Source organism: Streptomyces sp. NPDC005263 (assembly GCF_042872365.1).
In the GTDB taxonomy this organism is placed as follows: Bacteria; Actinomycetota; Actinomycetes; order Streptomycetales; family Streptomycetaceae; genus Streptomyces.
In genome coordinates, this window is sequence record NZ_JBIAKJ010000010.1 from 115,033 (window position 1) to 229,054 (window position 114,022).

105 protein-coding genes, 7 tRNA genes and 1 pseudogene (2 of these 113 running past the window's edge) are annotated in these 114,022 nt (G+C 70.6%); 81 read left to right on the forward strand and 32 right to left on the reverse strand.

Translation table 11 applies throughout. The annotated features are described in order from the left end of the window. Positions 1–308: the 5' end (the start) of an SDR family oxidoreductase gene (locus ACFYRY_RS35230; protein ID WP_389155148.1), read on the reverse strand. Its footprint begins 391 nt before the window's first position; 308 of the gene's 699 nt are visible here — the first part of the coding sequence; its start codon is at positions 306–308; the stop codon falls past the left edge of the window. Positions 309–576: 268 nt separating this feature from the next. Between ACFYRY_RS35230 and ACFYRY_RS35235 the strand changes: the two genes are divergently transcribed. The 4 genes from ACFYRY_RS35235 to lpdA all read left to right on the forward strand — a co-directional run bounded on the left by ACFYRY_RS35235 (position 577) and on the right by lpdA (position 4,350). Next, the gene (locus ACFYRY_RS35235; RefSeq protein WP_389155151.1) at positions 577–1,026 is read left to right on the forward strand and encodes a winged helix-turn-helix transcriptional regulator; all 450 of its coding nucleotides are present in this window, start codon (positions 577–579) and stop codon (positions 1,024–1,026) included. A 112-nt stretch (positions 1,027–1,138) separates the two neighbouring features. Then, positions 1,139–1,672 (forward strand): SRPBCC family protein, encoded by a 534-nt coding sequence (locus ACFYRY_RS35240; protein ID WP_389155154.1) that lies wholly within the window; start codon positions 1,139–1,141, stop codon positions 1,670–1,672. Continuing rightward, positions 1,672–2,730 carry an LLM class flavin-dependent oxidoreductase gene (locus ACFYRY_RS35245; RefSeq protein ID WP_389155156.1) on the forward strand — a complete coding sequence of 353 codons (1,059 nt, stop codon included), beginning with the start codon at positions 1,672–1,674 and terminating at the stop codon, positions 2,728–2,730. The genes ACFYRY_RS35240 and ACFYRY_RS35245 overlap by 1 nt, the downstream gene beginning before the upstream one ends. 207 nt (positions 2,731–2,937) lie before the next feature. Further along, positions 2,938–4,350: a dihydrolipoyl dehydrogenase gene (gene lpdA / locus ACFYRY_RS35250; RefSeq protein ID WP_389155159.1), complete on the forward strand. Its 1,413-nt coding sequence runs from the start codon at positions 2,938–2,940 to the stop codon at positions 4,348–4,350. On the opposite strand, the pseudogene ACFYRY_RS35255 reads toward lpdA, so the two are convergent. Beyond that, positions 4,340–4,669 (reverse strand): annotated as a pseudogene (locus tag ACFYRY_RS35255) (hypothetical protein); the annotation flags it as partial. The gene lpdA and the pseudogene ACFYRY_RS35255 overlap by 11 nt on opposite strands. A 62-nt stretch (positions 4,670–4,731) precedes the next feature. On the opposite strand from ACFYRY_RS35255, the gene ACFYRY_RS35260 reads away from it, so the two are divergent. The 6 genes from ACFYRY_RS35260 to ACFYRY_RS35285 all read left to right on the forward strand — a co-directional run bounded on the left by ACFYRY_RS35260 (position 4,732) and on the right by ACFYRY_RS35285 (position 10,093). Beyond that, positions 4,732–4,857 carry a hypothetical protein gene (locus ACFYRY_RS35260; RefSeq protein WP_389155634.1) on the forward strand — a complete coding sequence of 42 codons (126 nt, stop codon included), beginning with the start codon at positions 4,732–4,734 and terminating at the stop codon, positions 4,855–4,857. 399 nt (positions 4,858–5,256) lie between these two features. Further along, positions 5,257–6,285, forward strand: a complete 1,029-nt coding sequence (gene argC, locus ACFYRY_RS35265) for an N-acetyl-gamma-glutamyl-phosphate reductase (RefSeq protein ID WP_389155162.1) — start codon at positions 5,257–5,259, stop codon at positions 6,283–6,285. Beyond that, positions 6,282–7,433, forward strand: coding sequence for a bifunctional glutamate N-acetyltransferase/amino-acid acetyltransferase ArgJ (gene argJ, locus ACFYRY_RS35270; RefSeq protein ID WP_389155164.1), 1,152 nt, complete (start codon positions 6,282–6,284; stop codon positions 7,431–7,433). The genes argC and argJ overlap by 4 nt, the downstream gene beginning before the upstream one ends. Further along, positions 7,430–8,338 carry an acetylglutamate kinase gene (gene argB, locus ACFYRY_RS35275; RefSeq protein WP_389155167.1) on the forward strand — a complete coding sequence of 303 codons (909 nt, stop codon included), beginning with the start codon at positions 7,430–7,432 and terminating at the stop codon, positions 8,336–8,338. The genes argJ and argB overlap by 4 nt, the downstream gene beginning before the upstream one ends. After that, positions 8,335–9,534, forward strand: a complete 1,200-nt coding sequence (locus ACFYRY_RS35280) for an acetylornithine transaminase (RefSeq protein ID WP_389155169.1) — start codon at positions 8,335–8,337, stop codon at positions 9,532–9,534. The genes argB and ACFYRY_RS35280 overlap by 4 nt, the downstream gene beginning before the upstream one ends. Before the next feature lie 19 nt (positions 9,535–9,553). Next, on the forward strand, positions 9,554–10,093 hold the full coding sequence (locus tag ACFYRY_RS35285) for an arginine repressor (protein WP_389155172.1): 540 nt from the start codon (positions 9,554–9,556) through the stop codon (positions 10,091–10,093). A 63-nt stretch (positions 10,094–10,156) separates the two neighbouring features. Here the strand turns inward: ACFYRY_RS35285 and ACFYRY_RS35290 are convergent, their stop codons facing one another. The 7 genes from ACFYRY_RS35290 to ACFYRY_RS35320 all read right to left on the reverse strand — a co-directional run bounded on the left by ACFYRY_RS35290 (position 10,157) and on the right by ACFYRY_RS35320 (position 17,632). Continuing rightward, entirely contained in the window at positions 10,157–10,957 is an 801-nt protein-coding gene (locus ACFYRY_RS35290; protein WP_389155175.1) for an FAD:protein FMN transferase, read from the reverse strand. Next, complete coding sequence (locus ACFYRY_RS35295) at positions 10,950–11,723, reverse strand: FMN-binding protein (protein ID WP_389155178.1); 774 nt, start codon at positions 11,721–11,723, stop codon at positions 10,950–10,952. The genes ACFYRY_RS35290 and ACFYRY_RS35295 overlap by 8 nt, the downstream gene beginning before the upstream one ends. A 28-nt stretch (positions 11,724–11,751) precedes the next feature. Then, positions 11,752–13,134: a ferric reductase-like transmembrane domain-containing protein gene (locus ACFYRY_RS35300; RefSeq protein ID WP_389155181.1), complete on the reverse strand. Its 1,383-nt coding sequence runs from the start codon at positions 13,132–13,134 to the stop codon at positions 11,752–11,754. Between the two features lie 147 nt (positions 13,135–13,281). Then, entirely contained in the window at positions 13,282–13,992 is a 711-nt protein-coding gene (locus ACFYRY_RS35305; protein WP_389155183.1) for a L,D-transpeptidase, read from the reverse strand. 91 nt (positions 13,993–14,083) lie between these two features. After that, positions 14,084–15,766 carry a heme peroxidase family protein gene (locus ACFYRY_RS35310; RefSeq protein ID WP_389155186.1) on the reverse strand — a complete coding sequence of 561 codons (1,683 nt, stop codon included), beginning with the start codon at positions 15,764–15,766 and terminating at the stop codon, positions 14,084–14,086. Between the two features lie 109 nt (positions 15,767–15,875). Next, on the reverse strand, positions 15,876–16,463 hold the full coding sequence (locus ACFYRY_RS35315; protein WP_389155188.1) for a pyridoxamine 5'-phosphate oxidase family protein: 588 nt from the start codon (positions 16,461–16,463) through the stop codon (positions 15,876–15,878). 191 nt (positions 16,464–16,654) lie between these two features. Next, positions 16,655–17,632, reverse strand: coding sequence for a hypothetical protein (locus ACFYRY_RS35320; RefSeq protein WP_389155191.1), 978 nt, complete (start codon positions 17,630–17,632; stop codon positions 16,655–16,657). Between the two features lie 194 nt (positions 17,633–17,826). On the opposite strand from ACFYRY_RS35320, the gene ACFYRY_RS35325 reads away from it, so the two are divergent. The 5 genes from ACFYRY_RS35325 (at position 17,827) to ACFYRY_RS35345 (ending at position 23,847) form a co-directional block, all read left to right on the forward strand. Beyond that, complete coding sequence (locus ACFYRY_RS35325; RefSeq protein WP_389155194.1) at positions 17,827–19,023, forward strand: argininosuccinate synthase; 1,197 nt, start codon at positions 17,827–17,829, stop codon at positions 19,021–19,023. Between the two features lie 99 nt (positions 19,024–19,122). Beyond that, positions 19,123–20,556 (forward strand): argininosuccinate lyase, encoded by a 1,434-nt coding sequence (gene argH / locus ACFYRY_RS35330; protein WP_389155197.1) that lies wholly within the window; start codon positions 19,123–19,125, stop codon positions 20,554–20,556. A gap of 150 nt (positions 20,557–20,706) precedes the next feature. Next, positions 20,707–21,678: an aldo/keto reductase gene (locus ACFYRY_RS35335; protein ID WP_389155199.1), complete on the forward strand. Its 972-nt coding sequence runs from the start codon at positions 20,707–20,709 to the stop codon at positions 21,676–21,678. An 82-nt stretch (positions 21,679–21,760) separates the two neighbouring features. Then, positions 21,761–22,327: a TetR/AcrR family transcriptional regulator gene (locus tag ACFYRY_RS35340; RefSeq protein ID WP_389155202.1), complete on the forward strand. Its 567-nt coding sequence runs from the start codon at positions 21,761–21,763 to the stop codon at positions 22,325–22,327. Then, positions 22,324–23,847, forward strand: coding sequence for an MFS transporter (locus ACFYRY_RS35345; protein ID WP_389155205.1), 1,524 nt, complete (start codon positions 22,324–22,326; stop codon positions 23,845–23,847). Before ACFYRY_RS35340 ends, ACFYRY_RS35345 begins: the two co-directional genes overlap by 4 nt. A 274-nt stretch (positions 23,848–24,121) precedes the next feature. Here the strand turns inward: ACFYRY_RS35345 and ACFYRY_RS35350 are convergent, their stop codons facing one another. Next, positions 24,122–24,883 carry a lysophospholipid acyltransferase family protein gene (locus ACFYRY_RS35350; protein WP_389155209.1) on the reverse strand — a complete coding sequence of 254 codons (762 nt, stop codon included), beginning with the start codon at positions 24,881–24,883 and terminating at the stop codon, positions 24,122–24,124. A 266-nt stretch (positions 24,884–25,149) separates the two neighbouring features. Between ACFYRY_RS35350 and ACFYRY_RS35355 the strand changes: the two genes are divergently transcribed. The 3 genes from ACFYRY_RS35355 (at position 25,150) to ACFYRY_RS35365 (ending at position 27,446) form a co-directional block, all read left to right on the forward strand. After that, on the forward strand, positions 25,150–26,322 hold the full coding sequence (locus ACFYRY_RS35355) for a glycerophosphodiester phosphodiesterase (RefSeq protein ID WP_389155212.1): 1,173 nt from the start codon (positions 25,150–25,152) through the stop codon (positions 26,320–26,322). Between the two features lie 74 nt (positions 26,323–26,396). Further along, entirely contained in the window at positions 26,397–26,903 is a 507-nt protein-coding gene (locus ACFYRY_RS35360) for a sigma-70 family RNA polymerase sigma factor (RefSeq protein WP_389155215.1), read from the forward strand. 45 nt (positions 26,904–26,948) lie between these two features. Further along, the gene (locus ACFYRY_RS35365; protein ID WP_356777583.1) at positions 26,949–27,446 is read left to right on the forward strand and encodes a GNAT family N-acetyltransferase; all 498 of its coding nucleotides are present in this window, start codon (positions 26,949–26,951) and stop codon (positions 27,444–27,446) included. A gap of 77 nt (positions 27,447–27,523) precedes the next feature. On the opposite strand, the gene ACFYRY_RS35370 is transcribed toward ACFYRY_RS35365, so the two are convergent. Together ACFYRY_RS35370 and ACFYRY_RS35375 are read right to left on the reverse strand one after the other, a co-directional pair. Next, a complete protein-coding gene (locus ACFYRY_RS35370) occupies positions 27,524–27,952 on the reverse strand; it encodes a hypothetical protein (protein ID WP_389155217.1) in 429 nt (142 codons plus the stop codon). Between the two features lies 1 nt (position 27,953). Next, a complete protein-coding gene (locus tag ACFYRY_RS35375) occupies positions 27,954–28,313 on the reverse strand; it encodes a hypothetical protein (RefSeq protein WP_356777587.1) in 360 nt (119 codons plus the stop codon). A 69-nt stretch (positions 28,314–28,382) separates the two neighbouring features. On the opposite strand from ACFYRY_RS35375, the gene ACFYRY_RS35380 reads away from it, so the two are divergent. The 9 genes from ACFYRY_RS35380 (at position 28,383) to ACFYRY_RS35420 (ending at position 40,928) form a co-directional block, all read left to right on the forward strand. After that, positions 28,383–29,033, forward strand: coding sequence for an HAD family hydrolase (locus tag ACFYRY_RS35380; RefSeq protein WP_389155220.1), 651 nt, complete (start codon positions 28,383–28,385; stop codon positions 29,031–29,033). A 330-nt stretch (positions 29,034–29,363) separates the two neighbouring features. Beyond that, a complete protein-coding gene (locus ACFYRY_RS35385) occupies positions 29,364–30,407 on the forward strand; it encodes a methionine ABC transporter ATP-binding protein (protein WP_389155223.1) in 1,044 nt (347 codons plus the stop codon). Further along, positions 30,404–31,159, forward strand: a complete 756-nt coding sequence (locus ACFYRY_RS35390) for a methionine ABC transporter permease (protein WP_389155226.1) — start codon at positions 30,404–30,406, stop codon at positions 31,157–31,159. The genes ACFYRY_RS35385 and ACFYRY_RS35390 overlap by 4 nt, the downstream gene beginning before the upstream one ends. A gap of 66 nt (positions 31,160–31,225) precedes the next feature. Next, positions 31,226–32,050, forward strand: coding sequence for a MetQ/NlpA family ABC transporter substrate-binding protein (locus tag ACFYRY_RS35395; protein WP_389155229.1), 825 nt, complete (start codon positions 31,226–31,228; stop codon positions 32,048–32,050). A gap of 159 nt (positions 32,051–32,209) precedes the next feature. After that, the gene (locus ACFYRY_RS35400; protein ID WP_389155232.1) at positions 32,210–32,848 is read left to right on the forward strand and encodes a GNAT family N-acetyltransferase; all 639 of its coding nucleotides are present in this window, start codon (positions 32,210–32,212) and stop codon (positions 32,846–32,848) included. A gap of 106 nt (positions 32,849–32,954) precedes the next feature. Continuing rightward, positions 32,955–34,175: a precorrin-6y C5,15-methyltransferase (decarboxylating) subunit CbiE gene (gene cbiE, locus ACFYRY_RS35405; protein WP_389155235.1), complete on the forward strand. Its 1,221-nt coding sequence runs from the start codon at positions 32,955–32,957 to the stop codon at positions 34,173–34,175. Positions 34,176–34,553: 378 nt separating this feature from the next. Continuing rightward, entirely contained in the window at positions 34,554–38,651 is a 4,098-nt protein-coding gene (cobT, locus tag ACFYRY_RS35410) for a nicotinate-nucleotide--dimethylbenzimidazole phosphoribosyltransferase (RefSeq protein ID WP_389155238.1), read from the forward strand. 144 nt (positions 38,652–38,795) lie between these two features. Then, positions 38,796–40,028, forward strand: coding sequence for a uroporphyrinogen-III C-methyltransferase (gene cobA, locus ACFYRY_RS35415; protein ID WP_389155240.1), 1,233 nt, complete (start codon positions 38,796–38,798; stop codon positions 40,026–40,028). Between the two features lie 81 nt (positions 40,029–40,109). Further along, positions 40,110–40,928, forward strand: coding sequence for a TrmH family RNA methyltransferase (locus tag ACFYRY_RS35420; protein ID WP_389155243.1), 819 nt, complete (start codon positions 40,110–40,112; stop codon positions 40,926–40,928). A 6-nt stretch (positions 40,929–40,934) separates the two neighbouring features. Here ACFYRY_RS35420 and ACFYRY_RS35425 read toward each other — a convergent pair whose 3' ends face one another. After that, on the reverse strand, positions 40,935–42,398 hold the full coding sequence (locus ACFYRY_RS35425) for a protein kinase (RefSeq protein ID WP_389155608.1): 1,464 nt from the start codon (positions 42,396–42,398) through the stop codon (positions 40,935–40,937). A 638-nt stretch (positions 42,399–43,036) separates the two neighbouring features. Here ACFYRY_RS35425 and ACFYRY_RS35430 point away from each other — a divergent pair. From ACFYRY_RS35430 to ACFYRY_RS35440, 3 genes are all read left to right on the forward strand, one after another. After that, entirely contained in the window at positions 43,037–43,234 is a 198-nt protein-coding gene (locus ACFYRY_RS35430; RefSeq protein WP_030670594.1) for a hypothetical protein, read from the forward strand. Positions 43,235–44,141: 907 nt separating this feature from the next. Beyond that, positions 44,142–45,065 carry a phosphotransferase family protein gene (locus ACFYRY_RS35435; RefSeq protein WP_389155246.1) on the forward strand — a complete coding sequence of 308 codons (924 nt, stop codon included), beginning with the start codon at positions 44,142–44,144 and terminating at the stop codon, positions 45,063–45,065. A 96-nt stretch (positions 45,066–45,161) separates the two neighbouring features. After that, positions 45,162–45,467, forward strand: a complete 306-nt coding sequence (locus ACFYRY_RS35440; protein ID WP_389155249.1) for a zf-TFIIB domain-containing protein — start codon at positions 45,162–45,164, stop codon at positions 45,465–45,467. A gap of 55 nt (positions 45,468–45,522) precedes the next feature. On the opposite strand, the gene ACFYRY_RS35445 is transcribed toward ACFYRY_RS35440, so the two are convergent. From ACFYRY_RS35445 to ACFYRY_RS35465, 5 genes are all read right to left on the reverse strand, one after another. After that, positions 45,523–45,594: transfer RNA gene (locus tag ACFYRY_RS35445), tRNA-Val, on the reverse strand. A 54-nt stretch (positions 45,595–45,648) separates the two neighbouring features. Beyond that, a tRNA-Val gene (locus ACFYRY_RS35450) sits at positions 45,649–45,720 on the reverse strand. A gap of 18 nt (positions 45,721–45,738) precedes the next feature. Further along, positions 45,739–45,810: transfer RNA gene (locus tag ACFYRY_RS35455), tRNA-Val, on the reverse strand. 1 nt (position 45,811) lies between these two features. After that, positions 45,812–45,885 (reverse strand) — tRNA-Cys (locus ACFYRY_RS35460). A 39-nt stretch (positions 45,886–45,924) separates the two neighbouring features. Continuing rightward, a tRNA-Gly gene (locus ACFYRY_RS35465) sits at positions 45,925–45,997 on the reverse strand. A gap of 179 nt (positions 45,998–46,176) precedes the next feature. Here ACFYRY_RS35465 and ACFYRY_RS35470 point away from each other — a divergent pair. The 3 genes from ACFYRY_RS35470 (at position 46,177) to ACFYRY_RS35480 (ending at position 48,937) form a co-directional block, all read left to right on the forward strand. Further along, a complete protein-coding gene (locus tag ACFYRY_RS35470) occupies positions 46,177–47,223 on the forward strand; it encodes a chorismate-binding protein (protein ID WP_389155252.1) in 1,047 nt (348 codons plus the stop codon). After that, a complete protein-coding gene (locus ACFYRY_RS35475; protein WP_389155255.1) occupies positions 47,220–48,041 on the forward strand; it encodes an aminotransferase class IV in 822 nt (273 codons plus the stop codon). The genes ACFYRY_RS35470 and ACFYRY_RS35475 overlap by 4 nt, the downstream gene beginning before the upstream one ends. Positions 48,042–48,112: 71 nt before the next feature. Continuing rightward, on the forward strand, positions 48,113–48,937 hold the full coding sequence (locus ACFYRY_RS35480) for a GNAT family N-acetyltransferase (RefSeq protein WP_389155257.1): 825 nt from the start codon (positions 48,113–48,115) through the stop codon (positions 48,935–48,937). Positions 48,938–48,964: 27 nt separating this feature from the next. On the opposite strand, the gene ACFYRY_RS35485 is transcribed toward ACFYRY_RS35480, so the two are convergent. Beyond that, entirely contained in the window at positions 48,965–49,492 is a 528-nt protein-coding gene (locus ACFYRY_RS35485) for a DsbA family protein (protein WP_389155260.1), read from the reverse strand. A 345-nt stretch (positions 49,493–49,837) separates the two neighbouring features. Between ACFYRY_RS35485 and ACFYRY_RS35490 the strand changes: the two genes are divergently transcribed. Both ACFYRY_RS35490 and ACFYRY_RS35495 read left to right on the forward strand, forming a co-directional pair. Further along, the gene (locus ACFYRY_RS35490) at positions 49,838–50,287 is read left to right on the forward strand and encodes a hypothetical protein (RefSeq protein WP_389155262.1); all 450 of its coding nucleotides are present in this window, start codon (positions 49,838–49,840) and stop codon (positions 50,285–50,287) included. A 175-nt stretch (positions 50,288–50,462) separates the two neighbouring features. After that, positions 50,463–50,615 carry a hypothetical protein gene (locus tag ACFYRY_RS35495; protein WP_020138043.1) on the forward strand — a complete coding sequence of 51 codons (153 nt, stop codon included), beginning with the start codon at positions 50,463–50,465 and terminating at the stop codon, positions 50,613–50,615. 123 nt (positions 50,616–50,738) lie between these two features. Here ACFYRY_RS35495 and ACFYRY_RS35500 read toward each other — a convergent pair whose 3' ends face one another. Beyond that, complete coding sequence (locus ACFYRY_RS35500; RefSeq protein WP_389155265.1) at positions 50,739–51,299, reverse strand: CGNR zinc finger domain-containing protein; 561 nt, start codon at positions 51,297–51,299, stop codon at positions 50,739–50,741. 302 nt (positions 51,300–51,601) lie between these two features. Continuing rightward, positions 51,602–52,015 carry an SsgA family sporulation/cell division regulator gene (locus ACFYRY_RS35505; RefSeq protein WP_004002642.1) on the reverse strand — a complete coding sequence of 138 codons (414 nt, stop codon included), beginning with the start codon at positions 52,013–52,015 and terminating at the stop codon, positions 51,602–51,604. A 191-nt stretch (positions 52,016–52,206) separates the two neighbouring features. On the opposite strand from ACFYRY_RS35505, the gene ACFYRY_RS35510 reads away from it, so the two are divergent. The 7 genes from ACFYRY_RS35510 (at position 52,207) to ACFYRY_RS35540 (ending at position 60,084) form a co-directional block, all read left to right on the forward strand. Further along, positions 52,207–52,659 carry a TIGR02611 family protein gene (locus ACFYRY_RS35510; protein WP_389155267.1) on the forward strand — a complete coding sequence of 151 codons (453 nt, stop codon included), beginning with the start codon at positions 52,207–52,209 and terminating at the stop codon, positions 52,657–52,659. Positions 52,660–52,737: 78 nt separating this feature from the next. Next, positions 52,738–52,809, forward strand: a tRNA-Val gene (locus tag ACFYRY_RS35515). A 604-nt stretch (positions 52,810–53,413) separates the two neighbouring features. After that, positions 53,414–54,703 carry an ABC transporter substrate-binding protein gene (locus ACFYRY_RS35520; RefSeq protein ID WP_389155269.1) on the forward strand — a complete coding sequence of 430 codons (1,290 nt, stop codon included), beginning with the start codon at positions 53,414–53,416 and terminating at the stop codon, positions 54,701–54,703. After that, entirely contained in the window at positions 54,703–55,701 is a 999-nt protein-coding gene (locus ACFYRY_RS35525) for a carbohydrate ABC transporter permease (protein WP_389155272.1), read from the forward strand. The genes ACFYRY_RS35520 and ACFYRY_RS35525 overlap by 1 nt, the downstream gene beginning before the upstream one ends. Beyond that, complete coding sequence (locus ACFYRY_RS35530) at positions 55,701–56,636, forward strand: carbohydrate ABC transporter permease (RefSeq protein ID WP_389155274.1); 936 nt, start codon at positions 55,701–55,703, stop codon at positions 56,634–56,636. Before ACFYRY_RS35525 ends, ACFYRY_RS35530 begins: the two co-directional genes overlap by 1 nt. Before the next feature lie 6 nt (positions 56,637–56,642). Further along, the gene (locus ACFYRY_RS35535; protein ID WP_389155277.1) at positions 56,643–57,242 is read left to right on the forward strand and encodes a hypothetical protein; all 600 of its coding nucleotides are present in this window, start codon (positions 56,643–56,645) and stop codon (positions 57,240–57,242) included. 106 nt (positions 57,243–57,348) lie between these two features. Further along, the gene (locus ACFYRY_RS35540) at positions 57,349–60,084 is read left to right on the forward strand and encodes a Tat pathway signal sequence domain protein (RefSeq protein ID WP_389155280.1); all 2,736 of its coding nucleotides are present in this window, start codon (positions 57,349–57,351) and stop codon (positions 60,082–60,084) included. 19 nt (positions 60,085–60,103) lie between these two features. Here ACFYRY_RS35540 and ACFYRY_RS35545 read toward each other — a convergent pair whose 3' ends face one another. Then, a complete protein-coding gene (locus tag ACFYRY_RS35545) occupies positions 60,104–62,614 on the reverse strand; it encodes an SCO7613 C-terminal domain-containing membrane protein (RefSeq protein WP_389155283.1) in 2,511 nt (836 codons plus the stop codon). Positions 62,615–62,715: 101 nt separating this feature from the next. Between ACFYRY_RS35545 and ACFYRY_RS35550 the strand changes: the two genes are divergently transcribed. Together ACFYRY_RS35550 and ACFYRY_RS35555 are read left to right on the forward strand one after the other, a co-directional pair. Further along, positions 62,716–63,162 (forward strand): SRPBCC family protein, encoded by a 447-nt coding sequence (locus ACFYRY_RS35550; RefSeq protein ID WP_389155285.1) that lies wholly within the window; start codon positions 62,716–62,718, stop codon positions 63,160–63,162. A 39-nt stretch (positions 63,163–63,201) separates the two neighbouring features. Then, positions 63,202–63,273 (forward strand) — tRNA-Val (locus ACFYRY_RS35555). 39 nt (positions 63,274–63,312) lie between these two features. On the opposite strand, the gene ACFYRY_RS35560 is transcribed toward ACFYRY_RS35555, so the two are convergent. Continuing rightward, the gene (locus ACFYRY_RS35560) at positions 63,313–64,038 is read right to left on the reverse strand and encodes a 3'-5' exonuclease (protein ID WP_389155288.1); all 726 of its coding nucleotides are present in this window, start codon (positions 64,036–64,038) and stop codon (positions 63,313–63,315) included. 191 nt (positions 64,039–64,229) lie between these two features. Between ACFYRY_RS35560 and ACFYRY_RS35565 the strand changes: the two genes are divergently transcribed. From ACFYRY_RS35565 to thrS, 3 genes are all read left to right on the forward strand, one after another. Continuing rightward, positions 64,230–64,796, forward strand: coding sequence for a DUF4365 domain-containing protein (locus ACFYRY_RS35565; protein ID WP_389155291.1), 567 nt, complete (start codon positions 64,230–64,232; stop codon positions 64,794–64,796). Further along, positions 64,793–66,091, forward strand: a complete 1,299-nt coding sequence (locus ACFYRY_RS35570; RefSeq protein ID WP_389155294.1) for a hypothetical protein — start codon at positions 64,793–64,795, stop codon at positions 66,089–66,091. Before ACFYRY_RS35565 ends, ACFYRY_RS35570 begins: the two co-directional genes overlap by 4 nt. Positions 66,092–66,181: 90 nt before the next feature. Then, the gene (gene thrS / locus ACFYRY_RS35575; RefSeq protein ID WP_389155297.1) at positions 66,182–68,158 is read left to right on the forward strand and encodes a threonine--tRNA ligase; all 1,977 of its coding nucleotides are present in this window, start codon (positions 66,182–66,184) and stop codon (positions 68,156–68,158) included. A gap of 29 nt (positions 68,159–68,187) precedes the next feature. Here thrS and ACFYRY_RS35580 read toward each other — a convergent pair whose 3' ends face one another. Continuing rightward, on the reverse strand, positions 68,188–68,850 hold the full coding sequence (locus ACFYRY_RS35580) for a potassium channel family protein (protein WP_389155300.1): 663 nt from the start codon (positions 68,848–68,850) through the stop codon (positions 68,188–68,190). A 66-nt stretch (positions 68,851–68,916) separates the two neighbouring features. On the opposite strand from ACFYRY_RS35580, the gene ACFYRY_RS35585 reads away from it, so the two are divergent. Continuing rightward, on the forward strand, positions 68,917–69,477 hold the full coding sequence (locus tag ACFYRY_RS35585) for an HIT family protein (RefSeq protein ID WP_389155303.1): 561 nt from the start codon (positions 68,917–68,919) through the stop codon (positions 69,475–69,477). A gap of 71 nt (positions 69,478–69,548) precedes the next feature. On the opposite strand, the gene ACFYRY_RS35590 is transcribed toward ACFYRY_RS35585, so the two are convergent. Together ACFYRY_RS35590 and ACFYRY_RS35595 are read right to left on the reverse strand one after the other, a co-directional pair. Then, a complete protein-coding gene (locus ACFYRY_RS35590; RefSeq protein WP_389155306.1) occupies positions 69,549–71,207 on the reverse strand; it encodes a hypothetical protein in 1,659 nt (552 codons plus the stop codon). Between the two features lie 198 nt (positions 71,208–71,405). Beyond that, a complete protein-coding gene (locus tag ACFYRY_RS35595) occupies positions 71,406–73,604 on the reverse strand; it encodes an elongation factor G-like protein EF-G2 (RefSeq protein WP_389155611.1) in 2,199 nt (732 codons plus the stop codon). 374 nt (positions 73,605–73,978) lie between these two features. On the opposite strand from ACFYRY_RS35595, the gene pgsA reads away from it, so the two are divergent. From pgsA to ACFYRY_RS35670, 15 genes are all read left to right on the forward strand, one after another. Next, on the forward strand, positions 73,979–74,725 hold the full coding sequence (gene pgsA, locus ACFYRY_RS35600) for a phosphatidylinositol phosphate synthase (RefSeq protein ID WP_389155309.1): 747 nt from the start codon (positions 73,979–73,981) through the stop codon (positions 74,723–74,725). Continuing rightward, positions 74,722–75,723, forward strand: coding sequence for a phosphatidylinositol mannoside acyltransferase (locus ACFYRY_RS35605; RefSeq protein ID WP_389155312.1), 1,002 nt, complete (start codon positions 74,722–74,724; stop codon positions 75,721–75,723). The genes pgsA and ACFYRY_RS35605 overlap by 4 nt, the downstream gene beginning before the upstream one ends. Further along, the gene (locus tag ACFYRY_RS35610) at positions 75,720–76,889 is read left to right on the forward strand and encodes a glycosyltransferase family 4 protein (RefSeq protein WP_389155314.1); all 1,170 of its coding nucleotides are present in this window, start codon (positions 75,720–75,722) and stop codon (positions 76,887–76,889) included. Before ACFYRY_RS35605 ends, ACFYRY_RS35610 begins: the two co-directional genes overlap by 4 nt. Positions 76,890–77,096: 207 nt before the next feature. After that, positions 77,097–77,639, forward strand: a complete 543-nt coding sequence (locus ACFYRY_RS35615) for a hypothetical protein (protein ID WP_389155316.1) — start codon at positions 77,097–77,099, stop codon at positions 77,637–77,639. Between the two features lie 124 nt (positions 77,640–77,763). Further along, positions 77,764–78,675, forward strand: a complete 912-nt coding sequence (pdxS, locus tag ACFYRY_RS35620) for a pyridoxal 5'-phosphate synthase lyase subunit PdxS (RefSeq protein WP_356776617.1) — start codon at positions 77,764–77,766, stop codon at positions 78,673–78,675. Positions 78,676–78,681: 6 nt separating this feature from the next. Further along, a complete protein-coding gene (pdxT, locus tag ACFYRY_RS35625) occupies positions 78,682–79,290 on the forward strand; it encodes a pyridoxal 5'-phosphate synthase glutaminase subunit PdxT (protein ID WP_389155319.1) in 609 nt (202 codons plus the stop codon). A gap of 48 nt (positions 79,291–79,338) precedes the next feature. Beyond that, positions 79,339–80,091, forward strand: a complete 753-nt coding sequence (locus tag ACFYRY_RS35630; protein WP_389155322.1) for a YebC/PmpR family DNA-binding transcriptional regulator — start codon at positions 79,339–79,341, stop codon at positions 80,089–80,091. A gap of 199 nt (positions 80,092–80,290) precedes the next feature. Next, positions 80,291–80,857, forward strand: coding sequence for a crossover junction endodeoxyribonuclease RuvC (ruvC, locus tag ACFYRY_RS35635; protein ID WP_389155325.1), 567 nt, complete (start codon positions 80,291–80,293; stop codon positions 80,855–80,857). Beyond that, entirely contained in the window at positions 80,854–81,459 is a 606-nt protein-coding gene (gene ruvA, locus ACFYRY_RS35640; protein ID WP_389155328.1) for a Holliday junction branch migration protein RuvA, read from the forward strand. Before ruvC ends, ruvA begins: the two co-directional genes overlap by 4 nt. A gap of 32 nt (positions 81,460–81,491) precedes the next feature. Then, on the forward strand, positions 81,492–82,562 hold the full coding sequence (gene ruvB / locus ACFYRY_RS35645; protein ID WP_389155330.1) for a Holliday junction branch migration DNA helicase RuvB: 1,071 nt from the start codon (positions 81,492–81,494) through the stop codon (positions 82,560–82,562). Between the two features lie 174 nt (positions 82,563–82,736). Continuing rightward, the gene (gene yajC / locus ACFYRY_RS35650; protein ID WP_389155333.1) at positions 82,737–83,276 is read left to right on the forward strand and encodes a preprotein translocase subunit YajC; all 540 of its coding nucleotides are present in this window, start codon (positions 82,737–82,739) and stop codon (positions 83,274–83,276) included. Between the two features lie 129 nt (positions 83,277–83,405). Further along, positions 83,406–85,193 (forward strand): protein translocase subunit SecD, encoded by a 1,788-nt coding sequence (secD, locus tag ACFYRY_RS35655; protein ID WP_389155336.1) that lies wholly within the window; start codon positions 83,406–83,408, stop codon positions 85,191–85,193. Between the two features lies 1 nt (position 85,194). Further along, positions 85,195–86,319 (forward strand): protein translocase subunit SecF, encoded by a 1,125-nt coding sequence (gene secF / locus ACFYRY_RS35660; RefSeq protein ID WP_389155339.1) that lies wholly within the window; start codon positions 85,195–85,197, stop codon positions 86,317–86,319. Continuing rightward, on the forward strand, positions 86,316–86,855 hold the full coding sequence (locus ACFYRY_RS35665) for an adenine phosphoribosyltransferase (RefSeq protein WP_356776635.1): 540 nt from the start codon (positions 86,316–86,318) through the stop codon (positions 86,853–86,855). The genes secF and ACFYRY_RS35665 overlap by 4 nt, the downstream gene beginning before the upstream one ends. Before the next feature lie 204 nt (positions 86,856–87,059). Further along, positions 87,060–89,603: a RelA/SpoT family protein gene (locus ACFYRY_RS35670; protein ID WP_389155342.1), complete on the forward strand. Its 2,544-nt coding sequence runs from the start codon at positions 87,060–87,062 to the stop codon at positions 89,601–89,603. A gap of 85 nt (positions 89,604–89,688) precedes the next feature. Here the strand turns inward: ACFYRY_RS35670 and ACFYRY_RS35675 are convergent, their stop codons facing one another. Together ACFYRY_RS35675 and ACFYRY_RS35680 are read right to left on the reverse strand one after the other, a co-directional pair. Continuing rightward, positions 89,689–90,918, reverse strand: coding sequence for a DUF349 domain-containing protein (locus tag ACFYRY_RS35675; protein WP_389155344.1), 1,230 nt, complete (start codon positions 90,916–90,918; stop codon positions 89,689–89,691). 135 nt (positions 90,919–91,053) lie between these two features. Next, positions 91,054–91,878 (reverse strand): peptidylprolyl isomerase, encoded by an 825-nt coding sequence (locus tag ACFYRY_RS35680; protein WP_389155347.1) that lies wholly within the window; start codon positions 91,876–91,878, stop codon positions 91,054–91,056. A gap of 179 nt (positions 91,879–92,057) precedes the next feature. Between ACFYRY_RS35680 and ACFYRY_RS35685 the strand changes: the two genes are divergently transcribed. Further along, positions 92,058–92,774, forward strand: a complete 717-nt coding sequence (locus ACFYRY_RS35685; protein WP_389155350.1) for an MBL fold metallo-hydrolase — start codon at positions 92,058–92,060, stop codon at positions 92,772–92,774. Positions 92,775–92,787: 13 nt separating this feature from the next. Further along, positions 92,788–94,050 (forward strand): histidine--tRNA ligase, encoded by a 1,263-nt coding sequence (gene hisS / locus ACFYRY_RS35690; protein ID WP_356778545.1) that lies wholly within the window; start codon positions 92,788–92,790, stop codon positions 94,048–94,050. A 158-nt stretch (positions 94,051–94,208) separates the two neighbouring features. Here hisS and ACFYRY_RS35695 read toward each other — a convergent pair whose 3' ends face one another. Genes ACFYRY_RS35695 through ACFYRY_RS35710 form a run of 4 tightly spaced genes read right to left on the reverse strand, consistent with a single transcriptional unit; the run spans position 94,209 to position 97,733 of the window. Continuing rightward, complete coding sequence (locus ACFYRY_RS35695; protein ID WP_389155614.1) at positions 94,209–94,832, reverse strand: response regulator; 624 nt, start codon at positions 94,830–94,832, stop codon at positions 94,209–94,211. Next, positions 94,829–96,067: a sensor histidine kinase gene (locus ACFYRY_RS35700; RefSeq protein ID WP_389155354.1), complete on the reverse strand. Its 1,239-nt coding sequence runs from the start codon at positions 96,065–96,067 to the stop codon at positions 94,829–94,831. The genes ACFYRY_RS35695 and ACFYRY_RS35700 overlap by 4 nt, the downstream gene beginning before the upstream one ends. Beyond that, positions 96,025–96,870 carry an ABC transporter permease gene (locus ACFYRY_RS35705; protein WP_389155357.1) on the reverse strand — a complete coding sequence of 282 codons (846 nt, stop codon included), beginning with the start codon at positions 96,868–96,870 and terminating at the stop codon, positions 96,025–96,027. Before ACFYRY_RS35705 ends, ACFYRY_RS35700 begins: the two co-directional genes overlap by 43 nt. After that, positions 96,867–97,733, reverse strand: a complete 867-nt coding sequence (locus ACFYRY_RS35710) for an ABC transporter ATP-binding protein (protein ID WP_389155360.1) — start codon at positions 97,731–97,733, stop codon at positions 96,867–96,869. Before ACFYRY_RS35710 ends, ACFYRY_RS35705 begins: the two co-directional genes overlap by 4 nt. 143 nt (positions 97,734–97,876) lie before the next feature. On the opposite strand from ACFYRY_RS35710, the gene ACFYRY_RS35715 reads away from it, so the two are divergent. The 16 genes from ACFYRY_RS35715 to nusB all read left to right on the forward strand — a co-directional run. Further along, positions 97,877–98,551: a vitamin K epoxide reductase family protein gene (locus tag ACFYRY_RS35715; RefSeq protein WP_389155363.1), complete on the forward strand. Its 675-nt coding sequence runs from the start codon at positions 97,877–97,879 to the stop codon at positions 98,549–98,551. A 67-nt stretch (positions 98,552–98,618) separates the two neighbouring features. Next, positions 98,619–99,974 carry a replication-associated recombination protein A gene (locus ACFYRY_RS35720; protein WP_389155366.1) on the forward strand — a complete coding sequence of 452 codons (1,356 nt, stop codon included), beginning with the start codon at positions 98,619–98,621 and terminating at the stop codon, positions 99,972–99,974. Between the two features lie 300 nt (positions 99,975–100,274). After that, entirely contained in the window at positions 100,275–100,889 is a 615-nt protein-coding gene (gene rpsD / locus ACFYRY_RS35725; RefSeq protein WP_067428966.1) for a 30S ribosomal protein S4, read from the forward strand. Positions 100,890–101,136: 247 nt separating this feature from the next. Next, positions 101,137–101,583 carry a DUF948 domain-containing protein gene (locus ACFYRY_RS35730; protein ID WP_389155369.1) on the forward strand — a complete coding sequence of 149 codons (447 nt, stop codon included), beginning with the start codon at positions 101,137–101,139 and terminating at the stop codon, positions 101,581–101,583. A 9-nt stretch (positions 101,584–101,592) separates the two neighbouring features. After that, a complete protein-coding gene (locus ACFYRY_RS35735; protein WP_389155373.1) occupies positions 101,593–101,943 on the forward strand; it encodes a hypothetical protein in 351 nt (116 codons plus the stop codon). Further along, a complete protein-coding gene (gene alaS / locus ACFYRY_RS35740) occupies positions 101,943–104,615 on the forward strand; it encodes an alanine--tRNA ligase (protein WP_389155376.1) in 2,673 nt (890 codons plus the stop codon). The genes ACFYRY_RS35735 and alaS overlap by 1 nt, the downstream gene beginning before the upstream one ends. Positions 104,616–104,632: 17 nt before the next feature. Beyond that, positions 104,633–105,097, forward strand: a complete 465-nt coding sequence (gene ruvX / locus ACFYRY_RS35745; protein WP_389155379.1) for a Holliday junction resolvase RuvX — start codon at positions 104,633–104,635, stop codon at positions 105,095–105,097. A 114-nt stretch (positions 105,098–105,211) separates the two neighbouring features. Then, positions 105,212–106,996, forward strand: a complete 1,785-nt coding sequence (mltG, locus tag ACFYRY_RS35750) for an endolytic transglycosylase MltG (RefSeq protein WP_389155381.1) — start codon at positions 105,212–105,214, stop codon at positions 106,994–106,996. Positions 106,997–107,001: 5 nt separating this feature from the next. Further along, complete coding sequence (locus ACFYRY_RS35755) at positions 107,002–107,829, forward strand: shikimate dehydrogenase (RefSeq protein ID WP_389155384.1); 828 nt, start codon at positions 107,002–107,004, stop codon at positions 107,827–107,829. A gap of 187 nt (positions 107,830–108,016) precedes the next feature. Further along, positions 108,017–109,201 carry a chorismate synthase gene (aroC, locus tag ACFYRY_RS35760; RefSeq protein ID WP_389155387.1) on the forward strand — a complete coding sequence of 395 codons (1,185 nt, stop codon included), beginning with the start codon at positions 108,017–108,019 and terminating at the stop codon, positions 109,199–109,201. Positions 109,202–109,206: 5 nt separating this feature from the next. Further along, a complete protein-coding gene (locus ACFYRY_RS35765; protein ID WP_389155390.1) occupies positions 109,207–109,722 on the forward strand; it encodes a shikimate kinase in 516 nt (171 codons plus the stop codon). Further along, positions 109,719–110,810 carry a 3-dehydroquinate synthase gene (gene aroB, locus ACFYRY_RS35770; protein WP_389155393.1) on the forward strand — a complete coding sequence of 364 codons (1,092 nt, stop codon included), beginning with the start codon at positions 109,719–109,721 and terminating at the stop codon, positions 110,808–110,810. Before ACFYRY_RS35765 ends, aroB begins: the two co-directional genes overlap by 4 nt. Positions 110,811–111,006: 196 nt before the next feature. After that, on the forward strand, positions 111,007–111,873 hold the full coding sequence (locus ACFYRY_RS35775) for a Pro-rich N-terminal domain-containing protein (RefSeq protein ID WP_389155395.1): 867 nt from the start codon (positions 111,007–111,009) through the stop codon (positions 111,871–111,873). Positions 111,874–112,007: 134 nt separating this feature from the next. Beyond that, complete coding sequence (locus tag ACFYRY_RS35780) at positions 112,008–113,111, forward strand: aminopeptidase P family protein (protein WP_389155398.1); 1,104 nt, start codon at positions 112,008–112,010, stop codon at positions 113,109–113,111. 46 nt (positions 113,112–113,157) lie between these two features. After that, a complete protein-coding gene (efp, locus tag ACFYRY_RS35785) occupies positions 113,158–113,724 on the forward strand; it encodes an elongation factor P (RefSeq protein ID WP_020128856.1) in 567 nt (188 codons plus the stop codon). 2 nt (positions 113,725–113,726) lie between these two features. After that, on the forward strand, positions 113,727–114,022 hold the 5' portion of the coding sequence (gene nusB / locus ACFYRY_RS35790; protein ID WP_389155401.1) for a transcription antitermination factor NusB. The gene runs 139 nt beyond the window's last position; only the first 296 of its 435 coding nucleotides appear in the window; it begins with the start codon at positions 113,727–113,729; its stop codon lies beyond the right edge, outside the window.

Here is a 114,022-nt window from a genome sequence, read left to right on the forward strand (position 1 = left end):
CCGACGTAGTGGGTGTCCATCTCCAGGCGGATCTCGTCCAGATCGGCCGTGAGTACATCGGCGCCCGTGGACGATCCCGCGTTGTTGATCAGGACGGTCACGTCACCGGTGGCTTCCGCCGCGGCCGCGACGGACGCGGGGTCGGTGATGTCGAGCGCGACCGGCTTGGCGCCGGGCAGGTCGACCTGGTCCGGGTTGCGCGCGCCGGCGTAGACCGTGGCGCCCCGGCTGAGGAGCTCGGCGGCGAGGGCGCGGCCGAAGCCCCGGTTGGCGCCGGTGACAAGAACAGTGCTGGTGGAGATGTCCATGGAAGGTTCCTGGTCAGGTGGGAAAGGAGTGGTCACTTTGAATTACGAACGTAATTCTATGGAGGGCGAGCCTCTGATCGCAAGTGCTCTGCGCGGTGAGCGGTGTGAGGCGTGACCTGGGCGACGCACGGCCGTCGGTGACGAAGGGAACGCGGCGCACCTCGCCCGCACCCGCTGCACCTGCTGGGTCTCACGACTGGACGAACCTATGCTGGCTGTCATGAGGCGGACATCCTTTGCGCAGTGGCCCTGCTCGATCGCCCGGACCATGGATCTGCTCGGGGACTGGTGGACACCGCTGGTGCTGCGCGAGGCCTTTTACGGGATCCGGCGGTTCGACGCCTTCCAGGAGGCGCTGGGGATCGCCCGCAACACGCTGGCGGACCGGCTGAAGAGGCTGGTGGAGGAAGGGCTGCTGGAAAAGCGGCCCTACCAGACGGAGCCGGTTCGGTACGACTACGTGCTCACCGAGAAGGGTCGTGACTTCTACGGCGTGCTGCTCGTGATGAACCGCTGGGGAGACCGCTGGCTGGCCGGTGAAGCGGGCCCGCCGGTGGCGATGCATCACGACCTCTGTGGACAGGAGAGTCATGCCGAGGTGGTGTGCGCGGCTTGCGGCGAGCCGATGACCGCGGAGAACACCCGTCCCCGGATGGGCCCGGGCTATCCACCGCACCTGGCTGAGCGGCCGGATGTGCGGGAGCGTTTCGCCGGCTGAGCCGCCGGCTCCGTGGGGCTGCCCGTCATCCTTGACAAGTAAGTCTATCTACGCAACTTTACTGGTCAGTACCTCGAACGAGGTGTCGGATGATCAAGGAGGCTGCCAGAACATGGAGTGGACGGGCGCGCGTTATGCGGACAAGCCGACGGTCGAGGTCCACGCCTGGATCGCAGCCCCACCGGAGAAGGTGTGGGCATTGGTGTCCGACGTCGAGCTGATGCCGCGCATGAGTTCCGAACTGCAGTCGGTGGAATGGCTGGACGGCAGGAGCGGCCCGGCCCTGGGGGCCCGGTTCATCGGCCGCAGCAAGCACGAGGCGCTCGGGGAGTGGGCCACCACGTCGCACATCGTCGAGTACGAGCCGTCGAAGGTGCTCGCCTGGGCGGTCGAGGATCCGCAGGACCCCACGGCCATCTGGCGGTTCACCCTGGAACCGCGCGACGGGGGCACTCTGCTGCGGGAATGGATGCAGATGGGGCCGGCTCGCTCGGGCCTCTCCTTCGCCATCGATCGCATGCCCGAGAAGGAGCAGAAGATCGTCTTCGTGCGCATGCGGGAGTTCGAGGCCAACATGACCACCACGCTCCACGAGGTCAAGAAGCTGGCCGAGAACGCCCAGACCCCGGGTGAGGCGGGCCTCTGATGCGTACGTCCACCACGATCGAAGCCTCCGGGGGCGACTGGCGGGAGCTTGTCGACTACGTCACCGAGGCGGAGAAACTCGGTCTGGACATCTGCTGGGTGGCGGAGGCGTGGGGCGCTGAGGCGCCCTCCCCGTTGGGTTATCTCGCCGCGAGGACCGAGCGCATGCTGCTCGGTTCGGGGATCATCCAGCTCGGCACCCGCACGCCCATGGCCATCGCCCGCGCCGCGATCACGCTGTCGCAGATTTCCGAGGGGCGCTTCCTCCTCGGACTGGGCCCTTCCGGACCGCAGGTGATCGAGGGGCTGCACGGCGTGCCCTTCGACCGGCCGCTGTCCCGGATGCGCGAGACCGTCGAGATCGTGCGACAGGCCGCCTCCGGCGACAAGATCTCCTACTCCGGGCGGGAGTTCCAGATCCCGCTGCCGGGCGAAGCGAAGCCCATGCGTCTGGCGGTGCGCGCCGAGTACGACGTCCCCGTCTACCTGGCGACCCTCTCGCCGAAGATGCTGCGCCTGACCGGTGAGATCGCCAACGGCTGGCTGGGCACCAGCTTCGTGCCCGAGGGTGCCAAGGAGGCGTACTTCGACCACTTGGACCAGGGTCTGGCCGCCGCCGGTCGTGCCCGCTCCGACCTCGACATCTGCCAGGGCGCCGAGGTCGCCTTCGCCGAAGACGAGGACGCCCTGCGCGCGATGGTGGCCGGACGCAAGAAGGAGCTGGCCTTCAGTCTCGGTGGCATGGGCTCCGTGACCACGAACTTCTACAACAACGCCTACAGCCGCCAGGGATGGGCCGATGTGGCGGCCGCCGTCCGGACGCGTTGGCAGGCCGGGGACCGGGATGGTGCGGCCCGCCTGGTCACCGACGAGATGGTGCTGGCGACCACGCTGATCGGAACCGAGGACATGGTCCGCGAGCGACTGCGTGTGTGGCGCGACGCCGGCGTCGACACCGTCCGCTTCTATCCCGCCGGCGAGACCCTCGGTGCCCGGCTCGCGACGCTCGGTCGGGCCATCGACATCGTTCGCGACATCGAGGACGAGGCGGCAGGGTAGCGACATGGCCGGACCGGCTGCCCACGTCCGACCATGAGCACGAGGCCGACGAGGTGCCCGCCCGCCGTCGATGATTGCTGAGCGGGCATAGATCACGGAACCGGGGTGCTGAAGTGGACGCCGGGGTGACTAGGAACAGGTTTGTTCGAACGGGAGCGAGTCGGTCCCTTGTGGGAAGCCGGCCACCCCAGTGGAAAGGAACCGTCCATGGACGAGCAGGATGAGCGCTTCGACGTCGTCGTACTCGGCGCGGGCCCAGGCGGGTACGTTGCCGCCATCCGGGCCGCCCAACTGGGCAAGCGCGTCGCGGTGGTCGAGGAGAAGTACTGGGGAGGCGTCTGTCTGAACGTGGGCTGCATCCCGACCAAGGCTCTGTTGCGCAATGCCGAACTGGCACACCTCTTCACGCGCGAGGCGAAGACCTTCGGCATCAAGGTCGACGGAGAGGTCTCCTTCGACTATGGCGAGGCGTTCCGCCGCAGCCGGAAGGTCGCGGACGGTCGTGTCAAGGGCGTCCACTACCTGATGAAGAAGAACAAGATCACGGAGATCAGTGGGCGCGGTACCTTCCTCGACCCTCACACGCTCCAGGTGGTGGACTACGACGGCAACACCCGTAACGTCGGTTTCGACCACTGCGTCATCGCGGCCGGGGCGACCCCGAAGCTGCTGCCCGGCACGCGTCGCACGTCGCGTGTGGTGACGTTCGAGGAGCAGATCCTCGCCGACGATCTGCCGGAGTCGATCGTGATCGCCGGTGCCGGCGCGATCGGCATCGAGTTCGCGTACGTCCTGCACAACTACGGCGTGAAGGTCACCATCGTCGAGTTCCTGGAGCGGATCGCCCCGCTGGAGGACGCCGAGGTGTCCGCCGAACTTGCCAAGCAGTACCGGCGGTTGGGCATTGACGTTCTCACTTCGACTCGTGTCGAGTCGATCGACGAGTCGGGCGCGCAGGTCCGCGTCACGGTCACCGACAAGGACGGCACCCAGAAGGTACTGGAGGCCGACAAGGTCCTGCAGGCGATCGGCTTCGCGCCGAATGTCACCGGCTACGGTCTGGACAACACGGGCGTGCGGGTCACCGAGCGCGGCGCGATCGACATCGACGGCCGCTGCCGCACCTCCGTGCCGCACATCTACGCCATCGGCGACGTCACCGCCAAGCTGATGCTGGCGCACGCCGCCGAGGCGATGGGTGTGGTCGCCGCCGAGACGCTCGCGGGCGCGGAGACGATGGAGTTGGACTACGTGATGATTCCGCGGTCCACCTTCTGCCAGCCCCAGATCGCCAGCTTCGGCTACACCGAGGCGCAGGCCCGCGAGAAGGGCTTCGACGTCCAGGTGGCCACGTTCCCGTTCACCGCGAACGCCAAGGCCCACGGCCTGGGCGATGCGACCGGCTTCGTGAAGCTGATCAGCGACGCCAAGTACGGTGAGCTCCTCGGTGGCCACCTCATCGGCCCCGACGTCACCGAACTCCTCCCCGAGCTGACCCTCGCCCAGCAGTGGGACCTCACCGTCCACGAGGTCGCCCGCAACGTCCACGCCCACCCCACCCTGGGCGAGGCGGTCAAGGAAGCCGTCCACGGCCTCGCCGGCCACATGATCAATATGTAGCGGGGTGGCGACCCCTGGTGCCCCCGGGTAGGTCGAGAAACGCGGTGGGGTTGGTCCGCCACCGCGTTCGCAGGGCGGTGTTCCCGGTCGCGTTCGCTGGATTGGGCGACAGGGCGCCGCGGAAGGTGCGCCGGTAGGCGATGGGGGAGACGCCGATGGCGGCGTGCAGGTGTTCGCGCAGCGAGGTGCCTCCGGCGAAGCCGACCTGGCCGGCGATGTCGTCGACGGTGAAGCGGCGGGCGAAGGTGCGCAGGCTCATGTGGGAGTGCTCGGCGAGGTCGGCCAGGGTCATGGGCTCGTGGAGGTTCTTCAGCGCCCACTGGCCACGATCCCGCCGACATCGATCGCACCCGGCGCTACCTCGACGACGCGGACCGGCTGTTGCAGGGCTCACCCACGCCGATGGAGTTCTTCGAGGAGATGCGGGGCCTGCATCCCGAGCGCATCAACCCGAGCACCCTCTGGTTCGGCGCCCTCAGTCTCCTGGGCGCTGAGCCGACGCCGTAGGCGCCGCTGCTCAGGGAGCTCGCCGACCCGCACAACGGGGCACCCCGAGGGGGACTGCGCTGACGTCGGACAGGTGCGTACGCGGAAACGCGCACTCCTGTCCGCCGTCCGAAAGGCGATCTCCTGCCGACGTCGGCGGCGCCTGACTCGTCGGTGCAAGGTCCGCGTGAACAGCTCCTTGCCGTCTTCGACGGCGAGCACCCGGAAACGGCCGCTCCGTTCCGGGGGTGCTCGTTCCTGAAGGCCGGCGTCGAGGTCCCCGACCCTGGCCATCCGGCCCATCAGCCGGCCGCGGCGCACAAGAGGCGGTTCGCTCGCCGTCCGGCGGACATCGCACCAGGATTGCATAAACGTGCATCGAAACGTATAGTCATGCCATCCAAGAGGAGGATGGATTCCATGGCGGTACGTGCGGCAGTGGCCGGAGCGAGCGGATACGCGGGCGGGGAGCTCCTGCGGCTGCTCCTGGCACACCCCGAGATCGAGATCGGCGCCCTGACCGGCAACTCCAACGCGGGCCAGAAGCTCGGCGCGCTCCAGCCGCACCTGCTGCCGCTGGCCGACCGGGTTCTGGAGGAGACCACGCCCGGCGTCCTCGCCGGACACGACGTCGTCTTTCTCGCGCTGCCGCACGGGCAGTCCGCCGCCGTCGCCGAACAGCTCGGCCCTGAGGTGCTCGTCGTCGACATGGGCGCCGACTTCCGGCTCAGGGACGCGGCCGACTGGGAGAGGTTCTACGGCTCCCCGCACGCCGGCACCTGGCCGTACGGTCTCCCCGAACTGCCGGGCGGCCGCGCCGCGTTGGAGGGGTCCAAGCGTGTCGCGGTGCCCGGTTGCTACCCGACCGCGGTCTCCCTGGCCCTGTTCCCGGCGTACGCCGCGCACCTCGCCGAGGCCGAGGCCGTGATCGTCGCCGCCTCCGGCACCTCCGGCGCGGGCAAGGCGCCCAAGCCGAACCTGCTGGGCAGCGAGGTCATGGGCTCCATGTCGCCGTACGGTGTCGGCGGCGGCCACCGGCACACACCCGAGATGATCCAGAACCTGAGCGGGGTAGCCGGGGAGGCCGTCTCGGTCTCCTTCACACCCACCCTCGCGCCGATGCCCCGGGGCATCCTCGCCACCTGCACCGCCAAAGCACGCCCCGGTGTCACCGGCGAGTCCGTCCGCGCCGCCTACCACAAGGCCTTCGCCGACGAGCCCTTCGTCCACCTGCTCCCCGAGGGGCAGTGGCCCGCAACGGCGTCCGTCTACGGTTCCAACGCCGTTCAGGTGCAGGTCGCGTACGACGAGGCCGCGGGCCGCATCATCGCGATCAGCGCCATCGACAACCTGGCCAAGGGCACCGCCGGCGGTGCCGTCCAGAGCATGAACATCGCCCTCGGGCTTCCCGAGGAGCTCGGTCTTTCCACGATCGGAGTCGCACCGTGAGCGTCACGGCAGCAAGGGGATTCCAGGCGGCGGGTATCGCCGCCGGAATCAAGGAGAACGGCAACCCGGACCTGGCCCTCGTGGTCAACACCGGGCCGCGCCGCGCCGCCGCCGGTGTCTTCACCTCCAACCGTGTGAAGGCCGCGCCGGTGCTGTGGTCGGAGCAGGTCCTCAGGACCGGCCAGGTCTCCGCCGTCGTCCTCAACTCCGGTGGCGCCAACGCCTGCACGGGACCGAAGGGTTTCCAGGACACGCACGTCACCGCGGAGAAGGCCGCCGAGGTGCTCGGTCTCGGCGCGGTCGAGGTCGCGGTCGCCTCCACGGGGCTGATCGGCGTGCTGCTCCCGATGGACAAGCTGCTGCCGGGAGTCGAGCAGGCCGCCGAGGCCCTCAGCGAGCACGGCGGTGAGAAGGCCGCCATCGCCATCAAGACCACCGACAGCGTCCACAAGACGTCCGTCGTGACGGGGAACGGCTGGACCGTGGGCGGCATGGCCAAGGGCGCGGGCATGCTCGCCCCGGGCCTGGCCACCATGCTGGTCGTCCTCACCACCGACGCCGACCTCGACAGCGCGACCCTGGACCGGGCGCTGCGCGCCGCCACCAGGGTCACCTTCGACCGCGTCGACTCCGACGGCTGCATGTCCACCAACGACACCGTGCTGCTGCTCGCCTCCGGCGCCTCCGAGGTCACCCCCGAGTACGAGGAGTTCGCCGAGGCCGTACGGGCCGTCTGCGACGACCTCGGCCAGCAGCTGATCCGGGACGCCGAGGGCGCGAGCAAGGACATCAAGGTCGAGGTGGTGGGCGCCGCGAGCGAGGACGACGCCGTCGAGGTGGGCCGGTCCATCGCCCGCAACAACCTCCTCAAGTGCGCGATCCACGGCGAGGACCCCAACTGGGGCCGGGTGCTCTCCGCGATCGGCACGACGAAGGCAGTCTTCGACCCCGACCAGCTCAACGTGGCCATCAACGGCGTCTGGGTGTGCAAGAACGGAGGCGTCGGCGAGGACCGCGACAAGGTCGACATGCGCTACCGCGAGGTGCACATCGTGGCCGACCTGGCCGCCGGGTCCGAGACCGCCACCATCTGGACCAACGACCTCACCGCCGACTACGTCCACGAGAACAGCGCGTACTCGTCATGAGCACCACTCGCAAGCACACCGCCCTGCCCAAGGCGCAGATCCTCATCGAGGCGCTGCCCTGGCTGGTCCGCCACAACGGCAAGACCGTCGTCATCAAGTTCGGCGGCAACGCCATGATCGACGAAGACCTGAAGGCCGCGTTCGCGCAGGACGTCGTCTTCCTGCACCAGGCCGGCCTCAAGCCCGTCGTCGTGCACGGCGGGGGCCCGCAGATCAGCGCGGCCCTCGACCAGCACGGCATCGTCAGCGAGTTCAAGGCCGGACTGCGGGTCACCACCGAGGACGCCATGGACGTCGTACGGATGGTGCTGGCCGGGCAGGTCCAGCGGGAACTGGTCGGGCTGCTCAACCAACACGGTCCGCTCGCCGTGGGCTTGACCGGCGAGGACGCGCACACCATCACCGCCACCAAGCACCAGCCCCGGATCGACGGCGAGTTGGTCGACATCGGGCGGGTCGGCGAGATCACCGACATCGACACGGGCGCGATCGAGGCGCTGCTGGCGGACGGCCGTATCCCGGTCGTCTCGTCGATCGCCCGGAGCCAGGACGACCACCATGTCTACAACGTCAATGCTGATACGGCGGCTGCGGCACTCGCTGCCGCGCTGGGCGCGGAAACCCTCATGGTCCTCACGGACGTCGAGGGCCTCTACGAGGACTGGCCGCACAGCGACGAGGTGATCAGCCGCCTCACCGCTTCCCAACTGGAGAAGCTGCTGCCGGAGTTGAGCTCCGGCATGGTGCCGAAGATGGAGGGCTGTCTGCACGCCGTGCGGGGCGGCGTGACCACCGCCCGGGTCATCGACGGCCGGGTCCAGCACTCGATCCTGCTGGAGATCTTCACCGACGAAGGCATCGGGACGATGGTCGTGCCCGACGCGGAAGAGGGGGATGACGCATGACGGGCAACGAGGAGCTCACCCAGCGGTGGCAGGCCGCGCTCATGAACAACTACGGCACGCCGCAGCTGTCCCTGGTCCGGGGTGAGGGCGCGAAGCTGTGGGACGCCGACGGCAGGCAGTACGTCGACTTCGTCGGCGGTATCGCGGTCAACGCGCTCGGCCACGCCCACCCGGCCATCGTCGAGGCGGTCAGCAAACAGGTCGCCTCCCTCGGCCATGTCTCCAACCTCTTCATCGCCGAGCCGCCCGTCGCGCTCGCCGAACGGCTCCTGCAGCACTTCGGTCGCGACGGCAAGGTGTTCTTCTGCAACTCGGGGGCCGAGGCCAACGAGGGCGCGTTCAAGATCGGCCGGCTGACCGGGCGGCCCCACATGGTCGCCACCGTGGGCGGCTTCCACGGCCGGACCATGGGCGCGCTGGCGCTGACCGGGCAGCCGGGCAAGCAGGAGCCGTTCCTGCCGCTCCCGGGCGAGGTGACGCACGTTCCGTACGGGGACGCGCAGGCGCTGGCCGCCGCGGTCACCGAGGAGACCGCGCTCGTGATCATCGAGCCGATCCAGGGCGAGAACGGGGTCGTGGTGCCCCCGGCCGGCTACCTCAAGGCGGCCCGGGCGATCACCGCGGCCACGGGCAGCCTGCTGGTCCTTGACGAGGTGCAGACCGGGATCGGCCGGACCGGGCAATGGTTCGAGTACCAGGCCCATGAGGGTGTCCTGCCGGACGTCGTCACGCTGGCGAAGGGCCTGGGCGGCGGTCTGCCGCTCGGCGCGACCGTCGCCTTCGGCCGGGCCGCGGAGCTGCTGCGGCCGGGCCAGCACGGCACGACCTTCGGCGGCAACCCGATCGCCTGCGCCGCCGGACTCGCCGTGCTCGAGACGATCGCGGCCGAGGGACTGCTGGAGAACGTCAAGAGGCAGAGCGAGAAGCTGCGTGAGGGAATCGAGGGCGCGGGCGGCACGTCCCGGCACCCGTTGATCGCTCATGTCCGGGGTGCGGGGCTGCTGCTGGGTATCGTGCTCACCGAGCCGCTCGCGTCCAAGGTGCAGCAGGCGGCTCAGGACGCCGGTTTCCTGGTGAACGCGCCCGCCCCCGAGGTCGTACGGCTGATGCCGCCACTGACCCTCGGCGACGCGGAGGTGGACGCGTTCCTCCAGGCGCTGCCCGGCATCCTGGACACGGCCGACGGGGACGGATGATCCGGAGAATGAGACGACGATGAGCCAGGCGCAGGATCACGACCAGATCGCGGGGCCTGCCGTACCGCAGACCCGCACCGCCCGCCACCGACGGATCGTGGACATCCTCAACCGGCAACCGGTGCGGAGCCAGAGCCAGTTGGCGAAACTGCTGTCTGACGACGGGCTGAGTGTCACTCAGGCGACGCTCTCCCGGGACCTGGACGAGCTGAACGCGGTGAAGATCCGCAACAACGAGGGCGACCTGATCTACGCGGTGCCGAGCGAGGGCGGATTCCGCACGCCCCGGGTGCCGCTGGGGGAGTCCGCGAAGGAGGAGCGGATGCGGCGGCTCTCGGCGGAGCTGCTGATCTCCGCGGAGGCGTCCGCGAACCTGGTGGTGCTGCGGACACCACCGGGTGCGGCGCAGTTCCTCGCCTCGGCGATCGACCAGGCGGAGCTGCAGGACATCCTGGGCACCATCGCCGGTGACGACACGCTGCTGTTGATCAGCCGGGATCCGACGGGCGGGCAGGCCCTGGCCGACCACTTGCTGCGGTTGGCGCAGAACGGCCACTGAGGGGGAGCCGTCGTGGGGGCCGCGGGGGCCGCGTTCCGCTCCGCGCCCCCGAGGCGGACCGGTTCACCCGAGGCGAGCGGCCAGGCCCCCCGTGCAGCGGACCTCGTCGCCCGCCGTGATCAGGAGGGCCTCCACGTCCGGGAGGGACTCCAGCCACGTCAGCGCCTCCCGCGACCCCATCGCGAACGCCGCCGTAGCCCAGCAGTCCGCCCAGGTCAGCCGGGGAGCCACCACCGTCACCGCCACCAGGTCGGTGACCGCCGAGCGGCCCGTGCGCGGATCGACGATGTGGGCGCCGCGCTCGGCCGTACCGGAGGTGGCCACCGCGAGTTCCGCGGTACCCGCCGCGGACACCACCGCCGCCAGGCCGCCCGGTCGCAACGGGTCCGACACCCCGACCCGCCACGGCCGCTGCGGACCGGGGACGCCCAGCAACTGGACATCCCCGCCGCCGTTCACGCTCACGCCGCTCACCCCGGCGTCCGCCAGCCGCCGCGCCGCGCGCTCCGCGGCCCAGCCCTTGACGACACCGGTCGGGTCGAGGCGGCCCTGGTAGCGCATGCTGAACCAGCCGTCGCTCGTCCGCTCCGCCTCGGCGCCCAGCGCGAGCACCTCGGCGACCAGCGGGTCGCACTCCTCGACAGTCAGCTCGCCCCGCGCCAGCCGGGAGACCTGGCTGTCCTCGCGGTAGGTGCTGAACACCTCGTTCACCTGGTGCAGTCCGGCCACCGCGTCCCGCAGGGCCTCCTCGACGGCCTCGGGATCCCCGCCGCGGACGTCGAAGGAGAAGACCGTCCCCATGACCTCCTCGGCATGACGTACCGCGGCGGGAGCTTGTGCCGATTCGGACACCGTGTCAGCCACCGGCCTGGTCTATCGCGGCCTGGAGCGACTCCTTGTAGCCGTTGCTGGTGTACGTCGCCCCGGACACCGAGTCGATGTCCGCGCTGCCGGCCGCCACCGCCTCCTGGTTGAGCTTGGGCACCGACAGGGCGGTCTTCTGGTCGCTGGTGCCGCCCTTGGGCGCCTGGACCGCCTCGGCCTTGGTGATCTTCCCGCCGGCGACCGTGATACGGACCTGGACCGGCCCGTACTGGGTCTGCGCGACGCTGCCCGTGACGGTTCGGGCGGCCTGGGCGTTGCCCGCGCCCTGGCCCTGCGAGGAGCCCTGGGAGGCCGCCGCCTTCGCCTTGTCCAGCGCCGACTGCAGCGACTGCTTGTAGCCGCTGCTGGTGTAGGTGGCCCCGGAGACCGCGTCGATGTCCGCGCTCTGCGCGGTGACCGCCTCCTGGTTGAGCTTGGGCACCGACAGGGCGGTCTTCTGGTCGCTGGTGCCGCCCTTGGGCGCCTGCACCGCCTCGGCCTTGGTGATCTTGCCGTTGGCCACCGTCAGCCGGACCTGGACGGGGCCGTACTGCGTCTGGACCGCGTCCCCGGTGACCGTGCCGGTCCCGGCGGCCTGGGCGCCGCCCTGGACGGACTCCTGCGACACCGGCGGCTGGGACGCCGCGCCACCGGCCGCCGCGGAGGCGGGGTCGGTGGACGGCTTCAGCGACAGCAGCAGCACGACGCCGGACACGGTGGCGGCGGTCGCGAGCACGACACGTCGGACGGGGTGACTCTTCCTCATCGCTTCAACAGCTCCTGAATCCCGTCGCTCACATCTCGAACGACTCGTGATGGATGCGGCGGGCGGGCACGCCCGCGCCGCGCAGTGCTTCGTACACGGACTGCGCGAAGCCGGCCGGCCCGCACATGAAGACGTCGTGTTTGTCGATGTCCGGCAGCTTCTGCTGAAGCCGCTCCGCCGAGATGTCCGGGCGCTCCCCGTCCGGACTGTTGACCGCGTACATCAGCCGGGCCCCGCGCTCGTCCGCGATGGTCGAGAGCTCGTCCCACAGGGCCAGGTCCTGGGTGCTGTTGGCCCGGTACAGGAGGGTGATGTCACCGGCCGCGCCGGGCAGCGTCTCGAACAGCGCCCGCATCGGGGTGATCCCGACACCGCCCGCCACCAGCAGCACCTTGCCGCGGCTGCGGCGGGACGCGGTCAGCGCGCCGTACGGGCCCTCGGCCCACACCTTGGTGCCGGGAGTCAGCTCGCGCAGCCGTTCGCTGTGGTCGCCGATCGCCTTCACCGTGATCCGCAGCATGCCGGGGCGGGGCGCCGCCGACAGGGAGTACGGGTGGGAGCTGAACCGCATGCCCGGCGCCAGGAACCGCCACCGGAAGAACTGGCCCGCCTCCGCGCCCATCCGGTGCAGCTTCCGGCCGCCGATCAGCACCGACACGATGCCCGGCGTCTCCTCGATGACCGCTTCCACGTACATGCGGTGGCGCAGGTTCAGCCGGATCGGGGTGAGGATGCGGTACCAGACCACCAGGGCCGTCACCGAGCCGTACAGCGCGTACCAGACGGTCTTCGCGACCGGCTCGACGGCGAAGTCGTTGCCGGTGGTCAGCTGGTGCCAGAAGGTCAGGAACACCGCCGCGTACGTCAGCAGGTGCACGTGGTACCAGGTGTCGTACGGGATCAGGCGGCGGACGGGGCCGATCGAGATCAGCCCGATGAGGAACAGCAGACCGAAGCCGATGGCCGCCTTGCCCATGTCGGGAAGCTGGTTGATGGAGTCGATGGTCTGCTGGACGATGTCCCCGAGGCCCTTGCCGGCCTGGAGGGCGTAGCCCCACATGATGAGGAAGACATGGGCGAGGGTCAGGCACAGCGTGTACCGGCCGCTCATCGCGTGCCAGCGCGCCACCCGGTCGGAACCCACCCGGCGCTCCAGCGCGGGCACCCGGGCCATCTGCAGCACCACGAGCGCCATCAGGTACCCGGCGAGCAGACCGGTGATCCGGCCCGCGTTGAGGATCTTGCCGTTGTTGTCGCTGATCGACGGGGTGTTGGCCCACCACAGCCACAGCACACCGGCCGCGCCCGCCCACACGGCGATCAGCAGCAGGGTCGCCGGTGAGCGGCGCGGGCGGATGCGGCGCATCGTCTGGCGGCGGGCGGCGCGGCCGCCTGCGAGCGTCGTGGTCACGATTCCTCCGTGGACGGGGCAAGGGGGGTGATGTGGTGGTCCCTTGGCCCAGAGGTACGTGCCGCGACGCCCGTGTGTTCAGCCGCCCGCCGAGTCCCGTGGTGACGGGATGACTGGCGGTAACCCGTACGGGTGTTGACGTCCGGCTCAGTATCGGGTGACCGCCGTACGCCCGCCGCGCGTCCCGATCGCCAGGTGCGGCCGCTTCCCGGGCTCGGCCCACCGCAGGAGCCGCCGCATCGCCTCCGCCGGTACCGACACACACCCGGCCGTGGCCCCGCGCCCGTCGACATGCAGGAAGATCCCGGCCCCACGCCCGCGCACCGGATCGGCGTAGTTGAACCCGATGACGAACCCGTACGCGTACTGGGTGGGATAGGAGATCAACCGTTCCGACTGGGCCGCGCGGCAGTCCGCCGGGCGCGGCTCGCCCCAGTGGTTGTAGCTCCGGGAGTCGTTGTCCTGACACCACCAGGAGTTCTGCCTCACGGCCCGGTACCGGTACGTCGTCCCAGTCGGCGCCCGCTTGATCCCGAAGGCGTACGGCAGGTCGTACAGCCCGGTGGGCGTGGTGTCGGTCCCCTGCCTGCGGGTGTCGCCCTCGACCAGCCCGTTCGCGCCGAAGCGGGCGGTCGCCGCACCGGCTTTCACCCACTGCCCGTCGCGCCTGCTCCACCACGTCACGGTGCCCGAGGTGGAGCCGGCCTCGGGGGCCACCGCGGTGATCAGCTGGCGGCCGCCACCGGTGTCCGCCATGCGCGCGGGCAGCGGCGCCGCCGGACTCCCGCCGGGCGCGGCACCCACGGCGAACAGGGACGCGGACACCAGGGACAGGGCGGCGACGGCAGTGGAACGCATGCTGGTCAACCTACGGCGAGGCAGCGGCGGCGGCAGCCGGACCGACCCGTTCGGGCCCACCCCGGTCTGCCGCCGCCGTCAGGACCCGTGCTCAGTCACCCAACGGGTTGAGCAGGTCCGCCCGACCCTGGAAGGCGTACAACAGCAGGTCGGTCATCTCGAAGACGTCCGCGGCGTTCCGGTCCGCGACCGGGCTGAGGAAGGGCCGCCAGAACGGGTCGCGCACGATCGAGTAGCGGCTGCCCTCCATGGCTCGGTGGAACACCTCGGCGACGATGCGCCCGCCGACACCCGTCAGCCGCCCGCTGCCGTTCGCCTCTGCCTCACGCAGGACGTAGAACCACAACGGGCAGTTCGCGGTGAGCTTCTTACGGAGCCCCTCGCTGAGCTGCGCTCCGCCACCGTTCTCGAAGTCCGACGGCAGGAGCGGCTTGACCCCGAGGTGCTTGGCCATCTGCTGACCGGTCGCCAGGCTCATCATGTTCGCCCGGGTGAGGTTGCGGAACGCCAGGTTCAGCTCGATCGGGTCCGGAGCGGGCGCGCCCCGTCCGCCGAAGGAACCGAGCGGCAGATCGGCCAGCGGATTGACCAGCTGGGTGTCGATCCGCTTGGCGAGGTTGAACTTCTCCGCCGGCACCCCCAGGTCGTCGCGGCCCGCCTCACGGAAGTCGAACAGGCGCCGGAAGTCGGCGATCCAGTTGGTGGGGAGGCGCTCGAAGGAGCCCGCCTCGGGGTCGCCGGCGTCGGCGGGCGGCGGCGAGAGGATGCCGCTGGTGCCGGTGAAACGGAAGAGCAGCGGCAGGGTGCCCTTGCCGTTGTCGAAGATCCGGTTCCAGTTGTAGGCGCCGCGCACCATGCTGTGGCCCAGCCGGTAGGCGGCCACCGAGAACTCGATCGGCATGGTCGGGCGCTCGTGCTCGCCCGCGGCCGGCTCGAAGAACCTGCGGCCCTTGGTGAACACCTCGTCGACGACACCGGGGTCGACGATCCGGGTCAGGAAGTCGTGCCGCAGCATCCACTGGTAGTGCTTGACCACCGTCTCGCGTGCCGTCTCGAACAGCACCGCGCTCGACACGCCCTTGCCGACCAGATCGGCCACGACCCGGTTGTGGAACCGGATGAAGGCGCTGTGGATCTGGGCGACGACCAGGTTCTCGTCGTTGCGCCCGTCCGGGATGAGCGGGCGGCGCCGCTCGGAGATCAGCGAGCCCTGGCCCACCCGGGGCAGGTCGAACCCGCCGAGGGGCAGGCCCACGATGTGGTCGCCGCCGGGGTCGGGCAGCCCCTGGGTGGTGCCGGTGCGCAGCCGCAGACCGTCGTCCTCGTAGAACCGGCGGTCGAAGCGGTGATCCGGTCCGAGGCCGTAGAGGCTGTCCAGGTCGAGTGCCGGGGAACGGCCCTGCAGGAGCTGACGGACGGTGACCTCGTCCTCCAGCCGTACCGCCGTGGCGTCCAGGGTCAGGTCGTGGTCCACGAACTGGCCGAGATAGGTGAAGCCCGACGGCACCGCGGGGTTGTTGGAGTCGGGCTGCGGCCCGGCCTTCGTCATCGCCTGGGCGAGTTCCTCGCGGGCGGGCCGGTCGAGCAGCTGGGCGGGCTTGGCCCGCGGGCCAAGCCGGGAGAACTGGAACTTGCGCAGGGCCGCGACGGTGGAGGCCGCCGCCGGCTGCGCCGGGCCCTCTTCCCCGGAGTCGGCGAGGATGCCCTCGCCGACCACGAAGTACGAGGTGCGGACATGGCGTTTGCTCTGAGGTTCGCGCGTAGGTCGGAACATGAATCCCCCATCTGTTCGTGCGGCCAGGCTAGGCAGGGCACACGACGGAGGGGAGGATTCCGGCAATATTCACAAGGAGGTTGTGTGCGTATAGATCAAATAAAATCCACTAAATCGGACGCGGAGGCAGTGGCAGGGACAGCCCCGGCAATCCGTCCAGACTCGTGGCGATGTGCTCCTTCTTGGAGAAGTACTCACTGAGCGAGGCGTCGTCCTCCCGCGCGAACCGCTTGGCGTGCAGCTCGCGCTCCTCGTCGTACGACATGTAGGGCACCGCGAACCCGCAGGAGTCACGGATGTGTTCGGCCCGTACGACGATCACGGCGCGCAGTCCGTGCGCGCTCGGGTCGATGTCCGGGAAGTGGCCCAGCAGGTCGGGGAAGCGCGGGTCGTCGCGGAAGACCGGCTCGCCGCGGCCGTGTATCCGCACGATGTTCGGCGGGCCCTGGAAGGCGCACCACATCAGGGTGATCCGGCCGTTCTCCCGCAGGTGCGCGATCGTCTCCGCGGTGGACCCGGCGAAGTCGAGGTAGGCCACGGTGAGTTCGTCGAGGATCGCGAACGAGCCCTTGAGTCCCTTGGGGGAGAGGTTGACCGTGCCGTCCCCGGAGAGAGGCGCGGACGCGGTGAAGAAGAGGGGCTGCGCCTCGATGAAGGTGCGCAGCCTGCCGTCGATGCGCTCGTAAGTCTTTCCCATGTCTAACGATTATGGGTGCACGTCTTTTGTCTGTCTGACGAATTTCCGTGGTCACGCCACGAGGACGTCTCCGTGGGAGCGCCCGGATGGGCGTGTCCTCAGGAAGACGTCCTCGTGGAGGCGTTCTCGTGAAGACGTCCGCGGCCACCCCGGCCGGCGTTGACTCGGGGCGGTCGCGGACGTCTGTCAGGTCACTTGTTGAGTGCGCAGGTGGCCAGGGCGTCCAGGCCCTGGGGCTTCTCGGCGGTGCGGCCGATCGCGGTGGCGATGCGGTTGACGGTCGAGATGCGCTTGTCCTCCAGCGGGCCGAGGATCGCGTTCTGGACGAAGTTCGGTCCGCCCTGGCCGACCGTGTCCACCAGCCGCTTGTTGGCCTCCTGGATCTGCGTGTCGAGGAGGGCCAGGTTGCGGTCCACCTCGGCCTGCGCGGAGGCCGGGATCGCGGGCAGCTGGGAGGCGACGTCCGGGCAGCTGATGGTCCCCGCCGCACCGGCCGCGCCACCGGCCTCGGCACCCGCACCGGCCTCGGCACCCGCACCGGCCTCGGCACCCGCACCGGCCTCGGCACCCGCACCGGCTTCCGCGCCCGCCTCGGCACCGGCGCCCGCTTCCGCGCCCGCCCCGGCTTCGGCTCCCGCACCAGCCTCGGCGCCCGCGCCCGCCTCGGCACCGGCACCGGCTTCCGCGCCCGCACCGGCTTCCGCGCCCGCGGCGCCCCCGCCGTTCAGAGTGCAGGGCGCGAGCGCTTCCAGGCCCTGGGGCTTGTCGGCGGTGCGGCCGATCGCGGTGGCGATGCGGTTGACGGTGGAGAGGCGCTTGTCCTCCAGCGGGCCGAGGATCGCGTTCTGGACGAAGTTCGCCCCGCCCTGGCCGACCGTGTCCACCAGCCGCTTGTTGGCCTCGTCGAGCTGCGTCTGCAGCAGGGCTATGTTGCGGTCCACCTCGGCCTGCGCGGAGGCCGGGATCGCGGGCAGCTGGGAGGCGACGTCCGGGCAGCTGATGGAGCCCGGGTCGGCCAGTGTCTTGGCGTTCGTGCTGCCGCTCTTCGACGAACCGGGCGTCCCGGCGAGGGCGGAGCCGGCGATCACGGCGCCGGACAGGACCACCGCGGCGGCGCCGCCGATCAACGCGACGCGACGCTTGTTGTACTTCGGAAGAGCCCTGGACATGCGGATGCCTCACTCGGGTCGGGGGGTCTCGTCTTGACTAACGCGGCGCCTGCGTTCGGCGAGAGGTACGGGCAAGCGGTTTCCCGCGTTCAAAGGACCGGCAAATTTCCTGTGCTTCCCACTCGGATTGACGAATCATGCAGAGTTCTGCATACTCATGCATAACAGCGAATGCCGTATGGAGGAGAAAACCCGTGGCCGAGCGCGTCGTACTCGCCTACTCAGGCGGACTGGACACCTCCGTCGCCATCGGCTGGATCGCCGAGGAAACGGGCGCCGAGGTCATCGCCGTCGCGGTCGACGTCGGTCAGGGCGGCGAGGACCTGGACGTCATCCGCAAGCGCGCCCTCGCCTGCGGAGCCGTCGAGGCCGAGGTCGCGGACGCCCGGGACGAGTTCGCCGAGGAGTACTGCCTGCCGGCGATCAAGGCCAACGCCCTCTACATGGACCGCTACCCGCTGGTCTCCGCGCTCTCCCGGCCGACCATCGTCAAGCACCTGGTCGCCGCCGCCCACAAGCACGGCGCCACCACGGTCGCCCACGGCTGCACCGGCAAGGGCAACGACCAGGTCCGCTTCGAGGCCGGCATCGTCGCCCTCGCCCCCGACCTCACGTGCATCGCCCCGGTCCGCGACTACGCGATGACCCGCGACAAAGCCATCGCGTTCTGCGAGCAGAAGCAGCTTCCGATCGCGACCTCCAAGAAGTCCCCCTACTCCATCGACCAGAACGTCTTCGGACGCGCGGTCGAGACGGGCTTCCTGGAGGACATCTGGAACGCGCCGATCGAGGACGTCTACGAGTACACCGAGAACCCGGCCGTCCCGCGTGCGGCCGACGAGGTGGTCGTCACCTTCAAGGAGGGCGTCCCGGTCGCCATCGACGGCGCACCCGTCACCGTGCTCCAGGCGATCCAGCAGCTCAACGAGCGCGCGGGCGCCCAGGGCGTCGGCCGGATCGACATGGTCGAGGACCGCCTGGTGGGCATCAAGTCCCGCGAGGTGTACGAGGCCCCGGGCGCGATCGCGCTGATCACCGCCCACCAGGAGCTGGAGAACGTCACCGTCGAGCGCGAACTCGCCCGCTACAAGCGGCAGGTGGAGCAGCGCTGGGGCGAACTGGTCTACGACGGCCAGTGGTTCTCCCCGCTCAAGCGCGCCCTGGACGGCTTCATCGACGAGGCCAACCAGTACGTCTCCGGCGACATCCGGATGACCCTGCACGGCGGCCGCGCGGTCGTCACCGGCCGGCGCTCCGAGTCGTCGCTGTACGACTTCAACCTCGCCACCTACGACACCGGCGACACCTTCGACCAGGCCGCGGCCAAGGGCTTCATCGACATCTACAGCCTGTCGTCGAAGATCGCCGCGCAGCGTCAGCTGCGGGCGTAGCCCGACGGGATCCCGCGCAACCAGTAGCGTGATGACCGCCTCCCCGCCCGTCCGCGGGGAGGCGATCGCACATCCACCCACCTCCGAGGAGCAACGCAAGTGAGCAGCAACAGCGGTGACGTACGGCTCTGGGGCGGCCGTTTCGCCGACGGTCCCGCCGAGGCCCTGGCGAAGCTGTCCGCGTCCGTCCACTTCGACTGGCGGCTCGCGCCCTACGACATCGCCGGTTCGCGTGCCCACGCCCGCGTGCTGCACAAGGCGGGCCTGCTCACCGAGGACGAGCTGACCCGGATGCTCGCCGGGCTGGACCAGCTCGAAGCGGACGTCGCCGCGGGCGACTTCGTCGGCACCATCGCCGACGAGGACGTCCACACCGCCCTGGAGCGTGGCCTGCTGGAACGCCTCGGCCCCGACCTCGGCGGCAAGCTGCGCGCCGGACGGTCGAGGAACGACCAGGTCGCGACCCTCTTCCGGATGTACCTGCGGGACCACGCCCGGATCATCGGCGGTCTGCTCGCCGACCTCCAGGACGCGCTGATCGGCCTGGCCGAGGCCCACCCGGACGTGGCCATGCCCGGCCGCACCCACCTCCAGCACGCCCAGCCGGTCCTCTTCGCCCACCATGTCCTCGCGCACGCGCAGTCCCTGTCCCGGGACGCCGAACGCCTGCGCCAGTGGGACGAGCGGACGGCCGTGTCGCCGTACGGCTCGGGCGCGCTGGCCGGCTCCTCCCTGGGCCTGGACCCGGAGGCGGTCGCCGCGGACCTCGGCTTCGAGCACGGCAGCGTCGGCAACTCCATCGACGGCACCGCGTCCCGCGACTTCGTGGCGGAGTTCGCCTTCATCACCGCGATGATCGGCGTCAACCTGTCCCGGATCTCCGAGGAGATCATCATCTGGAACACGAAGGAGTTCTCCTTCGTGACCCTGCACGACGCGTTCTCCACGGGCTCGTCGATCATGCCGCAGAAGAAGAACCCCGACATCGCCGAACTGGCGCGCGGCAAGTCGGGCCGCCTGATCGGCAACCTGACCGGCCTGATGGCCACCCTCAAGGCCCTCCCGCTCGCGTACAACCGCGACCTCCAGGAGGACAAGGAGCCGGTCTTCGACTCCTGTGACCAGCTGGAGGTGCTGCTCCCCGCCTTCACCGGCATGGTCGCCACCCTCACCGTCCACCGCGAGCGCATGGAGGAGCTGGCCCCGGCCGGTTTCTCGCTCGCCACCGACATCGCCGAGTGGCTGGTCAAGCGGGGCGTGCCGTTCCGGGTCGCGCACGAGGTCGCCGGCGAGTGCGTCAAGGTCGCGGAGGCCGAGGACAAGGAACTCGACGAGCTGACCGACGACCAGTTCGCGAAGATCTCCGCCCACCTGACGCCCGAGGTGCGCTCCGTCCTGAACGTCGCGGGCGCCCTCGCCTCCCGCGACGGACGTGGCGGTACGGCCCCGAGCGCGGTGGCGATCCAGCTGGCAGAGGTGAAGGCGGACGTGGCGGCCCAGCACGGGTGGGCGTCGGCGAAGAAGCAGGCCTGAGAGACACGTCCGGGAGGGGCGCGGGGAACAGCGCGACCAGCCACGCACGACCCGCACTCGCACAACCGCCGCACAACCCGCCCCTGAGGCGAAGGTCATCCCGGGTTACGTTGGTCGGAGCCGTACCGGACCGACCGAACGGAGCCCGCGATGCCCTTCGCCCGACTGGCCGCAGCAACGACCCCCACCTGCCACATCGGGCTGGGCCTGGCCGCAGTGGGCCGCCCCGGCTACATCAACCTCGGCCGAGACGAAGACCTCGGAGACAACCGCACCGTAGAAGCCCTCCGCACCCGCACCCACGAACTCCTCGACGCCGCCTACGCCCAGGGCGTGCGCTACTTCGACGTGGCCCGTTCCTACGGCCGTTCGGAGGAGTTCCTCGCCCACTGGCTGGACGCCCGGCCCCACATCGACGACGTGGTCGTCGGCAGCAAGTGGGGCTACACCTACACGGCCGACTGGAGCACCGAGGCCGAACAGCACGAGGTCAAGGACCACGGCATCCAGACGTACGAACGGCAGCGCGCGGAGACCGACTCGCTGCTCGGAGACCGGCTCGACCTCTACCAGATCCACTCGGTGACCCCCGACAGCCCGGCCCTCACCGACAAGGAACTCCACGCGAAGCTGGCGGAGGCGGCCGCCCGGGGCGTGAGCGTCGGCTTCTCCACCAGCGGCCCCGCGCAGGCCGACGCCATCCGCGCCGCGCTCGCGGTGACGGTCGACGGCGAGCCCCTCTTCCGTACCGTCCAGTCCACCTTCAACGCGCTGGAGACCTCGGCAGGGCCGGCTCTCGCCGAGGCGCACGACGCCGGTCTCACGGTGATCGTCAAGGAGGCCATGGCCAACGGGCGCCTGGCCGAACCCCACGCACCCGACGCCCTGAAGGCCGTGGCCGAGGCGACCTCCCTCGGCTGTGACGCGGTCGCCCTGGCACTCGTCCTGCGGCAGCCCTGGGCCGGTGTGGTGCTCTCCGGCGCCGCCACGACCAACCAGCTCGCGTCCAACCTGCACGCGGCGGTGGTCGACCTGGAGGAGGAACAGCTCGCAGGCCTGGCGACGCTGGTGGAAAACCCGTACGCCTACTGGGACCGGCGCGCGCAGCTGCCCTGGCACTGAGGAACCCCTCATCGACCTGCGGTGATGAGTCACGCATGCCCACAATGAGACAAAGATGTCTCATGTGGCCTACTCTTGTCTCATGGCTGTCGATCGTGACCATGTGCTGCGCAGTGCCGCGGCCCTGCTGACCCGCAAGTCCACCGCGACCATGGACGAGGTCGCCAAGGCGGCCGGGATCAGCCGGGCCACCCTGCACCGTCAGTTCGCAGGCCGCGACGCGCTCGTCCGGGCACTGGAGACGCTCGGCCTCGCGGAGTGCGAGGCGGCGGCGGTCGCTGCCCGGCTCGACGACGGCCCCGCCCAGCAGGCCCTGCGCAGATTCGTGCGGGAACTCGAACCCGCCGCGGGCCTGCTCGCCTTCCTCTACAGCGAGAACCAGCTGTTCGAGGGCGAGGAACAGAACGAGGGCTGGTCCCGCCTGGACGCCCGGATCGCCGCGCTGTTCCGGCGCGGCCAGTCGACCGGCGAGTTCCGCATCGACCTGACCCCCGGCTGGCTCACCGAGGCGCTCTACGGCCTGATGGCCGCCGGCGCCTGGGCGGTGACGGACGGCAGGGTCGCCCCCAACGACTTCACCCACATGATCACCGAGCTGCTGCTCGGCGGCGCACTGCGACGAGACGAACCCCGAAGAGAGGAATCATGACCAGCACCCTGCGGCCGGCGAACCCGACCGAGGCGGTGAAGCGTCCCGGCCGCTGGCTGGCGCTGTCCGTCCTCGTGCTCGCCGTGCTGCTGGTGGCCGTCGACGCGACCGTACTCGGTCTCGCGACCCCCTACATCAGCGAGGACCTCAATCCCACCGGCACCCAGCTGCTGTGGATCGGTGACGTCTACTCCTTCGTCATCGCCGGTCTGCTGGTCTCCATGGGCAGCCTCGGCGACCGCGTCGGCCGCAAGCGGATCCTGCTCGTCGGCGCCACCGCGTTCGGGGCGATATCCGTCCTCAACGCCTACGCCACGACACCCGAGCTGATGATCGTCGCCCGGGCCCTGCTGGGTGTCGCCGGCGCGACCCTGATGCCCGCCACGCTGGCGCTGATCCGCAACCTCTTCCACGACCGGCGCGAACGCAGCCTGGCCGTCGGGATCTGGGGCGCGACCGCGTCCGCGGGAACCGCGATCGGGCCGATCGCCGGTGGCTTCCTGCTCGAACACTTCTGGTGGGGGTCGGTCTTCCTGGTCAACCTGCCCGTGATGGCGGTCCTGGTCCTCGTCGGCATCAAGCTGCTGCCCGAGTCGCGGAACCCGCGTCCCGGTCCGTGGGACATGCGCAGTGTCGTCCTGTCCCTGGTCGGTGTGATCGGCATCGTGTACGCGATCAAGGAGGCCGCGACCCACGGCATCACCTGGGAGGCACTCGCCGCCGCCCTGATCGGCGCGGGCGCGCTCCACGGCTTCGTACGCCGTCAGCTCACCCTGCCGACCCCGCTGCTGGACATGCGGCTGTTCAGCGACCGCGGCTTCAGCGGTGCGGTGCTGGCCGACCTGCTGACCGTCCTCGGACTGTCGGGTCTGGTGTTCTTCCTCTCCCAGTACCTGCAACTCGTGCAGGGCAGACGCCCGTTGGAGGCAGGCCTGGCCGAACTGCCCGCCGCCGTCGGCGCGGTGGCGGCGGGCCTGATCGCCGGTTCCGTGGCGCGGCGCTTCTCGGTGCGGTCCGTCGTCGCCGGCGGACTCGCGGCCGTCGGTCTCGCCCTGGCCTCGCTCACCGTCATCGACCAGTCCACGGGCTATCCGCTGCTCGGGACCGCGCTGCTGGTCGTCGGCGTGGGTGCGGGCTTCTCCTTCACCGTGACCGCCGACGTCATCCTCGGGTCCGTCCCCAAGGAACAAGCGGGCTCGGCGTCCGCGGTCTCGGAGACGGCCTACGAACTCGGCGCGGCCCTCGGCATCGCCCTGCTCGGCTCGATCGTCACGGGCGTCTACCGCGACTTCACCGGCCCGGCGGGCACCCCGGCCAGGGCCCACGAGTCGCTCGGCGGGGCGGTGGAGGCGGCGGCGACCCTGCCGCCCCAGACCTCAGGGACACTCCTGGACGCGGCCCGAACATCCTTCGTGGACGGCCTCGCCCTGGCAGCCGGAGCCGGCGCGGCCATCCTGCTCACCGCCGCAGCCGCAGCCTGGTACCTCCTACGAGACCAGAAACTGGACAGCACCCCTTAGACAAGCGCCCCTTGCAGCACGCCTAAAGGGGCGCGGGGAACTGCGCGACCAGCCCCCACGGCCCCGCTGCCGCAACACAACCGCAGCATGCCCCAAGGCCTGCCCGAAAGGGGCGCGGGGAACTGCGCGACCAGCCCCCACGGTCCCGCAGCCGCAACACAACCGCAGCATGCCCCAAGGCCTGCCCGAAAGGGGCGCGGGGAACTGCGCAACCAGCCCCACGGACCCGCGGCCGAAACGCGACCGCGGTTCCCCGCCCAACCCAGCGGAGCGCTTACGCCGCCTTCGCCTTGGTGGCGTACATGTCCACATACTCCTGCCCGGACAGCCGCATGACCTCCGTCATCACGGAGTCGGTCACGGCCCGCAGGACGTAGCGGTCGCGGTCCATGCCCTCGTAGCGGGAGAACTCCATCGCCTCACCGAAGCGGACCGTGACCCGGCCGGGGCGCGGGAATCCGGAGCCGCCGGGCTGGATCTTGTCCGTGCCGATGATGGCGAACGGCACGACGGGCGCGCCGGTCATCATGGCCAGTCGGGCGATGCCGGTCCGGCCCCGGTAGAGCCGGCCGTCGGGGGAGCGGGTGCCCTCCGGGTAGATGCTGAAGACCTTGCCCTCCTCCAGCACCCGGCGGCCGGTCATCAGCGCCGCGACACCGCCGCGCCCGCCGTCCCGGTCGACCGGGATCATGCCGCAGCCCGTGAAGAACCAGGCCATCAGCCGTCCCTTGACGCCCTTGCCGGTGACGTACTCGTCCTTGCCGATGAAGAAGACCTGCCGGTCGCAGAAGAGCGGCATGATCATCGAGTCGATGAAGGTCAGATGGTTGCCGGCCAGGATCACCGGGCCCTCGCCCGGGATGTTCTCCGCGCCCTCCACCTGTGGGCGGAACATCAGGCGCATGATCGGTCCGAGCACTGCCTTGATGAGCGCGAAGCGGGACAACGGGCCCTCCGGTGTCAAGAGATGGCGAGCGAATCTGTATGAGTCTGTGCAGGTGAGGACATTACTCGCGGTCAGGGGGCTCGCGCACATCGGGCACGGGGGGTTCACCGAGGTCTTACGTACTGTTGACGCTGGTTTACCTGCGGTGGCACGCCGTTGCCCGGCGGTAACCCGGCCGGAACGATGTGACACAGGTCGCGTACCCGGCACCACGGCCATGAAGCCGACGAGTCGTCAGACATCTGTTCCCACGCGACATCCGGTGTCACCCGCGTGTTCCGCCGAGGGTCTCCCGCCCGCCATGTCCGCGCACCTACGATCGGCGCGTTCACGAGCCGACGGCAGAGAGGGTGCTCATGGCAACGCAGGAGTCGCAGCACGAGTCGACCGACCAGGCGCGCACGGGACGCCGGGCCCTGCTCGGTGCCGCGGTGCTCGGCGCGGGCGGAGCGGTCCTCGGGCTGTCCGGCACCGCGAGAGCGGCGGGCGCGGGACACGGCGGCGGAGTGCGGAGCCTGCCGGTCCCCACGATCATCGGCCATCGCGGCGCCAGCGGCTACCGCCCCGAACACACCTTCGGCTCCTACCAGCTGGCTCTCGACCTGGGCGCCGACATCGTCGAGGCCGGTGACCTGGTGCCCACCAAGGACGGTCACCTCGTCTGCCGCCACGAGCCGGAGATCGGCGGCACCACGGACGTCGCGCGGCATCCCGAGTTCGCCGGCCGAAAGACCACCAAGGTCCTCGACGGCGTCTCCACCACCGGCTGGTTCACCGAGGACTTCACCCTCGCCGAGCTGAAGACGCTCCGCGCGATCGAGCGCATCCCGGCCAACCGCCCGCACAACACCCTCTACGACGGCCGCTGGGAGATCCCCACCTTCGAAGAGGTCCTGAAGTGGCAGGACGAGCAGAGCCGTAAGCGCGGCAAGCAGGTCTGGATCTACCCCGAGACCAAGCACCCCACGTACTTCCGCAAGCTGGGCCTGGGCCTGGAGGAGCGGGTCGCCAAGCTGCTGCGCAAGTACGGCAAGGACAAGCGTGACGCGCCGGTCATCATCCAGTCGTTCGAGCCGACCAGCATCCAGCGCCTGAACAAGCTCGTCGACAACCCGCTGGTGGTGCTCCTCTCCTCGGCGGGCAGCCGCCCCTGGGACTTCGTCGAGACCGGTGACCCGCGCACGGTCGCCGACCTCGTCACCCGCAAGGGCCTCAGGGAGATCGCCGGCTACGCCCAGGGCATCGGCCCGACGCTGGACTTGGTCATCCCGAAGGACGCCGACGGCCGGCTCACCACGCCGACCACCCTGGTGAGGGACGCCCACGCCGTCGGCCTGGTGCTGCACCCGTACACCATGCGCAACGAGAACCCCTTCCTGCCCGCGGAGTTCCGCAAGGGCACGGACGCGGACGCCTACGGTGACGCCTTCGGCGCCTACCAGGCCTACTTCGCCACCGGCATCGACGGGGTGTTCACCGACAACCCGGACACCGGCCTGCTGGCCCGCGCGGACCACGTCAACCGCTGAGCCAAGGGCCCCGCTTGGGGTGACAAACGGCCGTCCGGGCAACCCGCCGCCCGGACGGCCGCGTTGCTCCGCACATGACGCCCGACCTGCTCACCACCCTGCGGCCCCTGCTCACCGCCGAGGCCTCCGCGGAGGCACACGCCACCGGAACGGAGCCCGGCGACCTGGAGCAGGCGGTCTGGCTCCGGCTCCTGGAGCGCCTCGACACCCAGGGCCCGCCCCTCGACCCGCACGGCTGGCTCCGCCGCGCCGTCCGCTCCGAGTCCCGCCGCACCCGCCGTACGCACCGCCGCGAAGGACCGTACGGGGCCGAACCGGCCGACAACGGCGAGGCCACCCCCGAACAGCTGGCCCTCGCCGCGGCCCGCCGCCGGGCCCTGCACGACGCCGTGCGCCGTCTGCCCGGCCGCTGCCCCCGCCTGATGGAGGCGCTCCTGTCGCCGAGGGACCTCACCTACCGCGAGATCGCGGGGGAGTTGGGTATCTCACAGGGCAGTCTCGGTCCGGAACGTTCCCGATGTCTGGGATGTCTGCGACGTTTGCTCACGCCGGAGGTTGCGGCCCACCGAGTGCGGGGATAGGTGTGAGGAACAACAGGCGATCAGGTGAGCGGAAGGCGTGCGCACATGGGCATGAGCGTGACCATCTCTGCGGCGACCGAGCAGGACGCGGAGCAGATCTTCAAGCTGCAGTACCTGTGCTTCCAGAGTGAGGCGGCGCTGTACGGCAACTACCGCATCGATCCGCTCGTCCAGACCCTGGACGAGCTCCGCGCGGAGGTCGTCGCGGACTGCGTCTTCGTGGCGCGGCTGGGCGACGAGGTGGTCGGCTCGGTGCGAGGCCGGGTCACCGACGACGGCTCGGCCTCCATCGGCAGGCTCTGCGTCCACCCCCGCCTCCAGGGCCACGGCATCGGCGCCCGGCTGCTGCGCGCGGCCGAGTCGGCGCTGGCCGGGGAACGCGGCGCCACGAGTTTCCGCCTCCACACCGGACACCGCAGCGAGAGCAACCTCCGCCTGTACCGCCGGGTCGGCTACCAGACGGTGGGCACGGCCCAGGGCGCGGACGGCGTGGAGATGATCGTCCTCGAGAAACCGGCCGGCGCCTACGCGGCGACGGCATGACCACCCGCACCTGCCCCTGAGGGGCCCGGGAGTCACGCGTGACCCGTCACGGATGACCGGATGCCGCCCGACGACCGTCAGGCGGCCTCTCCCTGTCGCGCGGCCTTCCGCAGCCAGTACAGCGCGGATACCGGCAGGATCACGGGAATGAACAGGTACTCCATCCCGTAGTCGGACCACACGGTCTGGTCCGGGAAGGCGGACGGATCGACCAGCGTCCAGGTGCCGACGGTCAGCACCCCTACCAGCTCCGCCGCGCAGCACACCAACGCGGCCCTGCGCGCCTGCTCCCCACCCCGCACCAGTGAGTACGTGATGAACCCGTACACCAACCCCGCGACGGCGGACAGCGAGTACGCGAGCGGCGCCCGGTCGAACTCCGTGGCGATCTGGTAGACCGAGCGCGACACCGCGCCGACGACCATCACGCCGTACAGCCACACCAGCAGCGTCCCGGGCCCACTGATCAGCCGGTTGCGTGCCGGCTTCTCCCGAGTGGCCGCCATCTCAGCCTCCCCAGATGTCATAGAGCCGCACCTCCAGCACGGCCAGCACCACACCGCCGGCCGCCACGGTGACCGAACCCCACCGTGTCCGCTCGGCCAGCGACAAGAACCCGGCGGCGGGGACGCACGCGAACGCGCCGATCAGATACGCCACGAAGATCGTCGTGCCCTGGTCCGGCTTCTCGCCTCGCGCCAGCTGCACGATCCCGATCACCAACTGCACCAGGGCCAGCACCGACACCACGGCCATCCCGATGAAGTGCCAGTCCTTCGTCGGCTGGTCACGGTAGGCGGCCCAGCCGCACCACGCGGCCAGCACCAGTGCGGCGACGCCGGTCACCAGCGTCAGGGCATCAAGCATGCCGCGACCCTATTACGGGCCAAAAGGCCCGATGCCGCCGACCCCGGGGTGCACCGTAGGGTCGACGGCATGAAGATCCACGCACAAGCCCTCCTGTTCGACAACGACGGCACCCTCGTCTCCTCCCTGGCCTCCGTGGACCGCTGCTGGACCCGGTGGGCGGCGGAGTACGGGATCACCGCCGAGGAGTTCGCCCGCGTCGAACTGCACGGGCGTCCGGCCGTGGAGATAGCCGCCGATCTGCTGCCCGCCGACGTGGTCCCCGAGGCCCTCGCGAGGATCGAGGAGCTGGAGGTCGAGGACGTACCGAACGACGGGGTCCACCTGCTGCCCGGCACCCGGGCCCTCCTCGACGCGCTGCCCGCCGACCGCTGGGCCGTCGTCACCTCCGCCACCCGCAGGCTGGCCGAGGCCCGGCTCGACGCGGTCGGCATCCTCCCCAAGACCCTGATCGCCGCCGACGACATCACGCGGGGCAAGCCGGACCCCGAGCCCTACCTCCTCGGCGCCCGCCACCTGGGTGTCGACCCGGCCCGGTGTGTCGTCTTCGAGGACGCCCCGGCCGGACTCCAGGCGGGCCGCGCGGCCGGGATGACCACCGTGGCGCTGGCCACAACCCACCAGGCCCACGAGCTGTCCGCCGATCTCGTGGTGAAGGACCTGTCCGAGCTGTCCGCGCTGGTCACCGCGGCGGGTGTCGAGATCTCCGTGCGCGACTGACGGCCGTCCACCGGTGTCCACGCCTGTCCGCCATACGGACAGGCGGTTCTTGGCCGCATCCATACGTCTGCTTTACTGATCGCATGACCACGACGAGCAACCGCATCCCCGCGACCGAGGCGAAACTGACGCCCGGTGCTCGTTGTATGTGTCGAATGTGCGCCTTCTAGAGGGCCCTCGCCTCACCGCCTGAGTCTCGCGCCCCCGAAGCGAGCCGCCGTGGCATGTCCGTACGCCTTCGCCGTACGTGACCGAACCGCCCGCGCACATCTTCTCTCCCGTACCAGGGCACACTCACGCCCGCGTACTCGACAGTGACGGAAACCCCCAGTGATCACCACATCGGGCCTGACCAAGGTCTACCGCTCACGCGGCCGCGAGGTCACCGCCCTCGACGGCGTCGACCTCCATGTCCGCGAAGGCGAGGTGTACGGCGTCATCGGACAGTCCGGCGCCGGCAAGTCCTCGCTCATCCGCTGCGTCAACCTGCTGGAGCGCCCCACCGCCGGGACGGTGACCGTCGCCGGGCAGGACCTCACCGCCCTCGCCGGGCGCGGCCCCCGCGCGGGCAGCGAACTGCGCCGGGCACGCAGCCGTATCGGCATGGTCTTCCAGCACTTCAACCTGCTGTCCTCGCGGACCGTGCGGGACAACGTCGAACTGCCGCTGGAGATCCTCGGCAAGTCGGGCAAGGAGCGCTCCCGCAAGGCGCTCGAACTCCTCGACCTCGTCGGTCTCGCCGACCAGGCCGGGGCCTACCCGGCCCAGCTCTCCGGCGGACAGAAGCAACGGGTCGGCATCGCCCGCGCGCTGGCCGGCGACCCCAAGGTGCTGCTGTCCGACGAGGCGACCAGCGCCCTCGACCCGGAGACCACCCGCTCGATCCTCCAGCTGCTGCGCGACCTGAACCGGCAGCTGGGCCTGACCGTTCTGCTCATCACCCACGAGATGGACGTCGTGAAGTCGATCTGTGATTCGGCCGCGCTCATGGACAACGGCCGTATCGTCGAGTCCGGCACGGTGAGCGAGTTGCTCGCCACCCCCGGCTCCGAGCTCGCCTCGGCGCTGTTCCCGGTGAGCGGCGACATCTCCGGCACCGACCGCACCGTCGTCGACGTCACCTTCCAGGGCGAGGCGGCGACCCAGCCGGTCATCTCCCAGCTCTCGCGTACCTACAACATCGACATATCGATCCTCGGTGCGGCCATCGACACCGTCGGCGGCCTCCAGGTCGGCCGGATGCGCATCGAACTGCCCGGCGGTTACGAGGACAACGTCGTGCCGATCGGATTCCTGCGCGAACGAGGGCTGCAGATCGACGTGGTGGGCGCAGCGGACCACGAGTCCCTGCTGGTGAAGGAGGGTGCCAAGTGACCTGGTCCGAGATGCAGCCCCTGCTGGAGCAGGCCTGTTGGGACACGCTCTACATGGTCGGCTGGTCCACGCTGATCGCCGTCCTCGGCGGGCTTCCGCTCGGCATCCTGCTGGTCCTCACCGACCGCGGCGGACTGCTGCAGAACATCGTCGCCAACAAGCTCATCGGGCAGGTGGTGAACGTCGCCCGCTCGATGCCGTTCATCATCCTGATGGTCGCGCTGATGGGCTTCACGCGCTCGATCACCGGGACGACCATCGGCCGCGAGGCCGCCATCGTGCCCCTCGCGATCGGCGCCATCCCGTTCTTCGCCCGCCTCGTCGAGACGGCTGTCCGCGAAGTGGACGGCGGGCTCGTCGAGGCCGTGCAGTCGATGGGCGGCAACACCTGGACCGTCGTGCGCAGGGTGCTGGTCCCCGAGTCCCTGCCCTCGCTGATCTCCAGCACCACGACCACGATCGTCGCCCTCATCGGCTACTCCGCGATGGCCGGCACGGTCGGCGCGGGCGGTCTCGGCGACATCGCCATCCGCTACGGCTACCAGCGTTTCGAGACCGAGCTGATGTGGATCACGGTGGCGATCCTCGCCGTCGTCATCTCGGTCATCCAGTTCGCCGGCGACTACGCGGCCCGCTCGCTGCACAGCCGGGGCGGCAACTCGGGCCCCGCCCCGAGGCTGCGCCTGCTGAAGTCGAAGGGGGCGTCGTCCGGCTCCGCCTCCGCCTCCACCGACGTCGGCAAGGTCGCGTAGCGCCCTTCGAAGTCTTCCCGTTCACCCTCCACGGGATCGCTCCACCCAAAAGGAAAGGCACTTTTCGTGCGTAACACCGCAAAGTTCAGCACTGCCGTCCTCGCCGCCGGAGCCCTCACCCTGGGTCTCACCGCCTGCGGTTCGGACACGGACTCCTCCGACACCAGCGGACCGCTGGTCGTCGCCGCGAGCCCGACCCCGCACGCCGAGATCCTGAACTACGTCAAGGACAACCTGGCGAAGAAGGCGGGCCTCGACCTGGAGGTCAAGGAGTTCACCGACTACACCACGCAGAACCCCTCGACCGAAGACGGGTCGGTGGACGCCAACTACTTCCAGAACAAGCCGTACCTCGACGACTTCAACAAGAAGAACGGCACCAAGATCGTGCCCGTCGTCACGGTCCACCTGGAGCCCCTGGGCCTGTACTCCCACAAGGCCAAGAGCGCCGGCGCCCTCAAGAGCGGCGCGACCGTCGCCGTCCCGAACGACACGGTCAACGAGGCGCGGGCGCTCAAGCTGCTCGACGTCAACGGGATCATCACGCTCAAGGGCGGCGCGGGCAACGAGGCGACCCCCGCGGACATCGCCAAGAACCCGAAGAACCTCAAGTTCAAGGAGCTGGAGGCGGCCCAGACCCCGCGCTCCCTTGACGACGTGGACGCGGCCGTCGTCAACGGCAACTACGCCATCGAGGCCGACCTCAAGCCCGCCGACGACGCCCTCGTCCTGGAGTCCGCGAAGAACAACCCGTACGGCAACTTCCTCGCCGTCAAGGACGGCAACCAGGACGACCCGCGGGTCAAGAAGCTCGCCAAGCTCCTGACCTCCCCCGAGGTCAAGAAGTTCATCAACGACAAGTACGCCGGGTCCGTTCTCGCGTCCTTCTGACCCCGCCGGCTCCCGCCGACGACGCGTACACGGCGTATCACCACGCAGGGGGTCCGCCCCATGACTCGGGGTGGACCCCGTCGTGCGGTGACGTGCTCACATGCTGCATGCTGGGCAGTTCAGCAGGCTGAAGGTTTCCCGACGGTTACGGAGCGGCGCATGACGAGCACCTTCCCCAACATCTCCATCAGCACGGAGCGGTTGGTGCTGCGTCCCCTTGACGAGGACGATGTGCCCGCCCTGGCCGCGATGATGAACGACGAACAGGTCGGAGCCTGGACCGACGTCCCCCAGCCCTACACCGAGGACCAGGCCCGCACCTGGGTCACCGACCACGCGCCCACGCAACGCAGCGCCGGCCGTGGACTCGACCTCGCGGTCACCGAGTTCCTCACCCAGCGGCTGGTCGGCCTGGTCCAGCTCGCCAGGACCAACTGGCACATCCGGTCCACCGAACTGTCCTACGTCGTCGCCCCCTGGGCCCGTGGCGAGGGCTATGCCTCCGAAGCGTCCCTGGTCACCGCCCAATGGCTGTTCCGGGACCAGAAGTTCGAGCGCATCGAGCTGCGCACGGCGGCCGGCAACACCGCCTCCCAGCAGGTCGCCCAGAAGATCGGCTGCATCAGCGAAGGCGTCCTGCGTAACGCCTGCATAGCGCACGTCCGCGCCGAGGACGGTACCTGGAGCGACATCCGCACCGACTTCATCGTGTGGAGCCTGCTTCCCGAGGACCTGGACGGAGCGGGCGAACAGTTGGCCGACACCGGCGGTTTCACCTCGTTCTCCGACTGGAACTGACCCCCGGGCCCCACGCCCCGGCCGCCCGCACCAGGTACCCTCACGGAACCCGCCCGCCGGGCAGGCACCTGACACCCCGCGCACCACCTCTGGAGACTGAGAGACGATGGCCGACCGGGTCACGGTGATCGGCTGGGACGGCTCGCCACTGACCGCCGCGGCACGCTCCGCCCTGGGCGCCGCCACCCTCGTGGCCGGAGCCGCCCACCATCTGGCGCTGCCCGAGGTGCCACGCGGCGCCGAACGCATCCGCCTCGGCAGCGCCGCCCTCGCCGCCCGCCGCATCGCCGGCCACCGCGGCACCGCCGTCGTGCTGGCCGACGGCGACCCCGGCTTCTTCGGCGTCGTACGGACCCTGCGCGCACCCGAGTTCGGCCTGGAGGTCGAAGTCGTCCCCGCCGTCTCCTCGGTCGCCACGGCCTTCGCCCGGGCCGGCATGCCCTGGGACGACGCACAGGTGGTCGTCGCACACCGGCGCACCCTGCGACGCGCGGTGAACGTATGCCGCGCCCACACCAAGGTCGCCGTCCTCACCTCGCCCGGGGCCGGGCCCGCCGAACTCGGCCTGCTCCTGGACGGCGTCCACCGCACCTTCGTCATCTGCGAGGAACTCGGCACCGAACGCGAGCAGGTCACCGTCGTCACCTCAGAGAAGGCCGCCGACCACACCTGGCGCGACCCCAACGTCGTCATCGTCATCGGCGGACCGGTCGGCCCCGCCGGCACCGCCGAGGGCGGCGGTTGGATCGCCGGACGCGACCCGGGCACCGGAGCGCGCGGCTGGGCGCTGCCCGCCGAGGCGTACGGCGGCGACCTCGGTGAGGGCGAGGGGGAGCTGCTCCGCGCGGCCCAACTCGCCCGGCTGGGACCGCGCGTCGGCGATCTGGTGTGGGACATCGGCTGCGGCAGTGGCGCCTTCGCCGCGGAGGCCGCCCGGGCCGGCGCCGCCGTCATCGCCGTCGACCAGGACTTCGCCGCGTGCGCCCGCACCGAGGCCGCCGCCCGCGGCTTCGGGGTCCAGTTGCAGATCGTGCGCGGCACTGCCCCGCACGTCCTGGAGGACCTTCCCGAACCGGACGTCGTCCGGGTCGGCGGCGGGGGAGCGGCCGTTGTCTCGGCCGTGGCCGACCGGCGCCCGCAGCGCATCGTCACCCACGCGGCGACCCGCGACGCGGCCGAACGGGTCGGCCGCGACCTGACCGAGCACGGCTATCAGGTGCAGTGCGCCCTCGTTCAGTCCGTCGAACTCGACACCCGGGCCTGGACGGAGACCGAGCGGAGCGTCGCTTTCCTGCTCAGCGGCCTGCTGCCGGACCGTACGGTCTGACTCCCGTTCCGTCCCGGAACCTGTCCCCGTGATCCTGTTGTCGTACTGCGCGCGGTAGGCTGGCCGATCGTTGTACCGCATTCGGACGCCCGGCGCTTCGTAGGCCAATGTCCGGAAAACGCGCCCGATTTGGGGTGGGTGTGGTACGGCAGAACCGGAGGACGCGCAACGTGGCGCAGTCCACAGCGGCCCGTTGCGGATCAAGCTGTCGCGGCGGGGCAACGGCCGCGACAATGCCAGTTAATGGCTTTGTCGTCTTTTGGCGACGGGTCGTTCGTGCCGCTGGGCACGCACGCTCGTTCTTCACTGCGGGGCGGTCCGTGCGCCGTTCCGGGTGATCCGGCCGTAGAAGCACAAACCGATGGGCGAGGGGTACGCATGACCGACACCGGCCAGGTCCCGGCCGAGGGACTGCCGGAGAGCGCAGGCATGGTGGATCAGCCGGGCGCCTCCGCGCACGGTGCGTACACCTACCTCTCCGAGACCACCGCCGAGGACGAAGACCTGTTGCTGCTGCCGGGCGCTCAGGGCGCCTGGGGCAACGAGGTTCCGCCGCCCCCGCCGGAGCCGGTCGTCGAGACCGTCCACGAGCCGGGACCGCACGAGATGTCGGGCCGCGACAGCGGATCCGTCGACCTGAGCGCCGTCCGTGTCCCCGACACGATGCCGGTGCCGCCCGTCGTGCCCGCCCCGCCCCGCCGCCCCCTCCACCTGGGCCCGCCCATCCCCGACACCTCCGCCAGCCCGGTCCGCTCTCTCGCCGACCGCGGCGCCGTGGGCGCACGGGTACGGCAGTCCGGCCCGCCCACCGTCGGCCCCGAGTACCTCGACGTCCCACAGTCGAGTGAGGCGGCCTTGCGGGGCGCGACGCCCTGGGGTGCGCCGGCGTCCGCGCCGGCATCCGCGCAGGGCGGGGTGCAGGGTGCGGTCCAGGCGCCGGTGAGCACCGAGGCCCCGGCTGCCGAAACGGTTGTTCCGGTGGAGGAGCAACCGGCCGAGTCGGTGGCTGCCGCCGAGACCGCCGAGACCGCCGAGACCATCGAGGCCGCCGAGGCCGCGGGCGCCGCCCAGGCTGCGGTGGCCCGTCTGGCGACGCAGGCGGTCGCCGCCACCGCTCCGCAGGGGGCGGAGGCGGGGGAGCCGCCGACGTCCACGGAGAGCGGCGTCGCGTCGCCGATCGCCGAGGCGGACCTCGCGGCACCGGGCCAGGAGGCCGGGGCAGACACACAGGTTCCGCAGGGCGGCGAGGCGGCGCAGGCCGGTGACGCTTCGTACGCTGCTGGCGATCCGGCCGCCCAGGTCGGGGACGCCGGGCCGCCGGTGCATGACGTTCAGGTTCCAGGCGCCGGGCCGTGGCCGGAAGGCGCGCAGGTTCCGGAGGACGGCCAGGCTGTCGAGGGCGATCAGCCGGTGCAGGCGGCGTCCGCGACCGACGCCGAGCAGCTTCCGGAGACGACACCCGTCCCGGGCGCCGACCAGGAGCCCGCCGGGCCCGTGACGGACGCCGGCGAGGCCACGGACGTCGCCCCGGCCCCGGAGGCCGAGCAGTCGGCCGTGGCCGCGGATGACGGTCAGGCACCTGGAACAGAGGTGGGTATCGACGCCGGAGTCGCTCCGGGGACTGCCGCTGTGCCGACGGAGGCCGAGCAGGGAACGGAGGGCGCCGGTACCGGCGCGGGCGAAGAACCGGGGGAGGGCGCGGCGGAAGCCGTGCAGCCCTACGCCGGGCCGCTGCCTGACGGCGCACCCACTCCGGTCGCCTTCGAACCGGGCGTCGAGCACCCGCACGCCTCCGTCGTCGACGGCGCGCCTGTTCCCGAAGCCGATGCCTTGGACCTCGCGCCCGGTACCGACCTCACCCCGGGCGCCGAGGCAGGTGCCCTGGACCTCGGCGATGAGGAGCCGGGGGCCACCGAGCCCGTCTCCGCGGAAGCCGAAATCGTCGGTGAGGTCTCCGCAGTGGACGCGGGGCAGCTGCCCGAGACGCTCCCGGCCCCCGAGGCCGCGCAGGTGCCGCTCAGCGAGACCATCCCGGGCAGCGCGGATGTTCCGGGCGCGGCAGCATCCCCCGACGACGAGTCCGCCCCGAGCGCCGGCCCGCTCCCCGACGCGGAACCGATCCCGGTGGCGGCCCCCCTTCCGGCCGCCGCCCCCCTTCCGGCCACCGCCCCCGTGCCGGTCGCCGAACAGAGCCCCGACGCCTTCCCTCCCGGTGGCGAGTCGGCGGTCCCCGAAGCGGCGCCCTCCCCGGCCGCTCCCTCGGCGCACCCGCAGTTCGTGGCCGGCACGCCGGCACCGCTTCCGCACGCCGAAGGCGCCGCAGCCGTACCTGCCGACCCGTCGCAGCAGCAGGCGATGGCCGAACACGCCGTACCGGAGCACGGCCCGGCCCCCGCACCGGAGGTCCACCACGCGCAGGGCCCCCAGATCGCCCCGGTCGCGGAGGACGCCCCGGCCCCGCACGAGGAGTCGGCTCCCCTCCCGCAGGCCCACGCCGTGACCCTCCCCCCGCAGGACACGACGGCGCCGCGACCCGTCGCCGCCGTCCCCGCACCCCGTGACGGCGACCCCGAACTCGCCCAGCGCGCGGAGGACCTGGACACCCGGGCCGCCGACCAGGAAGACCAGCGGGACCAGGAAGACCAGCAGAACCAGCACGAACAGCAGAACCAGCAGGACCAGATGGACCAGCAGCACCAGGAAGAGAGCACGGCCGCAGTGGAAGACGTACGACAGTCCACCGGCCCGGCCGCCCCCGCCTACGACGAGGCCGAACGTGCGGCGGTGCTCAAGGTCATGCGTGAACGCCGGGACATCCGCAACGGATTCCGCAGCGACCCCATCCCGCACGAGGTGCTGCTCCGCGTCCTGGAGGCCGCGCACACCGCGCCCTCCGTCGGCCACTCGCAGCCGTGGGACTTCGTCGTCATCCGCTCCGCCGACACCCGGCGCGCGATGCACGAACTGGCCGCACGGCAGCGGGACGCGTACGCCAAGTCCCTGCCCAAGGGCCGGGCGAAGCAGTTCAAGGAACTGAAGATCGAGGCGATCCTCGACACCCCGGTGAACATCGTCGTCACCGCCGACCCGACCCGCGGTGGCCGCCACACCCTCGGCCGGCACACCCAGCCGCAGATGGCCCCGTACTCCGCCGCGCTCGCCGTGGAGAACCTGTGGCTCGCCGCCCGCGCCGAGGGCCTCGGCGTCGGCTGGGTCAGCTTCTTCGACGAGCGGGAGATGGTCCGCGCGCTCGGCCTGCCCGAGCACCTGGAGGTCATCGCCTACCTGTGCGTCGGCTACGTCGACGAGTTCCCGGACGAGCCCGAGTTGATGCAGGCGGGCTGGTCCAAGCGGCGCCCCCTGTCCTGGGTCGTGCACGAGGAGACGTACGGCCGTCGCGCGCTGCCCGGTGAGGAGCCGCACGATCTGCTCGCCGAGACCGTCGCCCAGATCCGCCCGCTGGACGCCAAGGCGCTCGGTGAGGCCTGGGAGCGGCAGAAGCGGATGACCAAGCCGGCCGGCGCGCTCGGCATGCTGGAGATCATCTCCGCCCAGCTGTCCGGTCTGTCCCGCCAGTGCCCGCCGCCGATCCCGGAGCCCGCGGCGGTCGCGATCTTCGCCGGCGACCACGGCGTGCACGCGCAGGGCGTCACTCCCTGGCCGCAGGAGGTGACGGCCCAGATGGTCGCCAACTTCCTCGGCGGGGGAGCGGTCTGCAACGCCTTCGCCGGTCAGGTGGGCGCCGAGGTCTGCGTCGTCGACGTCGGCGTCGCGAGCGACCTCCCGGCCACCCCCGGCCTGCTGCCCCGCAAGATCCGCGCGGGCACCTCCGACATGACGACCGGACCCGCGATGACCCGCGAGGAGGCCAGGCAGGCCATCGAAGTGGGCATCGAGACGGCTCGCGACCTGGTGGCGGCCGGCAACAAGGCCCTGCTCACGGGTGAGATGGGCATCGCGAACACCACCGCGTCGGCGGCTCTCATCTCGGTCTTCACGGAGGCCGACCCGGCCGAGGTGACCGGCCGTGGCACGGGCATCAACGACGAGACCCTGGCCCGCAAGACCGAGGTCGTCCGTCGCGCCCTCGACCTCCATCAGCCGGACCCGGCCGACCCCGTCGGCGTCCTCGCGGCCGTCGGCGGCTTCGAACACGCGGCGATGGTCGGCCTCCTCCTCGGCGGTGCCTCCCTGCGTACGCCGGTGATCCTGGACGGCGTCAGCGCGGGCGCCGCGGCCCTGGTCGCCCGCGCGATCGCGCCCGAGGTCCTGGCGGCCTGCATCGCGGGCCACCGCAGCGCCGAGCCCGGCCACGTGGCCGCCCTCAACAAGCTGGGCCTGCGTCCCCTGGTCGACCTGGACCTCCGTCTGGGCGAGGGCACTGGCGCGCTGCTGGCCCTGCCGCTGGTGCAGAGCACCGCGCGAGCGATGCACGAGGTGGCCACGTTCGACTCGGCGGGAGTCACCGAGAAGTAGGCGGCGACCGGGGGCGGGTGGTCCGCGCACTCGTCCCCCGGGCCCCCACCCCCGCCGTACGCTGAACCCGCAGCTTAAAATCCGCACGTCAGGGCCGCTCCAGAGCCGCAGCGCCCACCTTGCTCGTACGAGGAGCCGCACCTCATGGCCGAACACCCCGCCTATCCCGTAGGCCTTCGCCTCACCGGCCGCCGAGTGGTCGTCCTCGGCGGCGGCCAGGTCGCCCAGCGCCGCCTCCCGGCCCTCATCGCCGCGGGCGCGGACATCCTCCTCGTGTCCCCCGGGGCGACACCTTCGGTGGAGGCGATGGCGGACGCGGGCGAGATCACCTGGGAGCGGCGCCGGTACGCCGACGGCGACCTCGCGAACGCCTGGTACGCCCTCATCGCCACCAGCGACACCGAGGCGAACACCCGCGCCTCGGCCGAGGCGGAGCGCCACCGCGTCTGGTGCGTCCGCGCCGACGACGCCGACCAGGCGACGGCATGGACCCCGGCCACCGGAACCTCCGAGGGAGTGACGGTGGCCGTCCTCACCTCCCACGCCCGCGGCCGCGACCCCCGCCACACCGCCGCCATCCGCGACGCCGTGGTCGAGGGCCTGCGCGACGGCACCCTGGTCGCCCCCCACCACCGCACCCGTACGACCGGCGTCGCCCTGGTCGGCGGCGGCCCCGGCGACCCGGACCTGATCACGGTCCGCGGGCGTCGCCTGCTCGCCGAGGCCGACGTCGTCATCGCCGACCGTCTCGGCCCGCGCGACCTCCTCGCCGAACTCCCGCCCCACGTCGAGGTCATCGACGCGGCGAAGATCCCCTACGGCCGTTTCATGGCCCAGGAGGCCATCAACAACGCGCTGATCGAGCACGCCAAGCAGGGCAAGGCGGTGGTGCGGCTGAAGGGCGGCGACCCGTACGTCTTCGGCCGCGGCATGGAGGAGTTGCACGCTCTTGCCGAGGCCGGCATCCCGTGCACCGTCGTCCCCGGCATCTCCAGCTCGATCTCGGTCCCGGGCGCGGCCGGCATCCCGGTCACCCACCGCGGGGTCGCCCACGAGTTCACGGTGGTCAGCGGCCATGTCGCCCCGGACGACGAGCGCTCCCTGGTCGACTGGCCCTCGCTCGCGAAACTGACCGGAACCCTCGTGATCCTCATGGGCGTGGACAAGATCGGCCGGATCGCCGAGACGCTGGTGGCCCACGGCAAGTCCCCGGCCACCCCGGTCGCCCTCGTCCAGGAGGGCACGACAGCCGCGCAACGCCGGGTCGACGCCACGCTCGCGACGGTCGCGGAGGTCGTACGGGCCGAGGACGTGAAGCCCCCGGCCGTCATCGTCATCGGCGAGGTCGTCACCGTCGGCCCGCCCGCGACCGCATGAAACACGCCATCAAGTAACCGCGGGTAACCCAACCCGTTCCCAGCCGTTGGCACCACACCCAGGACAAGGCAGTATCACTCTGTGGCCGATCTCATCACCGTCGAGGACCCAGAAGACCCGCGCCTGCGCGACTACACGGGCCTGACCGACGTCGAACTGCGCCGCAAGCGCGAGCCGGCCGAGGGCCTGTTCATCGCCGAGGGCGAGAAGGTCATCCGACGGGCCAAGAGCGCCGGGTACGAGATGCGTTCGATGCTGCTGTCAGCCAAGTGGGTCGACGTCATGCGGGACGTCATCGACGAGCTCCCGGCCCCGGTGTACGCGGTCAGCCCGGAGCTCGCCGAACAGGTCACCGGCTATCACGTGCACCGGGGCGCGCTGGCCTCGATGCAGCGCAAGCCGCTGCCCACCGCCGCCGACCTCCTGCAGACCGCCCGCCGGGTCGTCGTCATGGAGTCGGTCAACGACCACACCAACATCGGCGCGATCTTCCGCTCGGCCGCCGCCCTCGGCATGGACGCGGTCCTGCTCTCCCCGGACTGCGCCGACCCCCTCTACCGCCGCAGCGTGAAGGTCTCGATGGGCGCCGTCTTCTCCGTGCCGTACGCCCGTCTCGACACCTGGCCCAAGGGGCTGGAGTCGGTTCGCGAGGCGGGCTTCACGCTGCTCGCCCTCACCCCGGACGCCAAGGCCAGGAGCCTCGACGAGGCCGCCCCGCACAAGATGGACCGGGTGGCCCTGATGCTCGGCGCGGAAGGGGACGGCCTCTCCACCCAGGCGCTGGTGGCCGCCGACGAATGGGTCCGCATTCCGATGGCCCACGGCGTGGACTCCCTCAACGTGGGCGCCGCCGCTGCGGTCGCCTTCTATGCGGTGGCCACCGGTCGGCCCGAGCTCTGAGGAGCCTCAGCCGGTCCTGACGGTGGCCCCGTCTGTGGGCCCGTCTGTGGCGCCGTCGTGCTGTTGTGAGAGCCCCGGCTCCGGTGCCCCGTGGTCCGACGGTGCCCGCAGCTGTTCCTGTACGACTTCCTGGTCGCTGCCGAGTCCGCGCGACGGTCCCTGGCAGCCCTGCGCCGCGGCGATACCGAGCGCCACGAGCAGCGTGACCACGACGAACACGAACAGCCGCTGCCGCAACAGCCGCGGATTCGCGGGCCGCCGTCCGGTCCCGGTGTTCCTGGAGGCCGGACGTCCGGTGCCGCCGCGAGAGCCCGGGCGGCTTCCGCTGCCCGACCGGCTCGCATTACGGGAGGACGGCGTGGGGCGGGACCCGGGCCTGGGTGCGGAGGCGCCGCTGCCGCGCGTGCCACCGCCGCCGCCTCGCGAGGGTGACGGTGTGCCGCCGCGTGCGGGGTTCGGCCCCCGTGAGCCGGTACCTCCGCGCGGCGGGGGAGTGTGCTGCCTGCCCTGAGTGTCCTGCGGGCCCGCCGGTCCCTGCGGACGCCGTTGAGCCGCCCGCTCCGGGTAGGCGTCGGCGATCCGTCCGGTGGGCCGGTCCGCCTCGGCGGCGCGCGGCGCGGGCGGACGCAGGTCCGCGAGTCCCTGCGCCTCACGGGCCGCGATCTCCTTCAGCCGCAGCGACAGCTGAAGCGTGCTGGGCCGCTCCTCGGGGTCCTTCGCCAGGCATGCCCGCACCAGCGGGGCCAACGCGTCGGGTACCCCGTGCAGTTGCGCCTCCTCGTGCACCACGCGGTACAGCATCACCTCCGAACTGCCGTGCCCGAAGGGGGAGTCGCCCATCGACGCGTACGCCAAAGTCGCCCCGAGGGAGAACACGTCCGTGGCCGGGGTGACGGCGGCGCCGCGTACCTGCTCCGGGGCGAGGAAGCCGGGAGAGCCGACCGCGGTGCCGACGTGGGTGAGCGTGGAGGCGCCGGTCGCCCAGGCGATACCGAAGTCGATGATGCGCGGGCCCTTGGGCGACAGCAGGATGTTGGACGGTTTGAGATCCCGGTGCACCACCCCGGCCTCGTGCACCGCCACCAGCCCCTCCGACAGGGCGGCCCCGACGGCGGCCACGTCGGCCGCGCCCAGGGAGCCCTCGTCGGCGATCTTGTCGTGCAGGGAGGGGCCGGGCACGTACTGGGTGGCGAACCACGGGCGATCGGCGTCGAGGTCGGCTGCGACGAGCCGGGCGGTGCACCCGCCGCGGATCCGCCGGGCCGCCGAGACCTCGCGCGCGAAGCGCGAGCGGAACTCCTGGTCCTCCGCCAGATCGGGCCGGATCACCTTGAGCGCGACCCGCTGGCCCTTGCGGTCCGAGCCGAGATAGACGACGCCCATCCCGCCCGCGCCCAGCCGTCTGTGAAGCCTGAACGAGCCGACGACGCGCGGGTCCTCGCGCCTCAGGCGCATCATCGCCATGTTCATCCCCGCTGCCCGGTCCGTGTGACGTGCCACAGCTTACGTTTCCACGGGCCGCTGCGCGCAGAGGCCGCGCCCTCTCGGGCCGATGGATTGTCGGTGCCGGGTGGGAGACTTGAGGGTTGGTCGGGGAATGTGGGGGTGGGTCGGACTCTGTGGGCGCGGTGCGCCAACCGCCTGTCACGGGAGGGGGATTGGGGCCGTGCAGGGTGATCGCGTGGGAATGGCCGTGGACGCCGGGGACACGACGTGTACGTACGGGGTGGTGGCGAGCGGGGCGGGCCGGTGAGTGGGGGCAGTGGTACGCCGAGGCGTGGTGGAAGTGAGCGAAGTCACCCTTGGCGGATCGGGCTGTCGGCGCTGGTCGAGCAACCGGTGCCGCGCTAGGGCAGCTCGGAAACATGGGGGCACATCGGGCACCCCCTCCGGGAAGACCCCGAGACCTAGGGCTTCGTCTCCACCCAGGGGAGTACTTCGCAGGTCATGGCTCATCCTCCGGGAGGCCCGGCAATCGGTACGAGGGCATGACGCCCGATGGGCGCCGGACGCCTAGATTTGAGGTCAAGCGGCGGGTGCAGCACTCGTCCCCCGAGGTCAGACACCCGCCGCTGCCAACGACAACTGAGACGGTCAGGAGAGGGACCATGGCCTTGACGGCACCGCGGACACTGGTTCGCACCCAGGAGCGCATCGCGCTACGCCCCCGCCGCACAGGTCGTCGCCACCCCTTGGTGGCGACACTCATGGCCCTTCCTCTGGCGGCACTGCTCCTCCTCGTCTTCGACGGTTGGGAGACAGTGGCCACACAGGCGTCGTCCGTGGGCGTGATGCTGGGGCGCTGAGAGGCGACCCCAGGCCCGGAAGAGCGGTCCGGGTGGGGACATCCACCCATGAAACCCCGTGGGGACGGGGGTGCGGCGGACGGCAATAAATGCCGGCGCAGCTGGGGAGCTGCGCCGGCATTGCCGTGTCCGGAGATGCCTGCGGCGGCCTGTGCGGGTTCGGTGGGGGTGGCTGTAGCGCCATGCGGTTCGGTGGGGGTCGGGGCCGGGACGGGGGTGTCCGTCCTCGGTCTGGCGCGGAATCGGTCGGTTGTGTGGTGAGCGGTGTTGACGCGCCAGCCGCTGCGGGCGGACACCCCCGTCCCGTCCCCTTCCCGCCGCGGGCGAGCGCGGCGTCACCACCGCGCACCGGACCAGCCTGTATCTGCCGGACCAGTCTGCATCTGCCGGGGCATCCGTCAGGCGTCGTTCATCGGGTGTCGTCGGTCGGGTGTCGTCCGTCGGGTGTCGTCGGTCGGGCGTCGTCCGAGGCCCGTCGTCTGTCGTCCGACACACGACCTCGTCGCCCGATGCCGGACGCCCGGCCCTCGTCGCCCGGCAGCCGCCGCCCGACCCTCGCCGCCTGTCGCATGCCATCCGCCGCCCGCCGCCCGCCGCCCGCCGCCCGCCGCCCGCCGCCCGCCGCCCGACGCCCGTCGGGCGAGGGCCCGTCCGTCCGCTGTCTGCACCCGCCTGCGGCGGTGCTCGATGGCGGGGTCTGGGGCGGAGCCCCAGGGCGAGGTCCGCTTCTTGTTCTGCCGAGTCGGGTGGGTGTGGTGGGCGAAGAACGGGGGTCTGGGGGCGGAGCCCCCAGGGGCGCTCGCGTCGGCGGGGGCCGTCTGAGGACCGGACGTCGCCCTGTCCACCCCGGCAAAAGACTTGCGTACGCTCGGCCGAGCGAACCGCACCCCGCCGCTCCAGGAGCACCGTGACCACAAGCCGCTTCCTCACCGAGCTCACGATCCGAGCCAAAGCCAAGGCACACGCGGCGACTTCGGCCTGCCCCTGCGGAGCAACCCGCACGCTCGCCGACCGCCCCGACGCCACCGTCGTCCGCCACGACCACACCGTCGCCAAGGCTCACGCCCCGGACACGGCCGCACCGGACCTGGCCTCCCGTCTCACCACAGCCGCCCACCTGCCCGGCATCCTCCTTCCCCCGCTCAGCCCGACGCCCGTCGCCCTGCACGGCAGACTTGTCACGTTCTGGCCGTACGGCACCCCCGTGGACCCGGAGAACCCGAACTCCGCCCCCTGGGAGGACGCAGCCGCTCTCCTCGCCCGGCTCCACCGCACCCCTCCACCGACCCCGCTGCCTCCCATGCGCGGTCCCGCGAAGGCCGCCCTCGCCGTCGCCCGCCTCCGCGTCGCCGGCCCGCACTCCGCGACGTCCCCGGTGCTGCGGGCCTGGTCCACGCTCCCGGCCTGGGCCCGCGCCGAGAGCCCGATGACGGGCACCGCCACCCTCTGCCACGGCGACCTCCACCTCGGTCAACTCGTCCGCCACCCGGTTCCCGACGGACCGTGGCTGCTGATCGACGTCGACGACCTCGGCCTCGGCGTCCCTGCCTGGGATCTCGCCCGCCCGGCCGCCTGGTTCGCCTGCGGACTGCTCGCGCCTGACGACTGGACCCGCTTCTTCACGGCGTACCGAGCGGCGGGCGGCCCGGCCGTTCCGGCGGACGGTGACCCGTGGCCCGTACTGGACGTCCCGGCCCGCGCCCTCACCGTGCAGACCGCCGCCCGTTCGATAACCAAGGCGATCGCGGCGGACCGCGCCCTGGACGACGTCGAGCAGGCCTTGGTCGACGCCTGCGCCCGCATGGGTTCCGCCCCACGCGACCTGGTGTGAGGTTTCCCGACGTAGGGTGCAACCGACGGGCCGCCGGACGGAGTCTGTCCTGGCGAAACACTAAGCAGGACCAACGGGCGAGGAGTTGAGCCGACCATGCAGTGTCCGAAGTGCCATGCGCCGATGCACACGTACAACCGCAACGGCGTTCAGATCGAGCAGTGCAGCGGCTGCCGCGGCATTTTCCTCGACTACGGCGAGCTGGAGGCGCTGACTCGCCTGGAGTCCCAGTGGGGCGGCGGCCCCGCCGTCCCGCCGCCTCCGGCCGCACCGCAGTACCCGGCCGCACCCACCGCTCCCGCCTGGGGCGCCCCGCACGGCGGTCATCACGGAGGCCATCACAGCGGTCACCACGGTGGCCACCACAACCGGGGCTTCGGTCACATGCTGTTCTCCAGCTGACAGCGGCCGCACAGCAAGAAGCCCCCGGCGGTGAGGCCGGGGGCTTCTTCGTGTGTGGACGATACTGGGATTGAACCAGTGACCTCTTCCGTGTCAGGGAAGCGCTCTCCCGCTGAGCTAATCGTCCTCGGGACCATGATCGCGTTCCGTGCGAAGAGGAGCGTGGATCATGGGCGTTGCGTGCGCGATACTGGGATTGAACCAGTGACCTCTTCCGTGTCAGGGAAGCGCTCTCCCGCTGAGCTAATCGCGCGGGGATCCGGGGATCCAGTGGACGATACTGGGATTGAACCAGTGACCTCTTCCGTGTCAGGGAAGCGCTCTCCCGCTGAGCTAATCGTCCTTGGAGGTGGAGACGGGATTTGAACCCGTGTAGACGGCTTTGCAGGCCGTTGCCTCGCCTCTCGGCCACTCCACCAGGAGTGTGGGGGTTCGGGAAGATCCCTCACTTCCTGCGAGCGGACGACCAGGTTCGAACTGGCGACCTCAACCTTGGCAAGGTTGCGCTCTACCAACTGAGCTACGTCCGCTTGTCGTTTCCGTTCGGCTTGCGCGTCGCGGTGACGAGTTGAACTCTAGCGGATTCCGGGGCCAGCACAAAAACGCGTTTGTGCAGCGTGCTGGCCTGCGCCTACGGGAACCCGTGGTCAGGGCACCCGCGGGGACATGGCCGGGCAACCTGTGAGACACCCGCCATAGACTCGACGGCGTGCCCGACCTCGCTCCTCTCGCCCGTTTCGGCGTCCGTGTCGCCACCGGGCTCGTCGATGTCACCAGCGATCCCGCGGCCCTGGACTCCACTGGATTCTGGGCGGTGGCGGCCGACTTCGAAGGCCGTCTGACCTGCGCGCGCTTCCGCGACGTACGACGCGAACCGGTCCCGGCACCCACGCCCGGCGCCTGGCACGGTCCCGCGACCGACGCCTGGACCTCCTCCCTCGACCGCGCCGCCTACACCGCCGGCGTCCGCCGTATCCGGGAGCACATCGCGGCCGGCGAGGTCTACCAGGCCAACCTCTGCCGCGTCCTGTCCGCACCCGTCGCCCCGGCCGCCGACGTGGACGCCCTCACCGCACTGCTGGCGCGCGACAACCCGGCACCGTACGCAGGAACGATTCGTCTGCCCGGTCACGGGGTGGAGATCGCCACCGCTTCCCCGGAGCTCTTCCTGCGCCGCGACGGCCGCAGGGTGCTCTCCGGGCCGATCAAGGGCACCGGGCGCACCGAGGCGGACCTGCTGGACAAGGACTACGCCGAGAACGTGATGATCGTGGACCTGGTCCGCAACGACCTGGGCCGGGTCTGCGCCACCGGCAGTGTGAGCGTGCCCGGGCTGTGTGAGGTGGAGAAGCATCCCGGGCTGGTCCACCTGGTGTCGACGGTGCGCGGCGAGCTGAGCGCCGGCGTCGGCTGGCCCGAACTGCTGGCGGCGTCCTTCCCGCCCGGCTCGGTCACCGGGGCGCCCAAGTCGAGCGCGTTGCGGATCATTGAGACACTGGAGACCACGACGCGCGGCCCCTACTGCGGTGGGATCGGCTGGGTGGACGCCGATCGGGGCACCGGTGAGCTGGCCGTCGGCATCCGTACCTTCTGGATCGACCGCGCGGACGGCGTACTGCGCTTCGGTACCGGCGCCGGAATCACCTGGGGTTCCGACCCCGGCACCGAATGGCAGGAGACCGAACTCAAGGCCTCCCGGCTCCTCGCGGTAGCGTCGGGAGAGTACGAGGCAAGTGGAGAGGGGCCGACGACGTGAAGATCTGGCTCGACGGCGGGCTGCAGGACATCGAGTCCGCCCGTGTCTCCGCCCTCGACCACGGACTGACCGTGGGGGACGGCATCTTCGAGACCGTGAAGGCGCTCGACGGGAAGCCGTTCGCGCTCACCCGCCATCTCGACCGGCTGACCCGTTCCGCACGTGGCCTCGGCCTGCCCGATCCCGACCTCGACGAGGTCCGCCGCGCCTGTGCCGCCGTCCTGGACGCCCATCCGGTACCGCTCGGTCGGCTGCGCATCACCTACACCGGCGGCCGCGGCCCTCTCGGCTCCGATCGCGGCGAGCACGGCCCGACCCTCCTGGTCGCGCTCGGGGAGTCCACCCGGCGCCCCGACTCGACGGCCGTGATCACCGTCCCCTGGACCCGCAACGAACGCGGCGCGCTCGCCGGACTCAAGACGACCTCGTACGCGGAGAACGTCGTCGCCCTGGCCAGGGCCCGCGAGGACGGTGCCTCCGAGGCGCTCTTCGGCAACACCGTCGGACAGCTCTGCGAGGGCACCGGGTCGAACGTCTTCGTCGTCCTCGACGGTGAGATCCACACCCCGCCGCTCTCCTCCGGCTGCCTCGCGGGCATCACCCGGGCTCTGACGGTCGACTGGACCGGTGCCAAGGAGACGGTCCTGCCGCTGGACGTTCTGGACCGGGCGGACGAGATCTTTGTGACCTCCACCCTGCGGGACGTCCAGGCCGTGCACCGTGTGGACCGGCGCGAACTGCCGGGCGCGCCGGGCCCGGTGACCGCCAAGGCCATGCGGATCTTCGACGAGCGGTCGGGGCACGACCAGGATCCGTAGAGGCCCGGGCGCGGGCAAGAGCCCGGGAAAATAAGCTGACTCGGGTGTTCGTGGCGGGTAGAACTCCCCTGATGACCACGACTCTGCGGCCGATCGAGCCGCTTCAGCACGCGGCCGACGGGACGCGTTCACGCCGCTTCCAGGTGTGCGTGAACAGCCGTCCTGTCGGACTGATACACCTCGAAACCACCTCTTCCTACGGCAACGAGGTGGCCCGGATCCGGAAACTGCAGATCGAGGAGCCGGACCGACGGCGTGGCCGGGGCACGGTGGCCGCGCTCGCGGCCGAGGAGGTCGCGCGCGGCTGGGGCTGCGGACGCATGGAGGTGGCGGTGCCCGCCGAGGCCGAGGCGGCGCTGCGGGCCGCGACCGCGCTCGGGTATCTGCCGCGAGCCCGCGCGATGGGGAAGGCGCTCGGCGCCACCCCGCCGCAGCTGCCCGCCGGGAGCCGCAGCCGCGCCATGACGCCGGCGGAGTTCGACGTGTGGCAGGAGCACGAGAAGGAGGCCTACGCGCAGAGCTGGATCTCGCGCGGAGTGCCCGAGGCCGAAGCACGGGCCAAGGCACAGAAGGACCACGAGATCTTCCTGCCCGACGGCGCGGCCACCGAGGGCATGACCCTGAGCGTCCTGGAACACGAGGGGACCCGGGTCGGCACGCTGTGGGTGGGCGCGCGCGAAGGCCATGCCTTCGTCTACGACGTCGAGACCGACGAGGCGCACCGGGGCCATGGCCACGGCCGGTCGCTGATGCTCCTCGCGGAGGCGCAGGCCGTCGCGGGCGGCTGGACCGGTATCCGCCTGAACGTCTTCGCGGGCAACACCCCGGCCGAGAGGCTCTACGAGTCGCTCGGTTACGAGACGATCACCCATCACCTGTACAAAGATCTGCAGTGATCAGGCACAGGACCACTCACACACCCCCTAGGCCAGCAGTCGGTCCGTGATCTCCTCGATGCGTTCACGCAGCCCTGCCTGGCTCTTGCCGCCGTCGAGGCGCTCGCCGCCGATGACATAGGTGGGGGTGCCGGTGACGCCGATCGCCTTTCCCTCCGCCTGGTCGGCGTCCACGATCAGGATGTGCCGGCCGTCGATCAGCGCGGTGTCGAACTCCTCTGCGTCCAGGCCGAGTTCGCGGGCGACCTCGACCAGGAAGGGTTCACCCTGGCGGTCCAGTTCCTCGACCCGGCCGAGCAGCGCTTCGACGTACGGCCAGCCCTGCCCCTGCTCGGCGGCCTCCTCGGCGGCCTGGGCGGCGGCGAAGGCGTGCTTGTGCTTCTCCAGCGGGAAGTGCCGCAGCCGCAGTTCCAGCCGGTCACCGTAGCGGGCGCGCAGGGCCCGGAGGTCTTCCAGGGCGCTGCGGCAGTCCGGGCACTGGAGGTCGCACCAGACGTCGAGAACGGGGGCGGTGGGGCCTGAGGGGCCGGGGCCTGCGGAGGGCGAGTCGCTCATGCGCCACAGTCTCCCAGCCTCGCTTCCGACGACCGAATCGGACCTCGGCTGTCACCTGGGTGGTACGGGGGCGGCGGCCGCCTGCGGGTGGTAGGCCTCGGTCGCCGCCCCCGGTGGTACGGCTCCGGCCGGTGTCGGCGTTCGAACGGCTTCGGTCGCCCCTGCGGTCGTACCGGCTCGGGCCGCCGTCCTCGGGCGAACGACTCCGACCGGCACCTGCGGAGGAGCCGATCCCGGAGATGTCCCTGATGTCCGGGCGGAGCATGGCCGGGTGGGGTGCGGCGGGTGCACGATGGAAGGGACGAAAGCGGGCCCTGCCCGACCGAAGCCTGCTTGGAGGACCGGATGATTGCCGAGACCGTCTGTTCCGCCGTCTCCGCGGCCGGCCTGGGCATCGCGGCGGTCACGGCGTACCGCAAGCGTTTCCTCGCGGCCACCCGCATCGCTGCCTACTCCCTCGTCCCCATCGGCCTGGTGATGACCGGCGTCGTCGAGTGGCTGGCGGACACCGCGTTCAGTCCGACGGCCTGGGCGGGCTTCGGTGTGCTCGGCGTCTCCTGGCTGCTGTTCTCGACCACTCGCGCGGTGGAGCGCCGCCGAGGCGGCACCCGCAAGGAGCGCAGGGCGGCGGCCAAGGAGGCGGCCGACAGCGACGCGGTGGCCCCGACGGCCTCGGCGCCCTCCCTGGGCCAGGCCACCCGCCCGGCGCCCCAGCCGGCGAACCGGCCGCGCGGTCAGTCCGGGTCGGAAGACTTCAGCGACATCGAGGCCATCCTGAAGAAGCACGGCATCTGAACTCCGCGTCCGGCGGCATATGACGTCCGCACACGCGCTGAAACGTCACAGACAGTCGCGCACGTCCGGAAGTGATCACGACCCGAACCGGTCATCACGGAATACAGCGAACACCCGCTCATTACGAGCGTGTTGATCGCGCGGTGCCCGCCGACTGCGTCATAGTCACCGCGAGATGCTGGACACGACACAGAGCGATGCCGCGCCGCCGCAGGACGAGCCGCGCGGATGCCTCTTCGCCCTTTCCCAGCCACCGCTGATGATCTTCCTTGCGGTGATCGGGTGTCTGCTGCTCATGGCTGCGCTGCACGACCTGCTGCTGCTCTGAGCCGTACCCGCGGTTCCTGGCGTCACCCGTCGGGAACCGCGTCGACACCGTCGCGTGCCGGTTCCTGCGGTCCCGCCGTCTCGTGCCGGTCCCCGTGGTTTTGCCGTCTCGTGCCGTCGGGTGTCAGCCCGCCGCTTCCTTGCGGCGCGCCCGGTATGCCGCCACGTGCAGCCGGTTTCCGCAGGTCCGGCTGTCGCAGTAGCGCCGCGAGCGGTTCCGGGAGAGGTCCACGAAGGCGCGTCGGCAGTCGGGTGCCTCGCAGCGACGCAGCCGCTCCTGCTCACCGGCCACCACGAAGAACGCCAGCGCCATCCCGCAGTCCGCCGCCAGGTGGTCGGCGACGGAGGCGCCGGGTGCGAAGTAGTGCACATGCCAGTCGTAGCCGTCGTGGTCCGTGAGGCGCGGGGTGGTGCCTGCCCCGGCGACCAGCTCGTTGATCAGGACGGCGGCGGCCCGGGCGTCCGGAGCGGCGAAGACCGACGCGAAACGGGCGCGGATCCTGCGGACCGCAGAGAGATCGAACTCGGAGAGCCCCCCGACATCGCTGATCTCGTGGCTCTCCACGAACTCCGCCAGGGCCGCGACATCTCGCAGTCCGTCCGGTGCCGTGTCCTCCTCCGGCGCGGTGTTGACCAGATCCACCACGGTGTCGAGGGCGCACCGGGTGTCGTGGGTGATCAGCACGTTTCGCTCCCTGGCCTGGAGGGCGGGCGCACGCCCGCCGATGCTGGCCGATGGTAACGGCTCACACGGAGAGTGACCATCTTCCCCTTCACGTTGTCCGCGCAGACGGAGCGCCGCTGGCACCCTGGGGCCCCAGCTCCCGGTGGCGGGGCCCACCCGCCCCGGCGTCGGGACGCACGCGCATCGGCGCCACCCCGCGGGGTCCCGCGGTGACGGCGCCGGTACGTGCCCTATGCGGTTGTTCTAGCCCGAGCCGTCTCCCCGAGTTGGACGGCGCCGGGCGGCTCTGTGCGGCCTGGCCGCTAGCTTTCCGCAAGAATGTGCGAGAGCTCCTGATCGAGATCGAAGTGCCGGTGTTCCGTGCCGGGCGGCACGGCGGCGTCTGTGCGCTTCAGGAAGGACTCCAGGGCCCTCGCCGGGGCCTCCAGCAGGGCTTCGCCCTCCGGAGAGCTCAGGGCGATGCAGACGACGCCCTGGCCATGACTGCGCGACGGCCAGACGCGGACGTCGCCCGTTCCGGTGGGCCGGTGGAGGCCCTCCGCGAGAAGATCGCGGGCGAACACCCACTCGACGGTTTCCTCGGCTCCGGTGTGGAAGGTGGCGTGCACGGCGTAGGGGTCGGCCGTGTCGTACCGCAGGCCTGCGGGGACAGGCAGGGAGGACTCGCTCGACACAACGAGGCGCAGGTGCAGCTCGCAGCTGACCGTGGTGTTCATAAGCGCCAGGGCCTTTCGCTCAGTGTGCGCTCGGGGATTCGCACGTCGGCGAAATCGACATGCCACCTACGGTGCCGTTGTAAACCCCTCTGAGCGTTTTGCGTGCCTTTACGTAACTCTTCCGGCCGAGTGACTGTTCGCACCGTACGCCCATTCCGGTGACGGGTTTCTGTCCGGTAGGGTTTGGCCGTATGAATACGGGGAGTGACGAGCCTGGCGAGGTTGCCATGGCGGCGGACGAGACGAAGGCGGACGGGGCGACGAGCGAGCAGGGGCTCGGCTCCAAGGCGCCCGAATTCATCAAGGCGCGCCGCGCGCTGCACCTGAGCTGGCAGGTGGGGATCTTCATCATCGGGCTCGCGGTCGTGGTCCTGGGCATCATCATGCTCCCGCTGCCGGGGCCGGGCTGGGTGGTGATCTTCGGCGGCATGGCGATCTGGGCGACCGAGTTCGTCTGGGCCCAGCTGGTGCTTCGCTGGACCAAGCGCAAGGTCACCGAGGCGGCTCAGCGGGCGCTGGATCCCGCGGTGCGCCGGCGCAACATCATCCTGACCTCCATCGGCCTGGTGATCATCGGCGCCCTGGTGGGCGTGTACCTGTGGAAGTTCGGCTTCGAGATGCCCTGGAAGATCAAGGATCAGTGATCCTGGGAGGGGGTGCGCGGGCCGGCTCGTGCGAGTCACCCGCACCCCCTGACATGGGGTAATGTTCTCCCTGCGCCCGGGCGATTAGCTCAGTGGGAGAGCGCTTCGTTCACACCGAAGAGGTCACTGGTTCGAACCCAGTATCGCCCACCCGGGTACGACGGCCCGTCTGCGAGAGAGCAGACGGGCCGTCGTCGTATGCGCCTGTCGGGCGAGAATCCCGGCCTCGGAGCGGTCGGATCCCGCGGTCGGCTGCGTTCCGTGTCCATGGGCGGGCTGGTGGCTTGGTCGAGTTCCGCGTCCCGGGGCGGGCCCGCCCGCCCGCTCGCCTGCATTCCGCGTGCTGGGGCTGTCCGGCTTCCCGTTCCCGGGGCGACTCGGGGCCTGTTTGCGTTCCGTTCCCAAGGCGACCCGGCCGCCCGTTCGCGCCCCATTCCCGCGGCGGTCCGGTTGCCCGGTCGGGTCCCGCACCCTCGGCGAGCCTTGCGACCAAGGGCGGGTTCCAGCCCATCAACATCCATACGCCGACGGTCAGTTCACGTTCGGCCCGTCGATCGCGTGCGCCTCACCTGCGGCATCACCCCCCTCCTGTCCGGCCACGGGGCCCACGGGGCGTCAACCCGCCGTGGCGGCCCGTGAGAAATTCCTGTCCGAATCATTGACGCACCCCGAGGCCCTCCGTAGCTTGTGCCAGCAAGCGCTTACTTGAAACGATTCATGCAGGCGGCAACGACGCTGCGGGGAGGGCCCGACTGTGGGAACCAGCAGGAGTGTTGAGAGGCGAACGATCCTCAAGGCCGCGGGGGCCACGGCGGCCACGCTGGGCCTGGCCGCGACCACGGGGTGCGGGGGAGACAGCGGGACGTCCGCGGACGGGACGGTGACGATCCGTTACGCCTGGTGGGGTGCCGAGGACCGCGCCCAGCGCATCAACAAGACGATCGCGCTGTTCGAGAAGAAGTACCCGAAGATCAAGGTGAAAACGGACTTCCAGCCCTACGTCGACTTCTGGAAGAAGTTCAACACCCAGGCCTCCGGTGGCAATCCGCCGGACGTCTTCCAGAATGCCGTCGGATTCCTGCGGAAATACGACGCGAAGAACGTTCTGCTCGATCTCAGCGCGCAGGTCAAGGCGGGCAATCTCTCCATGGACGGCTTCCGGGCCGGTCTGGAGAAGTTCGGCGAGATCGACGGCAAGCTCCTGGGAGTTCCGGTCGGCTCCAACTCGATGGCCCTGGTCATCGACAAGCCCGTCTACACGAAGGCGGGGGTGAAGCCGAAGCAGGGCTGGACCTGGGACGACTTCGACGCGGCGATGAAGAAGATCCACGACAAGGCGGGACGCGCCGGCGACAGCGGCATGTACGGCGTCATGTACCTCTACGACCTCTACCTGCGCCAGAACGGCAAGGCGTTCTTCACCGAGGACGGGCTCGGCTTCACCGAGGCGGATCTGACGGACTGGTGGACGAAGGCCAAGAAGGGCATCCAGGAGGGCGTCTTCGCCGACGCCAAGAAGGTCGCCCAGGTGAAGCCCAAGTCGGCCGTGTCCGCCGAACTCGCCGCCAGTGAATTCACCTGGGACAACTTCACCGTGCGCTATACCTCCGAAGGCAAGAGCGAGTACGGTCTGGCACCCATTCCGACCACCGACGGCAAGAAGACCGGCCAGTACCTCGGCTCCCTGATGCTCAGCGGCTCCAAGAGGACGCAGCACCCCAAGGAAGTCGCCCAGTTCATCGACTTCATGGTGCACGACCCCGAGGTCGCCAAGATCATGGGCTACGACCGCGGGGTGCCCGCAACGCAGGCGCAGTACGACGCCTTCAAGCCGACCGACGAGGTCAACAAGGCGATCGCCGCCTACGAGGAGTCGCTCGTCTCCTCCGGCGTCCTGGAGCCGATCACCCCGCACCCGAACGGCGCCGACATCTGCGAGAGCGCCTTCCTGCGCATCGCCGAGGAACTCGCCCTGGGTACGCGTTCGGTCGCCGACGCCGTCAAGCAGTTCTTCACCGAGTCGAAGACGGCGCTCGTCGTCTGATGGGAACCACCGTGACACACGCCCCTGCGATGGAGGGCCTGTCCAAGGACTCCGAGCCGCGGCACGGTCCGGTGAACTCCTCGCGCCCCGCCGCCCTCAAGCGGCGGGGCCGCCGGGAGACCCTGGCCGGCTATCTCTTCATGTCCCCGTGGATCGCCGGGTTCCTGCTGCTGACAGCGGGCCCGATGGTCGCCTCGCTCTACTTCGCCTTCACCGACTACAACCTGTTCGACGCGCCGAAGTGGATCGGGCTCGACAACTTCTCCGAGATGTTCGGCGACCCTCGCTGGCGTCACTCGGTGAAGGTGACGATGTGGTACGTCGTCGTCGGAACGCCCCTCAAGCTGCTGCTCGCTCTGGGCGTGGCGCTGCTGCTCGCGCAGAAGCGGCGCGGACAGGCCTTCTACCGGGCGGCGTTCTACGCGCCCTCGCTGATCGGGGCGAGTGTCTCCGTGGCGATCGTCTGGAAGGCGATCTTCTCGGACGACGCGATCGTCGACCGTACGCAGCAGTTCTTCGGGATCGACGTCGGCGGCTGGACCGGCGACCCGGAGATGATCATCTACAGCCTGGTGGCGCTCACCGTCTGGCAGTTCGGCGCCCCCATGGTCATCTTCCTGGCCGGACTCAAGCAGGTCCCGCGCGAGCTGTACGAGGCGGCCGAGGTCGACGGGGCGGGCAAGCTGCGCCGGTTCTGGAACATCACCCTGCCGATGATCTCCCCGGTCCTCTTCTTCAACGTTCTGCTGGAGACGATCCACTCCTTCCAGATCTTCAGCTCGGCGTACATCGTCGGCGGCGGCGCCGGAAGCAACGCCTGTGGTCCCGCGGACGGCTCGATGGTCTACACCTGCTACCTGTACGTCCAGGGCTTCGAGAACAGCCGGATGGGCCTGGCCTCCGCCATGGCCTGGATGCTGCTCGTCGCGGTCGCCCTGGTGACGGCGGTGCTGTTCTGGTCCCAGAAGCGCTGGGTGCACTACGAGGAAGGCGCCTGATGAGCTCCCCCAATCTCTCGACGTCGCTCGACCCGGGGGTACCCCCGTCGGCCACCGGCACCGCGCCGGCCCCGTCCGCGAAAGCGGGCGGCGCCCTCAGACGCAGGCTGCCCGGTTCCCTCGCCTGGCACATCGGATCTCTCGCGATCCTCGCCGTGATTCTCTACCCGGTGCTCTGGGTCATCGGCGGCTCGTTCAAGAAGAGCGAGGACATCGTCGGCAGCCTGGATCTCTTCCCGGGCGACCCGATCACCTCCAACTACACGAGTCTCACCGACGGCATCGCGGACATCTCGATCTCCACGTTCTTCCTCAACTCGCTCTTCCTCGCGGTCGGTTCGGTGATCGGGATCCTGGTGTCCTGCTCGCTGACGGCGTACGCCTTCGCGAAGATCAAGTTCGCGGGCCGGAATCTGCTGTTCACGCTGATGATCGGCACGCTCCTGTTGCCGTACCACGTGCTGCTGATCCCGCAGTACGTGCTGTTCCGCAACATGGGAATGATCAACACGTACACCCCGCTCCTGCTCGGGAAGTACCTCGCCACGGAGGCGTTCTTCGTCTTCCTGATGGTGCAGTTCATGCGCAACCTGCCCAAGGAGCTCGACGAGGCGGCACGCCTCGACGGCTGCGGACACCTGCGCGTCTACTGGTCCATCGTGCTTCCGCTGTGCAGGCCGGCCCTGATCACCAGCGCGATCTTCACCTTCATCAACTCGTGGAACGACTTCATGGGGCCGCTGATCTACCTCAACGAGCCCGACAAGTACACGGTCTCCCTCGGTCTGAAGATGTTCGTGGACCAGGAAGGTCTGGCCAACTACGGCGGCATGATCGCCATGTCGATGGTCGCGCTCCTGCCGGTGCTGGCCTTCTTCCTCGCCTTCCAGCGCTATCTGATCGACGGCATGGCCACGTCCGGGCTGAAGGGCTGATCCGGCATGGCCGAAGCACGGGTCAAGGCACGCACCCCGCGCAAGGAGTCCGTCCTCGCCGAGCGGTTCGCCGTGTTCGCCGAGTGTCTACTCACCGGAGTGTGGATCGCGGTGGCTTCCCTGGGGGTGGTCACCTACCCGGCCGCCTTCGCCGCCGGGGCCCGGCACCTGCGCCGCCGTACCGCCCATGAGGCCGGTGGGTGGCGGGAGTTCGTCGCCGACTTCCGGGCCGCGGTGCGCGGCGGCTGGGTCGCCGGGCTGGCCGGCTGGGCGGCGGCCGCCGCGGTCTGGGTGGACGTCCAGGCCGCGCGGGCCGGGATCCCCGGGGGGCCGCTTGTCGGGGCCGTCGGCGTGTTCGCGCTGATCGGTCTCCTCGTGGCCGGGCTGCGCGCGGCCGCGGTCTGGACGCCGGGTGCCGCGTGGCCCGCGCTGCTCGCGGCGGCGGGCCGCCGTACCGTGCTCGACCCCGCCGGATCCTTCCTGATCGTCGGGGGGCTGGCGGTCACGGCGGGTTCCGCCTGGTTCAGCGCGCCGCTCGCGGTCCCCGTCCTCGGGGCCGTCGCCGCGGCCGCCGTCGCCGTGGAGGAGCGCCACCGGCGCCGCTGACGGCGGTGCCCTGTCATCAGGTCGGCGCCCTGGGCGCCGCGCCTCTCTATGTCATGCCCCTGACTACCTCCCTCGCATCCCGGACGGAAAGGAAAGGCTGCATCTCATGTCTCCCATCCCCCGCAGGTCCCTCCTCAAGGCGGCCGCCGTCGCCGGCGCCGCCGCGCAGTTCAGCTGGGCCCTAGGAGCGAAGGACGCACAGGCCGCGCCGAGAGCCGCGGGCGCCGACGACGACCCCGTGACCCTCGACTGGCTGGAGGACGGCGGCCTGGGTGCCGCCCCCGGCTCCACCGTCGGCGTCCCCTGGCCCAGGGGCGTGTACCAGCAGGACCAGAAGTTCGCGGTGACCGACGCGGACGGCAAGTCCGTGCCCGTGCAGTCCTGGCCGATCGCCTACTGGCCGGACGGCTCCCTCAAGTGGACTGCGCACGCGCTCAGTTCGGGCACCGGCAAGCTCACCCTCGGCGCCGGCACCCCGTCCGCCCCGAGCAAGAAGGTCACCGTCGACAGGAGCGGCGGCACGATCACGGTCTCCACCGGGGTCATCACCGCGAAGATCGCCAAGTCCGGCGCCACGCTGATCAGGTCGGTCACCCGTGGCTCTACGGAGATCGCCAAGAACGGCCGGCTCGTCCTGATCCGGCAGCCCGAGATCGAGGACGAGGACCAGGGTTCGGTCAAGACCGAGCGCTTCGAGGGGGCCATCGCGTCGGTCACCGTCGAGCAGGACGGCCCGGTCCGCGCGGTCGTCCGCATCGACGGCAAGCACCGCAAGGGCAGCCGGAGTTGGCTGCCGTTCTCGATCCGCCTGTACTTCTACGCGGGCGCCGACTCCTTCCGCATGGTGCACACCATCACCTTCGACGGCACGCAGGAGCCGGGCAAGGCGAGCGGTGACTTCATCCGCGGCCTCGGCGTCCGCTTCACCGTGCCGATGCGCGACCAGGCGTACGACCGCCACATCCGCATCGGCGGCGACGGCACCGGACTGCTGCGCGAGGCCGTCAAGGGCATCACCGGACTGCGCCGTGACCCCGGCATCGCCGTGCAGGAGGCCCAGTACGCGGGGAAGAAGCTGCCCGACCCGTCCACCTGGGACCAGCGGGTCACCACCCGCCTCCAGTACATCCCCGAGTGGGGCGACTACACCCTCTCCCAGCTCTCCGCCGACGGCTTCGGCCTGCGCAAGCGCACCAAGAAGGGCCACGGCTGGATCGGCGCGGGCGGCGGCAAGCGGGCCTCCGGCTTCGGCTATGTCGGTGGCGCGAGCGGCGGATTCTCGTTCGGGCTGCGGGACTTCTGGGAGAAGTTCCCCGCGCAGCTCGACATCCGCGACGCCCAGACCGACGAGGCCGAGGTCACCCTCTGGCTCTGGTCGCCCGAGGCGCAGCCCATGGACCTGCGCTTCTACCACGACGGCATGGGCCAGGACACGTTCGCCGAGCAGCTCGAAGGCCTCAACATCACCTACGAGGACTACGAGCCCGAGTTCGGCACGCCCTACGGCATCGCCCGCACCTCGGAACTCCTCTTCTGGGCCAACGAGTCCACGCCGACCGCCGAGACGCTCGCCGAACAGGTCGAGGCCGTCCGGGTGTTGCCGCAGCTGGCCGCCCCGCCCAGGCAGCTCATCAAGGCCAAGGTCTTCGGCCCGGGACTGTACTCCGAGCCGGACCGCTCGACGCCCGCCAAGGCGAAGATCGAGGACCACCTCGACTTCCTCTTCACCTACTACAAGGACCAGGTGGAGCAACGCCGTTGGTACGGCTTCTGGGACTACGGCGACATCATGCACACCTACGACACCGTCCGGCACCAGTGGCGGTACGACATCGGCGGCTACGCCTGGGACAACTCCGAGCTGTCGCCCGACCTGTGGCTCTGGTTGGCGTACCTCCGCTCAGGGCGGTCGGACATCTTCCGGTTCGCCGAGGCGATGACCCGGCACACCGGTGAGGTCGACGTGTACCACCTGGGCAAGTGGGCCGGGCTCGGCACCCGGCACGGGGTGCAGCACTTCGCGGACAGCGCCAAGCAGCAGCGGATCGCCAACACCACCTACCGGCGCTACTACTACTTCCTCACCGCCGACGAACGCGTCGGCGATCTCATGCACGCCAACGTCGACTCCGACGAGACCTTCCTGGTCCTCGATCCGCTGCGCAAGGTCCGCACCGACCCGTACACCCCCGACCGGCACGCCCTGTCGGTCGGTTTCGGGACGGACTGGAGTGGCTTGGTGTCGGCCTGGCTGACGGAGTGGGAACGCAAGGGTCCCAAGTGGGAGAAGGCCAAGGCGCGCGTACTGTCGACGATGGAGGGCATCGCCGCCCAGCCCAACGGCTTCGTGCAGGGCAGTGGCCTGTACGACCTGGACACGGGCAAGTTCGCGGTCGCCCCGGCACCGGTCGTGAGCGTCTCGCACCTGTCCGCCGTCTTCGGCCTCAACGAACTGTGCGCCGAACTCATCGACCTCGTCGACATGCCCAAGTTCAACGAGGCGTACTTCGACTACTGCCGCTTCTTCAACGCCACCAAGGCGGAACAGGCCGCCCGCTACGGCACCAACTTCGGCTCCCTGCTGCTGTTCCAGGGCCACTCGCGCCTGGACGCGTACGCCGCCGTCAAGACCGGTGACGCGAAGCTCGCCAAGCGGGCCTGGGAGAAGTTCTACGACTCCGACGGCTACCTGGAGTCGGACCCCTGGAAGACGGAGAAGCTGAGCGGCCCGACCACCCTGGTGCCGGGCAGCGAGGCCGCGTGGGTGTCCACGAACACCACCGCGCTCTACGGCCTCGCCGCCATCGAGAACCTGGCACTGCTGGGCGACAAGATGCCCTAGCCAGGGGCTGGTTCGGGCACTAGCTCATCCTCCCCAGCACCTCCCGCACCCGTCGGACGTCCCGGATGCGCTGCTCGTACGTCGCCCCGAGTGCGAGCAGCAGCAGGCCGGCGAGGGCGGGGGGTACCCAGCGGGGGAGCAGCCCGGTCATCTGCACGAGGTACGGGGCGAGTTCGTGCAGGGCGACCAGGGCGAGCACCGACCCGCCGAGCATGAGCGGTGCCCCGAGGCGGTGCCGGGCGCCCAGCAGGGTGACCAGCGTCGCCGCCGTGCCGAGCAGCAGGGGGCGCGTCCAGGGCGCGTCGCCCCAGGCCGCGACCAGGCTCGGGAGCAGGGTGGCGGCGAGTCCGGGGCCGTACGCCGTCCAGGACGAGGTCCGCGGGTCGCGGTGGCGGCGCAGCGCGCCCACGAGCAGCGCGGGGACGGTGACCGGGAGCGTGTACGCCTCGGGGGTCCCCACGTCCCAGGAGGCCAGGCGGACCCAGGTGGCGAGCACGAAGAGGGCGGTGGCCGCGTAGCCGAGGGCGCGACGGTCCGGGCGTACGGCCGTGCCCGCCGTGATCACCGCGCACAGGGCCAGGACCAGGGCGAGCAGGGGCGGTTCGGTGCGGGCCAGGGCCACCGCGAGCAGCCCGGCGGCGGCGCCCGCCACCTCGACCGGCACCCTCGCCCGTGAACCGCCGAGTCGCGCCGCGAGCAGCGCCGCGACGGTGGGCACGGCGAGGACCAGCAGGGCGGTGTGCGCCGGCGCCCAGTGCGCGGCGGCGCCGGTCGCGCAGGCGAGCGCGGCGGCGTACGCCAGGGCGGTCGGCGCGGTGACCGGGGCGAGCTGTGGCCGGGTGGAGGCGGCCGTGAACAGCGCGGTCAGGGCGGCCAGCACGACCAGCGTCGCGGTCTGCGTGGCCAGGGAGAGGAAGGCGAGGTCGAGCGAGGCGACCAGGGCGAGGACCGTGGCGGTGATCCGGGCGGGCGTGAACCGTACGCCGGGCGGCACCGGTGCGACTGGTGGCGCAGGCGAGTCAGGGGCCGGTGGCGGCGGCCCTTCGGGCGCGGTCGAGGACGGGCCGCTCGCCGCCGGGTCCTGCCGGACGGGCGCCGCCCGGACCACGGCTCCCGCCGCCGCGAGGGTCGCGGCGAGGGTGACTCCGAGGACCGCCAGGCCTACCACGTAGGGAAGTGCGAGGACCGCCGGAAGGGTCGCGGCCGTGGCCCAGAGCAACCCGGACGCGACGGTCAGGGCCCGCGGCCGCCACTCAACGCCCCGAACTGCCAGGACCAGCACGCCCGCCACGGCCACCAGGACCGGAACCGTCGCCGCGTGCGGCGGCCAGGGCACGCCGGCGGTGGCCGCGGCCCGGGCGTCCGACGGAGCGCCGGTCCACGCGTGCGCCACCCGGCCGACCGGGCCCAGCAGCGTGACGGCGAGGACGGGCAGCGTCCACAGCACGGCGAGTGCCTGTACGGAGCCGGAGGCCCAGGAGAGGCCGTGCCGCACCGCGTCCGGCAGCCGCCCGGACCGTGCCACGGCCAACAGGGCGATCCCGCACGCCAGATGGGCCGGTACCGTCCACGCATCCGGCAGCGCGAAACGTAGTACACCGCCGAACGCGGCGACCACCAGCAGCCCCGAGGTGACGGTGAGACCGACGGTCCGCTTCTCGCCCTCGCTCCACCAGGCCGCGCCCAGCGTGATCGCGGCCGCGAGGAGGAGGAGCGCCGCCGCACGGGCGACAGCGCTCGGACCGGTGGCCGTCCAGGACAGCCAACCGGCGGCCGACACCCCCAAGGTGCCCGTGCCGTACGCCCCGACGGCGGCGACGACCCGCACGGACCGGATGCTCGTCCGCAGCGCCACAGCGGCGTCGACCCCGGCCGTCACCAGCAGCGCGGCCGCGATCCCGTACGGACCGGCGTCCGCGGCGATCGCCCAGAGCAGCAGCGGCAGCTGGGCCGCGGTCAGGGCGGCCGGGAAGGGCAGCCGCAGCGCGGCCGTGACCGACGGCAGACCGTACGCGGCCCACACGCCCGCAAGTACCGCCGACGCGGCCGCCGCGTACCCGGTGCCCTCGGTTCCCGCGAGGGCGGCCTCGTGCAGGGCGTACGCGTCCAGCACCGTCAGCGCGAGCCCGAGGCCCGCCACCGACTCGGCCGTGGAGCGCAGCCCCCGCCGCGACAGCACCGCCGGTCCGGCGAGCGCCGCCAGGGTGACCGCGCCCAGCACCAGAGCCCGCCCGGCGATCCCCAGGTGACCCCAGCTGACCAGCGTGAACACCATCGCGGCGATGGTGAGCAGGACACCGCCGAGCAGGAGGAGAAGGTTCTGCACGCCGGAGGCGGAGGTCTCCGGGCGGGGCGCGGGCGCGGGCGCAGTGACAGGCGTCTGCGGACGACGGGGCTGGGCCTGCGGCTGCCGCAGGATGGCTACCAGCCAGGCGCGACGTGACAGCAACTGGGCCCGGCGGGCGTCCAGTTGCCACAGCTCGGCGTCGAGGAGCCGGAGTTCCTCGGCGGGCGGCGGGATGGGCGTCATGCGCCGAGTGTGTTCCGCGTCACGTCGCAGGGCATGAGTGTGCGTACTCAGGCCGTACTCAGATACGCCTCATCCGTCCGCGTACGGGGCAGGAGCCGCTCATGGACTGGACCCGTTACCGCTTCCGCAGCCGGTGGTCCCTGCCCGCCGATCCCGCCGTCGTGTACGAGGCGCTGGAGCGGTTCGAGGACTATCCCCGCTGGTGGCGCCAGGTGCGTGAGGTGAGGCAGATCGACGGGACGAGGGGAGTGGTCACGATCCGCTCCTTCCTGCCGTACGACCTGACCTTCACCGTCCGTGAGGTGCGTCGCGATCCGGTGGCCGGGGTCCTGGAGATCGCCATGTCCGGCGACCTCGACGGCTGGGCCCGCTGGACGATCAGCGCGGACGGCACGGGCAGCCTGGCCCGCTACGACCAGCTGGTCGACGTCAACAAGCCGCTGCTCAGGCGGTTCGCCGTACCGGGGCGGCCGATCTTCCGCGTCAATCACCGGCTGATGATGCGGGCCGGGCGGCGCGGGCTGGTCGGCCACCTGGGAACGGTTTGAAGGAAACCCGCGAGGACCTGTATTGTTCAGTGCGTTCCCGGGCGATTAGCTCAGTGGGAGAGCGCTTCGTTCACACCGAAGAGGTCACTGGTTCGAACCCAGTATCGCCCACCGGGAAAGGCCGGTCCGCCTGAGGCGGACCGGCCTTCTTCATGCCGCCGCCGGCAGATCCGGACGCAGCGGCCACGCCGGATCCACCGTCTCCTCGGTGCCGCTGCGGGCGAACCAGGCCTGCAGGCCCCGGGCCTGCGCCGCGTGCCACACGGCCTGGAGCGTGTGCAGTTCGGCCGCGCTCAGCCGCTCCAGCCGCGCCGCGAACCGGCGCCCGACGGCCCGTACGACCTCCAGCGCCGCCAGCGCGTCGGCGCCCGCGTCGTGCGCGCCCTCCAGCGAGACCTCGTAGTGCGCGCACAGGTCGGTGAGGGTGCGCCGGCCCTTGCGGTAGCGGTCCAGGTGCTTGTCGAGGACCCGGGGGTCGAGCACCAGCAGCGGCGACGACTCGAACCAGCGGTCCAGGGACGACGCCCGGTGCCGGCGCAGCTCCCGGTCCAGGATCGTCAGGTCGAACGGCGCGTTCATCACCACCAACGGACGTCCCACCACGGCCTGTTCGGCGAGAGCGTCGGCTATCTCGTACATCACCGGAGCCGGCCAGCGCCCGTTGCGCTGCAGATGCTCCTGAGTCAGTCCGTGCACCTCCGTCGCCCCGGCCGGCACCGGGACTCCCGGATTCACCAGCCACCGCCTCACCCGCGGCCGGGCACCCGGCCCGTCCTGGACGACGACGGCGGCCGACACGATCCGGTCGGTCTCCACGTCCACGCCCGTGGTCTCCGTGTCGAAAGCGGCCAGGGGCCCTTCGTACCAGCAAGCCATACCAACACAACCCCTCGTTCACCCATGGCAGCTGACGCCCCGTCGTCTGCCCCGTTTGGTGATACCCGGGCTGTTTGCGACGTACGCCGGAAGGACACAACAGGAATACGGGTCCTTGCAGTTCAGCGGCCCGGCGCGGAACTCATTCGGCCCGGTGCGGGCATCTCACTTGTGCGGGAAGGCTGTTGGCCATGGCGATTGCGCAGCCCGAGCGGGGCGGGCTGCTGCCCGAACGTGCGGCACCCCATCGCGGCACCCTCGCCACCACGGCCTGCATGGAGACACTGCAGGTGGGCTACTTGCACGCGGTCTCGGCCGCGGCCGGCTGCTCGTTGTCCCAGCCGTTTCCGGACAACGGCATCGACTGGCACGTCAGCCACAGCGCCCCCGGACACACCGTCGACGACGAGGTCACCATCAAGGTGCAGCTCAAGGCCACGTACCAGATCCCGCCGAACCCTCCCGGCCGCGCCTTCTCGTTCACGCTCGACAACGCACACCTGCGCAAGCTCGCCCGTACCCCGGTCTCGGTGCACAAGATCCTCGTCGTGATGCTCGTCCCGAGATCCCAGGACGACTGGCTGCGCGCCAGTCACGACCGGCTCGACCTCAGGCACTGCTGCTACTGGGTCAACCTCGCCGGACACCCCATCACCGGCCGGACCCGGACCACCGTGCGGATACCGACCTCGCGCATCTTCGACGACCGGGCGCTCTGCGAGATCATGACGCGCGTCGGGACGGGAGGCAGACCATGACGTACCGCCCGCCGGGAGACCCTCTGAGGTCCGTACGACCGCGGCCCCTGAACCAAGGGGGCCAAGGGGGCCAAGGGGGCCAAGGGGGCCAAGGGGACCAGAGGGAGCAGGGCGCCCAGGGCGCCGTCGCCTGGAACCGGCCACCCGACCCCTCCGAGGTCGACCCCGCCGTCCTCAGCGCCCTGCTGCGGCGGCACGGCTGGCAGCGGCGCGGGGGAGCGGCCGGACGCTACGGCCGCTGGACCCCGCCCGGTCCGGGCGGCGGCGGGACGAGTCTGCTGGTGCCGGAGAGCCGGGCCTTCCCCGACAGTGACGACCTGCTCGGCGAGGCGCTGGTCGCCCTGTCCCGCAGTGGGGCGCCCTCCGCGCGCGAGGTGCTGGTCTCCCTGGCCGTGCCGAGCGACGAGATCCGCTGGTGGCGCGACGCCCCGGCAGGACCGGCCGGCGCCGTCCCCTGGATCGTCGAGGAACAGCTGCGTGCGGCCGCCCGCCAGATGCTGCTCGCCGGGGCGCTCGCCACCCGCGCGCGGGCCGGCTACTACGGCGCCCGGTACCGGCGCACCGCCGCCGCCTGTCTGGAGAACGTCCTCGTCGGCTCCACGTCCGAGGGCCGCCGCCTGACCGCGTTCGTGCCTGTCGGCACCGGCCGCCCGCTCGCCGTACGCCTGCACCACGCCCTGTACGCCGCCCGCGAGGCCATCGACTACCAGCGGGCCACCGGCGGCATGGACGCCTTCGACGGCGCGGTCCGGGCGGGCGTCAGCCGCGAGCTCACCGAGTCGCTGATCACCCTCGTGCGCGGTACCGAAGGCGCCCGCGTCGCCGTCGAGTGGGCACCGGCGGCCGGTGTCCCCGAGGGGTGCGCGGCGCCCGTGGAGACCGTCGAGTTCTCGCCGGGGGACCTGCCCGTGCTGCGGGAGGCCGGCGCCCGCTATCTGCGCGAGGAGCCCTCGGTGCCGGTGCGGATCACCGGAGCGGTGGTCCGGATGCGCAGGTCGGGACCGCGTGGCGAGGGAACGGTACGACTGCGGGTGATCGCGGGCGTGGACGTCCCGCATGTCCGGCTGACGCTGGACGAGGAGTCGTACCGTATAGCCGGGCACGCTCACCTCGTCGGGATGCCGGTCCGGGTGCTCGGGCGGCTGGAGAGCCGGGGCGGCTTCCGGCGGCTCACCGACGCGTCCGAGGTCGTACCGGTGCAGGTGGACGAGGCCGAACGGGACCGGCTGATGAAGTCCCTCCAGGAGACCGCCGAGATCACCGCCTTCTTCGAGGAGGCCTGCGGCGGGGACTGACTTCGCTAAGGGCGGGCCCGGGTCGGTACGATCGCCTCTTGCGCGTGTCTCGGTACGGCACCCGCATCCGCCTTCAGTCAGGAGAGACCGGTGTCAGACGTCCGTGTGATCATCCAACGCGATTCCGAGCGGGACGAACGCGTGGTGACGACGGGCACTACGGCCGCCGAGCTCTTCGCCGGCGAGCGCTCGGTCATCGCCGCGCGGGTCGGCGGCGAGCTCAAGGACCTGGCCTACGCGCCCGCCGAGGGCGAGGTCGTGGAGCCCGTGGAGATCTCCTCCGAGGACGGTCTGAACATCCTGCGCCACTCCACCGCGCACGTGATGGCACAGGCCGTGCAGGAGCTCTTCCCCGAGGCCAAGCTGGGCATCGGCCCGCCGGTCAAGGACGGCTTCTACTACGACTTCGACGTCGAGAAGCCCTTCACGCCCGAGGACCTCAAGGCCGTCGAGAAGAAGATGCAGGAGATCCAGAAGCGGGGCCAGAAGTTCGCCCGCCGGGTGGTCACCGACGAGGCCGCCCGCGAGGAGCTCGCGGACGAGCCGTACAAGCTGGAGCTGATCGGCCTCAAGGGCTCCGCCTCCACGGACGACGGCGCCGATGTCGAGGTCGGCGCCGGTGAGCTGACGATCTACGACAACCTGGACGCCAAGACCGGCGACCTGTGCTGGAAGGACCTCTGCCGCGGTCCGCACCTGCCGTCGACCCGCAACATCCCGGCGTTCAAGCTGATGCGCAACGCGGCCGCCTACTGGCGCGGCAGCGAGAAGAACCCGATGCTCCAGCGCATCTACGGCACCGCCTGGCCGACCAAGGACGAGCTGAAGGCCCACCTCGACTTCCTCGCCGAGGCCGAGAAGCGCGACCACCGCAAGCTGGGCTCCGAGCTCGACCTGTTCTCCATCCCGGAGCAGATCGGCTCCGGCCTCGCCGTCTTCCACCCCAAGGGCGGCATCGTCCGCCGGGTCATGGAGGACTACTCGCGCCGCCGCCACGAGGAGGAGGGCTACGAGTTCGTCTACACCCCGCACGCGACCAAGGGGAAGCTCTTCGAGACGTCCGGGCACCTGGACTGGTACGCCGACGGCATGTACCCGCCCATGCAGCTCGACGAGGGCGTGGACTACTACCTGAAGCCCATGAACTGCCCGATGCACAACCTGATCTTCGACGCGCGTGGCCGCTCCTACCGTGAACTGCCGCTGCGCCTCTTCGAGTTCGGGACCGTGTACCGCTACGAGAAGTCGGGCGTCGTGCACGGCCTGACCCGGGCCCGCGGCTTCACCCAGGACGACGCGCACATCTACTGCACCCGCGAGCAGATGTCCGAGGAGCTCGACAAGACGCTCACCTTCGTCCTCGGCCTGCTGCGGGACTACGGTCTGACCGACTTCTACCTGGAGCTGTCGACCAAGGACCCGGAGAAGTTCGTCGGCTCGGACGAGGTCTGGGAAGAGGCCACGGAGACTCTGCGTGAGGTCGCCGAGAAGCAGGGCCTGCCCCTGGTCCCCGACCCGGGCGGCGCCGCCTTCTACGGCCCGAAGATCTCCGTCCAGACCAAGGACGCCATCGGCCGCACCTGGCAGATGTCGACGATCCAGCTCGACTTCAACCTGCCGGAGCGCTTCGAGCTGGAGTACACCTCGCCCGACGGCTCCAAGCAGCGCCCGGTCATGATCCACCGGGCCCTGTTCGGCTCCATCGAGCGGTTCTTCGCGGTGCTCCTGGAGCACTACGCGGGCGCCTTCCCGGCGTGGCTGGCCCCCGTCCAGGCGCTCGGCATCCCGATCGGTGACGGGCACGTCGAGTACCTGGAGAAGTTCGCCGCCGCGGCCAGGAAGCAGGGCCTGCGGGTCGAGGTCGACTCCTCCTCGGACCGGATGCAGAAGAAGATCCGCAACGCCCAGAAGCAGAAGGTGCCCTTCATGGTCATCGCCGGCGACGAGGACATGTCGAACGGCTCGGTGTCCTTCCGCTACCGCGACGGCTCGCAGGAGAACGGCATCCCCTTCGACGAGGCCATCGCGAAGATCGCGAAGATCGTCGAGGAGCGGGTGCAGGTCTGACGCGCACCTGCCGTGGGGCCCTCGGGACGTCAGCGTCCTGGGGGCCCCAGGTCGTCCCCGGCACGTGCGAACCGCTGCATCAGATACGACGAGAACGAACCCGTCACCGCACCCAGCAGGGCGAGGCCGCAGCCCATCAGCAGCGTCGCGATCAGCCGCCCGACCGCCGTCACCGGGACGGCGTCGCCGTAGCCCACCGTCGACAGCGTGGAGACCGCCCACCACAGCGCGTCACCGAACGTGCGGATCGACGCCCCCGGTGCCGCGTGCTCGTAGTGGTACACCGCAAGGGCGGCGGACAGTCCGAGCAGGGTGGACGACAGGCCCGCGTAGAGCATGACCCGTGCCTGCAGGTGCAGCCGGGGCTCCCCCTGGCGGCGGTCCTGCAGGGCGTCGTAGGCCCGCACGATGCGCACCGGCCGCAGCAGCGGCAGCACGACGACCAGCGAGTCCAGCCAGTGCCGGTGGACAAAACCCGGCCCCTCGCCGCTCAGCCGCCAGCGCACCAGGTAGTCCACGATGAACAGTGCCCAGGAACCGTACAGAACCGCCAGAGCCAGATCGAGGACGACCTCGGGCAGACCCGCTCCCAGGACCCGCACCGCGTACGAGCTGAGAAAGAGCAGGGAGGCAATCCCGAGCGGAATGCCCGCCCGCCGTTCCCAGCGGGCCGTCCGGTTGTCGTCGTCCATCGGCCCAGCTTGGCCGGGACGCCTTTCCCGCAACCCCGACGACACGCCGTGAACGGGCGAAGCAATATGCTGCATTGCATGACGAGTGAGCCGGAGCAGCAGTGGGGCGTGGGGACCCAGGACGCCTTCCAGCGTCTGTGGACGCCCCATCGGATGGCATACATCCAGGGCGAGAACAAGCCGACCGGCCCGGGTGCCGACGACGGCTGTCCCTTCTGCTCGATCCCGGCCAAGTCCGACGAGGACGGGCTGGTCGTCCGGCGCGGTGAGCAGGTCTACGCCGTGCTCAATCTGTACCCGTACAACGGCGGCCACCTGATGGTCGTGCCCTACCGTCATGTCGCCGACTACACGGACCTCACGGACCTGGAGACGGCGGAGCTGGCCGCGCTGACCAAGCAGGCGATGACAGCTCTGCGGACCGCTTCGGGCGCCCACGGCTTCAACATCGGCATGAACCAGGGGACCGTGGCCGGTGCCGGTATCGCCGCCCATCTCCACCAGCACCTCGTCCCGCGGTGGGGCGGCGACACGAACTTCATGCCCGTGGTCGGCCACACCAGGGTGCTGCCGCAGCTGCTGGCGGACACCCGGAAGATGCTGGCGGAGGCCTGGCCGACGGCCTGATCTCGTGGACGGACGGGTGAGGGGCCGCTCCCGGCTTCCGGGAGCGGCCCCTCGTGCCTGTGCGTGTATGCCTAGGCGTCGTACAGGTCCGCGGTGCGCGGTGCCGCGTCCTGGACCGCCGTACTGAGGAACGCCGACCGCGTACCGAACTTCTCGGTGTTGACGCCGTTCTCGGTCAGGACCCGGATCGCCGCCGAGTGCACCACCCTCAGCACCGGCGTCGCCGCCCGCAGCGCGTCGTCCGCCATGAAGCGGTGCCGCCACGGCTTGTCCGCCCAGGCGTGCCGCAGTCCGAAGGGCTCGGGCAGGGCCAGGCTGCCGCCGAGCCAGTTGAGCAGCGGCGGATACCAGGTCAGCGGTGCCCGGGCCGCCAGCCGGACCACCTCGTCCGCGTCGACCAGCGGAAGCTGCACCTTCCGGGTCTCCCAGAACCTCACCGACTTCTGGACTTCCTTCTCCTTGGCGGCCGGCTTCGAGGTGAACAGCCCGTGCACCGGCCCCAGCGCGTGCCCGGTCACCTCGATGCGCAGGGTCTCGTGCAGCACCGTCACCGTGATCAGCATGGTGATGACCAGCTGCCCTTCCCACAGCGTCCACTGCACGCCCAGGTAGTGCCGGTCGCCCGCGCCGAACTGCTGCTTGTTGCAGATGTCCTGGATGGCGTGCGACTTGACCTGGTACGCCTCCACGTCCGTGCCCCCGGGCCGGGACACCTCCTTCGCGTTCTCCGCGATGGGGGTGACGACCCAGTGCCGTATCGACGGCTTGGGGAAACCGCCGGTGTTCAGCGGGCCGCGCTCCAGCATCCGCAGCTGGTCATGGATCGAGCGTATGACGTCCCAGCTGCGGAAGGGGTGGATCTCGCGGGTGGGATCGGCGGCCACCAGGTCCTCGGCGAGCTGCCAGCTGCCCCACCGGGTGCCCATGCCGAGTATGCCCTTGGGACCGGCGTAGAAGACGGAGTTGGACTGCTGCTCGGCGCTCAAGTGGGCGAGGGACTGGCGCAGTTGCTCGGCGGCGGTCTCACGCGGGCCGGTCGGTACCGCCTCCGGCACCTTCGCCCCGACGCTGCTGCCCGCCAGCAGGCTGTCCCAGCGCCCCCGCAGGTCCTTCGCCGTGCGCTCGCAGATCTGCTTGGCCCAGAACCAGCCGACCACCGGCAGGACCACCGCCGCGCGTGCGTACCAGGCCCAGAAGCCCGTGAACGGCATCTTGACCAGGAAGAGCACGGCGAGGGCGCCCACCGCCACGAGCAGCGCGGTGGCCAGGGCGCCGGCCCTGCCCTCCTGTTTCGCGATGGTGGTACGGATCTGGAAGACCAGCAGCCAGACCAACAGCCCGGGCAGGAACAGCAGCCCGCACAGCACCATGACGATGGTGAGCAGGTTGTCCCGGTCCCGGCGGATGTTGTTCGCCGCGAGGCAGTGCTCCACCACGACCTGCGGCTCGGCGCCGAAGGACTGGATGAGCGGCTTGCGGCCCGCGCCGAGCATGCGGGCGACCACGGCGGTGGAGAACGCCTCGCCCAGGTTGGGGCGCAGGATCTTCGCCCACTTGCGGCCGCCGCTGACGGCCGACGCGTGCCACTCGTTGTTGGCCTTGAGTATCTCCTCCACCGGACTGTCCCGATAGGCCGCCGACGCCAACGCGAACGTCGATGTCTGGCCTCCGTCGCCCGTGCGCGGCACCTGCGGACCGAAGATGTCCGCGTAACCGCCGTCAACGGTCATTCCCGCCCCCGATCGCCGCCGCTCCCTGCACCTGCGGCCTTCCCGACTTCCGTGCTCCGCACACCTGTTGATCAGGTCATCAGCGTATCCGCAGGTGCCGACATTCGGTGGGCAAGGGCCCATATCCGTCAGCGGACGGCCGAAGCCGCCCGCCTACACGGAGGGGAACCTTCCATAAAAGGCACGGCCCCGCGCCGACTAGGAGGCGCTGCCCACCTCCTCACGGATCCTTTCGGCGATCTGCGCGGGCATCGGCTCGTGCCGCGCGTACGTACGGCTGAACCGGGCCGTGCCGTGGGACAGGGAGCGCAGGTCGACCGCGTACCGGCCGATCTCGATCTCCGGCACCTCGGCCCTGACCAAGGTCCGTCCACCGCTGGTCTGTTCCGTGCCCAGCACCCGGCCGCGCCGCCCCGACAGGTCACTCATCACCGCGCCCACATAGCCGTCGCCGACCAGCACGCTCACCTCGGCGACCGGTTCCAGCAGATGGATCTTCGCGTCGGCCGCGGCCTCCCGCAGGGCCAGCGCGCCCGCCGTCTGGAACGCGGCGTCGGAGGAGTCCACGGAGTGCGCCTTGCCGTCCAGCAGGGTGACCCGGACGTCGATGAGCGGGTGGGACGCCGCGACTCCCTTGGCGGCCTGCGCCCTGATGCCCTTCTCCACGGAGGGGATGAACTGGCGCGGCACCGCCCCGCCGACCACCTTGTCCACGAACTCGATGCCGGAGCCGCCCGGCAGCGGCTCCACCTCGATCTCGCAGATCGCGAACTGCCCGTGCCCGCCGGACTGCTTCACATGCCGGCCGCGCCCCGCCGACCGGTCCGCGAACGTCTCCCGCAGCGAGACCTTGTGCGGGACGACGTCGACCTGGACGCCGTAGCGGGTGCGCAGCCGCTCCAGCGCGACGTCGGCGTGCGCCTCTCCCAGGCACCACAGCACCACCTGGTGGGTGTCCTGGTTGTGTTCCAGCCGCATGGTCGGGTCCTCGGCGACCAGCCGGGACAGGCCCTGTGAGAGCTTGTCCTCGTCCGCCTTGCTGTGCGCCTGGATGGCGAGCGGCAGCAGCGGGTCCGGCATCTCCCAGGGCTCCATGAGCAGCGGATCGTCCTTGGCGGAGAGGGTGTCCCCGGTCTCCGCGCGGCTCAGCTTCGCCACGCACGCGAGATCGCCCGCGATGCAGTGGGCCAGCGCCCGCTGCTGTTTCCCGAACGGCGCGGACAGCGCGCCGATCCGCTCGTCGACGTCGTGGTCCTCGTGGCCGCGGTCGGCGAGTCCGTGCCCGGAGACATGGACCGTCTCGTCCGGACGCAGCGTGCCCGAGAAGACCCGCACCAGCGAGACCCGGCCGACGTAGGGGTCGGACGAGGTCTTCACGACCTCCGCGACCAGGGGCCCGTCCGGATCGCACAGCTTCAGCTCCCGCGGCTCGCCGTCCACCGTGGTGACCCGGGGGGCCTTCCGCTCCAGCGGCGTCGGGAAGCCACCGGTGATCAGTTCCAGGAGTTCGACGGTGCCGAGGCCCGTCCGGGCGCCCTCGGCCGCGGGGGCGGCGGCCAGGACCGGGAAGAACACGCCGCGTGCGACGGCCCGCTCCAGGTCCTCGATCAGCGTCGCGACCTCGACCTGCTCGCCGCCGAGGTAGCGGTCCATGAGGGTCTCGTCCTCGCTCTCCGAGATGATCCCCTCGATCAGCCGGTTGCGGGCCTCCTCGATCAGCGGCAGCTGCCCTTCGACCGGCTCGGACGCCGTGCGCTCCCCGGACGCGTAGTCGAACAGCTTCTGGGACAGCAGCCCGATCAGCCCGGTCACCGGCGCGTGCCCGTCCGGTGTCTGCGGGCCGCGCAGCGGCAGGTACAGCGGCAGTACGGCGTCGGGGTCGTCGCCGCCAAAGGCCTCCGCGCAGATCCGTGTCATCTCCTCGAAGTCCGCCCGGGCCGACTCCAGATGCGTGACCACGATCGCCCGCGGCATGCCGACGGCCGCGCACTCGTCCCACACCATGCGGGTGGAGCCGTCCACCCCGTCCGAGGCGGAGACCACGAAAAGGGCCGCGTCCGCCGCTCGCAGACCGGCCCTGAGTTCTCCGACGAAGTCGGCGTACCCGGGTGTGTCGAGGAGGTTGATCTTGTATCCGCCCCATTCGACGGGTACCAGGGAGAGCTGCACCGAGCGCTGCTGCCGGTGCTCGATCTCGTCGTAGTCGGAGACGGTGCCGCCGTCCTCCACACGGCCCGCCCGGTTCACCGCTCCCGCTGTCAGCGCGAGAGCCTCCACCAATGTCGTCTTGCCCGAACCGGAGTGGCCGACCAGCACCACATTCCGTACGGACGCGGGTTGGTCGGCCGCTGTCGCCCTGCCGGCGGCTCCGGGGTGTGCGTTCGCCTTGTCGCCCATGGCCTTGCCTCCCGTGCACGGTGAGGTCACTGTGGGCGCGGACACGCGGGATCCTCCCCCAGACTCCGTCCGGGGGCACCCCCAGCGGTGGCGGCTCCGGCGACGCCCGCGGTGTCCTTCGAGCTTTCCACTCCCGTCACGGTGCGTCCATACGGCGGACCGATCGCGCGGGGGCGTGCGGAGCGGAAGCGGGCGGGCAGTCGTGGCGAACCGGGCCGCCCGGGACGGGGCGGTGCGATCCCACCGGGCCCCGCCGCCGCCCCGGGTGACACGGGACCGACAGTGCCCGCCCGTCACTCGTGCGCGCGCGTGGCTACGATGGGCCAGCCGGGGGCCAGCAGGGGCCGCTCGGCCACACGACCGTCGGGAAGGCCATGCTGAACAAGTACGCGCGTGCATTCTTCACGCGTGTCCTCACACCGTTCGCCGCGTTTCTCATCCGGCGGGGCGTCAGCCCCGACACGGTCACCCTTCTCGGCACGGCCGGGGTGGTCGCGGGTGCGCTGGTCTTCTATCCCAGGGGTGAGCTCTTCTGGGGCACGATCGTGATCACGCTCTTCGTGTTCTCGGACCTCGTCGACGGAAACATGGCCCGCCAGCTCGGCCGCTCCAGCCGCTGGGGCGCCTTCCTGGACTCCACGCTGGACCGGGTCGCGGACAGCGCGATCTTCGGCGGCTTCGCGCTCTGGTACGCCGGGGGCGGCGACGACAACGTCCTGTGCGCGGTCTCGATCTTCTGTCTGGCGAGCGGCCAGGTGGTCTCGTACACCAAGGCACGGGGCGAGTCCATCGGCCTGCCGGTCGCCGTGAACGGGCTCGTCGAGCGGGCCGAGCGGCTGGTGATCTCCCTGGTCGCAGCCGGTCTCGCGGGTCTGCACGCGTTCGGCGTGCCGGGCATCCAGTACCTGCTGCCCGTCGCCCTGTGGATCGTGGCCGTCGGCAGCCTGGTCACGCTGATCCAGCGGGTCGTCACGGTCCGCAGGGAGTCCGCCGAGGCGGAGGAGGCGGCGGGCAATGAGCAGGGGGCGCAGGGCGCGCAGGGGACACCCGGGACGCGCGAGAAGCCGGGGGCGCAGGAGAACCGGGGGACGCGGACGCAGGGGAGCGAGGCGGCGAAGTGAGCGCGCAGGAGCGGGTCACCGACGCGCTGTACGGCCTCGGCTGGGGAGTGGTCAAGAAACTCCCCGAGCCGGTCGCCGTGCGTCTGGGCCGGACCATCGCCGACCTGGTCTGGAAGCGGCGGGGCAAGGGCGTGCTGCGCCTGGAGAGCAACTACGCACGGGTGGTGCCCGACGCGAGCCCCGAGCGCCTGGCCGAACTCTCCCGCGCCGGCATGCGCTCCTACCTGCGCTACTGGATGGAGTCCTTCCGGCTGCCCGCCTGGAGCGCCGAACGCGTCAAGAGCGGCTTCGACCCCCAGGACCTGCACCACCTCACCGACGGACTCGCCTCCGGACGGGGCGTCATCCTCGCGCTGCCGCACATGGCCAACTGGGACCTCGCCGGCGCCTGGGTCACCACCAAGCTCAACACCCCCTTCACCACCGTGGCCGAACGGCTCAAGCCGGAGACGCTGTACGACCGTTTCGTCGCCTATCGCGAGGGCCTCGGCATGGAGGTCCTGCCGCACAGCGGCGGCACCGCCTTCGGCATGCTGGCCCGGCGGCTGCGGGACGGCGGCCTGGTCTGCCTGGTCGCCGAGCGGGACCTCTCGTCCTCCGGCGTCGAGGTCGAGTTCTTCGGCGAGACCACCCGCATCCCGGCGGGCCCGGCGCTGCTCGCCCAGCAGACGGGCGCGCTGCTGCTGCCGGTGACGCTCTGGTACGACGACTCTCCGGTCATGCGGGGCCGGGTGCATCCCCCGATCGAGGTACCCGGGACAGGTACCCGGGCCAAGAAGACGTCTGTCATGGCACAGGCGCTGGCTGACGTGTTCGCCGGCGGGATCGCCGACCATCCGGAGGACTGGCACATGCTCCAGCGGCTGTGGCTCGCTGATCTCGACCCCGCGAGGGAACCCTTTGCCGGGCGCCCGACCGGTCCGTCCGAGGATCCGGTCGCCGGTTCCGGCGCGGATGCCGCGGCCGGCCCCTCGGCTCCCGAGAAGGGGACCCCGTGAGAATCGGCATCGTCTGCCCGTACTCCTGGGACGTGCCCGGGGGCGTCCAGTTCCACATCCGCGATCTCGCCGAGTACTTCATCCGTCTCGGCCACGAGGTGTCCGTCCTCGCCCCGGCCGACGACGACACCCCGCTGCCGCCGTACGTCGTCTCGGCCGGGCGCGCGGTGCCGGTGCCGTACAACGGCTCGGTGGCCCGGCTGAACTTCGGTTTCCTGTCGGCGGCCCGGGTGCGGCGCTGGCTTCACGACGGCCGGTTCGACGTCATCCACATCCACGAGCCCACCTCGCCCTCACTCGGCCTGCTGGCCTGCTGGGCCGCGCAGGGCCCGATCGTCGCGACCTTCCACACCTCCAACCCCCGCTCCCGGGCGATGATCGCCGCGTACTCGATCCTGCAGGCCGCGCTGGAGAAGATCAGCGCCCGGATCGCGGTGAGCGAGTACGCCCGGCGCACGCTGGTCGAGCATCTCGGCGGCGACGCGGTGGTGATCCCCAACGGTGTCGACGTCGACTACTTCGCCCGGGCCGAGCCCAGGGCCGAATGGCAGGGCGACACGCTCGGTTTCATGGGCCGCATCGACGAGCCCCGCAAGGGCCTGCCGGTCCTGATGAAGGCGCTGCCGCGGATCCTCGCCGAGCGCCCGGGGACCCGGCTGCTGGTCGCCGGGCGCGGTGACGAGGAGGAGGCGGTCAGGTCGCTGCCCCTCGAACTGCGCTCACGCGTGGAGTTCCTCGGCATGGTCAGCGACGAGGACAAGGCCCGTTTCCTGCGCAGCGTCGACGTGTACGTCGCTCCCAACACCGGCGGCGAGAGCTTCGGCATCATCCTGGTCGAGGCGATGTCGGCGGGCGCCCCGGTGCTGGCCTCGGACCTGGACGCCTTCGCCCAGGTGCTGGACCAGGGCGCGGCGGGCGAACTGTTCGCCAACGAGGACGCGGACGCGCTCGCCGAGGCCGCCGTACGACTCCTGGGCGACCCGGAACGCCGGACCGAGCTGCGCGAGCGGGGGAGTGCGCACGTGCGCCGCTTCGACTGGTCGACGGTGGGCGCGGACATCCTCTCCGTGTACGAGACGGTGACGGCCGGGGCTGCCGCGGTCGCCGCGGAGGACGACGAACGGGGCCCGGGCCTGCGGGCGCGGCTCGGACTGGCGCGGGACTGAGGGGCGGGCGAGGCGGGGCTGAGGGGCGGCTGAGGCGGGGCGGTACGGGCTGGCGCGGGGACGGCGCGCGGCCCGCGCTCGGTCGGTGTGCCGGGCCCCGGGGCGTGCCGTGTGGGCCGCCTGCGGGGCGGTGCGCGTCGCCCGCCCTGTTGACCAAGGTCCCGGCTCCGCGCGAGGTGTCGCCCGGCACGGGTAGCCTTGCGGCCCGTGACGTCGACACTCATCTGGATCGCGGTAGCCCTGTTCGCCGTCGGGCTCTATCTGAGCTGGACCGCGGGCCGTCTCGACCGCCTGCACGCCAGGATCGACGCGGCACGTGCCGCGCTCGACGCCCAGTTGCTGCGCCGCGCCTCGGTGACCCAGGAGCTGGCCACCTCCGGAGTGCTCGATCCGGCCGCGTCGATCGTCCTGTACGAGGCGGCGCACGCCGCCCGGCAGGCCGAGGAGGAACAGCGGGAGGTCGCCGAGAGCGAACTCAGTCAGGCGCTGCGGGCCGTGTTCGCCGAGACACCGCAGGTGGAGGCGGTGCGCGAGGCGCCGGGCGGAGAGGCGGCCGCCCGGGAACTCACCGAGGCGGTGCGCCGGGTGCCGATGGCCCGGCGCTTCCACAACGACGCCGTACGCGCGGCCCGGGCCCTGCGACGACACCGCAAGGTGCGCTGGTTCCGGCTGGCGGGACACGCGCCGTTCCCGATGGCGTTCGAGATGGACGACGAGTCGCCCGCGGCGCTGGCCGACCGCCCTTCCTAGCCACCGCGGCCCACCCCCCGGCCGGAAAACGATCCACCGCCTTCCCATTGGCCCTTGCTGTGGCCTGGTCCGCTCACGTTTCCTCGGTGCTGCAGAAATCCTCTTTCACCGAGTGAGGTCACCCGTGTCCACCACGCTTTCCGACAACCAGGCTCCCGAGACCGGCACCGCGCGCGTGAAGCGCGGCATGGCCGAGCAGCTCAAGGGCGGCGTCATCATGGACGTCGTCACCCCGGAGCAGGCGAAGATCGCCGAGGACGCGGGCGCCGTCGCCGTCATGGCCCTGGAGCGGGTCCCCGCCGACATCCGCAAGGACGGCGGCGTCGCCCGGATGTCCGACCCGGACATGATCGAGGGGATCATCGAGGCCGTCTCCATCCCGGTCATGGCCAAGTCCCGCATCGGCCACTTCGTCGAGGCCCAGGTCCTGCAGTCCCTCGGCGTCGACTACATCGACGAGTCCGAGGTCCTCACCCCGGCCGACGAGGTCAACCACTCCGACAAGTTCGCGTTCACCACCCCCTTCGTCTGTGGTGCCACCAACCTGGGCGAGGCCCTGCGCCGCATCGCCGAGGGCGCCGCGATGATCCGCTCCAAGGGCGAGGCCGGCACCGGCAACGTCGTCGAGGCCGTCCGCCACCTGCGCCAGATCAAGAACGAGATCGCCCGGCTGCGCGGCTACGACAACAACGAGCTGTACGCCGCCGCCAAGGACCTGCGCGCCCCGTACGAGCTCGTCAAGGAGGTCGCCCAGCTCGGCAAGCTCCCGGTGGTGCTGTTCTCCGCCGGTGGCGTCGCCACCCCGGCCGACGCCGCGCTGATGCGCCAGCTCGGCGCCGAGGGCGTCTTCGTCGGCTCCGGCATCTTCAAGTCCGGCGACCCGGCCAAGCGTGCCGCCGCCATCGTCAAGGCGACCACGTTCTACGACGACCCGAAGATCATCGCCGACGCGTCCCGCAACCTCGGCGAGGCCATGGTCGGCATCAACTGCGACACGCTCCCCGAGTCCGAGCGCTACGCCAACCGCGGCTGGTAACCACTCATGACCCACGCACCTGTCATAGGCGTCCTGGCACTCCAGGGCGATGTGCGGGAGCACCTCATCGCCCTGGCCGCGGCGGACGCCGTGGCCCGGCCGGTGCGGCGCCCCGAGGAGATCGCCGAGGTGGACGGCCTGGTCATCCCCGGCGGTGAGTCCACCACCATCTCCAAGCTGGCCGCCCTGTTCGGCGTCCTGGAGCCGCTGCGCGCCCGCGTACGGGCCGGCCTGCCCGTCTACGGCACCTGCGCCGGCATGATCATGCTCGCCGACAAGATCCTCGACCCACGCTCGGGCCAGGAGACGATCGGCGGCATCGACATGATCGTCCGCCGCAACGCCTTCGGACGTCAGAACGAGTCCTTCGAGGCGGCTGTCGACGTCCGGGGAATCGCGGGGCATCCTGTGGAGGGCGTCTTCATCCGGGCCCCCTGGGTGGAGTCCGTCGGCGCCGAGGCGGAGGTGCTCGCCGAGCACGGCGGCCACATCGTCGCGGTCCGCCAGGGCAACGCGCTGGCCACGTCGTTCCACCCGGAACTGACCGGCGACCACCGTGTGCACTCCCTGTTCGTCGACATGGTGCGCGCCAACCGGGCAGCGGAGTCCTTGTAGGATCTCTGGCGTTCGTATCTGGATGGGTTACGCGAAGGAGACAGGCAGATGTCCGGCCACTCTAAATGGGCCACGACGAAGCACAAGAAGGCCGTGATCGACGCCAAGCGCGGCAAGCTCTTCGCGAAGCTGATCAAGAACATCGAGGTCGCGGCGCGCATGGGCGGTGTTGACCTCGAAGGCAACCCGACGCTGTACGACGCCGTGCAGAAGGCGAAGAAGTCGTCCGTTCCGAACAAGAACATCGACTCCGCCATCAAGCGTGGCGGTGGCCTCGAGGCCGGCGGCGCCGACTACGAGACCATCATGTACGAGGGCTACGGGCCGAACGGCGTCGCCGTGCTCATCGAGTGCCTCACCGACAACCGCAACCGCGCCGCCTCCGATGTGCGTGTCGCCATGACCCGCAACGGCGGCTCCATGGCCGACCCGGGCTCGGTGTCGTACCTCTTCAACCGCAAGGGCGTCGTCATCGTCCCCAAGGGCGAGCTGACCGAGGACGACGTCCTCACCGCCGTCCTGGACGCGGGCGCCGAGGAGGTCAACGACCTCGGTGAGTCCTTCGAGGTGCTCAGCGAGGCCACCGACCTGGTCGCGGTCCGCACCGCCCTCCAGGACGCCAGGATCGACTACGACTCCGCCGACGCCAACTTCGTCCCGACCATGCAGGTCGAGCTGGACGAGGAGGGCGCCAAGAAGATCTTCAAGCTGATCGACGCGCTCGAGGACAGCGACGACGTGCAGAACGTGTTCGCCAACTTCGACGTCAGCGACGAGGTCATGGAGAAGGTCGACGCGTAGCCCTGTCGCGGGCGGTGCGAGATCAGCGGGCTGGTGGGTCACCCCACCGGCCCGCCGTCGTTGTCGGTGGCAAGGGATAGCCTGGCGGGAGTCAGTGATCACCGCCCGCGGACCGCGACCATCCATTGAGGAACCCCGACGGTGCTCAGCCAGGTCCGCGAGAGCGGCGGCGGTTCGGCCGCAAAGAGGGGAGGGGCGGGTGCGCGTACTGGGGGTTGACCCGGGGCTGACCCGATGTGGTGTCGGTGTGGTGGAGGGCGTTGCCGGACGACCACTGACCATGCTCGGCGTCGGAGTCGTACGGACCCCGGCCGACGCCGAGTTGGGGCAGCGGCTCGTCGCCGTCGAGCAGGGCATCGAGCGCTGGCTGGACGAGCACCGGCCCGAATTCGTCGCCGTGGAGCGGGTGTTCAGTCAGCACAACGTCCGCACCGTGATGGGCACCGCCCAGGCCAGCGCCGTCGCCATGCTGTGCGCCGCCCGCCGCGGGATCCCCGTCGCCCTGCACACGCCCAGCGAGGTCAAGGCCGCCGTCACCGGCAGCGGGCGCGCCGACAAGGCGCAGGTCGGCGCGATGGTCACGCGTCTGCTGCGGCTCGACGCACCACCCAAACCGGCCGACGCCGCGGACGCCCTCGCGCTCGCGATCTGCCACATCTGGCGGGCCCCCGCCCAGAACCGACTCCAGCAGGCCGCCGCCCTGCACGCCACCAGAGCACCGGCCGCCCGCAGGTCCCCGCTCCCCTCGAAAGGCCGCACGTCATGATCGCCTTCGTCAGCGGCACGGTCGCCGCGCTCGCACCCGACGCGGCCGTGGTCGAGGTGGGCGGTGTCGGCATGGCGGTCCAGTGCACGCCGAACACGCTGTCCACGCTCCGGCTCGGCCAGCCGGCCAAGCTCGCCACCTCCCTCGTCGTACGGGAGGACTCGCTGACCCTGTACGGCTTCGCGGACGACGACGAGCGCCAGACCTTCGAACTGCTGCAGACCGCGAGCGGGGTGGGACCGAGGCTCGCCCAGGCGATGCTCGCCGTGCACGCGCCGGACGCCCTGCGCCGGGCCGTCGCGACCGGTGACGAGAAGTCACTGACCGCCGTCCCCGGCATCGGCAAGAAGGGGGCCCAGAAGCTCCTGCTGGAGCTCAAGGACCGCCTCGGCGAACCCCTCGGCGCTCCCGCCGTCGGTACGGCGGTCACCACCGGTTGGCGGGACCAGCTGCACGCCGCTCTCATCGGCCTCGGCTACGCGACCCGCGAGGCCGACGAGGCCGTTTCCGCGGTGGCGCCCCAGGCCGAGGCCGCCGAGGGCACACCCCAGGTCGGACAGCTGCTGCGGGCCGCCCTGCAGACGCTGAACCGAGCTCGCTGAACCACCCGCGCCCGTACGAGACCGAGGGACACATGAACTGGGACGACACGACCGATGAGACCGCCGCCGAGCGGCTGGTGGGGTCTGTCGCCGACCGGGAGGACCAGGCAGTCGAGGCCGCCCTGCGCCCCAAGGACCTGGACGAGTTCATCGGCCAGGAGAAGGTCCGCGAGCAGCTCGACCTCGTCCTGCGCGCCGCCCGCGCGCGCGGTGCCACCGCCGACCACGTGCTTCTCTCCGGCGCCCCCGGCCTCGGCAAGACCACCCTGTCGATGATCATCGCGGCCGAGATGGGCGCCCCCATCCGCATCACCTCGGGCCCGGCGATCCAGCACGCCGGCGACCTGGCCGCGATCCTCTCCTCCCTCCAGGAGGGCGAGGTCCTCTTCCTCGACGAGATCCACCGCATGTCCCGACCCGCCGAGGAGATGCTCTACATGGCGATGGAGGACTTCCGCGTCGACGTCATCGTCGGCAAGGGCCCCGGCGCCACCGCGATCCCCCTCGAACTTCCGCCCTTCACCCTGGTCGGCGCCACCACGCGCGCGGGCCTGCTGCCGCCCCCGCTGCGCGACCGCTTCGGCTTCACCGCACACATGGAGTTCTACGAACCCGTCGAACTGGAACGCGTCATCCACCGCTCGGCGGGCCTGCTCGACCTGGAGATCGGGGCCGACGGCGCCGCCGAGATCGCCGGCCGCTCCCGCGGCACCCCCCGTATCGCCAACCGGCTGCTGCGCCGGGTCCGGGACTACGCCCAGGTCAAGGCCGACGGGATCATCACCCGCGACATCGCGGCGGCCGCGCTGAAGGTCTACGAGGTCGACGTCCGCGGCCTCGACCGTCTCGACCGCGCGGTCCTGCAGGCCCTGCTCAAGCTGTTCGGCGGCGGACCCGTCGGCCTGTCCACGCTGGCCGTCGCGGTGGGGGAGGAGCGCGAGACCGTGGAGGAGGTCGCCGAACCCTTCCTGGTCCGGGAGGGACTGCTCGCCCGTACCCCGCGCGGCAGGGTCGCCACCCCCGCCGCATGGGAGCATCTCGGTCTCACCCCGCCCCGCCAGGCAGGCACAGGAAACGGACAACAGGGCCTGTTCGGGACGTGACGGCGCGGTCACGGCGCGCACATTGGCCTGAGCAGGAACCCCGGTGCCATGCTGAGCGTTGTTCCTTGCGCGCGGACTCGCTTAGACTCCGCCGATGCCGCCTTTGTCGACGGCGCACACACCCCCAACCATCAGGCCGCTCACATCGCGGTCGCGTGAAGGAAGTACCGACCCGTGAGTCTCGTGACCCTCCTCCCGTTCATCGTGCTCATCGGGGCCATGTTCCTGATGACCCGCTCCGCCAAGAAGAAGCAGCAGGCGGCCGCGAACATGCGGAACGATATGCAGCCCGGCAGCGGCGTCCGCACCATCGGGGGCATGTACGCAACGGTGAAGGAGGTCAATGAGGACACGGTCCTCCTCGACGCCGGTCCGGGCGTCGACCTCCTCTTCGCGAAGAACTCGATCGGCGCCGTGCTGACCGACGACGAGTACAACCGCATCGTCCACGGCATCGAGCACGACCTGAAGTCCGACCCCGACGTCGTCCCGGACGACGCCTCCTCCCTCACCGAGTCCGACGAGTCCGCCGCCGACGCCGCCGCCTCCGACGACAAGTCCGTCGACCTCGGCAAGAAGGACACGGCCGCGGAGCCCGTCGACGCTCCGGCCGACACCGAGACCGAGGCCGGCACCAAGGCCGAGACCGAGGCCGCCGAGGCGAAGACGGACGGGGAACCGAAGAAGACCGGCGGCGACTCCGAGGCGAAGTAGGCGCATCCGAGGCGCGCGGGACCGCCTCGCACGCCCGGACCTGCGCGGCTCGCACGGGATCCCGACACCATGCCATGGCCGCCCGCCCGCTGATCCGGCGCGAGGTGGCCCGAGAGGGAGTACGAGAAGGTGGCAGCACCCAAGAGGGGCCGCAACGCGAGTGCCCAGAGCAGGCCAGGGCGCTCGCTGGCCCTGATCCTGATCGCCGTCGTGGCGCTCACCGGAGGAATGTTCTGGTCCGGGAACACCACCCCGCGGCTCGGCATCGACCTCGCCGGTGGAACGAGCATCACTCTGCGGGCGGTAGCCGAGCCCGGCCAGGAATCCGCGATCAACAAGACCAACATGGACACCGCGGTCGACATCATGAACCGCCGTGTCAATGGTCTTGGTGTCTCGGAGGCCGAGGTTCAGACCCAGGGCAACTCGAACATCATCGTCAACATCCCCAAGGGCACGAACTCCAAGGAAGCCCGGGATCAGGTCGGCACCACCGCCAAGCTCTACTTCCGGCCGGTCATCACGACCGAGGTCTCCGGCCCGGCCGGCACGGCCAGCCCGTCGCCGAGCGCGTCCAGCGGTGCCTCGGGCGGCGACAAGGCCACCGACAAGGCAACTGACAAGGCCACGGACAAGTCGGCCACGTCGTCTGCCGGCAGCTCCGCCTCCCCGTCCGGGAGCGCCACCTCGCAGGGCCGTGCCGTCACCGACGCTCTGAAGGCCGACGCCACCCCGTCGGGCAGCGCCTCGGGTTCCCCGAGCGCGTCCCCGTCGGCGAGCGGCGGATCCTCCGACGCCTCCAGCAAGCTCCAGGCGCAGTACGCCGCGCTCGACTGCACCAACCAGAAGGCCCGTGCCAAGGCCGGGAAGGGCACCCGGCCCACCGACCCGGTCGTGGCCTGCGGCCAGAACTCGGGGGGCCAGTGGCAGAAGTACGTCCTCGGTCCCGCCGAGGTCGACGGCACGGACGTGGACAAGGCCCAGGCCGTCCTGAACACGACGACCGGCGCCGGCTGGACCGTCACCATGGACTTCACGGACAAGGGTGCCAAGAAGTTCGGCAACATCACCGGCAAGCTGGCCCAGAACCAGCCCCCGCAGAACCAGTTCGCGATCGTCCTGGACGGCGATGTCGTCTCCGACCCGTCCGTCAAGCAGGCGCTGACCTCCGGTAACGCGGAGATCTCCGGCAACTTCAACCAGGACTCGGCCCAGAGCCTCGCCAACATGCTGTCGTACGGCGCGCTGCCGCTGACCTTCAAGGAGGACAGCGTCACCACGGTGACCGCCGCGCTCGGTGGCGAGCAGCTGCACGCCGGTCTGATCGCCGGCGCCATCGGTCTCGCGCTGGTCGTCATCTACCTGCTGATCTTCTACCGCGGGCTGTCGGTCATCGCGATTCCCTCGCTGCTGGTCTCCGCCATCCTGACGTACGTGATCATGGCGCTGCTCGGCCCGACCATCAACTTCGCGCTGAACCTGCCGGCCGTGTGCGGTGCCATCGTCGCGATCGGCATCACCGCGGACTCGTTCATCGTGTACTTCGAACGTGTCCGTGACGAGATCCGCGAGGGCCGTACGCTGCGTCCCGCCGTCGAGCGGGCCTGGCCGCGCGCCCGGCGCACCATCCTGGTCTCCGACTTCGTGTCGTTCCTCGCCGCAGCGGTGCTGTTCATCGTCACGGTCGGCAAGGTCCAGGGCTTCGCCTTCACCCTCGGCCTGACGACCGTCCTCGACGTGGTGGTCGTCTTCCTCTTCACCAAGCCGCTGATGACGATCCTCGCCCGCAGGAAGTTCTTCGCGAACGGCCACAAGTGGTCCGGCCTCGACCCGAAGGCACTGGGGGCCAAGCCACCGCTGCGCCGCACACGCCGTCCCTCTTCCACCGCCGGCCCTGTCGACCCGAAGGAGGCGTGAGATGTCGAAGCTCGGCAACCTCGGCGCCCGACTGCACCGCGGCGAGGTCGGCTACGACTTCGTCGGCAACCGCAAGATCTGGTACGGCATCTCGATCCTGATCACCATCACGGCCATCGTCGGCCTCGCGGTGCGCGGCCTGAACATGGGCATCGAGTTCCAGGGCGGCGCCGTCTTCACCACCCCGAAGCACACGTCCGTCTCGGTCGCCCAGGCCGAGACGTTCGCGGAGGAGGCGTCCGGTCACGACGCCATCGTCCAGAAGCTCGGCAACGGCAGCCTGCGGATCCAGGTCGCGGGCATCGACACCGACAAGGCCGACAAGGTCTCGTCGGAACTGGCCCGCGAGATGAACGTCTCCGAGAACGACGTCACCGCTGAGCTGGTCGGCCCCAGCTGGGGCGAACAGATCGCCAACAAGGCCTGGCAGGGCCTCGGCATCTTCCTGGTCCTGGTCGTGATCTATCTGGCGATCGCCTTCGAATGGCGCATGGCGGTCGCCGCGTTCGTCGCGCTGATCCACGACATCACCATCACCGTCGGCATCTACGCCCTCGTCGGCTTCGAGGTCACGCCGGGCACCGTGATCGGTCTGCTGACGATCCTGGGTTATTCGCTCTACGACACGGTCGTCGTCTTCGACAGTCTCAAGGAGCAGACCAAGGACATCACCAAGCAGACCCGCTGGACCTACAGCGACATCGCCAACCGCTCGATCAACAGCACCCTGGTCCGCTCCATCAACACCACGGTGGTGGCCCTGCTGCCGGTGGGCGGCCTGCTGTTCATCGGCGGCGGCTTCCTCGGCGCCGGCATGCTGAACGACATCTCGCTGTCGCTGTTCGTCGGCCTCGCGGCCGGTGCGTACTCCTCGATCTTCATCGCCACGCCGCTCGTCGCCGACCTCAAGGAGCGCGAGCCGAAGATCAAGGCCCTCAAGAAGCGTGTCCTGGCCAAGCGCGCCCAGGCCGTCGCGCAGGGCGAGCCGGCGGACGCCCGGGGCACCGACGAGCCGCTCGCCGACGAGCCGGAGGACGGCGACGCCGCTCACGCGGTGGTCGGCCCCCGTAACCAGCCCGCGTCCCGCAGCCGAGGCCGCGGCCGTCCGTCAGGGAAGCGCCGGTGACCGACATCAAGGAGCTCCTGCTCAGCCGCATCCGTGACGTGGCCGACTACCCGGAGCCGGGCGTGATGTTCAAGGACATCACCCCGCTCCTGGCGGACCCGGCGGCGTTCACCGCGCTCACCGACGCCCTCGCCGAGATCGCTGTGAACACCGGCGCCTCGAAGATCGTCGGTCTGGAGGCCCGTGGCTTCATCCTGGGCGCCCCGGTCGCCGTCCGCTCCGGTCTTGGCTTCGTCCCCGTCCGCAAGGCCGGCAAGCTCCCCGGAGCGACCCTCAGCCAGGCGTACGACCTGGAGTACGGCTCCGCCGAGATCGAGGTGCACGCGGAGGACCTCTCCTCGGACGACCGTGTTCTGGTGGTCGACGACGTCCTCGCCACCGGTGGCACCGCCGAGGCGTCGATCCAGCTCATCCGGCGCGCGGGCGCCGAGGTCGCGGGCCTCGCCGTCCTGATGGAGCTGGGCTTCCTGGGCGGCCGGGCCCGCCTGGAACCCGCTCTGGCCGGCGCCTCGCTGGAGGCGCTGCTCAAGGTGTGAGGCACCGCGGGCACCGGGTGGACATCCCACAGCCACCCGCCGCACATCGTAGGGACGGGCCCGGAGGAATCCGGCGCCCGTCCCTCGCGTTACACGGGTAGACGGTCCTCACAGTGGCCTGAAGGCGATCCTGAGGCGCGGGATCGCTACCATGGGCACTCCGGAGCCTGACCGGGGGACCCGGATCGCGCACGAGGAGTCCTCTTGCCAGACGAGGCCCAGCCCCTTATCGCCGCCAAGCCCGAGCCCGGCTCGGCGCCCGCGGCGAAGCCCGCCCCGCACGGGACGAACGCGCCCGGGGCGACGAACGACAGCCGCGGGCCGGTCCAGCACGCCCAGGCCGCGCCCGTCGAGAAGCCTGCCGAGGAGCCGCGCCCCAAGCCGGCCGATTCCCAGCGCCCCGTGAACTCGCCCGCTGTCCGCCAGGCCGCCGGCCAGCCCGCCCGCTCCGGTTCCTCCAACCGCGTCCGCGCGCGCCTCGCCCGTCTCGGTGTCCAGCGGTCCAACCCGTACAACCCGGTCCTGGAGCCATTGCTGCGGATAGTGCGCAGCAACGACCCGAAGATCGAGACCTCGACGCTGCGCCAGATCGAGAAGGCCTATCAGGTCGCGGAGCGCTGGCACCGCGGCCAGAAGCGCAAGAGCGGCGACCCGTACATCACGCACCCGCTCGCGGTGACCACGATCCTCGCCGAGCTGGGGATGGATCCGGCCACCCTCATGGCCGGCCTGCTGCACGACACCGTCGAGGACACCGAGTACGGCCTCGACCAGCTCCGCCGCGACTTCGGCGACTCGGTCGCCCTGCTCGTCGACGGCGTCACCAAGCTGGACAAGGTCAAGTTCGGCGAGGCCGCGCAGGCCGAGACCGTGCGCAAGATGGTCGTCGCCATGGCGAAGGACCCGCGCGTCCTGGTCATCAAGCTCGCCGACCGCCTGCACAACATGCGCACCATGCGCTACCTCAAGCGCGAGAAGCAGGAGAAGAAGGCGCGCGAGACGCTGGAGATCTACGCGCCGCTCGCTCATCGCCTGGGCATGAACACCATCAAGTGGGAACTGGAGGACCTCGCCTTCGCGATCCTCTACCCCAAGATGTACGACGAGATCGTACGGCTGGTGGCCGAGAGGGCACCGAAGCGTGACGAGTACCTGGCCGTCGTGACCGACGAGGTCCAGGCCGACCTGCGTTCCGCCCGCATCAAGGCGACCGTCACCGGCCGACCCAAGCACTACTACAGCGTCTACCAGAAGATGATCGTCCGCGGCCGTGACTTCGCGGAGATCTACGACCTGGTGGGTATTCGGGTACTGGTCGACACGGTCCGCGACTGTTACGCGGCCCTCGGCACCGTGCACGCGCGATGGAATCCGGTCCCCGGCCGGTTCAAGGACTACATCGCGATGCCCAAGTTCAACATGTACCAGTCGCTGCACACGACGGTCATCGGCCCCAACGGCAAGCCGGTCGAACTGCAGATCCGCACGTTCGACATGCACCGCCGCGCCGAGTACGGCATCGCCGCGCACTGGAAGTACAAGCAGGAGGCCGTCGCCGGCGCCTCCAAGGTGCGCTCGGACCAGCCGAGGACCACCGGCAAGGACGACCACCTCAACGACATGGCGTGGCTGCGCCAGCTCCTCGACTGGCAGAAGGAGACCGAGGACCCCGGCGAGTTCCTGGAGTCCCTGCGCTTCGACCTGTCGCGCAACGAGGTCTTCGTCTTCACACCCAAGGGCGACGTGATAGCGCTGCCGGCCGGTGCCACGCCGGTGGACTTCTCGTACGCGGTACACACCGAGGTGGGCCACCGCACCATAGGAGCCCGCGTCAACGGACGCCTCGTACCGCTGGAATCGACCCTGGACAACGGCGACCTGGTGGAGGTCTTCACGTCCAAGGCGGCCGGGGCGGGCCCGTCCCGGGACTGGCTGAACTTCGTGAAGTCGCCGCGGGCCCGCAACAAGATCCGGGCGTGGTTCTCCAAGGAGCGCCGCGACGAGGCGATCGAGCAGGGCAAGGACGCGATCGTCCGCGCGATGCGCAAGCAGAACCTGCCGATCCAGCGGATCCTGACCGGCGACTCCCTGGTGACGCTCGCCCACGAGATGCGCTACCCGGACATCTCCGCGCTGTACGCGGCGATCGGTGAGGGACACGTCTCCGCGCAGAACGTCGTGCAGAAGCTCGTCCAGGCGCTCGGCGGCGAGGAGGCGGCCACCGAGGAGATCGACGAGTCGGTCCCGCCGTCCCGCGGCCGCGGTCGCAAGCGGCGCAGCAACAACGACCCGGGCGTGGTGGTCAAGGGCGTCGACGACGTGTGGGTCAAGCTCGCCCGCTGTTGTACGCCGGTGCCCGGCGACCCGATCATCGGCTTCGTCACCCGGGGTAGTGGCGTATCGGTTCACCGCAACGACTGTGTGAACGTGGAGTCACTGTCCCGCGAGCCCGAGCGGATCCTCGACGTGGAGTGGGCGCCCACCCAGTCCTCGGTCTTCCTGGTCGCCATCCAGGTCGAGGCCCTGGACCGCTCCCGGCTCCTGTCCGACGTCACCCGCGTCCTGTCCGACCAGCACGTCAACATCCTCTCCGCGGCCGTGCAGACCTCCCGCGACCGCGTCGCCACCTCCCGCTTCACCTTCGAGATGGGCGACCCCAAGCACCTCGGGCACGTCCTGAAGGCGGTCAGGGGCGTCGAGGGCGTGTACGACGTCTACCGGGTGACATCGGCGCGCAGCCGGTCGTAGCGGACGCGTCCCGCAGGGCTACGAGAAGGGGCTCCCGTACCGAAGTACGGGAGCCCCTTCTGTGATCCCTCGTGGGTCCGGGACGTCAGCCGCCGAACTCGTGCAGGCCCTTCAGCGCCTGGTCCAGAAGTGCCTGGCGGCCCTCCAGCTCACGCTGGAGCTTGTCGGCCCTGGCGTTGTTGCCCTGGGCGCGCGCCTGCTCGATCTGGCCCGTCAGCTTGTCCACAGCCGCCTGGAGCTGGCCTGTCAGACCCTCGGCACGCGCGCGTGCCTCCGGGTTCGTCCGGCGCCACTCCGTCTCCTCGGCCTCCTGAATGGCCCGCTCGACGGCGTGCATCCGGCCCTCGACCTTCGGCCGGGCGTCCCGCGGCACATGGCCGATGGCCTCCCAGCGCTCGTTGATCGAGCGGAACGTGGCCCGGGCGGCCTTCAGCTCCCCGATCGGCAGGAGCTTCTCGGCCTCCTCGGCGAGCTCCTCCTTCAGTTTCAGGTTCTCCGACTGCTCGGCGTCCCGCTCCGCGAAGACCGAGCTGCGGGCGGCGAAGAAGACGTCCTGGGCACCACGGAAGCGGTTCCACAGGTCGTCCTCGTGCTCGCGCTGGGCGCGGCCGGCCGCCTTCCACTCGGACATCAGGTCGCGGTAGCGGGCCGCCGTGGGGCCCCAGTCCGTCGAGCCGGACAGCGACTCGGCCTCCGCGACCAGGCGTTCCTTGGTCTTGCGGGCCTCCTCGCGCTGCGCGTCCAGCGACGCGAAGTGGGCCTTGCGGCGCTTGGAGAACGCCGAGCGGGCGTGCGAGAAGCGGTGCCACAGTTCGTCGTCCGACTTGCGGTCCAGGCGCGGCAGCCCCTTCCAGGTGTCCACCAGGGACCGCAGCCGCTCACCCGCCGCCCGCCACTGGTCGGACTGCGCGAGCTCCTCGGCCTCGGCGACCAGCGCCTCCTTGGAGTGCCGGGCCTCGTCCGACTGTTTGGCGCGCTGCTGCTTGCGCTCCTCGCGGCGCTTCTCGACGGTCTCCACGAGCTTGTCAAGACGGACCCGCAGGGCGCCCAGGTCGCCGACCGCGTGATGCGCGTCGACCTGCTCACGGATGTGATCGATGGCGGCCTGCGCGTCCTTCGCCGACAGGTCGGTGGTCTTCACTCGCTTCTCGAGGAGGCCGATCTCGACAACCAGGCCTTCGTACTTGCGCTCGAAGTAGGCCAGTGCTTCCTCGGGGGAGCCTGCCTGCCAGGAACCGACGACCTGCTCGCCGTCGGCCGTACGCACGTACACGGTCCCCGTCTCGTCGACGCGGCCCCACGGGTCGCTGCTCACAGCGCCTCCTCCACATGATGCCTGCGGGGGGCCTCAGCACCCCCGGGCATCGTCCACAGTTTCGTCACGGCCAACATAGGCGACCGGCGGGTTGCCTGTCCGCATCCCGCGCGACCGAAATTTCGCAGCTGAAGGTCAGGATTTGGTGACAGTTGCCTTGTTGATCACGACCGTCGCGTTGGGTGCCGTGTTCTGCGTCGTGGGGTCCGCGGGCTGCGCTCCCGCGGCGGCGATCTTCTTGAGGACCTTCATGCCGGATGCGGACACGGTACCGAACGGTGTGTAGCTCGGCGGGAGCTTGCTGTCCTGGTAGACGAGGAAGAACTGGCTGCCGCCGGAGTGCGGCTGCCCGGTGTTCGCCATCGCGACCGTGCCCGCCGGGTAGATGTCGTTCTTGAGGCTTTTGTCCTTCAGGTTCTCGTCCGGGATCGTGTAACCGGGACCGCCGCTGCCGGTGCCCGTCGGGTCGCCGCACTGCAGCACGTAGATGCCCTGGGTGGTCAGCCGGTGGCACTTGGTGTGGTCGAAGAAGCCCTTGTCCGCGAGGAAGGCGAACGAGTTCACGGTGTGCGGCGCCGCCGACGCCTTCAGCGCGAGGTCTATCTCGCCGCACGTCGTCGCGAGCTTCATCGTGTACGGGGCCGACTTGTCGATGGTGACCGCCGGCTCCTTCTTCCAGCTCGCCTTCTTCGCCTTGCCGGCCGCGGGCTTGTCACACGGGTCCGGCGCCTTGCTGGGCGCCGCGCTCGGCGTCGTGTCGGAGCTCGCGCTCGACTTGTCGTCCTCCTTGAGGACCCCGGACGTGTACAGGGCCAGGCTGCCCACCAGGACCACGCCGAGCACGGACGCGAGCACCGAGTTGCGCATGCGCGCCTTGCGCCGGGCGGCCGTGCGCCGCTGCTGCTGCCGCAAGAACTTCTCCCGGGCGAGCTGACGCTTCCGCTGTTCCTGGGTGACCACCGGGTTCTCTCCTCATGCGTCTCGTACGTCGACTGGGGCGCGTGCGTCGTGTGAGCCGACCGCCTGCGTGTGCCCCGTACCGTATATGGGTTCGCTGAGGAATCGGCAGCGCCGGTAGGCTCTGACCACAGGCGTAACCGTCCTGATGCCCACCCGAATCGACACAACGAAGGACGATCGTGCTCATTGCCGGGTTCCCCGCCGGGGCCTGGGGGACGAACTGTTATCTCGTCGCCCCCGCCGCCGGTGAGGAGTGCGTGATCATCGACCCCGGCCACCAGGCCGCCCAAGGCGTCGAGGAAACGCTGAAGAAGCATCGCCTCAAGCCCGTCGCCGTCGTCCTCACCCACGGCCACATCGACCATGTGGCCTCGGTCGTCCCGGTGTGCGGCGCGCACGACGTGCCGGCCTGGATCCACCCCGAGGACCGGTTCATGATGAGCGACCCCGAGAAGGCGCTCGGGCGCTCCATCGGGATGCCGCTGATGGGCGAGCTGACCGTGGGGGAGCCGGACGACGTCCACGAGTTCGCCGACGGCGCGAGGCTGGAGCTGGCGGGTCTGGAGCTGTCCGTCGCGCACGCGCCGGGCCATACCAAGGGGTCGGTGACCTTCGAGCTGCCCGAGGCGGCGGACATCCCGCCGGTCTTCTTCTCGGGCGACCTGCTCTTCGCCGGCTCCATCGGACGCACCGACCTACCCGGCGGTGACATGGCCGAGATGGTCGACTCGCTGGCCCGCGTGTGCCTGCCGCTCGACGACTCGACCGTGGTGCTGTCCGGCCACGGCCCCCAGACGACCATCGGTCAGGAGCGCGCCACCAACCCGTATCTGCGGCAAGCCGCCGCAGGCCGAGACCGCGGCGCGGATGTGGACGCTCCCCGACGAGGAATGTGACGAGAGACCTTCCGTGAGCACCTTCAAGGCCCCCAAGGGCACGTACGACCTGATTCCGCCGGACTCCGCGACGTACCTGGCCGTCCGCGAGGCCATCGCCGCGCCGCTGCGCAACTCCGGCTACGGCTACATCGAGACGCCGGGCTTCGAGAACGTGGAGCTCTTCGCCCGCGGTGTCGGTGAGTCGACCGACATCGTCACGAAGGAGATGTACGCCTTCGAGACCAAGGGCGGCGACCGGCTCGCCCTGCGCCCCGAGGGCACCGCGTCCGTGCTGCGCGCCGCGCTGGAGGCCAACCTGCACAAGGCGGGCAACCTCCCGGTCAAGCTCTGGTACTCCGGCTCGTACTACCGCTACGAGCGCCCCCAGAAGGGCCGTTACCGCCACTTCTCCCAGGTGGGCGCGGAGGCGATCGGCGCCGAGGACCCGGCGCTGGACGCCGAGCTGATCATCCTGGCCGACCAGGCGTACCGCTCGCTGGGCCTCAGGAACTTCCGCATCCTGCTGAACTCCCTGGGCGACAAGGAGTGCCGGCCGGTGTACCGGGAGGCGCTGCAGACCTTCCTGCGCGGACTGGACCTGGACGAGGACACGCTCCGCCGCGCGGACATCAACCCGCTGCGGGTGCTGGACGACAAGCGCCCCGACGTCCAGAAGCAGCTGACCGACGCCCCGCTGCTGCGTGACTACCTCTGCGACGCCTGCAAGGCGTACCACGAGGAGGTCCGTGAGCTGATCACGGCGGCGGGCGTCGTCTTCGAGGACGACCCGAAGCTGGTGCGCGGCCTGGACTACTACACCCGTACGACGTTCGAGTTCGTCCACGACGGTCTGGGCTCGCAGTCGGCGGTGGGCGGCGGCGGCCGGTACGACGGTCTGTCCGAGATGATCGGCGGCCCCGCGCTGCCGTCCGTCGGCTGGGCGCTGGGCGTCGACCGTACGGTCCTCGCCCTGGAGGCGGAGGGCGTCGAGCTCGAACTCCCCTCCACGACCAGCGTGTTCGCGGTACCGCTGGGCGAGGAGGCCCGTCGGGTGCTGTTCGCGAAGGTCACCGAGCTGCGCAAGGTGGGCGTCGCGGCGGACTTCTCCTACGGGGCCAAGGGACTCAAGGGCGCGATGAAGAACGCCAACCGCAGCGGGGCCCGCTACACGGTCGTCGCGGGCGAACGCGACCTCGCCGAGGGCGTCGTCCAGCTCAAGGACATGGAGTCCGGCGAGCAGACGGCGATCGGCGTGAACGAGATCGTGGCGGAACTGGAGTCGAGGCTGGGCTGAGGCGGGTGGGGTGCGCGGGGGTGTCTTTCGCCCCCGCCGCCCCTACCCGTCCCGTCCCGTCCCTGGGGGCTGCGCCCCCAGACCCCCGCTGTCGACCCTGAAGGGGCCTCGTCCTCAAACGCCGGACGGGCTGGGATCAGCCTACGAGGGCGAGGCCCTCAGTCCAGCAACCCGTGCCGCATCGCACTCGTCACCGCCGCCGTGCGGTCGTCGACGCCCAACTTGCCGAAGGCCCGCAGCAGATGCGTCTTCACCGTCGACTCCCCGATGAACAACCGGCGTCCGATCTCCGCGTTCGTGCACCCCTCCGCCACCAGCCGCAGCACCGCCCTCTCGCGCTCCGAGAGCCGGGGCCGCTCCGGCCTGGTGCGGAGCTGGTCGACCAGTCGCGCGGCGACGGACGGGGCGAGCACGGTCTCGCCCCGCGCGGCGGCCCGTACCGCGTCGGCCAGTTCGCCGCGCGGCAGATCCTTCAACAGATAGCCCGCCGCCCCGGCCTCCACCGCCCGCAGAATGTCCCGGTCCGTCTCGTACGTCGTCAGGACGATCACCCGGCAGGACAGCCCCGCCTCACTCATCCGCACGATCGAGTCCACGCCCCCGCCGCCCGGCATCCGCAGGTCCATCAGCACGATGTCGGGCCGCAGTTCCGCCGCCATGGCCTCCGCCTGCGGCCCGCTGGACGCGTCGGCGACCACCTCCAGATCCGGCTCGGCACTCAGCATCGCCCGCAGGCCCTCCCGTACGACGGGATGGTCGTCGGCCAGGATGATCCGGATCACCATGCGCTCCTCGGAGACGGTACGGGCAGGCGGACGGTCACCGTCGTACCGTCGCCGGGGGCGCTGCGCACCTGAGCCGTCCCGCCGGCCTCGGCGGCCCGGGCCCGCAGCCCCGCCAGACCGTAGCCGCCCGTCACGGTCCGCGGATCGAAGCCGCAGCCGTCGTCCCGGACCGACACGGTCAGAGCGCCGTCGGTGTACCTCAGGGAAATACCCGCCCCGGTCGAACTCCCGGCGTGCTTGCGGGCGTTGGTCAGCGCCTCCTGACAGGCGCGCAGGGCCACCACCTCGGGCCCGGCGGGCAGCGGACGTACGGGACCCGTGACGTCCAGTGTCGCCCCGTGACGGGCGGCCAGCCGGTGCAGCGCGTCCGGGAGCGAGGCGCCCTCCAGGTCGGCGGGTGTGCCCCCGGCGACCAGGGCGCGTGCCTCGGCGAGGTTCTGCCGGGCCGTCTCGTCCATCAGCGCCAGATGGCGGCGGGCCTGCGGCACGTCGTGGTCGAGTTCCGCCTCGACGGCCTGGGTCAGCATCAGCAGGCTGGTGAAGCCCTGCGCGAGGGTGTCGTGGATCTCCCTGGCCATCCGTTCCCGCTCCGCCAGGGCGCCGTGCGCCGTCGACAGCCGGGAGATCTCATGACGGCTCGCGTCGAGCTCCGCGATCAGCGCGGCCCGCTCCTGGCTCTGCTCGATGATCCGGATGACCCAGCCGCCGAGAGCCACCGAGAAGACGAGGGAGACCACGGCGAACAGCCCGTTGAAGAAGACCTCCTGGTCGCTCGGCCACCACACCAGGGCCCAACCGGCCACGGGCGCGAGGTTGATGACGGCGACCGCCTCCAGAGCCCGCCGCATCTGCAGGGTCATGAAGCACTGGGGGACCAGCGCGAAAGTCATCAGCCGGGTCTCACCGACGAGGATCGCCGACGGCAGGAACAGCGCCACCGCCGCCACCAGATAGGCCAGAGCCCGCCGTTCCTCGGGCGGATCGCCCCGCAGGACGGGCCGCCCCACCCACACGAACAGGGGGACCAGCGGAACCAGGAGCGCCGCCGCCACGACCCGGACCGGCCGCCCCGGATGGTCAGTGCCGAGCACCGACACCAGGGTGGCCAGCCAGATGATCGCGAAGTACATGTCCCAGATGCGGAACGAGCGCGCCCAGCTGTAGGCGCCGACGGCGTCGTCCGGATCGCTCACCCGTCGCGCCGGTTCTTCCACCGGAAGGTCAGCAGACACAGCAGCAATCCTCCGACGCACCACGCCCCGAGCACCAGGGCGATCCGGCCGAACTCCCAGCTTCCCGTCTGCTCCAGGACCTGAGCCGACTCCGGCAGGAACACCCCGCGCAGCCCCTGGCACATCCACTTCAGCGGGAACAGCGCACCGATGTTCAGCATCCAGTCGGGGATGGTGTCGATCGAGATGTACACCCCGGAGATGAACTGCAGCACCAGGAACGGGAGAACGACCACGGAGCTGGCGCTCTTGCCCGACTTGGGGACCGAACTGATCGCGATCCCCAGCAGCGCGCAGGCCGTCAGCCCGAGCAGGAAGATCCAGCCGAACTCGAACCAGCGGCCCGCGTCGGACGGGAGGTCGACGTCGTACAGCGTCGTGCCGACGGCCAGCAGGATCGCCGTCTCCAGTACACCGGTGACCAGAACCAGCCAGATCTTCCCGAGGAAGTACGCCGCGGGCGGCATCGGCGTGCCGCGCAGCCGGCGCAGCACCTTCTCGTCCCGCTCGATCGCGATGGAGATGCCGAGGGACTGGAAACTCGTCGACATGATGCCGGCGGCCATCATCGCCGGGACGTACAGCTGGGAGGCGTTGATGCCGGCGCCCCGGACGTCGTCGCGGAAGATCGAGGCGAACAGGAACAGGAACACCACCGGGAAGGCGAAGGTGAACACCACCTGGTCGCGCTGCCGGAAGAACTGCTTCACCTCCAGGGCGCCACGCCGCAGCCCCAGCCCCCACATCCCGGGCAGCCGCTCGCCGGACGCCTGCGCCCGGGGTCGTACGGCGGTCGTGGTCATCGCGCGTCCTCCTGTCCGGTCAGCCGGAGGTAGACGTCCTCCAGCGTGGGGCGGCTCACCCGCAGCCCCGGGATCTCGCCGTCGAAGCGGCCCATCAGCTCGGCGATCGTGCGGGTGGGCGTGTCCGTGCGTTCCGCGCGCGGGGTGCCGTCCGGGTCGCTCCACTCGACGGTGGCCCCGGTGCCGTACCGCTCCCGCAGGGCGGCGGGCTCGCCCTCGGCGACCACCTGTCCCTTGGCGACCACGGCCAGCCGGTCGGCGAGCGCCTCCGCCTCCTCCAGGTAGTGCGTGGTGAGCAGGATGGTCGTCCCCTCGTCGGACAGCTTGCGGATCAGGTCCCAGAACTGGCGCCGGGCCGCCGGGTCGAAACCGGTCGTCGGCTCGTCCAGAAGAAGCAGCTCCGGGTCGCCGATCACCCCGAGCGCCACATCGAGACGCCGGCGCTGGCCACCGGACAGGGCCTTGATCCGGCTGCCCGCCTTGGCCTCGAGACCCACCAGGCCGATGACCTCCTCGGGGTCCCGCGGCCTCGGGTAGTAGCGGGCGAAATGCCGCACGGTCTCGTCGACCGTCAACTCCGCGGGCGCGGATTCGTCCTGCCAGACGATTCCGACACGTGAACGCCACGCACGCGTTCCGTGCGCCGGATCCGCGCCCAGGACGGACACCTCGCCCGCGTCCCGGGAACGGTTGCCCTGGAGGATCTCCACCGTCGTGCTCTTGCCCGCGCCGTTGGGTCCCAGCAGGCCGAACACCTCGCCCCGGTGGATACCGAGGTCGATACCGTCGACCGCGGTCACGTCGCCGTACTGCTTGCGCAGCCCCCGTACGTCCACCGCGAGTTCCTTCGCGTGTGTTGTCATGCGATCGATCCTCGGCCTGAACCGAACGTTCCGGGACGACCGTGCGTACTTCCTTATGTCCACCGAACAGTGGACACGGGCCGCGTGCGGCACAATGGCCGAGGCCGAAGAAGGTCCACCTCTCGAGCAGACGGATCGGCGTGATGAGCAAGACCACAGTCAAAGACGTCTCCACCGAGCCCGAGCCCGAGCCCTCGGCGTCGGACGCGGACGCCGACGCCGTGACGCGCACGGTGGGCGGCAGCCGGGCCTTCGCCCTGCTGCTGGTGATCACCGGTGCCGCGGGTCTGCTCGCCGCCTGGGTCATCACGATCGACAAGTTCAAGCTGCTCGAGGCCAAGGTCGAGGGCAAGACCTTCGTCCCGGGCTGCAGCCTGAACCCCGTCGTCTCCTGCGGCAGCGTCATGGAGAGCAAGCAGGCGGCCGCCTTCGGATTCCCCAACCCGATGCTCGGCCTGGTCTGCTACGGCATCGTGATCTGCGTCGGCGTGAGCCTGCTCGCCCGGGCCCGCTTCCCGCGCTGGTACTGGCTCACCTTCAACGCCGGCACCCTCTTCGGCGTCGGCTTCTGCGCCTGGCTGATGTTCCAGTCGCTGTACCGGATCAACGCGCTGTGCCTGTGGTGCTCCCTGGCCTGGGTCGCCACGATCATCATGTTCTGGTACGTCACGTCGTTCAACATCCGCAACGACCTCCTGCCCGCCCCGCGCTGGCTGAAGAGCTTCTTCGGCGAGTTCACCTGGGTCATGCCCGTCCTGCACATCGGCATCATCGGCATGCTGGTCCTGACCCGCTGGTGGGACTTCTGGATGAGCTGACCGTCCGGTCAGTGGCCGGCCGACGGCCACGACCGCACTGTCAGTGGGGTGACATAGGGTTTTGGGTGTGGAGCCCGACCTGTTCACCGCAGCGGCGGAAGACCGCCAGGAGAAGGACCCGACCGCCAGCCCCCTGGCCGTCCGGATGCGCCCGCGCACGCTCGACGAGGTCGTGGGCCAGCAGCACCTCCTCAAGCCGGGCTCTCCGCTGCGCAGACTCGTCGGCGAGAGCGCGGGCGGCCCCGCCGGACCGTCCTCGGTGATCCTCTGGGGCCCGCCGGGCACCGGCAAGACGACTCTGGCGTACGTGGTCTCCAAAGCCACCAACAAGCGTTTCGTGGAGCTGTCGGCGATCACCGCCGGCGTCAAGGAGGTCCGCGCGGTCATCGAAGGAGCCCGCAGGGCCACCGGTGGCTTCGGCAAGGAGACCGTCCTCTTCCTCGACGAGATCCACCGCTTCAGCAAGGCCCAGCAGGACTCCCTGCTCCCGGCCGTCGAGAACCGCTGGGTGACGCTGATCGCGGCGACGACGGAGAACCCGTACTTCTCGGTGATCTCCCCGCTGCTGTCCCGCTCCCTGCTCCTCACCCTCGAACCCCTCACCGACGACGACCTGCGCGGACTGCTGCACCGCGCCCTCGCCGACGAGCGCGGCCTCAAGGGCGCCGTCACCCTCCCCGAGGACACCGAGGGGCATCTGCTGCGGATCGCCGGCGGCGACGCCCGCCGCGCCCTGACCGCCCTGGAGGCTGCCGCCGGGGCGGCCCTGGACAAGGGCGAGACGGAGATCGGCCTCCAGACCCTGGAGGAGACGGTGGACCGCGCCGCCGTGACCTACGACCGTGACGGCGACCAGCACTACGACGTGGCCAGCGCCCTCATCAAGTCCATCCGCGGCTCCGACGTCGACGCGGCCCTGCACTACCTGGCCCGCATGATCGACGCCGGCGAGGACCCCCGCTTCATCGCCCGCCGCCTGATGATCTCCGCCAGCGAGGACATCGGCCTCGCCGACCCGAACGCCCTGCCGATCGCGGTGGCCGCCGCCCAGGCCGTCGCCATGATCGGCTTCCCCGAGGCAGCCCTCACCCTCAGCCACGCCACCATCGCCCTCGCCCTGGCCCCGAAGTCCAACGCCGCGACCACGGCGATCGGCGCGGCCATGGAGGACCTACGCAAGGGACTGGCCGGACCCGTGCCGGCCCATCTGCGCGACGGCCACTACAAGGGCGCCGCCAAGCTGGGGCACGCGCAGGGGTACGTGTATCCGCACGACCTGTCGGAGGGCATCGCCGCCCAGCAGTACGCCCCGGACGCGATCAAGGACCGCGAGTACTACACGCCCACCCGGCACGGGGCCGAGGCCAGGTACGCGGACGCCGTGGAGTGGACCCGCACCCACCTCGGTCGCAAGCGGACCTGAGCACCCTGTAGACTCGCCCGAAGTGCTGCGTCCCGTGTCCGGCTCCGGTCGGCGCCTCAGGCGGGACATCCAGCCGGATCTGTTGATCCAGGAGCGTCGCGCACCGTCGTAGGTGTCGCGGGCAGCCCACCACCACCCGGGTCCTCGGGAGCGGTCGGTGGGCCGTTCGTGTGCTGCACGTATGTGCCCAGAACAGGGGAACGGCTGCCTGACATGTCCTTCGTGGGCCTGTCGGGATTCCCCGACTGCGGATGCGACCTCCCGTAACCCTGAGGCAGCCGAAGAGGAAAAGGAAAAGAAGTGGCGAACCAGCCCCGCCCCAAGGTCAAGAAGTCGCGTGCCCTCGGCATCGCGCTGACCCCGAAGGCCGTCAAGTACTTCGAGGCCCGCCCCTACCCGCCGGGTGAGCACGGCCGTGGCCGCAAGCAGAACTCGGACTACAAGGTCCGTCTGCTCGAGAAGCAGCGTCTGCGCGCGCAGTACGACGTGTCCGAGCGTCAGCTCGTCCGCGCCTACGAGCGTGCCGCCAAGACCCAGGGCAAGACCGGTGAGGCCCTGGTCATCGAGCTCGAGCGCCGTCTCGACGCGCTGGTCCTGCGTTCGGGCATCGCCCGCACGATCTACCAGGCCCGCCAGATGGTCGTCCACGGCCACATCGAGGTCAACGGCCAGAAGGTCGACAAGCCCTCCTTCCGCGTCAAGCCCGACGACGTCGTGATGGTCCGCGAGCGCAGCCGCGAGAAGACGCTGTTCTCGATCGCGCGTGAGGGCGGCTTCGCCCCCGACGGCGAGACCCCGCGCTACCTCCAGGTGAACCTCCGAGCCCTGGCCTTCCGCCTGGACCGCGAGCCGAACCGCAAGGAGATCCCGGTGATCTGCGACGAGCAGCTCGTCGTCGAGTACTACGCCCGCTGATCACCCAGCGGCGGACGTAGCACCACCCGCGCCTCAGCCCGCCGTCCCCCCGCCCTTCCGGGTGGGGAGACGGCGGGCTCTCGCATGTCCGGGAACGCCCGGTGTGCGCCGAGCGCGCCCGTGCCGGCGTGTGCCGGGCCGCGCGAGATGCTCGCGCGCGGGCGGTAATCCGGTACGGAGCGCCATCCCCGGCGCGATAGGCTCGGCGTACGACTTTTTCGATACGCAGGCACGTTTCAGGGAGCGGGTGCACACAGTGTCCGGTGGAGAGGTGGCCGGGATCCTGGTGGCCGTCTTCTGGGCGATCCTGGTCTCCTTCCTCGCCGTCGCGCTGGCGAGGCTGGCCCAGACGCTCAGGGCGACCACCAAGCTCGTGGCGGACGTGACCGACCAGGCCGTCCCGCTGCTGGCCGACGCCTCCGCGGCGGTGCGCTCCGCGCAGACCCAGATCAACCGGGTCGACTCGATCGCGTCGGACGTCGAGGAGGTCACGTCGAACGCCTCCGCGCTGTCGACCACCGTCGCCTCCACGTTCGGCGGCCCCCTGGTCAAGGTCGCGGCCTTCGGATACGGCGTGCGCCGGGCCCTCGGCCGCAAGGACGACGTGCCCGTCAAGGCGCCCGCGCCCACCGTGATCGTGGGCCGCACCGCGTCGCGGCGGACCAAGCGAGACCTCCGCAGGAAGAAGGACTGAGAGCCAGCGATGTTCCGCCGTACCTTCTGGTTCAGCACGGGCGTCGCCGCCGGTGTCTGGGCCACCACCAAGGTCAATCGCAAGCTGAAGCAGCTGACGCCCGAGAACCTCGCCGTGAGCGCGGCGAACAAGGCACTCGAGGCAGGTCACCGCATCAAGGACCGCGCGGTGGGCTTCGCGCTCGACGTCCGGGACGGGATGGCCCAGAGAGAGGCCGAGCTGGGGGAGGCGCTGGGGATCAACGAGAACCCCGAACTCCCCGCCCCCCTGCGGTACGCCGCCATCGAGAACCGCAACAACCTGAAGTCCGTCGACAGCGACAGGACGACGTACTCGTACAACCGGAATGAGGACCACTGATGGAGTCGGCCGAGATCCGCCGCCGCTGGCTGAGCTTCTACGAGGAGCGCGGGCACACCGTCGTCCCGTCGGCGTCGCTCATCGCGGACGACCCGACTCTGCTCCTGGTCCCCGCCGGCATGGTTCCGTTCAAGCCGTACTTCCTGGGCGAGGTGAAGCCGCCGTGGGCGCGCGCCACCAGCGTGCAGAAGTGCGTGCGCACGCCCGACATCGAAGAGGTCGGCAAGACCACCCGGCACGGCACGTTCTTCCAGATGTGCGGCAACTTCTCCTTCGGCGACTACTTCAAGGAAGGCGCCATCAAGTACGCCTGGGAGCTGCTCACCAGCCCCCAGGACAAGGGTGGTTACGGCCTGGAGCCCGAGAAGCTCTGGATCACCGTCTACAAGGACGACGACGAGGCCGAGCGCATCTGGCACGAGATCGTCGGTGTGCCGAAGGAGCGCATCCAGCGCCTCGGCATGAAGGACAACTACTGGTCCATGGGCGTCCCCGGCCCCTGCGGACCCTGTTCCGAGATCAACTACGACCGCGGCCCCGAGTTCGGCGTCGAGGGCGGCCCCGCCGTCAACGACGAGCGGTACGTGGAGATCTGGAACCTCGTCTTCATGCAGTACGAGCGCGGCGAGGGCATCGGCAAGGACAACTTCGAGATCCTCGGCGAGCTGCCCAGCAAGAACATCGACACGGGCCTCGGCATGGAGCGGCTCGCCATGATTCTGCAGGGTGTGCAGAACATGTACGAGATCGACACCTCCATGGCCGTCATCAAGAAGGCCACCGAGCTGACCGGCGTCGAGTACGGCGACGCCCACGACTCCGACGTCTCGCTGCGTGTGGTCACCGACCACATGCGCACCTCGGTGATGCTCATCGGCGACGGCGTCACCCCCGGCAACGAGGGCCGCGGTTACGTGCTGCGCCGCATCATGCGCCGCGCCATCCGCAACATGCGTCTGCTCGGCGCCACCGGCCCGGTCGTCAAGGACCTGATCGACACGGTCATCGAGATGATGGGCCAGCAGTACCCGGAGCTGATCACCGACCGCGAGCGCATCGAGAAGGTCGCCCTCGCCGAGGAGAACGCCTTCCTCAAGACGCTCAAGGCCGGCACCAACATCCTCGACACCGCCGTCACCGACACCAAGGCCTCCGGCGGCAAGGTCCTCGCCGGTGACAAGGCCTTCCTGCTCCACGACACCTGGGGCTTCCCCATCGACCTCACCCTGGAGATGGCCGCCGAGCAGGGCCTGTCCGTGGACGAGGACGGCTTCCGCCGCCTGATGAAGGAGCAGCGGGAGCGCGCCAAGGCCGACGCCCAGGCCAAGAAGACCGGCCACGCCGGTGCCGGCGCCTACCGCGAGATCGCCGACCAGGCCGGTGCCACCGACTTCATCGGCTACGCCGACACCGAGAGCGAGTCCACGATCGTCGGCATCCTCGTCGACGGCGCCTCCTCCCCGGCCGCCACCGAGGGCGACGAGGTCGAGATCGTCCTGGACCGCACGCCCTTCTACGCCGAGGGCGGCGGCCAGATCGGCGACACCGGCCGCATCAAGGTGGACACCGGTGCCGTCATCGAGATCCGTGACACCCAGAAGCCGGTCCCGGGCGTGTACGTGCACAAGGGCGTCGTCCAGGTCGGTGAGGTGACCGTCGGCTCCAAGGCCCAGGCCTCGATCGACTCCCGCCGCCGCACCGCCATCGCCCGCGCCCACTCGGCCACCCACCTCACCCACCAGGCCCTGCGTGATGCCCTCGGTCCGACGGCCGCGCAGGCCGGCTCCGAGAACCAGCCCGGCCGCTTCCGCTTCGACTTCGGTTCGCCGTCCGCCGTTCCCACGGCTGTGATGACCGACGTCGAGCAGAAGATCAACGAGGTGCTCGCCCGCGACCTCGACGTCCGCGCCGACGTCATGGGCATCGACGAGGCCAAGAAGCAGGGCGCCATCGCCGAGTTCGGCGAGAAGTACGGCGAGCGGGTCCGGGTGGTCACCATCGGCGACTTCTCCAAGGAGCTGTGCGGCGGTACGCACGTCCACAACACCGCCCAGCTCGGCCTGGTGAAGCTCCTCGGCGAGTCGTCGATCGGCTCGGGTGTGCGCCGTATCGAGGCTCTCGTCGGTGTCGACGCCTACAACTTCCTCGCCCGTGAGCACACGGTCGTCGCCCAGCTCCAGGAGCTGATCAAGGGCCGTCCGGAGGAGCTCCCGGAGAAGGTCTCCGCCATGCTCGGCAAGTTGAAGGACGCCGAGAAGGAGATCGAGAAGTTCCGCGCCGAGAAGGTGCTCCAGGCCGCCGCGGGTCTCGTCGAGTCCGCTAAGGACGTGCGCGGTGTCGCCGTGGTCACCGGTCAGGTCCCCGACGGCACCACCCCGGACGACCTGCGCAAGCTGGTCCTCGACGTGCGTGGCCGCATCCAGGGCGGACGGGCCGCGGTGGTGGCCCTGTTCACCGTCAACAACGGCAAGCCGCTGACGGTCATCGCCACCAACGAGGCCGCCCGTGAGCGCGGCCTCAAGGCCGGTGACCTGGTCCGTACGGCCGCCAAGACCCTCGGCGGCGGCGGTGGCGGCAAGCCGGACGTCGCCCAGGGCGGCGGTCAGAACGCGGCCGCCGTCGGCGAGGCGGTCGAGGCCGTCGAGCGGCTCGTGGCCGAGACGGCCAAGTGACCGGAGAGGCACAGGCCATGCGCCGCGGCCGTCGACTCGCGATCGACGTCGGGGACGCCCGCATCGGGGTCGCCTCGTGCGACCCCGACGGGATCCTCGCCACCCCGGTGGAGACGGTCCCCGGGCGGGACGTCCCGGCGGCTCACCGTCGGCTGAAGCAGCTGGTCGAGGAGTACGAACCGATCGAGGTCGTGGTCGGGCTGCCCCGCTCCCTCAAGGGGGGCGAGGGCCCGGCCGCCGTCAAGGTCCGCGGCTTCGCCCAGGAGCTCGCGAAGGGGGTCGCGCCGGTGCCGGTGAGACTCGTCGACGAGCGGATGACCACGGTGACGGCCAGTCAGGGACTGCGCGCTTCCGGAGTGAGATCCAAGAAGGGCAGATCGGTCATCGACCAGGCAGCGGCCGTGATCATCCTCCAGCAGGCGCTGGAATCGGAACGGGTGTCAGGTAAAGCACCCGGCGAGGCCGTCGAAGTGGTCATCTGATCGCGATACGGTAACGTTCCGCGCGATGCGGCGGCATTCGAACAGCCACCGCACAGAGAGAGGCGGAACGGGAGCCGGGCCGGGCGACCGCCGCCTCGCGGCTCTAGGGGATCGATGACTGAGTATGGCCGGGGCGAAGGCTCCGAACCGTGGCATCCGGAGGACCCGTTGTACGGGGACGTCGGATGGGGCGGACAGCAGGCTCCCGCGAGCCAGCAGTCGCCCTACGGCGGCCAGCCGCACCAGTATCCGGAGCAGCCGCAGCAGTCTCAGTACGACAACGGAGGCTGGGGCGACGGCCAGCAGGCCGCCTACGGTCAGGAGCAGCAGCAGTACCAGCAGCAGTACGGCGAGCAGCAGCCGTATGACGGCCATCAGCAGTACGACGGTCATCAGCAGTACGACCAGCAGGGGTACGCGGCCCAGCAGCACCAGCAGCAGTACCAGCACCAGAACCAGCAGGGTCAGCAGTACCCGCCCCAGCAGGGTCAGCAGCAGTACGACAACGGCGGCTGGGACAGCGGCACCCACACGAACGTCCAGTACACCGACCCGTCGGACCCGTACGGACAGCAGAACATGGCGTACGGCGGGGAACAGTCCGACTACTACGGCACCCCCGACACCCCCGACGCCTACCCCCCGCCGGAGCCGCCCGCAGGCAGGGCCGCCGAGCCCGAGCCGCCCAAGACCGACTGGGACCCCGGCCCCGACCAGGGTGAACACGCCTTCTTCGCGGGCGGCGACGATGACGACAGCGACGACGACTCGGGTGACGCCGGCGGACGCGGTGACCGGCGGAGCCGGGGCGGCGGCAAGGAGAAGAAGCGCCGCAGCGGCTGCGCCTGTCTGGTGGTCCTGCTGGTGTTCGGCGGTGGACTGGGCGGAGTCGGATACTTCGGCTACCAGTTCTACCAAAATCGTTTCGGCTCGGCTCCGGACTACGCGGGGGACGGCAACGGCACGGCAGTCACCGTCATCATCCCCAAGGACGCGGGGGGCTATGTGATCGGGCAGAAGCTGAAGGCGGCAGGGGTCGTCCAGAGCGTCGACGCGTTCGTCTCCGCGCAGGAGGCGAACCCCGAGGGCAAGACGATCCAGGACGGCGTCTACACGATGCAGAAGGAGATGTCGGCCTCGAGCGCGGTCGAACTGATGCTCAGTCCGAAGAGCCGCGACAATCTGATCATCGCCGAGGGCTTTCGCAACGCGGCCGTCTACGGCCTGATCGACAAACGTCTCAAGGTGCCCGACGGCACCACGGCGAAGGTCGCGAAAGAGGACTACAGCAAGCTCGGCCTGCCCGACTGGGCCCTGGACCATCCCAACCTCAAGGATCCGCTGGAAGGATTCCTCTACCCGTCCAGCTATGCGGTCAGCAAGGGCCAGAAGCCCGAGGCCGTCCTGAAGGACATGGTCGCCCGGGCAGCCGAGAAGTACGAGCAGCTCGGTCTGGAGAAGAAGGCCAAGAGCCTGGGCCTCGACGATCCGTGGCAGTTGCTCACCGTGGCGAGCCTGGCGCAGGCCGAGGGTACGAGCCACGACGATTTCCGCAAGATGGCCGAAGTCGTCTACAACCGCCTCAAGCCCGGCAACGCCCAGACCAACGGCATGCTGGAGTTCGACTCCACGTACAACTACGTGAAGAACCAGAGCAAGATCGACCTGAGCATCGCCGAGCTGCGACAGTACAACAACCGCTACAACACGTACTACTACAAGGGGCTGCCGCCCGGCCCGATCGACAACCCGGGCGAGCAGGCTCTCAAGGGCGCGCTCAACCCGACGAGCGACGGGTGGTACTACTTCATCTCACTGGACGGCAAGACCAGCAAGTTCACGAAGACGCTCGCGGACCACGAGAAGCTGGTGCGACAGTTCAACGCGTCAAGGAACTGAGACTGATGACAGCTCCCCGCAGGGCGGCCGTGCTCGGCAAGCCGATCACCCACTCCCTCTCCCCGGCGCTGCATCGCGCCGCCTACGGCGAACTGGGCCTCGCCGACTGGTCGTACGACCGCTTCGAGCTCGACGAGGCCGCCCTGCCGGGCTTCTTCGCGAAGCTCGGCCCGGAGTGGGCCGGACTGTCGCTCACCATGCCGCTGAAGCGGGCCGTCATCCCGCTGCTCGACGAGATCACCGAGACCGCGGCCTCGGTGGACGCGGTCAACACGGTCGTGTTCACCGAGGACGGGCGCCGCGTCGGCGACAACACCGACATCCCCGGCATGGTCGCCGCCCTGCGGGAACACGGCATCGAGCAGGTCGACTCGGCGGCCGTCCTCGGCGCCGGCGCCACCGCCTCCTCCGCGCTCGCCGCACTGGCTCGTATCTGCACCGGCGAGGTCGTCGCCTATGTCCGCAGCGAGGCTCGCGCCGCCGAGATGCGGCAGTGGGGAGAGCGGCTCGACATCGAGGTGCGCACGGCGGACTGGGCGGACGCCGCACAGGCCCTGCACGCCCCGCTCGTGATCGCCACCACCCCCGCCGGGACCACCGACGCGCTGTCCTCGGCGGTGCCGGAACGGCCCGCCACCCTCTTCGACGTGCTCTACGACCCGTGGCCGACGGCCCTCGCGGCCCGCTGGTCGGCCTACGGCGGCGCCGTGGTCAGCGGCCTCGACCTCCTGGTGCACCAGGCGGTGCTCCAGGTGGAGCAGATGACCGGGTGCCCCCGGGCCCCGCTGGACGCCATGCGCAAGGCCGGCGAGCACGCGCTGGCCGCCCGGTAGGAGCCGCCCCGTCCCGGGTTCGACGGCAGGGTCCCGTCCGTCCTGTGGACCGGCGGCCGGGTCCGGGGCCCGGACGTGGGAGGATCGGAGGTGGCGGGCCGGGGCCGCGCACCCGGTCGCGTCGTTGCCGTACGCGAGGACACGCGTACGGCGGGCAGTACCAGGGCGCGAGCACTGAGGAGCACCGTTGAGCAGGTTGCGCTGGCTGACCGCGGGGGAGTCCCACGGTCCCGCACTCGTGGCGACGCTGGAGGGGCTTCCCGCCGGCGTGCCGATCACCACGGAGATGGTGGCGGACCACCTGGCCCGGCGCCGGCTCGGTTATGGACGCGGTGCGCGAATGAAGTTCGAGCGTGACGAGGTCACGTTCATCGGGGGTGTGCGGCACGGCCTCACCCTGGGTTCCCCGGTCGCGGTGATGGTGGGCAACACCGAGTGGCCGAAGTGGGAGCAGGTCATGGCGGCCGATCCCGTCGACCCCGAGGTCCTGGCGAACCTGGCCCGCAACGCCCCGCTGACCCGCCCGCGGCCCGGGCACGCGGACCTGGCGGGCATGCAGAAGTACGGCTTCGACGAGGCCCGGCCGATCCTGGAGCGCGCCTCCGCCCGGGAGACGGCGGCCCGGGTGGCGCTGGGCGCGGTCGCCCGGTCGTACCTGAAGGAGACGGCCGGAATCGAGATCGTCTCGCACGTCGTGGAGCTGGCCTCGGCGAAGGCGCCCTACGGCGTCTACCCGACCCCGGCCGACGTGGAGAAGCTGGACGCGGACCCGGTGCGCTGCCTGGACGCGGACGCGTCGAAGGCGATGGTCGCGGAGATCGACCAGGCCCACAAGGACGGCGACACCCTCGGTGGTGTGGTGGAGGTGCTGGCCTACGGGGTGCCGGTGGGCCTCGGCTCGCACGTGCACTGGGACCGGCGGCTGGACGCCCGGCTCGCCGCCGCCCTGATGGGCATCCAGGCGATCAAGGGGGTCGAGGTCGGTGACGGCTTCGACCTGGCGCGGGTGCCCGGTTCCCAGGCGCACGACGAGATCCTGGCCACGGACGACGGTATCCGGCGGGCGACGGGCCGTTCCGGTGGCACCGAGGGCGGGCTGTCCACCGGCGAGCTGCTGCGGGTGCGGGCGGCGATGAAGCCGATCGCGACCGTGCCGCGGGCCCTGAAGACCGTGGACGTGGTCACCGGTGAGGCGACGGCCGCCCACCATCAGCGTTCCGACGTGTGCGCGGTTCCGGCGGCCGGGATCGTCGCCGAGGCGATGGTGGCCCTCGTGGTCGCGGACGCCGTCGCGGAGAAGTTCGGCGGCGACTCGGTGCCCGAGACCCGCCGCAACGTCCGGTCCTACCTCGACTCCCTGGCGATCCGGTGAGTCCGGTGACCGTGCCGCTGATCGTGCTGGTCGGCCCGATGGGCGTGGGCAAGTCCACCGTCGGGCAGCTGCTCGCGGAGCGGCTGGGCTGTGCGTACCGGGACACCGACGACGACATCGTCAGCGCGCAGGGCCGGAGCATCGCGGAGATCTTCGTCGAGGAGGGCGAGGAGGCCTTCCGGGCGATCGAGAAGCAGGCGGTGCGCGAAGCGCTCGCCCAGCACGACGGTGTCCTTGCCCTCGGTGGCGGCGCGATTCTGGACGCGGACACCCGCGACCTCCTGGCCGGGCAGCGGGTCGTCTACCTCTCCATGGACGTGGAGGAGGCGGTCCAGCGCACCGGCCTGAACGCCGCCCGTCCGCTGCTGGCGGTCAACCCGCGTAAGCAGTGGCGGGAGTTGATGGAGGCGAGGCGGCACCTGTACGAGGGGGTTGCCACGGCCGTGGTGGCGACCGACGGCCGTACGCCCGAAGAGGTCACCCGAACCGCCCTGGACGCACTGGAGTTGAAGGAAGCATGAGCGAGGCAGTCACTCGGATCCAGGTCGGCGGCACCGCGGGCAGCGATCCGTACGAGGTGTTGGTGGGTCGGCAACTCCTGGGCGAGCTGCCCGGGTTGATCGGCGACCGGGTCAAGCGGGTCGCGGTCGTGCACCCCGAGGCGCTGGCCGAGACCGGTGAGGCGCTCCGCGCCGACCTGGCCGGACAGGGCTACGAGGCCATCGCCATCCAGGTGCCCAACGCGGAGGAGGCCAAGACCGCCGAGGTCGCCGCCTACTGCTGGAAGGCGCTAGGCCAGTCCGGGTTCACCCGCTCCGACGTCATCGTCGGCGTCGGCGGCGGCGCCAGCACCGACCTCGCCGGGTTCGTGGCCGCGACCTGGCTGCGCGGAGTGCGCTGGATCGCCGTCCCGACCACCGTGCTCGCCATGGTGGACGCGGCGGTCGGCGGCAAGACCGGCATCAACACCGCCGAGGGCAAGAACCTCGTCGGCGCGTTCCACCCCCCGGCCGGTGTGCTGTGCGACCTGGCGGCGCTGGACTCCCTCCCGGTCAACGACTACGTCTCCGGGCTCGCCGAGATCATCAAGGCCGGCTTCATCGCCGACCCGAGGATCCTGGAGCTCATCGAGGCCGACCCGGAGGCCGCGCGGACCCCGGCGGGCCCGCACACCTCCGAACTCATCGAGCGCTCCATCCGGGTCAAGGCCGAGGTCGTCTCCTCCGACCTCAAGGAGTCGGGCCTGAGGGAGATCCTCAACTACGGCCACACGCTCGCCCACGCCATCGAGAAGAACGAGCGCTACAAGTGGCGTCACGGCGCGGCCGTCTCCGTCGGCATGCACTTCGCCGCTGAACTGGGCCGTCTCGCGGGCCGGTTGGACGACGCCACCGCCGACCGTCACCGCGCGGTCCTGGAGTCGGTCGGCCTGCCCCTGCACTACCGCCACGACCAGTGGCCCAAGTTGCTGGAAACCATGAAGGTCGACAAGAAGTCCCGCGGCGACCTGCTTCGCTTCATCGTCCTGGACGGGCTGGCCAAGCCCACCGTCCTGGAGGGACCCGACCCGGCCGTGCTCCTCGCCGCGTACGGCGAAGTGGGCGAGTAGGGCCCGCCGTAGTCCATCGGCCCGATTCGCCTTGCGTCACCGGGCACTTCGGACCGCCCCCGGCCGTTTCACCAAATGCCGGCCGGGGACGGTACCGTTCGGATGGGGGTCCCTCCCACGCCCTTTAGGCTGTGGGGGAGAGCGGGGCCGCCCCGCTGTCAGCGCCCATCGCCTGTACGAGACGGAGTGGCACCGGATGCAGCACGCAGTGGGTTCTCCGCTGCCGCCGCCCCACCAGCCGGGGCACGGACCGGCGACCGGCTGGTCGCCGGCCGCACATCACCCGGGACCGCACCACCCAGGAGCACACCAGGGCTCCGCCCCCGTGCCCCCGCCGCCTCCCGCCCCCGGTTTCACCGGAGCGCCCCCTGCCCCGGCGCCCCCCGCACCGCAGCACGTCCCCGCGCCCCCGGCCCCCGACACCACCGGCCATGTGCCGCTGCCGCCCGGCGGCCCTGTCGCCGTGCCCAGCGCGCCACCCGCGTCGGCCCCCCACGACCCGGCCGGCACCACCCTCGCGGTGCTGCTCATCGGCCCCGCGGGCGCCGGCAAGACCAGCGTCGCCAAGTACTGGGCGGACCACCGCCGGGTCCCCACCGCCCACATCAGCCTGGACGACGTACGTGAATGGGTCCGCTCCGGCTTCGCGGACCCCCAGTCCGGGTGGAACGACCACTCCGAGGCGCAGTACCGCCTGGCCCGCCGCACCTGCGGCTTCGCCGCGCGCAACTTCCTCGCCAACGGGATCTCGTGCATCCTCGATGACGCCGTCTTCCCGGACCGCCCGGTCGTCGGCCTCGGCGGCTGGAAGCGGCACGTGGGCCCGGGGCTGCTGCCCGTGGTCCTGCTGCCCGGCCTGGAGATCGTCCTGGAGCGCAACGCCGAACGCTCGGGCAACCGCCGCCTCACCGACGAGGAGGTCGCCCGCATCCACGGCCGCATGGCCGGCTGGTACGGCTCGGGCCTGCCCATCATCGACAACTCCCAGCTCGACGTACCCCGCACGGCCCAGGTCCTGGACGACGTACTGGCACGGTCGATAGCGAGCCCGCCGACCTGGTGAAGGCGGCGGACCGAGCCCGTCGAGAGGCCCGGGACCGGTCGTGCGGAGGGCCGACCACGATCGGACGCGCCCCGATCCCCCGAACGGCACTCTCCCAACCGGCACAATCCCGGCACGGCTCCTACGCTCGTGTCATGTCAGAGGTCCACGCTGCCCGCCGAACCCGCCTCAGGGAACGCTGCCAAGCCGGCGGCAGCGCCTCCGCGCTGGTCACCCGCCCCGCCAACGTCCGCTACCTCGCGGGCGCCGCCCCCCACCACGCCGTCCTGCTCCTCGGCCTCAGCGAGGATCTGCTGCTGTGTCCCGGCCCGCCGGACGCCCGCGTCGCGGAAGGCAGACCCGACGAGGCGCTGCGCGTGCAGCGGCTGCCCGGACCCGGCGATCCCGCCGTCGCGGCGGCCGACCTCGCCGCCGGACAGGGCGTCGAATCCCTCGCCGTCGAGGAGCACCACCTCACGGTCGCCCGGCACCGGGCCATCCGCTCGGTCGTGCCCCGGCTGCGCCTGGTCGACATGGGCGGCGCGGTCGAACAGCTGAGGGTGGTGAAGGACGAGGAGGAGATCTCCTGCCTCAGGATCGGCGCCGAGATCGCCGACCAGGCACTGGGCGAGCTGCTCGAGTCCATCCTCGTCGGCCGCACCGAACGCCACCTGGCCCTGGAACTGGAGCGCCGCCTCGTCGACCACGGCGCCGACGGCCCCGCCTTCGCGACCTCCGTCGCCACCGGCCCCAACTCCGGCAGACGCTGCCACCGCCCCACCGACCGGCGGGTCGAGGAGGGCGACTTTCTCTCCGTCTGCCTCGGTGCCACCTACCGCGGCTACCGCTGCGAGATCGGCCGCACCTTCGTGATCGGTACGTCCCCCACCGACTGGCAGATCGAGCTGTACGACCTCGTCTTCGCCGCTCAGCGGGCCGCTCGCGAGACCCTGACCCCGGGTGTCGCCTACCGCGACGTGGACCGTGCCGCGCGCCAGGTACTGGATTCCGCGGGATACGCCGAGAGCCTCGCGGCCCTGACCGGACACGGTGTGGGACTCGAAATCGACGAGGACCCGCAGTTGGCCCCCGCGGCCATGGGTAAACTGGACGCCTGCGTGCCGGTCACCGTCGAACCCGGGGTCCACCTCCCGGGCCGGGGCGGTGTCAGGATCGATGACACGCTCGTCGTTCGCCCCGAGGCGGACGGCGGACCCGAGCTACTCACCATCACGACCAAGGAGCTGCTCGCGCTGTAGCGCTTGCCCCGGGGTCGTCCACGTCAGTCCAGGAGATTCCGCAACCGTGGCTTCCACGAACGACCTCAAGAACGGCCTTGTGCTCAAGCTCGAAGGCGGCCAGCTCTGGTCCGTCGTCGAGTTCCAGCACGTCAAGCCCGGCAAGGGCCCGGCCTTCGTGCGCACCAAGCTCAAGAACGTGCTCTCCGGCAAGGTCGTCGACAAGACCTTCAACGCCGGCGTCAAGGTCGAAACGGCCACTGTCGACAAGCGCGACATGCAGTTCTCGTACATGGACGGCGAGTACTTCGTCTTCATGGACATGGAGACCTACGACCAGCTGATGGTCGACCGCAAGGCCGTCGGCGACGCCGCCAACTTCCTCATCGAGGGCTTCACGGCGACCGTCGCCCAGCACGAGGGCGAGGTGCTCTTCGTGGAGCTCCCGGCCGCGGTCGAACTGGTCGTCCAGGAGACCGAGCCGGGCCTCCAGGGCGACCGCTCCACCGGCGGCACCAAGCCCGCCACCCTGGAGACCGGTCACCAGATCAACGTCCCGCTCTTCATCACCACCGGTGAGAAGATCAAGGTCGACACCCGCACGAGCGACTACCTCGGCCGGGTGAACAGCTAACCGTGGCTGCCCGCAACACAGCCCGCAAGCGTGCCTTCCAGATCCTCTTCGAGGGCGACCAGCGTGCCGTAGACGTCCTGACCGTCCTCGCGGACTGGATCCGGCTCTCCAGGGAGGACACCCGGCAGCCGCCGGTGAGCGAGTACACGATGCAGCTGGTCGAGGGCTACGCGAAGCACGCGAAGCGCATCGACGAGCTGATCGCCCAGTACTCGGTCGGCTGGACGCTCGACCGGATGCCGGTCGTCGACCGCAACCTGCTGCGCCTGGGTGCCTACGAGCTGATCTGGGCGGACGA

Coding starts and splice junctions, on each gene's coding strand:
- ACFYRY_RS35545 (WP_389155283.1), bottom strand. CDS start 62,614: ATGACGCCCATCCCGCCGCCCGCCGAGGAACTCCGGCTCCTCGACGCC.
- ruvB (WP_389155330.1), top strand. CDS start 81,492: ATGAACTGGGACGACACGACCGATGAGACCGCCGCCGAGCGGCTGGTG.
- ACFYRY_RS35755 (WP_389155384.1), top strand. CDS start 107,002: ATGACAGCTCCCCGCAGGGCGGCCGTGCTCGGCAAGCCGATCACCCAC.
- ACFYRY_RS35595 (WP_389155611.1), bottom strand. CDS start 73,604: ATGGGCGACAAGGCGAACGCACACCCCGGAGCCGCCGGCAGGGCGACA.
- ACFYRY_RS35570 (WP_389155294.1), top strand. CDS start 64,793: ATGACGTACCGCCCGCCGGGAGACCCTCTGAGGTCCGTACGACCGCGG.
- ACFYRY_RS35345 (WP_389155205.1), top strand. CDS start 22,324: ATGACCAGCACCCTGCGGCCGGCGAACCCGACCGAGGCGGTGAAGCGT.
- ACFYRY_RS35540 (WP_389155280.1), top strand. CDS start 57,349: ATGTCTCCCATCCCCCGCAGGTCCCTCCTCAAGGCGGCCGCCGTCGCC.
- lpdA (WP_389155159.1), top strand. CDS start 2,938: ATGGACGAGCAGGATGAGCGCTTCGACGTCGTCGTACTCGGCGCGGGC.
- ACFYRY_RS35535 (WP_389155277.1), top strand. CDS start 56,643: ATGGCCGAAGCACGGGTCAAGGCACGCACCCCGCGCAAGGAGTCCGTC.
- ACFYRY_RS35280 (WP_389155169.1), top strand. CDS start 8,335: ATGACGGGCAACGAGGAGCTCACCCAGCGGTGGCAGGCCGCGCTCATG.
- aroB (WP_389155393.1), top strand. CDS start 109,719: ATGAGCGAGGCAGTCACTCGGATCCAGGTCGGCGGCACCGCGGGCAGC.
- ACFYRY_RS35715 (WP_389155363.1), top strand. CDS start 97,877: ATGAGCAAGACCACAGTCAAAGACGTCTCCACCGAGCCCGAGCCCGAG.
- ACFYRY_RS35235 (WP_389155151.1), top strand. CDS start 577: ATGGATCTGCTCGGGGACTGGTGGACACCGCTGGTGCTGCGCGAGGCC.
- ACFYRY_RS35320 (WP_389155191.1), bottom strand. CDS start 17,632: ATGTCCAGGGCTCTTCCGAAGTACAACAAGCGTCGCGTCGCGTTGATC.
- ACFYRY_RS35375 (WP_356777587.1), bottom strand. CDS start 28,313: ATGCTTGATGCCCTGACGCTGGTGACCGGCGTCGCCGCACTGGTGCTG.
- ACFYRY_RS35560 (WP_389155288.1), bottom strand. CDS start 64,038: ATGGCTTGCTGGTACGAAGGGCCCCTGGCCGCTTTCGACACGGAGACC.
- ACFYRY_RS35735 (WP_389155373.1), top strand. CDS start 101,593: ATGTTCCGCCGTACCTTCTGGTTCAGCACGGGCGTCGCCGCCGGTGTC.
- ACFYRY_RS35705 (WP_389155357.1), bottom strand. CDS start 96,870: ATGACCACGACCGCCGTACGACCCCGGGCGCAGGCGTCCGGCGAGCGG.
- ACFYRY_RS35305 (WP_389155183.1), bottom strand. CDS start 13,992: ATGCGTTCCACTGCCGTCGCCGCCCTGTCCCTGGTGTCCGCGTCCCTG.
- secF (WP_389155339.1), top strand. CDS start 85,195: ATGTCGAAGCTCGGCAACCTCGGCGCCCGACTGCACCGCGGCGAGGTC.
- ruvA (WP_389155328.1), top strand. CDS start 80,854: ATGATCGCCTTCGTCAGCGGCACGGTCGCCGCGCTCGCACCCGACGCG.
- argC (WP_389155162.1), top strand. CDS start 5,257: ATGGCGGTACGTGCGGCAGTGGCCGGAGCGAGCGGATACGCGGGCGGG.
- ACFYRY_RS35495 (WP_020138043.1), top strand. CDS start 50,463: ATGCTGGACACGACACAGAGCGATGCCGCGCCGCCGCAGGACGAGCCG.
- ACFYRY_RS35550 (WP_389155285.1), top strand. CDS start 62,716: ATGGACTGGACCCGTTACCGCTTCCGCAGCCGGTGGTCCCTGCCCGCC.
- ACFYRY_RS35580 (WP_389155300.1), bottom strand. CDS start 68,850: ATGGACGACGACAACCGGACGGCCCGCTGGGAACGGCGGGCGGGCATT.
- ACFYRY_RS35430 (WP_030670594.1), top strand. CDS start 43,037: ATGGCCTTGACGGCACCGCGGACACTGGTTCGCACCCAGGAGCGCATC.
- pgsA (WP_389155309.1), top strand. CDS start 73,979: ATGCTGAACAAGTACGCGCGTGCATTCTTCACGCGTGTCCTCACACCG.
- ACFYRY_RS35400 (WP_389155232.1), top strand. CDS start 32,210: ATGACGAGCACCTTCCCCAACATCTCCATCAGCACGGAGCGGTTGGTG.
- alaS (WP_389155376.1), top strand. CDS start 101,943: ATGGAGTCGGCCGAGATCCGCCGCCGCTGGCTGAGCTTCTACGAGGAG.
- ACFYRY_RS35295 (WP_389155178.1), bottom strand. CDS start 11,723: ATGAGGAAGAGTCACCCCGTCCGACGTGTCGTGCTCGCGACCGCCGCC.
- ACFYRY_RS35710 (WP_389155360.1), bottom strand. CDS start 97,733: ATGACAACACACGCGAAGGAACTCGCGGTGGACGTACGGGGGCTGCGC.
- ACFYRY_RS35380 (WP_389155220.1), top strand. CDS start 28,383: ATGAAGATCCACGCACAAGCCCTCCTGTTCGACAACGACGGCACCCTC.
- ACFYRY_RS35530 (WP_389155274.1), top strand. CDS start 55,701: ATGAGCTCCCCCAATCTCTCGACGTCGCTCGACCCGGGGGTACCCCCG.
- ACFYRY_RS35565 (WP_389155291.1), top strand. CDS start 64,230: ATGGCGATTGCGCAGCCCGAGCGGGGCGGGCTGCTGCCCGAACGTGCG.
- ACFYRY_RS35490 (WP_389155262.1), top strand. CDS start 49,838: ATGATTGCCGAGACCGTCTGTTCCGCCGTCTCCGCGGCCGGCCTGGGC.
- ACFYRY_RS35285 (WP_389155172.1), top strand. CDS start 9,554: ATGAGCCAGGCGCAGGATCACGACCAGATCGCGGGGCCTGCCGTACCG.
- ACFYRY_RS35360 (WP_389155215.1), top strand. CDS start 26,397: ATGACGCCCGACCTGCTCACCACCCTGCGGCCCCTGCTCACCGCCGAG.
- ACFYRY_RS35775 (WP_389155395.1), top strand. CDS start 111,007: ATGCAGCACGCAGTGGGTTCTCCGCTGCCGCCGCCCCACCAGCCGGGG.
- ACFYRY_RS35240 (WP_389155154.1), top strand. CDS start 1,139: ATGGAGTGGACGGGCGCGCGTTATGCGGACAAGCCGACGGTCGAGGTC.
- ACFYRY_RS35440 (WP_389155249.1), top strand. CDS start 45,162: ATGCAGTGTCCGAAGTGCCATGCGCCGATGCACACGTACAACCGCAAC.
- argB (WP_389155167.1), top strand. CDS start 7,430: ATGAGCACCACTCGCAAGCACACCGCCCTGCCCAAGGCGCAGATCCTC.
- ACFYRY_RS35505 (WP_004002642.1), bottom strand. CDS start 52,015: ATGAACACCACGGTCAGCTGCGAGCTGCACCTGCGCCTCGTTGTGTCG.
- ACFYRY_RS35310 (WP_389155186.1), bottom strand. CDS start 15,766: ATGTTCCGACCTACGCGCGAACCTCAGAGCAAACGCCATGTCCGCACC.
- ruvX (WP_389155379.1), top strand. CDS start 104,633: ATGCGCCGCGGCCGTCGACTCGCGATCGACGTCGGGGACGCCCGCATC.
- ACFYRY_RS35525 (WP_389155272.1), top strand. CDS start 54,703: ATGGGAACCACCGTGACACACGCCCCTGCGATGGAGGGCCTGTCCAAG.
- cobA (WP_389155240.1), top strand. CDS start 38,796: ATGGCCGAACACCCCGCCTATCCCGTAGGCCTTCGCCTCACCGGCCGC.
- ACFYRY_RS35340 (WP_389155202.1), top strand. CDS start 21,761: ATGGCTGTCGATCGTGACCATGTGCTGCGCAGTGCCGCGGCCCTGCTG.
- ACFYRY_RS35425 (WP_389155608.1), bottom strand. CDS start 42,398: ATGAACATGGCGATGATGCGCCTGAGGCGCGAGGACCCGCGCGTCGTC.
- ACFYRY_RS35335 (WP_389155199.1), top strand. CDS start 20,707: ATGCCCTTCGCCCGACTGGCCGCAGCAACGACCCCCACCTGCCACATC.
- ACFYRY_RS35630 (WP_389155322.1), top strand. CDS start 79,339: ATGTCCGGCCACTCTAAATGGGCCACGACGAAGCACAAGAAGGCCGTG.
- ACFYRY_RS35245 (WP_389155156.1), top strand. CDS start 1,672: ATGCGTACGTCCACCACGATCGAAGCCTCCGGGGGCGACTGGCGGGAG.
- ACFYRY_RS35485 (WP_389155260.1), bottom strand. CDS start 49,492: ATGAGCGACTCGCCCTCCGCAGGCCCCGGCCCCTCAGGCCCCACCGCC.
- ACFYRY_RS35590 (WP_389155306.1), bottom strand. CDS start 71,207: ATGACCGTTGACGGCGGTTACGCGGACATCTTCGGTCCGCAGGTGCCG.
- mltG (WP_389155381.1), top strand. CDS start 105,212: ATGACTGAGTATGGCCGGGGCGAAGGCTCCGAACCGTGGCATCCGGAG.
- ACFYRY_RS35365 (WP_356777583.1), top strand. CDS start 26,949: ATGGGCATGAGCGTGACCATCTCTGCGGCGACCGAGCAGGACGCGGAG.
- ACFYRY_RS35370 (WP_389155217.1), bottom strand. CDS start 27,952: ATGGCGGCCACTCGGGAGAAGCCGGCACGCAACCGGCTGATCAGTGGG.
- ACFYRY_RS35480 (WP_389155257.1), top strand. CDS start 48,113: ATGACCACGACTCTGCGGCCGATCGAGCCGCTTCAGCACGCGGCCGAC.
- ACFYRY_RS35355 (WP_389155212.1), top strand. CDS start 25,150: ATGGCAACGCAGGAGTCGCAGCACGAGTCGACCGACCAGGCGCGCACG.
- ACFYRY_RS35510 (WP_389155267.1), top strand. CDS start 52,207: ATGAATACGGGGAGTGACGAGCCTGGCGAGGTTGCCATGGCGGCGGAC.
- ACFYRY_RS35315 (WP_389155188.1), bottom strand. CDS start 16,463: ATGGGAAAGACTTACGAGCGCATCGACGGCAGGCTGCGCACCTTCATC.
- ACFYRY_RS35585 (WP_389155303.1), top strand. CDS start 68,917: ATGCTGCATTGCATGACGAGTGAGCCGGAGCAGCAGTGGGGCGTGGGG.
- ACFYRY_RS35780 (WP_389155398.1), top strand. CDS start 112,008: ATGTCAGAGGTCCACGCTGCCCGCCGAACCCGCCTCAGGGAACGCTGC.
- cbiE (WP_389155235.1), top strand. CDS start 32,955: ATGGCCGACCGGGTCACGGTGATCGGCTGGGACGGCTCGCCACTGACC.
- pdxT (WP_389155319.1), top strand. CDS start 78,682: ATGACCCACGCACCTGTCATAGGCGTCCTGGCACTCCAGGGCGATGTG.
- ACFYRY_RS35350 (WP_389155209.1), bottom strand. CDS start 24,883: ATGTGCGCGAGCCCCCTGACCGCGAGTAATGTCCTCACCTGCACAGAC.
- cobT (WP_389155238.1), top strand. CDS start 34,554: ATGACCGACACCGGCCAGGTCCCGGCCGAGGGACTGCCGGAGAGCGCA.